Raw genomic sequence first — 115,343 nt, forward strand, 5'->3', positions numbered from 1 at the left:
TGCGATTTAATAACGATAAGTTAAGACAAGACATTGAAAATAAAAATCGGGAATTGGATAATTCTACCATGAGCCTAATCAAAAAAAATGAATTTTTAAACACTATTAAAAAAGAGTTACAAAAGACGAGAGACGATAAAAATTTAAAACAGGTTATTAGAATCATTGATAAAAATTTGAATAATACTGACGATTGGCATGCCTTTGAAGAGGCTTTTAATAACGCTGACAAAGATTTCCTTAAAAAAATAAAAACGCATCACCCTTCTTTAACATCCAACGACTTGCGTCTATGTGCCTACTTGAGGCTAAATTTATCTTCTAAAGAAATAGCGCCCCTACTGAACATATCTGCGAGAAGTGTTGAGGTTAAGCGATATAGGCTGCGAAAAAAGATGAATTTAGAGCACGATGCAAGCTTAACAGATTATATTTTAAAAATTTAATAGCACAACAAGTGTGATTTTTACCTATACAAAACCACAACATTAACAAATTTCAGTTAGTTAAACCATTAAGTTTTGTAAATATATTATTCTTAAAAACCATCTGTTTTATTGGTGTTTTACTAAAAAAACAGATGGTTTTTTAATATGTATGTTTTTTGTTGCGGTTCAAAATTTAACAAATCAATCAATTCAACTTATTTTTATTACAAACTAAAACTAAAATATATGAGACACTATCTCTTTAAAATTCTAACCTTATTCTTAATTACATATTCTGGTGCCCAAAATGTAGATGTAAGTGGAGTAATTCAAGATGAAAGCGGTATTCCCATCCTTGGAGTAAATGTTGTAGTTAAAAATACAACAATAGGTGTGGTTTCCGATTTTGATGGCAATTTTACATTATCTGATGTAAAAATTGGTTCAACACTAACATTCAGTTATATAGGTTATTTAACGTACGAGGTGATTATTACTGATAACTCAAGGTTAACCATAACACTTCAAGAAGATATCGCAAAACTTGATGAAATTGTGGTCATTGGGTATGGAACACAAACTAAAAAAGAAATTACTGGAGCCGTTAGCGTTATCTCCAGCGAAAGTATTGAAGCCTTAAAACCAACACGAATTGAACAAGCTTTACAAGGACAAGTTGCAGGGGTTAATATTACTTCCCAATCAGGTACACCAGGTGGTGGCGCAACAATAAGTATTAGAGGTGTATCGACTAATGGAGACAGTAGGCCTTTAATTTTAGTAGATGGGAATGTTATTGAAGATTTAAGTGTTTTAAACCCTAGCGACATTGAGAGCATAAACATTCTTAAAGATGCCACGGCAGGTATTTATGGTGTTAGGGCCGCAAATGGTGTGATACTTATAAAAACCAAAACGGGTCGTAAAGAAATGCCATTAACAGTAGAATATAATGCTTATGGAGGTTTTCAAGAAACCACCCGAAAAATACCTGTTTTAAATGCAACTGAATATGCAGCCATAGTTAACGAAGCCTATGCTGCTGGTGGTAACACACCACCTTTTGCAAATTTATCTGGATTAGGTGTTGGTACAGATTGGCAAGATTTGGTATTTGAATCAGCACCAATTCAAAACCATAATATCATGTTTAAAGGTGGGGGTAAAAAATCTTATTACTCTTATAGTGGTTCTTTTTTAACACAAGATGGTATAGTAGGTGGCAACAAATCCAACTTCACACGTTTTACAAATAATGTGAGTTACAACTTAGACTTTTTAGAGAATTTTAAATTCACCTCTGGTCTCACGTTAATGAGAACCAATAAAAGAAATCTTCCAGAAAATTCTAATTCCTCAGTGCTTTTCAATGCTATTAATATGGCGCCAACGTTTTCGGTTTATGATGAAGAGGGCGCTTATACCTTGGCTGAAGGCTTAGGCGGAGAAGTCATCAATCCACTAGCTCAAATTGATGATACTTTTGATAGATCAAAAGTGGTGAGGCTAAGTGGAAATGCAGGATTATCGTATAATTTTTTAGATCATTTTACCGTACAATCTAACATTCAGTTTAACTATTCCGAAGTGAGGTCAAAAGTGTTCAATCCTATTGCCAATTTTGGTAGTGGAAAAAACAGTAATGTTGCTAGAAGTAGTGTTTTTGAAGGTTTAAATTATTTTAGGGATTACACCTTTGACGCCTTCATTAATTATGAAAATAAATTTAATGATGTACATAATGTCAATGTCCTTTTAGGAACATCAGTTTTTAAAACTACTGGCGAATTTACAGGAGCTACAGGATTTGACATTATAAATAATAATGTGGCATATGCCAATTTAGAACAAGCGCAGGACATTGAAAATATCAACAGATTTACAGGTAGAAATGCCACGTTCGATTCGAGATTATTATCATATTTTGCTAGGGCTCAATACGACTATAAAGGAAAGTATTTAGTATCTGCAGTTATTAGACGAGATGGTTCAACCAAGTTTGGACCAGAAAATAGGTTTGGTTTCTTTCCTTCAGGCTCTTTGGGTTGGGTAGTTTCAGACGAAGATTTCCTGAAAGACAACAGTTTTATTGATTTACTAAAAGTAAGAGCTTCTTATGGTATTTTAGGAAATGATAGAATTCCAGATTATAGATATATATCACTATTAAATGGAGAAGGCACTTATATTTTTGACAATCAAGAATTTATAGGCACTGCCAGCGGTGGTATTGCAAACCCAGAAATTAGATGGGAAAAACAAAAAACCCTTGATATTGGGTTAGATATGCGTTTTTTAAATAACAGGCTTGATATTACAGCCGATTACTTTAAAAAAAGAACAGAAGATTTATTGGTTATCCCAGAAGTATCGGGTTTATTGGGTACAGGTGGAGCTCCAGTAGTTAATGGTGGTACTGTTGAAAATACAGGTTTAGAATTCGCTATAGGCTATGCAGATAATTTCAATGACAATTTTAAATTTAGCATTAAATATAATGTCACTTACATTAAAAATGAAGTTTTATATGTAAACACCAATACAGGTTTTTTAACTGGAGGTGGTTTTGGTATCAGTCAACCAGCACCTTCTAGGATGGAAGCTGGGTTTCCAATAGGCTATTTTTACGGCTATAAAACCGATGGAATTTTTCAAAATCAAGCAGAAATAGATGCTTCGGCTGTTGGAGATATTTTGCCAGAGCCAGGAGATATTAAATATGTAGATCAAAACGGAGATGGTTTAATTAACGAAGATGATATGGGGAATATTGGTAATCCAATTCCTGATGCAACTATGGGTCTTAATATCTCGTTAGATTATAAGAATTTCGATTTCGCTGCTTATGCCTTTGCATCTGTTGGAAATGAAATTGTTAGAAATTACGAACGTGGTCAACAACTTACCAACAGAACAAATGCTTTTTTGGCACGTTGGACTGGAGAAGGAACAAGTAATTCGTTTCCTAGAGTTTCAAACGGCGCAACACCAAATACGTTATTTTCAGATTTTTATGTAGAAGATGGATCCTTTGTTCGTTTACAAAATGTACAATTGGGTTATACGTTTTCAGACGACGCGTTTAAAGATTCTAGAATTACCAATTTACGTCTTTATGTTTCAGCAAGCAATTTATTCACGCTTACCAAATATAAAGGTTTCGATCCTACTGCATCAAGCGGAGCGCCTCTTGGAGGCGGAATAGACCAAGGGTTTTATCCTAGTGCAAAAACCTTCTTATTAGGAATTAACTTAAAATTTTAATTAAGGATTATGAAAAATTTAAAAACTATAAATATCCTTGTTTCACTTGCTTTTTTAGCCGTGTTTTCATGTGCTGATGATTTTATAGATGTGCCTTCGCAAGATGAAAATTCAGAAGATTTTTTCAATTCAGAAGCCGATTATCAAGACGCATTAATTGCTGCATACGATTATTTACAAGCAACGGCACAACAATTTCAAGTTGGGGAAATAGCTTCCGATAATACACTTGCTGGTGGAGAAAGCGCTACAGATACTCCGGGTATTCAAGAAATTGACGATATGATTCACACACCAGTGAATGCACAACTAAGAAATATTTGGACATGGATGTACACTGGGGTTAATAGAACAAACTACATCATGGAGTTTAAAGATAAAACAGATTTCCCCAATAAAACAAGTGTACTTGCACAAACAAGATTTCTAAGAGCTTTTTATTATTTTGAATTGGTAAAATGGTTTGGTGATGTGCCCTTAGTGTTAGATAAACGCATTCAATATGGTGATCAATTTGATTTAGAAAGAACCCCTAAAGCACTTATTTATGCTCAAATAGAAGAAGATTTAATTTTTGCCGCAGCTAATTTACCGTATACACAAAGTCAAACAGGAAGAATAACAAAAGGAGCTGCCGAAGCATTATTAGGCAAAGCCTATTTATATCAAGACAAATTCGCTGAAGCGGCTGCCGTATTGGAAGAATTAATAAATAATGGGCCTCACGATCTTTTACCTTCCGCTACAGCACCACTAATGTGGGAGAACGAATATGAAAACAATATTGAATCTGTTTTCGAAATACAATATTCTGATGTTGATGGTGGGTCATACGATTGCTTTCAATGTTTGGAAGGTAATTATGCAGTAGGTTTTAATGGAGTAAGAGGCTATGTTGGACCAGTATTCGATTTTGGATATAGTTTTAATGTACCTACTCAAGATGTGGTTGATGCATTTGAAGAAGGGGATATTAGATTAGATTATTCCATTTTAGATATTGAAAAGTGGATAGAAGAAAATCCAACCGCTAGCTATGATGAAGGCGCTGGATATGAACAAACAGGCTATTATAATAGAAAATACATAGCGCGTTTAGGTGACGCCAACCGTCCAGATGCGGCACTTACAAATCCAAATAACACAAGGGTTATTCGCTATGCTGATGTATTGTTAATGGCAGCAGAAGCTTTAAATAGAGGCGCTATAAGCGACACTAGAGCACAAAATTATTTAAATGAAGTGCGAAACCGAGCGATGCTAGGAGATATCACAACGACTGGAACTAACCTGACCAATGATATTTATAAAGAACGCCGTGTAGAATTAGTAGGTGAGGGTCATCGTTTCTTCGACTTGGTTAGAACAGGGAGAGCGGCTGGAACAATTCCTGGTTTTCAAGCGGGCAAGCATGAACTTTTCCCTATTCCTATTCAAGAAATTGAATTATCAGGAGGTACTTGGAACCAAAATCCTGGATACGAAAACTAAAAAAATAAGATATGAAAACATTAAAATATATATGTAGCTTAATTGTCGTTTTAATCATCTTTTTCAATTGTACTCAAGACGATAATGATTTAAGTTTTATCGAAAATGTTGCGGCACCAACCAACGTTTCAGCATTGTTTCAAATTACACAAGATAATTCTGGCCTAGTAACTTTAACACCGAGCGCAGAAGGTGCTGTTTCATATAACATAACACTTGGTGATAATTCAGAAATAATGAACGTGAAACAAGGTTCTAGTGCACAACATGTATACGCAGAAGGTAGTTACATAGTTAAAATAGAAGCCATTGGTGTTACAGGACTAAAAAGCGAGGTCACCAAAGATATAGTGGTGTCTTTTAAAGCACCAGAAAATTTAGTGGTAACTATCGAAAATGATGCTGCGTTATCTAAACAGGTAAATGTATTGGCAACAGCAGATTTTGCGATGTCTTTTGAGGTATATTTTGGAGAAACTGGTAATGATGATCCTATTATGGGTAACATTGGTGAAGTCGTGAGCTATACATACCAAGAAGCAGGAACGTACACTATTAGAGTTGTAGCCATGGGTGGTGCTATAGAAACTACAGAATATACACAGGATTTTGAAGTGACTGCTATTTTACAGCCTATTACTAATCCGGCAGTACCACCACGACGTGATGCTTCGGAAGTTATTTCAATTTATAGTGATGCCTATACAAGCTTAACAGGTGTGAATTTTTATCCTAATTGGGGACAAGCAACCTCCTATACTGAAATCGATGTCGATGGAAATAACATCATTCAATATGGTAATTTAAATTATCAAGGTATTGATTTTGGCTCCAACGTAGATGCTTCTTCTATGGAGTATTTGCACATGGATGTTTGGACAGCCGATTTAGCGGCTCTTGAAATTTTCCCTATAAGCGCAACAACAGGAGAAAAATCTGTTACAAAAGCGCTTGTTGCCGATCAATGGGTGAGTATCGATATTCCTTTAAGCGATTTTACAGACCAAGGATTATCCATGGCAGATATTTTCCAATTTAAGTTTGTTGGCGCAGCATTACCTGGTGGCGGATCGGGAACTATATTTTTAGATAACATCTATTTTTATAAACCGTCTTCCATTCCAACAGCGCCAGTCGTTAGCGCACCATCACCAACAGCGCCACAAGCGAACGTGGTGTCTATTTTTAGTGACGCTTACACTAACGTAGGTTTGAGTGAATTAAATCCAGATTGGGGACAATCTACTACTTTAACAAGTGTCAATATTCAAGGGAATAACACATGGCTTTATGAAGCTTTAAATTATTCGGGCATAGTAACCGATTACGGTAACCCAACTGATTTAACTGGAATGACTTTTGTTCACTTTGATTACTTTACTCCAGATGCTACAACACTTGGTTTAAAACTAGTTAATACAACAAAAGGCGATGGCGATCCGCTTAAAGAAGATATAGAATTTGTATCCAATATTACCCTAGGAACTTGGGTTAGTGTAGATATTCCATTGTCTGCTTATACGACGGATATTTCAGCTATTACGCAATTGCTTTTCGAATCTTCTGGCGCAAAAGTATATATAGATAACTTGTATTTTTACACAAATGGTGATGGTACAGCGCCTACAGTGGCAGCACCGTCACCAACCCTCAACCAAAGTGGCGTTGTTTCCATATTTAGTGATGCTTATACCAATGTTGCTTTAAGTGAATTGAATCCTAATTGGGGGCAATCCACTACGTTAACTACCATTCAAATTGGGGCCAATAATGTTTGGTTATATGAAGCTTTAAACTACACAGGCATCGTAACCGATTATGGCAATCCAACCAATTTAGCGGGTTTCAAATATGTACATTTTGATTACTTCACACCAGATGCCACAACACTTGGTTTAAAATTAGTTAACACAACAAAAGGCGATGGCGATCCGCTTAAAGAAGATATAGAATATATACCTAGTGTGACCCGAGGAACTTGGGTAAGTGTAGATATTCCTTTAGTAAATTATACCACAGATGTTTCAGCAATTACGCAGTTAATCTTTGAATCTTCGGGAGCAAAAGTATATATCGATAATTTTTATTTCCATAATTAAAATTTAGAACGATGAAAAAAATAAATAATATATTAAGTGTCTTAATCATAGCCGTTTTATCTTTTACAAGCTGTCAGGAAGATGATCTAGCTTTTGGAGAGATTGTAGCGCCTTCAAACATTGAAGTATCGGTTACCTATATAGATAATGATTCAGAATCTCCTGCTCCAGGTTTGGGTAGTGGGGAAATTAAATTGTCTGCAACTGCCGATAATGCTACAGCGTATCATTTTGTGGTACAAGGACAAACAAAACTTCAAAAATCCGGAAGTGCGTCACACACGTTTACAACACTTGGCACTAATACTTATGCAGTTACTGTAGTTGCTTTTGGAACTGGAGGCGCTTCGTCTAGTAAAACGATTGAAGTGGAAGTCTTGGCGTTGTATGAACCGCCAGCAGATTTATTAACCATGCTGACTTCCAATAGCTCAAGGACATGGAAGATTGCTTCTGATATAAACAAACATTTTGGGTTAGGGCCAGTAGGAGGCGCTACAGAATTTGAATATTATGGTGCTGCTCCAGGAGATAAGGCGGTTTCAGGAATGTATGATGACCGATATACGTTTAACGTAGACGGAACATTTACACACAACGTAGGTGCAGATGGTTTTGTATTTGGACGCGACCCATTAATTAATGAGTTGGGCGGATCAGGAGGCACTGTAAACGGAGCAGATATAGAACAATATACATTTGGGTCATACACGGCTCAATGGGTTTTAACAGCGCCTAGTGGTGTTGAAACTTTAAGTTTAACTGGTATTGGTTTCATTGGGTATTATGTTGGGGGAAATCATAGTTATCAGATATTTAGCCGTTCTGCAGATGAAATGATTCTTCGTACTACAGATGGAAATGGCGAATTTGATTGGTGGTTTAGGCTAATTCCTGAATAGAAAAACACCATATTAAAATAGGGAGGATTAATTCTCCCTATTTTAAATTGAAAATTAAAAAAGAAAAAATGTTTAAAAAAATGCTTTATATAACCAATATAATTTTAGTGTTTCTTCTGTCCTGTTCAGGAGGAGGAAATGATTCCGAAATAATAGAGGAACCACAAGAAATAATTCCAAAAAATTTATCATTAACAATAGCTATATCGGGTTCAAGCACCGTAAATCCAGGTGGTGATGGCTCAGGTAATATCACATGTACTGCTACAGCAACCGATGCCATTTCCTATGGTTTTAAAGTAGGAAGCGAGGCAGAAATAAGAAGTACTAATGGCGAATTCAATTATACATGTGTTACTGAAGGATTAAACGAGTATGTTATAACGGTTTTTGCATATTCTAGTACTGGTAATAGCATTAGTACTTTTAAAAAAGTAGCCGTTTTTGTTACTGAAAGTGGGCCACAATTAGTTTGGTCTGATGAATTCAACACAGATGGTGCTCCAGATACCTCCAAATGGAGCTACGATATAGGTAATGGTTGTCCAGATTTATGTGGTTGGGGCAATGGCGAAAAGCAATATTACACAAACAGGACAGATAACGTAAAAGTCGAAAATGGCGTATTAAAAATTATAGCAAAAAAGGAAAACCATGAAGGTTCTGAATATACTTCTGCAAAACTATTAACTAAGGGAAAATTCGATTTCACCTATGGAAGAGTAGATGTTAGAGCGAAACTCCCAAGTGGCTCTGGAACATGGCCAGCCATATGGATGTTGGGGGCCAATATTGATACCGTTGGTTGGCCCATTTGTGGAGAAATAGACATCATGGAACATTGGGGACATAACCCTACTCTTGTTTCTAGCGCAACACACACGCCATCTTGTTCTGGAGGCTGTCCAAACACGAAAGTAGGCGAAACAACCATAACTGATTATGCTACGGAATTTCATATATATAGTTTAGAATGGACAGAGGATGAATTAAACTTTATCATAGACGGAAACTTAAAGTATAGTTATAAGCCAACCGTTAAAAACAGTAGTAATTGGCCATATTTTGCACCTCAGTATTTAATTTTAAATGTTGCCATGGGAGGCAGCTGGTTTTCTATAGATCCAAATTTTACAGAATCTGTAATGGAGATAGATTACATTAAAGTATATCAATAACATGAAGAAAACTAGCTTAGGTATTTTAATCATTATCTTAACGATTTTCAATGTTTCTTGTAAAGAAAATCCAAATGATAATTCAATTGAGAATAAAACCAACTCGATAGAAAAGAAAGTTGCCGATTTATTGTCTAAAATGACACTAGAGGAAAAAATCGGTCAGATGAATCAATACAATGGATTTTGGGATGTTACAGGCCCACAACCTCTAGATGGTGATGCCGCCAAGAAATATGAACATTTAAGAAAGGGCTATGTAGGTTCCATGCTTAATGTAAGAGGGGTAAAAGAAGTTAGGGCTGTTCAAAAAATAGCTGTTGAAGAGACGCGGCTTGGTATCCCTTTGATAATTGGTTTTGATGTGATACATGGTTACAAAACATTAAGTCCGATACCGCTAGCCGAAGCTGCGAGTTGGGATTTGGAAGCCATAAAAAAATCTGCACAAGTTGCTGCAAAAGAATCGGCTGCGGCAGGTATTAACTGGACTTTTGCTCCTATGGTTGATATTTCAAGAGATGCCCGTTGGGGACGTGTTATGGAAGGAGCTGGTGAAGACCCTTATTTAGGTTCAGAAATAGCTATGGCCAGGGTTTATGGATTTCAAGGTGATGATTTATCATCTCCAGAAACCATTGCGGCTTGTGCCAAACATTGGGCAGGTTACGGTTTTTCTGAATCAGGAAGGGATTATAATACCGTAGATGTTGGAACGTCAACGCTTAACAATATTATTTTTCCACCATTTAAGGCCGCAGCTAAAGCTGGGGTTAGAACCTTTATGAATTCATTTAATGAACTAAACGGCATACCTGCAACTGGTAATGTGTATTTACAAAGGGACATTTTAAAGGACGCATGGCAATTTGATGGGTTTGTAGTTTCAGATTGGGGGTCCATTAACGAAATGATAGCACATGGTTATGCAAAAGATAAAAAGGAAGCAGCAGAATTATCGGTTATCGCTGGGTCGGATATGGATATGGAATCGTATGCCTATGTTGATGAATTGGCTAATTTAGTGCGGGAAGGAAAAGTAAAGGAATCACTCATTGATGATGCCGTAAAACGTATTTTAAGAGTCAAGTTTGAATTAGGTCTTTTTGATGACCCGTATAAATATTGTGATGAAATTAGAGAAAAGGAAGTAACAGGAAGTAAAGAAATTCAAGAGGCTGTATTAGACATGGCTAAAAAATCCATTGTTTTACTTAAAAACGACAATGAGATACTTCCTTTAAAAACTAACGGTTTAAATATCGCTTTAATTGGTGCTTTGGCAGCCGATAAAACCAGTCCATTAGGAAGTTGGAGAATAGCGGCCGAAGACAGTACCGCAGTATCTGTTTTAGAAGGCATGCAAAAGTATCCAGACAATAAATTAACTTATTCAAAAGGAGCGGATGTAACCATAGGTAAAACAGAATTTGCAATAGAGTTGAACATTAATACCGAGGATAAAAGCGGATTTCCAGAAGCTATTGAAACAGCTAGAAAAGCAGATGTTGTCGTCATGGTTTTGGGCGAGCATGGATTTCAGAGTGGGGAAGCTAGAAGTAGAACAGACTTAGGTCTGCCTGGTGTACAACAAGAACTTTTAGAGGCTATTTATAATGTAAATAAAAACATTGTATTAGTGCTAAATAACGGACGACCTTTAACAATACCTTGGGCAGATAAGCATATCCCGGCAATTGTTGAAGCCTGGCAATTGGGGACACAAAGTGGTAACGCCATAGCTCAAGTTTTGTATGGTGACTATAATCCCAGCGGCAAGCTACCGATGTCGTTTCCAAGAAGTATTGGTCAAGTGCCTATTTACTATAATCATAAAAATACCGGTAGGCCCGTTAATCCTGGCTCAAACCAAGTCTTTTGGTCACACTATTCAGATGAAAGTAATGACCCTCTTTATCCATTCGGACACGGTTTAAGTTATACTACATTTACATATACCAATTTGGTAGTTGATAAGGTTTCAAATGACATCTTTAATGTTTCCGTAGATATTAAAAATACAGGAAAAGTAATTGGTAAAGAGGTGGCTCAACTATATATACAAGATGTGTTTTCAAGTATAACAAGACCTGTTAAAGAACTGAAAGGGTTTCAAATGGTTGAATTAAAGCCAAATCAACAACAAACCATCAAATTCAGCTTATCAAAAGATGAACTAGGTTTTTTTAATAATGGGGGAGAATTTGTTCTTGAACCGGGTGAATTTAGAGTATACGTTGGCGGAAGTTCTAAAACAGTTTTAGAGTCTAACCTTATAATTGAAAAGCAATCCATAAAATAAGCATGATATTTCAATCATAAAATAAAATTTAGTTTAGTATTCAATTTAGTTAGTTTAAAAGGTGTGTTATTGGTTTAGCATACCTTTTTTTCTTTTCTTTGTACGAAACCCTCACGAATGTATGTTTGATGATATTTTAAGAGCAATTCCTTTTGGCATTATATTGGCGTTTACTATAGGGCCCGTATTTTTTGTGCTTCTTGAAACCAGTGCCACAAAAGGATTTAAAAGTGCCTTAATTTTTGATTTAGGGGTTGTGCTGGCAGATATTGTTTTTATTTTAATAGCCTTTTTTAGCACCAATAAACTTTTGGAAAAGGTTAAAGACGACCCTAGTTTTTTAATTTTTGGAGGTGTATTATTATTTGTTTACGGCGTTATTTCATTCTTGAAAACATCAAAATCCTTTAGAGACATTGTCAAGGAATATCATAAGGTAGATATTCAAAAAAAATATGGAAAGCTATTTTTAAAAGGGTTTTTGCTCAATTTTATAAACATTGGTGTTTTGTTGGGGTGGGTGGCATTTATTGTGATAGGCAATACGTTAACCGAATCTAAAGAGGGTGTGGTTGTATTTTTAAGTACCATTTTGATTGTTTATTTTTTAGTTGATTTGATTAAAATGAGTTTAGCTAAAAAACTAAAACATAAGTTAACGCCAAAAAGAATATTCAAAACAAAAAAAATAATAGCTTTAGTGATTCTCGGTTTTGGGGCACTTTTATTGGTTCAAGGATTTTTCCCTAAGGAAAAAGAAATGATAAAGGAAAGATTTGAGAAAATTAACTCAAAAAAATAAAAGCTTCCAGAATAAACTGAAAGCTTTTTTTGAGGTGTCGAGCGGATTCGAACCGCTGTAGCAGCTTTTGCAGAGCTGAGCCTAGCCACTCGGCCACGACACCGTAATTTGTTTGCAAATGTAAAAAAAAATAAGACTTTAATATTGTTAAAAATTATTTTTTACGCTTATCTTTCATTTTAATCGTAACACATTCCACATCACCACCAATTGGCGGATTTAATTTGCTAACCCAAACGGTTGCTTTCTTCACAAGTTTGTCTTCATTAAAAATTCTATTTAAAATGCGTCTGCAAACTGTTTCCAATAAATAGGACGGTTTGTTCATTTCTTCTTTAATTATCCGGTTTAAAAACACATAATCCACGGTATCACTCAAACTATCCGATTTGGCTGATGGTTGTAAATTGGCTTCAACTTGTAAATCTACACGATAGCTGCTGCCTATTTTGGTTTCTTCTTTTAAACAACCATGATGAGCAAATACCCTAATATTTTCAACTTTTATAATTCCCATTATTACTATTTTTAAGTCACCAAAATTACCTAATTTTACACAATATTTTTGTTTAACAACGTTAGTTTCTGTCCACAAGAATCTGCAACCATACATTTATGTCTGAAGAAAAAAAACCACTTAACTTTTTAGAGCAAATTATAGAAGAAGATTTAGCGAATGGTTTACCAAAAAGCAAATTGCGTTTTAGGTTTCCTCCAGAGCCAAATGGCTATTTACATATTGGACATACCAAGGCCATTGGTATCAGTTTTGGTTTGGGTGAAAAATATAATGCCCCGGTAAATTTGCGTTTTGATGATACCAATCCGGCAAAAGAAGAACAAGAATATGTGGATGCCATAAAAGAAGATGTAGCTTGGTTGGGCTATACTTGGGATAAGGAGTTATTTTCATCAGACTATTTCCAACAGCTTTACGATTGGGCAGTGCTATTTATAAAGGAAGGCAAGGCTTATGTTGATTCACAATCCAGCGAAGCCATGGCAGAGCAAAAAGGAACGCCCACGCAGCCAGGTATTGATGGGCCTTATAGAAACAGGAGCGTTGCCGAAAATCTGGATTTATTTGAACGCATGAAAAACGGTGAGTTTGAAGAAGGCTCACACATTTTACGTGCTAAAATAGATATGCAACACCCCAATATGTTGATGCGCGACCCTATTATGTACCGTATTTTAAAAAAACATCATCATAGAACGGGCAACGATTGGTGTATTTACCCCATGTACGATTGGACACATGGCGAAAGCGACTATATCGAACAAATATCACACTCGTTATGCTCTTTGGAATTTAAGCCCCACAGAGAGCTTTATAATTGGTTTTTAGAGCAGATAATTGATGAAGGTAAACTCAAACCCAAGCAACGGGAATTTGCGCGTTTAAATTTAAGTTACACCATTATGAGCAAGCGTAAACTGCTCAAATTGGTAGAAGATAACATTGTAACGGGTTGGGATGACCCGCGGATGCCTACTATTTCGGGGTTACGACGCAGAGGCTATACACCAACCTCCTTAAGAAAGTTTGTTGAAACGGTAGGTGTTGCTAAGCGGGATAATGTGATTGAAGTATCGTTATTAGAGTTTTGTATTCGTGAAGATTTAAACAAAACGGCACCTAGGGTTATGGCGGTTTTAGACCCTGTGAAACTGGTAATTACCAATTATCCTGAAGGGAAGGAAGAATGGTTGGAAGCCGAGAATAATCAAGAAGATGAGTCGGCAGGTTTTAGAAAAGTACCATTTTCACGAGAGCTTTATATCGAAAAAGAAGACTTTAAAGAAGAAGCGGGAAACAATTTTTTCAGGTTAAAATTAGGGGGTGAAGTACGTCTTAAGAATGCATATATCATCATAGCTGAACGTGTTGTAAAAGATTCAAATGGGAATATTACGGAAATCCATTGCACCTATTCTGAAGACACCTCAAAAAAAGTGAAAGGCACATTGCATTGGGTATCTGTTAAACACGCCATTAAAGCAGAAGTTAGAGAGTATGATAGATTGTTTTTAGATGAAGCTCCTGATAGTCATGCAGACAAAGATTTTATGGAATTTTTAAATCCGAACTCATTAAAACTCGTTAATGCTTTTGTGGAACCAAGTTTAAGAGATGCTAAAGTAGGCGAGAGGTTCCAGTTTCAGAGGATTGGTTACTTTAATGTTGATAACGATTCCACTAATGAGAAATTAGTATTCAATAAAACGGTTGGATTAAGAGATTCTTGGGAAAAACAAAAACCAGTAGAGAACAAAAATAACAATCAAAACAAACAACAAAACATTCCATCTCAACCACAAAGAAAAGCTATTGATGTTATTCAACAGTTAGGAAAAAAATACACCAATTTGCCAGAGGAAAAACAGTTAAAAGCGAAAACTGAAATCCAACAATTGGCCAAAGATGTTAGTTATGAAGAATTGCAACCTTTATTTAACACAGCAGCAAAAAAAGTAGGAACACGAATAGCTGTTACCATTGCTTTAGATGTATTGCTTAAGAATGGGTTACAAAGGAATGCTGAAATTAATGCCTTTATTGCAAATGCTTTAGAAGATGAGAATGACTTGTTGAGAGCAGAAGCACAATTGGTATAAATAATTTATATACTTCTAAAAAACAGGCGCTTATAATAAATTTATTATATTTATATCTTAAATTTAAAACTAACTCCTATGGATTTTATTAACCCTATTGCAATCGTTCTTGCCGCACTTTCGGCAATGGTTGTTGGTTTTGTTTGGTATAACCCCAAAGTTTTTGGAACTGCTTGGATGCAAGCCGCGGGGATGTCTGAAGAACAATTAAAAACCGGCAATATGTTTAAAATATTTGGCTTGGCCTTATTGTTTGCATTTATATTAGCATCGGCCATGCCAGCTATTGTCGTTCATCAAATGGGCGTTTATAGCTTGGCTCAAGGAGAATTAGGCATATTACCAGAATATAATGCCTTTTTGGATGTTTACGGCGATGCTTTTAGAACCTTTAAACATGGCGTTTTTCACGGTGTTTTCGCAGGTATTTTTATTGCCTTGCCTATTTTGGGAACAAACGCTGTATTTGAACATAAAAGCGCGAAATATATTTTTATAAACGTTGGGTACTGGATCCTTACTTTAGGCATCATGGGAGGCATTATTTGTGGTTGGAAATAATATTTATAATTTTTAACTTTAACAAAGACTGAAGTGTTATAACTTCGGTCTTTTATTTTTCTATTGAACACATACCACATTTATTTTTCTTATAAAGAGCTTCCAGAAATTTGGGATCGTATGGTGGCACACGATATTTTTCTTCAGTGCAGCTATTTAAAAGCTTTGGAAAACGCCTCTCCAAATAACATACAATGGTTTTATGTGGGCATTTTTAATGACAATGAATTAGTAGGCGTCGCCATTATTCAACGTGTTCAGCTCTACTTAAAAGATATGTTTAGGGAAACTAAAGTATCTTGTTTCAGAGAGTTTTTCAGGAACATAATTTCCAAAGTTTTAAAGGGCAATATGTTGGTTGTTGGCAACCTAACCCATACGGGACAACATGGTGTTTTTTTTCTAAAGAATAAAATAACGCCTACGGATTATTTAAGTATGGTTTGTGAATCCATTGAAGAACTTAAAAAGCACATCAAACAAAATCAGCAGAAAACCATAAGAGCTATTATGTTTAAGGACTATTATGAAGAAGATTTAATTCATAATGAAACCGATTTTTTCAATAAAAACCAATTACATAAAGTAACCGTTCAACCAAATATGGTGATGCCCATAAAACCTAATTGGACTTCAAATGAAAATTATATTAAAGATTTTAATAAGAAATATCGAGACAGATATAAAAGGGCCAAAAAGAAATTAGGAAATGTTGTTTGTTCAGAATTAGACATTAATACCATAAAAAGTCAATCCGAAAAGCTGTATAACCTCTATTTAAATGTATCAAACAATGCAAAATTCAATACCTTTTTCCTTCCTGAAAACCATTTTTACAGTCTAAAACTTCAATTGAATGACGACTTTAAAGTTTTTGGTTATTTTTTAGAGGATGAATTGGTTGGTTTTTATACGCTTCTTTTAAATGGCAAGCATTTAGAAACCTATTTTTTAGGGTATGACGAGAAGCATCAATATTCAAACCAGTTATATTTAAACATGCTTTATGATATGGCAAAATTTGCTATCGGGAATAAGTTTGAAAATGTAGTTTATGCCCGAACTGCCATGGAAATTAAAAGCTCTGTTGGCGCTATTCCCAAACCAATGGAGATTTATGTGAAACATACAAACAGTTTTTTGAACAGTATACTAAAACAGCTTTTTAAGTTAATGGATCCAACCCAAAAGTGGGAGCAAAGGCATCCGTTTGAATAAAAAAACCTCGAACATAAAGTCGAGGTTTTTTGCTTTTAATAATTTTTAAATTAGTCTTCTTTTTTATTGTTTTTAGCATTTTTCATAGCTTCACCAATTTGATTACTCGCCGTAAAACTAGCCAGCATATCATTTAACATGCTATTTGCTGCCTGTGGTGAATTTGGCAATAAAATAAGGTTACTATTAGTATGTTGGCCAATAGATTGTAATGTATCATAATGTTGTGTTACTACAATCAATGCAGAAGCTTCTTGTGAGTTGATACCAACTTTATTTAGCACCATGACAGATTCTTCTAAACCACGGGCAATTTCACGACGCTGATCGGCAATACCTTGTCCTTGTAAACGTTTGCTTTCGGCTTCGGCTTTCGCTTTTTCAACAATTAAAATACGTTGCGCATCACCTTCATATTGAGCTGCAGTTTTTTCTCTATCTGCGGCATTAATTCGGTTCATGGCTTCTTTTACTTGGGCATCAGGGTCAATATCTGTTACTAGGGTTTTAATGATATCGTATCCATAATCAAGCATGGCTTCGTTTAATTCAGATTTTACGGCAATAGCGATATCATCTTTTTTTAAGAAAACATGATCTAAAATCATTTTTGGAACTTCGGCACGTACCACATCAAATACATAACTCGTAATTTGATCGTGCGGATAATCTAATTTATAAAAAGCATCTTCAACCTTATCTCTAATAACTTTATATTGAACAGATACTTTTAAGCGCACAAACACATCATCCTTAGTTTTTGTTTCAACAATAACATCTAGTTGTTGAATTTTTAAACTTAGTCGGCCAGCGATTCTATCAACCAAAGGAATTTTTAATTGTAGGCCAGAATGACGGACACTTTGGAATTTACCAAACCGTTCAATAATGGCTGCAGATTGCTGTTTAACAGTAAAAAAGGACGAGAATAAAATAACCAATCCTAAGAAAATAATTGGGAAAAGAATAAAATCAGACATGACAATGGTTTTAAAAAAGTTAGAAAATTAATATACAAAAATTATATTATATTTGAGCACTTAATACAAATATATGCAATATAAATGCCCTTTGCTATTAGTAGCCATCACGATGTGTTTTGTTACAAAAGGTTTTGCTCAGCGTCCAAGTTATCAAATCACCAATGGTATTGGAATTTTTGGAGGCATTACAAAATTTAATATTGCTACCGATAATTTTACTACAGCTCAAGGAGATGGTTTTGTTGGAGGTCTAAGCGCTACGGTTGACATTCCCCATAAGTGGTACAATGTGAGTTTTGGGATGCAACTTTCAGAGAATAATTTGGGGATTTCCGCAAGGCCAACTATTGTAAGTTCTGAAGAAGTATTTATCGATTACAAACTATTTGCCGCCCAAGTAGCCATGCTTATGCACATAAAGGTTATTGAAACGTATTTTACCATAGATGTGGGACCTATGATTCAATATAACGGTAAACTTGAAGTTAAGGACAAGGGACAGAAAGATTATTATATAAATAACTATACTAATCTAACGGCAACGGACATTATAAATATATCCCAATTTAATTTTAATGGTGCCATTGGGGCGTCTGCCGGAATAAAAAACTTTAAGCTGAAAGCGCAATATATTTATGGTTTTACCAATATTTTAAAGAAACTGGAAAACCAAAATTTAGATACTACAGGTGGCGATGCACGATTTAAAGGCAACCAGAATATGTTGGTTTTAGGGGCTATGGTTTCTTTTTAAGATTTGTCTTATTAATAATTAATATACAGACTAAATAGTTAAGCAATCATTGATTTTAAAAAAAGTCTTTAAAAATCTTTGTTCCCTCTAATATTTAAAAAGTTTAATTTTGAGTATACTGATATTATCAAGATACACATCTGAAGCTATATTATAGGGATTTGGTGGTAGTTTTATTCCAAACTCATCGCCATTTAAAGTCCTCTTTTTTACCCATTTCCCACCAACAAACTTTCCTTCTTCAACTGAAAGGAGTTGAGAATTTGGATTGCTAGAATCAGCAGACTCATGCCTAACATGACAAGCATTTCCAGATACAATAAATTCATCTTCAGAAATCTGAATGATCAAACCATATCCCTTAATAAGTGAGTCCTTTTGTATGTCATAGTTAGGTTTAAAGATAAAGTCTCCAAGTTGAAAAGATGTTGGTGATGCATCATCACCTTCCATAAAACCGTTTATTTTATCTTCAACTTGGGCTTGGGTAATCAACGGACTCAGATTATGAAGTACTTCATACGCTTTCTTTATTGAATGGTTACTATGATACGTTTGATGATCAATACCAAATGGCGAAAACCCCATGGCTTTGAAATGTCCGAAACTAAAAAATGCTTTGGGAGCAGCACTTATAGTATCATTCATCCAAATGGCACAAGCTTCAGGTATAAGCAAAGGGTTGTTGTTATGTACAAAATTTTTAGCTGACAAACCGAATGTTGGGGAGTAATTGTCATTGGCAAGAATATCAATATCAGGAGCACCAGCTTGCCAAATATCAATCATGAGGTAATTTGGTCCTCCGCTAGGCCAAACGCCGGGAATGAGATTGCCTCCCGATGCATCCCAAGCATTTACAAATGTTGGTAGATTATAAATAGCCTTACCCGCCTTAGCAAGTTCATTTACATATTTAGCGTAATGCCATGCCATATATATTTCATCGGTATTTGGTGATTTTCCAAAAATGGCTTCCCATGTACCTTGAGATTTTGAACCATTATTTACATATGGCTCATAAATGTTTGGTTTTAATTTATTAAGATTATTGGTAATGTATGTAATTAATTCACTAGGGACTTGTTGTTCAAATAGTTCGTTAGCTTCAGGTGAAAAATCCCTGGTGCCTCCCAACAAACCAACCTCATTTTCAATTTGCATCATTAATACCGTACCCTGTTTATCAACCTGAACAATGCGTTCCATTAACTTTTTATAAGCCTTCAAATCGGCATTTAAACAATTTTTATTAATGTTTGAAATGGTGGTGGAAATTTTCCCGTCTTTAAAAAGCATGCGAGGGAAACGTTGCATATCAGTTTTAACCCAATCAGGCGTATAATTGGACTCGCCATTTTTCCAACTTCCAAACCATAGAATAACCAGTTTCAAGTTATTGTCATGTGCACTTTGTATGTGGCTATCGATAAGTGAGTAATTAAAAGTATCTTCTTCTGGTTCAAATTGTTGCCAAGTTATGGGTAAAAAAACCGTGTTGACATTAAGGGATTTAGTGCGTGCCCAAATATCTTTCATATGCTCAATGCTCGATGCAGAAGAGTTTAATAATTCAGCTCCAATAATTAAAAAGGGTTCATCGTTTACATACAATTGTTTAAGTCCTTTAGATTCTTTGATTTTTGTTAAAGTCAAATTGGTAGTTAAGTCCTCTGAATTTGAAGATTTATTATGATTGTTACATGCTATTAGTAAAGCCAATAATAGCACATAAACTAAAGGAAATTGGATTCTTTTCATAATATTAGTTTTAAGAACATTTCAATATTTATTTATAGAAGGTTAAACGAATTTATCATTTTTTATGAGAATCCAAGTTCAACTTTATAAAAAATCCTCTTCATAAAATGGAGAGGATTTATAATTTATACTTTAAGATAGATTATAGTGTCTTTACCAAATTCTCAATACGCTCCACCGTTTCAATTTTACCAATCATAAACATGATTTCAAAAACTTCTGGACCTTGTAAAGCACCCACCAAAGCTAAGCGCAACGGCATCATCACTTTTCCAAAACCAATGCTTTTTTCAGTTATCCAAGCTTTAATATCTGTTTGAAGATTTTCAGCAGTAAAATCATTGACTCTTTGGATGATAGTAACCAGTTCAAGCATTAACTCTGAAGTACTTTCATTAATTGCTTTTTTTACAGCGTTTTCATCATAACTTTTTGGTGCTTGAAAAAAGTAAAAACTCAAATCCCATAAATCGCTAATAAATGTGGCACGCTCTTTTACAAGTCCAACTACAAGAGCCACGTAATTAACATCAATATCGGTTAATTGATTGTATTGTGACACAAACGCTTCTGCAAGCGCCATATCATCTTGTTCTTGCATGTAATGGTGATTGAACCACTTGATTTTTTCAGGATCAAACCGTGCACCCGATTTATTAACGCGTTCTAGTTCAAACGCGTTAATTAATTCATCAAGACTAAAAATTTCTTGTTCGGTTCCAGGGTTCCAGCCTAAAAAAGCCAAGAAGTTTATCATAGCCTCTGGGAAATACCCATCTTCTTTATAACCTCTAGAAATATAATGTGTTTGAGGATCTTCCCATTTCAAAGGAAACACAGGGAATCCCATTTTATCACCGTCACGTTTACTTAATTTCCCAGTACCAGTTGGTTTTAAAATCAAAGGCAAATGCGCAAACTCTGGAGCTTTCCAACCAAATGCTTTGTATAATTGATAATGCAAGGCTAGGGAAGGTAACCATTCTTCACCACGAATCACATGTGTAATCTCCATTAAATGGTCATCTACAATATTCGCTAAATGATAGGTTGGCATCCCATCGCTTTTAAAAAGAACCTTATCATCTAAAATATTGGTATCGATTTGTATATCACCACGAATGATGTCTTTTAAATGCAGTGTTTCATCTTGTGGAGATTTAAACCGAATCACATAATCATCGCCCGCATCCAATTTAGTTTTTGTTTCTTTTTCGCTAAGCGATAAGGAATTGCTTAATTTTAATCGGTTATGCCAATTGTAGATAAAGGTTTTTCCTTTTTCTTCATGGTCTTTCCTATGGAAATCAAGAGTTTCTGCCGTATCAAAAGCGTAATAGGCATCACCAGAAGCGATTAATTGTTCCGCATATTTTTTATATAAATGTTTGCGCTCGCTTTGTCTGTAAGGGCCAAATTTTTCGTTTATACCTGGGCCTTCATCAAAGGGAATGCCACACCAATTCAATGAATCAATGATATATTGTTCGGCTCCTTCAACATAACGGTTTTGGTCTGTATCTTCAATTCTTAGTATAAAAGTGCCTTGATGTTTTTTTGCAAATAAATAATTGAATAAAGCAGTACGCACACCACCAATATGAAGTGGCCCTGTTGGACTTGGTGCAAAACGAACACGAACGTTTTTGGACATATTTTGTAATTTTGTATGCAAAGATACAATTAACACATAATTATAAACCGTCTATAAAAAAAATTGTAGTTTAGTAAGTTATAATTAAGTAGAGCGAATAGAATGAATCAATTCAATATTATTCAAGAGAAGCTTGAGGCATTTATTAGGCGTTATTATACTAATGAATTGCTTAAAGGTGCCATTTTGTTTTTTGCTATTGGCTTGTTGTATTTTTTATTCACGCTTTTTATTGAATATGTTTTGTGGTTGAGCACAACAGCCAGAACTATTTTGTTTTGGTTATTTGTATTTGTTGAATTTGGGCTGCTATTCAAATTTATCTTTTTGCCACTTGCTAAATTGTTTAAGCTTCAAAAAGGGATTGATTATGAAGAAGCTTCAAAAATTATTGGCAAGCATTTCCCAGAAGTAAATGATAAGTTATTGAACGTGCTTCAATTGCATAAGAAAACGGCACAATCAGAATTATTGTTAGCGAGTATCGAACAAAAATCCATGGAATTAAGTCCGATTCCATTCAAAACAGCCATTAATTTCAAAAAGAACATTCCGTACTTAAAATATGCTGCCATTCCTATTTTAATTTTATTAATAACGTTTTTATTTGGTAAAGTAAATTGGTTTAGTGACAGTTTTAATCGCGTGGTTAATTACAGAACAGCCTATGAACCACCGGCGCCGTTTCAGTTTTTTGTGGTTAATAACGATTTAAATGCTATAGAAAATAATGATTTTACACTAATTGTTAAAACAGCTGGTGATGTAATTCCTGAAAACGCACAAATTGTTTATGATGATGAAACGTATTTTTTACAACAAAAGGGGGTTGGGGAATTTGAATATGTTTTTCCTAAGCTTAAAGAATCAACAGAATTTCAACTTACAGCAAATGGCGTAACATCAAAACCTTATACGGTAAGCGTTGTAGAAGCACCAACGTTGTTGGCTTTTGAAATGGTTTTAGAGTATCCAAAATATATTAATAAAGCTTCAGAAGTTTTAAAAGGTACAGGTAATACTGTTGTTCCTGAAGGCACTAAAGTAACTTGGCAACTTCAAACGAAATCGACTGAGAACGTTTCATTATTTTCAAAAGACACATTAGCGTTTGAATTTGGAAAAGACAATGTTTTTAGCGCTTCTAAGGCCCTTTACAATAATTTTGAATACACTTTAAGCACAAGCAACAAAAACCTTAAAAATTACGAGAATTTAGCGTTCAGAATTGATGTGGTTAAAGATGAATATCCTGAGTTAAATGTTAAAGTCGAGAGGGATTCATTGGATTTGCAAACACTGTATTTTTATGGTCAAGTGAGCGATGACCATGGATTTAGTAAACTTCAGCTTGTTTATTATCCTTCGGATGATGAAACCAAAAAGAAGTATGAAACCATTTCTATATCATCATCAAATATTTCTGAATTCATCACGGCGTTTCCAAATAATTTATATATTTCTGAAGGAATTCCGTATGAATTATATTTTCAAGTATTTGATAATGATGCTATTAATAAATTTAAAAGCACAAAAAGTTCTGTGTTTTCATATAGAAAGCGTACTAAGGATGAAGAAGACCAAAAGAAACTTAACGAGCAAAGTGAAACCATAAAGGATTTAAATAAATCTTTAAAAAAGTTTGATGAGCGCGATAAGGAATTGGAAGAGTTACAACAAAACCAGAAGGAAAAGTCCACATTAAACTTCAATGATAAAAAGAAATTGGAATCATTTTTAAAACGCCAAAAGCAGCAAGATGAATTAATGAAGAGTTTCAATGAAAAATTGAAGAATAATTTAGAAGAGTTTCAGAAAGAGAACAAAGAAGAAGATGCATTTAAAGAAGATTTAAAAGAGCGTTTAAAGGAGAATGAAGAACAGCTAAAAAAGGATGAGAAGCTTCTTGAGGAATTGGAAAAACTTCAAGACAAAATAAACAATGAGCAATTAGCAAAAAAGCTGGAAGAATTATCAAAACAAAATAAAAACAAGAAGCGTAGTTTAGAACAACTGCTTGAATTAACCAAAAGGTTTTATGTAGAGAAAAAGCTAGATAAGCTTAAAGATGATTTGCAAAAAATGGCTAACGACCAAGAAAAATTATCTAATGAATCTGAAGAGAATAATACAAAAGAAAATCAAGATAAACTTAATGAACAATTTGAAAGGTTTAAAAAAGAACTTGATAATCTTAAAAAGGAATCTAATAGCTTAAGAAAACCGATTGACATTCCACAAGATAAGCCTCAGGAAGATGCCATAAAAAGCGACCAGAAACAAGCATCTGAAGAATTGCAAAAGCAAAACGAAGAGACCAAAAAAAGCGCTAAACAAAGTCAGAAGAAAGCAGCTCAAAAGATGAAGCAACTAAGTGAAAAGATGCAATCCTCCATGCAAGCAGGCGGCGGAGAACAACTTCAAGAGGATGTTGACATGTTAAGACAAATACTTGATAACTTGGTTTCCTTTTCTTTAGATGAAGAAGATTTGATGGACCAATTTAATGCTATTGATGCTAATCATAATAAATATGCAACTTATCTAAAAAAGCAGAACAGCCTTAGGGAAAATTTCGAGCATATTGATGATAGTTTGTTTGCTTTATCCCTTCGCCAACCAAAACTTTCTGAGACGGTTAATAAGGAAATTACAGAGGTTTATTTTAATATAGATAAAGCCATAGATCTTTTTGCTGAGGGTCGTTTGTTCCAAGGCGTGTCCAACCAACAGTTCACGATTACGGCTGCTAATAATCTTGCTAACTTTTTAAGCGATGTTTTAGATAATATGCAAGAAAGTATGAGCATGGGTCAAGGGCAAGGTCAAAGCGATATGCAATTGCCAGACATTATTATGAGTCAAGAGCAACTTAATAAAATGATGGAAGAGGGTATGAAAGAAGGTGAATCTGGTAAGCCTAACGAAGTAGATGGCGAAGGTAAGGAGGGTGAACAAGGAAATGGACAGAATAAGAGTAATAATGGTGATAATTCTGGAGAAGATGGCGAGGGATTGAATAATGATTTAAACGGCAAACTTTATGAAATATATCAAGAGCAACAACAATTAAGGGAAGCTTTGGAGAAGCAACTTGAAAAGGAAGGGATGAGCGGTTCTGGTGAGAGATTATTAAAGCAAATGGAACAGGTTGAATTAGATTTATTAAACAAAGGATTCACTAACCAAACACTTCAAAAAATGATGGAGTTACAACACCAATTATTAAAACTTGAGAATGCTACGTTTCAGCAAGGTGAAGATAATAAGCGTGAATCTGAAACTAACAAAAATCAGTATATTAATAATTCAATCAATCAGATCCCAACAGCTAAACAATATTTTAAAACTACAGATATATTAAATAAGCAAGCTTTACCTTTGCAACAGATTTATAAAACCAAAGTGCAAGAATATTTTAGAAAAGAGAATGATTGAGTTTAATTATGAAACAGAATTTTCGTTAGATAATGAGGAGCAATTAGCCATTTGGATATCAAATGTCATCCTTTCTGAAGAGTTTAAACAAGGGGATATTAATTATATCTTTTGTGATGATGATTATCTTTTTAAACTCAATTTAGAATTTTTAAATCATGACACATTAACAGATATTATTAGTTTTGACTATTCTATCGGAAAAATTATACAGGGCGATATTTTCATTTCTATTGAAAGGGTTAAAGAAAATGCCATTGATTTCAACGTCTCTTTTTTAGATGAACTTCATAGGGTTATGGTCCATGGTATTTTGCATTATTGTGGTTATAAAGACAAAAGCGATGATGACGAAAGACTTATGAGGAACAAGGAAAACCACTACTTAAAACAGCTAGTTTGATATTCGCCAAATCGATGTATATTTGCATCCTTTAAAAACCATTTTTTGAACATTGTTCCACGTGGAACGTTTTAATTTCAAATCTATGTTTAACGAGATATATGATGTTATAGTTGTTGGTGCCGGTCACGCGGGTAGTGAAGCTGCTGCTGCTGCTGCTAATATGGGTAGCAAAACATTGCTTGTTACTATGAATCTACAAAACATCGCACAAATGTCTTGTAACCCTGCTATGGGAGGTATTGCGAAAGGACAAATCGTTCGAGAGATTGATGCTTTAGGTGGTTATAGCGGAATAGTGTCTGATACATCGGCTATACAATTTAAAATGCTTAATAAATCTAAAGGACCAGCTATGTGGAGCCCGAGGGTTCAAAGTGATAGAATGCGTTTTGCTGAAGATTGGCGTTTGCTATTGGAAAGTACGCCTAATTTAGATTTTTACCAAGATATGGTTTCTGGTCTGATTATAGAAAATGGACGTGTTGCAGGCGTTAAAACCTCTCTTGGGGTTGAGATAAAAAGCAAATCGGTCGTGCTTACAAATGGTACTTTTTTAAATGGATTGATTCATATCGGCGACAAGAATTTTGGTGGTGGTAGAGCAGGTGAAAAAGCTGCTACAGGTATTACAGAACAATTAGTTTCTTTAGGCTTCGATGCTGGTAGAATGAAAACAGGAACGCCTCCAAGAGTGGATGGGAGGTCGTTAGATTATTCCAAAATGATTGAGCAACCTGGAGATGATAAGCCAGAGAAATTCTCTTATTTAGATATTACAAAACCGTTGCAAAACCAGAAGTCGTGTCACATGACTTATACTAGCGAATTAGTTCACGATTTGCTTCGTGAAGGCTTTGATAGATCACCCATGTTTAATGGCAGAATAAAAAGTTTAGGGCCTAGATATTGTCCGTCTATTGAAGACAAGATTAACAGGTTTGCGGACAAAGATAGGCATCAATTATTTGTAGAACCAGAAGGTTGGAACACTGTTGAGGTTTACGTGAATGGGTTTTCAACATCGCTTCCTGAAGATGTTCAGTTTAAAGCATTGCGCTCTGTAGTTGGTTTTGAAAAAGTGAAGTTTTTTAGACCAGGATATGCCATTGAGTATGATTATTTCCCGCCTACACAATTAAAACATACTTTAGAAACCAAGCTTGTTGAAGGACTTTATTTTGCGGGACAAATTAATGGAACTACAGGTTATGAAGAAGCGGCCTCTCAAGGTTTAATGGCCGGCATCAATGCGAGTTTAAAAGTTCAAGATAAAGAAGCCTTTATTCTGAAAAGAGATGAAGCTTATATAGGTGTTTTAATAGATGATTTGATTACTAAAGGAACTGAGGAACCTTACAGAATGTTTACTTCAAGAGCTGAATATAGAACCTTGTTGCGACAAGATAATGCCGATTCAAGATTAACACCTAAAGGTTTTGAAATAGGTTTAGCAAGTGAAAAACGTTTACGCAGAATGGAAAAAAAGCATAATGAAGCTGAAAAGTTTGTGGAATTTTTTGCCACCACAAGTGTGAAGCCAGAAGACGCAAATCCAGTTTTAGAATCTAAGGAATCCTCTTTAATCAAACAATCGGATAAGATGTTTAAAATCTTTTCGAGACCAAATATCACTATTGACGATATGCGAAAGTTTGATGCCGTTGAAGAATACATTCAAGAAAACAATTTAGATAACGAAGTTATTGAACAGGCAGAAATACAAGTCAAATATTCTGGTTATATTTCAAAAGAGAAGAATAATGCGGATAAGCTTAGCCGATTGGAGTATGTAAAAATTCCTGAGAATTTTGATTATTCCCAAATTAAGTCAATGAGTTTTGAAGCAAGAGAAAAGCTTAAAAAAGTACAACCGGTAACGGTCTCTCAAGCCTCAAGAATTAGCGGTGTTTCGCCAAACGACATTTCCGTTTTGTTGGTTTATATGGGTAGATAATTTATATTGTTCCACGTGGAACGTAAACTTTATGAAAGCAAAACAACTTTATTCTTAATCAATATAGAATTCAAATAAGCAAGTATTCATAAACTAGTGATAGGCGAAAAATCAAACACCACGTTTTTAAAAGTCAAAGATCATTCTGTTTCACAGGAATTTTTTGATTTAATTCAGAATTCAAAATATGGTTATTTGGAAACGGTGCCTCAGCCATCTTCAGATAAATTACCAGATTATTACAAAAGCGAGGATTATATTTCCCATACAAATTCCAGGAGAAATCTGTTTGAGAAAGCTTATCATTTGGTCAGAATAATTTCTTTACATAGAAAATTAAAACTTATCAATGCTTTCTCATCAAACAATAAAACCCTATTAGATGTTGGTTGCGGAACTGGGGACTTTTTGGAAGTTGCTAAAAAAAATAATTGGACTGTTTTTGGAATTGAACCTAATGGACAGGCTAGGAGTATTGCCAATAAAAAAACCGACACCGCCATTTATGATGTAGACAAACTTATTGAGTTTAATGCTTCTAGTTTTGATGTCATTACATTGTGGCATGTGTTGGAACATTTGCCTAATCTAGAAGAACAGATAATGGTTTTAAAAAACCTGTTAAAACCTAATGGAACTTTAGTTATTGCTGTGCCAAATTATAAAAGTTATGATGCGCACTATTATAAAGAATTTTGGGCCGCTTACGATGTGCCTAGGCATCTTTGGCATTTTAATAAACAATCAATCTCAAAATTGTTTGTGGATGTTTCTATGAAAGTGGTAAAAACCAAGCCCATGTATTTTGATGCTTTTTATGTAAGCTTGCTATCTGAGAAATATAAATCTAGCAGAATGAATTTTTTTAAAGGATTTTGGATTGGACTCCTCTCAAATTTGAGATCTCTAAAAACAAATGAAGCCTCTTCTATAATTTATATCATTAAAAATAGCTAAAAATAATTTTAAAAGCATTTAAGGCTTCATTTTAACGCAAAAAGCAAAACGCCAAGGCTATTTTTGTACCTTTCTTAAATCGCTTATAAATCACGCTTCATTAATAATTAATTCTTATCGCATATAATAAAAGCGATAATTTTTAATGATAGACTAAAATCAGGATGAATTCTCTTTTTAATCTAGTTAACTTTATTACATTTGTCCGAATTATAATAACCCAATAAAATGAAAAATATATTTTACGTCGCTGTGTTACTATTCGTATTCACCTCTTGTCAAAAGCAAGCTAAAATCGGATTTGTAGACAATAGCATTTTAATTAATGATTACCAAAAAAAGAAAGACCTTGAAGCTAAATTTCAAATAAAAGAACAAGCTTTTAGAAAAAAATTTGATAGTATTGACAACGTTTTTCAGGTTGAGGCTCAAAAATTTCAAGCTGAAGCTAATAGAATGGCTCCAGCCACAGCGCAAGAAAAGTATCAACAGCTTACTCAGCAAAGGCAAATGATTGATCAACAAAAGCAAGGTGAAGCGCAACAATTTCAACAAGAGTTTCAAACAGAAATAGACACTTTAATCGTCGCTGTAAAAAACTTTGTTAAAGATTATGGAAAGAAAAATGGATACACTTATATTCTAGGAACGAGTGATGTTGCTGCTACGGTGTTATACGGTGTAGAAGAAAACGATTTAACAAAAACAATTTTAGAGGACTTGAATGCAGCCGCTAAGAAATAGTATTTTGAATCAAAATAAAAAAAGGCTTGAAAGTTATTTCAAGCCTTTTTTTATTGCTGTTATTTTAACTTTTTAATGGATTTCAATCAGCATTTTTATGAAGTAAGCGTGTTAGTTTTATAGATAAATCGGTTAAAATAATTTTCGAATTACCATTACGTTCTATATGATAAATGGCATCTTGTAACTCATCGCTAATTTCTAAAATATTATTACCGTGAACAAAAGGGGCAAATTTTTCAAGTTTAAAGCTTTCGGTTTTTGGTTGTAAATAAATCAATTCCTGTGCTTTGTAATTCAACAATAATGCCTGCCTAAAAAAATCTAAACAATAGTTTAAAAACTGTTTTTGTGTTTCCCTTCCAGTCTTTGAAATCGTATCACTCCATAAAATCAAATCATGTATGGCAGCCTTATTTCCTTTTGCTTTAAAAGCACTTCGTATCCAAAATATAAACCATTCCTCAAATTGTAAATCTTCAGAATCTTGATAAACCAAATCGCAAGCTTTATTGTAGTTTCCATTAGATTGATGAGCGATTTTAGTAGCAACAGATAGGTCTACACCGTAATTTTTAATTAAAGCGTCTACAATGATATTTTCTGCTAACGGCGGAAACTGTAATATCTGGCAGCGAGATTTTATGGTGTTAATGATTTGTTCTTCGTCTTCGGTAATAAGAATAAAAACCGTTTTGCTTGGCGGTTCTTCAATAAGTTTTAAAAGCTTATTGGCACAAGCTGTATTCATTTTTTCAGCCATCCAAATAATCATCACTTTATAACCACCTTCATAGGCTTTTAGTGATAAGGATTTTACAATATCTTGCGCCTCATCTACACCTATTTGCCCTTGTTTGTTGTCAACCCCAAGTAAGTTGTACCAATCAAACAGGTTTCCATAAGGCTGTTCTTTAATTAGTTGGCGCCACTCTTCTAAATAATTACTAGAAATAGGGTGGCTTTTGGCTTTATCACTCGTAGTAACAGGAAAGGCAAAATGTAAATCTGGATGGGATATGTTTTTAAACTTTGCAATACAATCATCTTTATTTTCCTCACTTTTATTAGCGCACAAAATAGATTGGGCATACGCAATGGCCATGGGCAAAGTGCCACAACCTTCATTTCCCACAAATAACTGGGCATGGGGTATTCTACCATTTTCAACACTTTGTTTTAAATGGTTTTTTATATGTTCCTGACCTAAAATATCTTCAAAAAGCATTCGCAAACCTACACAAATTTTTACTATTAAATAGCATCAAATGATGACAGATGACTTCCTTGTAAGTTACCTTTGTCGAATTTAATACAATGAAAACATCAAAGGAAATATAGTTTTTTTATAATTCTTTTATAGTTCAATCGTTTTCGTTTAAAAAGGCATTTTCTAACAGTGTTTAATTAATTACATTTGTGAATCTAATTAGTTAAATTATAAAAAAGAAGTCGTAGTTAGCCATATAGTTTCATAAACTATAAATATAATAGCGATTCCATAAACCTTTAAAAATAAATAAAACAGTTTTATATGAAAACGCTAAATGATTTTAATTTCAAAAATAAAAAAGCATTAATACGTGTAGATTTTAATGTGCCTTTAAATGAAAAATTTGAAGTGACGGATGCCACAAGAATTGTGTCTGCAAAACCAACAATTATAAAGATTTTAGAAGATGGCGGAAGCTGTATTTTAATGTCACATTTAGGAAGGCCTAAAGGTGTTCAAGATGAATTTTCTTTACGTCATATAGCTGAGGAAGTAGAAGCGATTTTAGGAGTAAAAGTTAAGTTTGTTAGTGAATGCGTAGGCGAAAAAGCTGAAATCGCTGCTAAAAGTCTGCAACCAGGAGAAGTATTATTATTAGAAAACTTACGTTTTCATAAAGAAGAAGAAGCTGGAGACAGAGGTTTTTCAGAAAAATTAGCAAATCTGGGCGATATTTATGTGAATGATGCTTTTGGTACCGCGCATAGAGCCCATGCTTCTACAACTATTATTGCCGATTTTTTCCCAAAAAGTAAATGTTTTGGATATTTATTAGCACAAGAAATTGAAAGTATAGATAAGGTTATGAAAACAGGTGAGAAGCCTGTTTTGGCTGTTCTTGGAGGTGCAAAAGTGTCTTCTAAAATTACTATTATTGAAAACATACTAGATAAAGTAGATCACTTGATAATTGGAGGCGGCATGTCTTTCACTTTTATCAAGGCTCAAGGAGGGAAAATTGGTAATTCTATTTGTGAAGACGACAAAATGGATTTAGCCTTAGAAATATTAAAGAAAGCCAAAGCTAAAAATGTACAAGTCCATATTCCTGTGGATGTTATTGCAGCAGACGCGTTTAGTAATGATGCCAATACGCAAGTTGTTGATATTGATAAAATTCCAGATGGTTGGGAAGGTGTTGATGCTGGTCCGAAATCCATAAAACAATTTCATGATGTTGTTATGAAATCTAAAACAATCTTATGGAATGGCCCATTAGGTGTTTTTGAAATGGAAAGTTTCGCCAAAGGCACCATTGCATTAGGAAATTCTATAGCAGAAGCCACTAAAAACGGAGCTTTTTCACTAGTTGGCGGTGGAGATTCTGTTGCTGCTGTTAAACAATTTGGTTTTGAAGACAAAGTAAGCTATGTAAGCACTGGGGGAGGCGCTATGTTAGAGAGTTTAGAAGGAATAGTACTACCTGGAATAGCGGCGATCATCGAATAATTCGAATAAAGTTTTTAAAATTGCCCAGAAAATACGATTTTAGCCATATTTAGCGTTAATTAACTATAGAAACGACATAATATGGCTAAGATTTTATCAACAATTTTTTTCTTCACGTTTTTGGTTTGTAGTTCACAAATCAAAAATTCCATTACTAGTATAGAACAAAATTCTAATACGTTAGTTGACAGTACTACTCAAATTTTAAATGATATTAATAAAGTTCAAGATACTACAATATTTAAAGCGGTTTTTGATAATGATCATGCCGCATCCTTAGATAAAAAATGGCTTGAGGATTTATATAGCAATACACTTTTTGATAGTATTTATGAGTCTGTTGCTGAACTAAACATTGAAAATGTAGAGTATCCAGAACTTCCAACCGATACTTTAAAAGCTAGGCTAAAAGAGCTTGATGCCAGAACGCCATTTAATGTAGAATACAATCCAGCCTTAGAAAGTGTTATAAAATCGTATTTAAAGAATAGAAGGGAAACATTACAAAGGTTAATAACCTTGAGCGCATATTATTTCCCAATGTTCGAGCGGGAATTAGATAACCATAACATACCTTTAGAAATTAAGTATTTAGCAGTTGTGGAATCGGCTTTAAAACCACGCGCTAAGTCCAGAGTTGGCGCTACGGGCTTATGGCAATTCATGTACAGTACAGGGATATTATATGGGTTAGATGTAAGTAGTTATGTTGATGAACGTAGTGATCCAATAAAATCAACAGAAGCCGCAGCAAAATATCTATCTAAATTATATGAAATTTTTGGTGACTGGGATTTAGCTTTAGCTGCCTATAATTCCGGACCAGGTAACGTAACAAAAGCCATCCGTCGTTCAGGAGGATATAAAAACTACTGGAACATACGTAATAATTTACCCCGCGAAACAGCAGGTTACCTGCCAGCTTTTTTAGCCAATATGTATATTTTCGAATATGCTGAAGCACATGGTTTTAAAAAATTGAAACCAGAATTTGCATATGTGGAAACAGATACCATCAGAGTAAAACAAATGATTACTCTTGATCAAGTTTCTGAAGTAACCGATGTAGATATAGAAGAACTTCAGTTTTTAAATCCATCCTATAAATTAGATGTTATTCCTTATGTTAAGGGAAAAGATTACACGTTACGCTTACCAATGTCTGCAATTGGAAAATTTGTAAGTAATGAAGAAGCTATTTACACTTTTGTTAAAGCAGAATTTGATAAAAGGGAAAAACCTTTACCTCAACTTGTGGAAGAAAAAAGTAAAACCACATATGTGGTCAAATCTGGAGATTATTTAGGAAGGTTGTCTAGAAAATTTGGTGTTAGGGTAAGTCAAATTATGCAATGGAATGGTTTAAGAAGTAACGAGATACGCGTTGGACAGCGGTTAACCATTTATCCAAGTAATTATGTGGCGACAACGAGCACAGCAAAAACGGCATCAACACCAGAAAAAACATCATTAACAAGTAACATATCTGGAGACATAGTAACTTATACAGTTAAAAGCGGCGACTCACTTTGGAGTATTTCACAAAAATTTCCAGGAGTTTCTGTTCAAAATATTAAAGATTGGAACGATATTAGCGGTAGTAAATTAAAACCGGGGATGAAACTAAAAATATCTAAAGGATAATCCCTTCTAACCTAATATTTATTATGCAAAAAATTCTTTTAGTTACAGGTATATTGTTACTTGTTTTGTCGTGCAAAGACGGAACGTCTTCCAATGAAAAAGTATTTTTAGATTCCACAGGAAAAATAAACGACGTTTCGGTTGTTGTTGATAACGATTTGTGGAGTGGCACTATTGGAGAGACCGTTAGAAATATATTAGCATCACCTGTTTATGGCCTTCCTCAAGATGAACCAACGTTTAATATCAACCAAATACCCTCTCAAGTTTTTTCTGGTTTTGTAACAAAAAACAGAACAGTTCTAATAATTAAAATGGATAATGAAGCATCAATTTCTTTTGATAATGATGTATATGCAAAACCCCAAAGGGTTATTACTATTACAGGAAAAAGCAAGGAAGATATCATAGATCAAATTAATGAAAATACCTCAAGAATAGTAAGCACGTTTAAAAATATAGAGATCTTCCACAAACAGCAACAAATTAGAAAGGTATTATTCAACACGAAGTCTATTCAAGAAAAGTTAAAATTAAATATAGATTTTACCACCGCTTACAGGATTGCTAAAAATGACAATAACTTCTTTTGGATTCGAAGAGACATAAATACTGGTGATTTAAATATTATGCTCTACGAACTGCCTTATAATGCAATAAAACGAAATGACAGTATTATTAATCAAATTATAAGAATAAGAGATTCTATAGGCAAAAAACATATTGAAGGCCCTGTTGAAGGCTCTTATATGACCACAGAAAACGCTTATACCCCTTTTAATACAGAAATCATTTTAGATAATAAACCCACTTTAGAGACCAAATCGATGTGGGATGTTAAAAATGCTGTTATGGCAGGACCATTTATAAACTATGCTATTGAAGATAAAATTAATAATAGATGGGTTATTGCAGAAGGCTTTGCTTATGCGCCTTCTGTAGAAAAGCGGGACCTAATGTTTGAATTGGAAGCCATCATAAGATCCATTAAAATTCAATAGACTTTAGATAGAGCGTGATAGAATAAATAAAAACCCACAACATATCATATATGTTGTGGGTTTTTATAAAAATAATATTTAATTATTATTTCTTATTGTCACTTTCATTTTTGTCATCTCCACCTTTACTGGCATCTTTGAATTCTTTAATGCCACTTCCAAGACCTCGCATCAATTCAGGGATTTTTTTACCCCCAAATAATAACAAAATCACCACTACTATTAAAATAATTTGTGGGGCACCAATAACCAACGGTAACATATATAAGCTCATAATGAATATATTTAGGATACAAAGTTAATAATTTAACTCTAATTAAAGCGTTTCTAACATAACTTTAGCAAAAAGAAAGACAATGCTTTGATATAATTTTATTTAATTTTGTTTCCATGATGGATGAGAGAAAAAAAAAACCAAAAAGATTAAAGAGAAAGTTGCTTGATAAGTATCGTTTAGTCGTTCTGAACGAAGACACATTCGAAGAACGCATCTCTTTAAAATTAACACGGTTAAATGTGTTCGTTTTAGTTTCTCTATCAGCCATTTTATTGGTTTTAGCCACTCTTATTTTAATTGCTTTTACGCCTTTAAGGGAATATATCCCCGGATATTCTTCTACTGCTTTAAAAAAACAAGCTACCGAGCTAACGTTTACAGCAGATTCACTACAGCAAATTATAACAATGAACGATAAGTATTATGAATCTATCAAGAAAGTATTGCAAGGCGATGTAAGTAAGGTAGATTTTAATAGAGATTCCATTATTCAAGCTGTTAAACTAGAAGTTAATGAAGTAGATTTAAGGCCCAATCAAGAAGATTCGATTTTACGTGAAAAAGTGGATAAAGAGGATAAATACAATTTGTTTGAATCTGCTACATCAGGAACAAATTTTGTTTTGTTTCCACCAGTAAACGGAACGATAAGCGAGCCTTATAATTTAAAGGAAAAGCATTATGCAGTAGATTTGGTAGTTGCTAAAAACACTCCAATTAAAGCTACAGCTGATGGTTCTGTCATTTTTGCAGAATGGACTGCAGAAACAGGATATGTTATTATTTTAGAGCATAGCCAAGGCCTGTTGTCTGTTTATAAACACAATGGGTCGTTAACTAAGACACAGGGCGATTTGGTTAAAGCAGGAGAAGTTATAGCCACATCAGGAAATACTGGTGATTATACCACAGGACCTCATTTACATTTTGAACTCTGGAATAATGGCTACCCTATAAACCCAACTAACTTTATAGATTTTAAATAATGCTATCAATAAAATCTGTCCTTGCAAAACCATTTGCAAAACGCATTTACAATAGTGTTCAAAAATGGGCGAATAACCCTATTGAAACACAACACCATGTTTTTAATAACTTAATAAACCAAGCAAAAAATACCGAATTTGGAAAGGACCATCATTTTGAAACTATAAAGTCTTATGATGATTTTATAAAACGGGTACCCATAAGGGATTATGAATTGTTAAAACCTTATGTCGATAGAGTTGTTGCAGGAGAAGAACATGTCCTTTGGAAAGGTAAGCCCTTATATTTTGCTAAAACATCTGGCACAACTTCTGGTGTAAAGTACATTCCTATTACAAAAGAAAGTATGCCGTTTCATGTTGAATCAGCCAGAAATGCTATTTTATTATATATCAATGAAACTGGGAAAAGTAGTTTCGTTGACGGAAAAATGATTTTTTTACAAGGAAGTCCCATCATGAAAACCCAAAATGGCATTCAAGTGGGTCGACTTTCCGGAATAGTGGCTCATTATGTTCCGAAATATCTACAAAAAAACCGCATGCCTTCTTGGGAAACGAATTGTATAGAAGACTGGGAAACAAAAGTAGAAGCCATCGTTGAAGAAACTTTGCCAGAAAACATGACGGTTATTTCTGGAATTCCATCATGGGTTCAAATGTATTTTGAGAAAATCCATAAAAAAACAGGGAAAAAAGTAGGCGACGTTTTTAAAAATTTTAACCTATTTATTTTTGGAGGCGTTAATTACGAACCGTACCGAGCTAAATTTGAAAACCTTATTGGTAGAAAAGTGGATAGTATTGAATTATATCCTGCCAGCGAGGGTTTTTTTGCTTATCAAGACAAACAGAATGAAAAGGGCATGTTGCTGCAGCTTAATTCAGGTATTTTTTATGAGTTTATTAAAGCTGACGAATTTTTTAATGAAAACCCTAAGCGAATCACCATAAAAGAGGTTGAGGTTGGCGTAAACTATGTCATGATTATTTCAACAAACGCAGGGCTTTGGGCTTATAATATTGGAGACACAGTTGAGTTTACTTCTACAAAGCCGTATAGGGTTATTGTGTCTGGTAGAATCAAGCATTTTATTTCTGCTTTTGGGGAGCATGTTATTGGTAAGGAAGTTGAACAAGCTATGCAAGAAGCAACACATAGTACAGATATTAGAGTTTCAGAATTTACGGTGGCACCTCAAATAAATCCTGAGAGCGGATTGCCTTATCACGAATGGTTTATAGAGTTTGAGAATGAACCGGAAAATCTTTCGGCTTTAGCCCAAAAAATTGACGAGTCGCTTCAAAAACAAAACAGTTATTACTTCGATTTAATACAAGGCAATGTGTTACAGCCACTTAAAATAACTAAGGTTAAGAAAGACGGATTTCAAGAATATATGAAGTCGATAGGCAAGCTGGGCGGACAAAACAAAATCCCGCGTTTGTCCAATGATAGAAAAATTATTGAGGCTTTTCCTCATTCAAGTTTGTATAAATAGTATTACCTTTGCGGCGCTAAAAATAGTTATGAAAAACAAAAAACATCACGAAAGAACAAGGGCTCAAGAGAGCTCAAATGCTATCGAAAGGATGTATATAACTATGCGCCATTTATTCAATCGCGGGTTTTATAAACCTATGGGTATTTCGGGCGAAACATTAAGACAATCTCTATTGTTTTTAAGACCTGAGATTTATGGTTCCATCGGTGAAGAAAAAGCCGAATTAGCTGGCTTATTGTATGTTATTGATAGGTTGCCACAGGGCATTGAAGAATGTACTTTCATTAATCTAACAAGTGATGAAGGCTATTCCAACTCGCATTTTAAACCCATTATTCCTGAAAAAAGAAAACGAAATTGCTATAGGATTGATGCTGAGCAAATGAATATTGAGATTACTAGAGGGCGCTCTGAAATCTATGATATTTTAACGCATCTCACCTTTCTTTTTGTGGAATCCCATAAAATTAGCAACCGAGTTCTAATACATGAGGAAGAGGGCGTAATTGCTAGAGATTGGGAAAAACTGGAAAAAGCTGTACTATCAAAAAAGAAACTTACACAACCAGAACGGGAAGTCGCCATTACCCATACGGCCAATATTTTAGGGAGAACATTTAATGAACTCATATCGGTTTACGATGATTTTGCAACACCAACACAACCAGAAAGGTTATTGCATATTGTATATTGGCTAGGTAAATTAGCCATTGAAGAACAACTTGATAAGAATAAGCGCACCATAACGTTTAGCCCAGTTTTAAGAGAGCGCATTGGGCATCATATTCACGGAGAAATTTGGGCAGATTCCATTAAAGATGTACTTTATAAGAATGGATTGTTGGAAAGACCCATTCATATAATAAGTGCCAACATGCATAGCGTTATGAATACTTTGTTCGCTCCTGAAGCTTTAAAAATAGAGTTTCCAAATAAAGATGTTTATGAAGTGTATGAGCAGCTCAGTAAAAAGGAAAATCAAGATATTCGAAATAAGGTGACTATAACAGCGTTAGAAAGTGGTATGACATTTATTGAAGATACTTCTGGAACCAATATTGATGTTCAAATTTTTGATACCCGTAAAATAGATTTTGATAAGATTGACATAAAAGCAAATAATGAAGCCTTAAAATCAAAAAAACCTATTATTTTAGTCATGGATTACGCTTTTGGAGAACAGGCTTATGAAACGATTGACGAGCTTTTAAAGCCTTATAAAGTAAAAGGGGCTAAAGTTCTTTTAAATGTTGAATCCATTTCCATTATGGGGAAAGCGGGTATTTTAGAAGGAGGCAAAGGAGATATCATGATACCATCAGCTCATATTTTTGAAGGCACAGCGGATAATTATCCGTTTAAAAATGAATTAAAAAAAGAAGATTTGGAAGGTCATGGTATTAATGTTTATGAAGGCTCCATGATTACGGTTTTAGGTACATCGCTTCAAAACAAGGACATTTTAAAATTCTTTTACAATTCTACATGGAATGTGATTGGTTTAGAAATGGAAGGAGCCCATTACCAAAAAGCCATTCAGGCGGCTTCTAAAGTTAGAAGGAGCATTAGTCCAGATGTAAAAGTGAGATATGCCTATTACGCAAGTGATAACCCATTGGAAACAGGAAGCACGTTGGCTTCAGGAGGCTTAGGGACTACAGGTGTAAGACCTACCTATCTTATAACAAGAAAAATATTAGAACAACTATTCAACTAACAACTATAGAATTATGAGTAAAGAATTGCCACAACCACAACAGTCTGAAGAAGTAGATTTAGGTCAATTGTTTAAATTAATAGGAAACGCCTTTGATCGTTTTTTTAGGTTTATAGGTAGTATCTTTAAAGGCATATTTGGTGTTATCATTCTCTTTTTACTTTTTCTTCAAAAAAACTTTATAAAACTTGTTATTGTTGGTGTTTTAGGTGTAGCCATAGGGTTTTATTTAGACATTACCACCAAGACTAAATACATTTCTACAATGGTGTTAGAACCCAATTTCAGCAGTGTACAGCAGTTGTACAACAATATAAATTTTTATAATGAATTGGCCGATGCTGAAGATTCCACGGCACTAGCAGAAGCTTTTGGTATTTCTAAAAAAGAAGCAGTAGCCATAAAGGAATTTAAAGTAGAGTCATACTCTGATGAAAATCAAAAAATACTCTTATTTGATAGGTTTGTCCGTAGTCTAGATACGACTACTCGAAAAGCTATAGATATGGAGGCTTATCTAAGAAATTTTAACTCTTTCGATGCACGATTTCATACGGTATCTGTTATAGCGACTAATAATAGTATAGCAAAAAAGATTCAGCCTGTCATTATCAATTCTATTTCAAATAATGACTATTTTAAACTTCAGAAAAAAACCAACGATGATAATATAGAATTACAAGATAGTTTGTATAGTAAACAAGTAGCGGAAATAGACTCCTTACAATTACTTTATAAAAAAGTGATGCTTACAGAAGCAGGACGCCCTATGCAAGGGACTTCTATTAATCTAGGAGAGAATGGCAGTAAAGAGAATAAAGAACTTGCGCTAATAAATAAAATCGAAGAATTAAAATCTAATTTGGTAGAACTTAATGAAGAACGAGCTAATAAGGCCAGCATTTTAAATGTTATTTCTGATTTCCCAAATAAGGGAGTAAAACAAAAAGGTATTTTAAAAAGTTATAAGTTTCTGGTGCCAATTGTTATGTTGATTTTAGCTTTGTTTGTTTTTGCACTGTTATCATTGAATACTTACCTAAAAAATTATAATAAGATTTAAGCATGACTATTTTAATTACGGGCGGAGCAGGTTTTATTGGCTCTCATGTAGTCAGATTATTTGTTGAGGCCTATTCAAATTACCATGTTGTTAATTTAGATGCTTTAACCTATGCAGGCAATTTAGAAAACTTAAAGGATATAGAGAAGAAAGACAATTATACGTTTGTTAAAGGCGATATTACCAATGAGGATTTTGTAAATAACTTATTTCAAAAATACAGGTTTGATAGGGTTATACACTTAGCGGCAGAATCTCATGTTGATAGATCTATAAATGACCCATTAGCGTTTGTTAAAACCAATGTTATGGGAACGATGATACTTTTAAACGCTTTTAAAAGTTTATGGACAGATAATTTTATAAATAAATTGTTTTACCACATTAGCACGGATGAGGTTTATGGCACTTTAGGGCAAACAGGGTTGTTTACAGAAACGACATCTTACGACCCCAATTCGCCTTATTCAGCTTCAAAAGCCAGTTCAGATCATTTTGTAAGGGCTTATGGGGAAACGTATGGGATACCCTATGTAATTACAAATTGTTCTAATAATTATGGCCAGAATCAGTTTCCAGAAAAGTTGATTCCCTTGTTTATTAATAATATTATAAAAAACAAGCCATTGCCAGTTTATGGTGATGGGAATTATACAAGGGATTGGCTATATGTAAAAGATCATGCGGTTGCTATCGATTTGGTTTTTCATAAAGGAAAAAATAAAGAAACCTACAACATTGGTGGATTTAACGAATGGAAAAACATTGATTTGGTAAAGTTACTGTGCAAGCAAATGGATGAAAAACTACATAGGGAAAAAGGAAGTTCAGAAAAATTAATAACCTATGTGAAGGACCGTCCCGGACACGATTTAAGATACGCTATCGATGCATCAAAAATAAATAAAGAGCTAGGTTGGAAACCTTCGGTAACTTTTGAAGAAGGATTAAACAAAACCATAGATTGGTATTTGAATAATGAGGATTGGCTTTGTAATGTAACGAGTGGGGAGTATCAATCATATTATGAAAAGCAGTATAGTTAAAAGGCTAAATAGTTACAAAGTTTAAAGATTAAGAAGTGACGGTATAACTATAATTTAAACTATGGATGAAATTAAATCTCATAAAGATTTAAAAGTGTGGCAGGAGTCGATGGATTTTGTTGTTATGATTTATGATATAACTGAACAGTTTCCCTCAAAAGAAGCCTTTGGATTGACATCTCAATTACGTAGAGCCTCTGTTTCGATACCATCCAACATTGCAGAAGGCGCAGGGAGAAAAGGAGGAAAAGAATTCTCTAGATTTTTATATATTGCTTTAGGGTCTCTTTCAGAAGTCGAGACTCAATTGGAAATCGCATTAAGACTCCAATATTTGAAAAATGTAGAAGAAGCAAATAAACGCATCTATTTTATTAGGAACATGCTTTCCAACCTAATAAAAAGTTTAAATTGACAACACTTTATAACCATATAACTATATAACCCCATAACTTTGTAACCATCAAACAATGAAAGGAATCATATTAGCAGGAGGCTCAGGCACACGTTTGCACCCTTTAACATTATCGGTAAGTAAGCAATTAATGCCTATTTATGATAAGCCTATGATATATTATCCCCTTTCTACATTAATGTATGCAGGAATTAATGAAGTTTTAATAATTTCTACTCCAAAAGACTTACCATTGTTTCACGATTTATTAGGTGATGGCAAAAAGTATGGTTGTAAATTTGAATATGGGGTTCAACATGCGCCTAATGGTTTAGCAGAAGCTTTTATTATAGCAGAAGATTTTATTGGAGAAGATAAAGTAGCACTCATATTAGGAGATAATATTTTTTATGGTACTGGGTTAGCAAAACTATTGCAAGCAAACAATAATCCAGATGGAGGCATTATTTATGCTTATAGAGTACACGACCCCGAACGTTATGGTGTGGTGGAATTTAATGATGATGGCCAAGCCATTTCCATTGAAGAAAAACCAGAAAAACCCAAATCAAACTATGCTGTGCCGGGTATATATTTTTACGATAATTCTGTTGTAAAAATTGCAAAAGGCATACAACCAAGCCATAGAGGAGAACTCGAAATTACAGATATCAATAAAGAATATTTAAGACAAGGTAAGCTTAATGTCAGTATTTTAGATAGAGGAACAGCATGGTTAGACACCGGTACATTTCAATCGTTGATGCAGGCTTCACAATTTGTTGAAGTAATAGAAGAACGCCAAGGCCTTAAAATAGGAGCTATCGAAGCGGCTGCTTATGAAATGGGATATATTAATGAAGATCAGTTTAAAAATTTAGCAGAACCTTTATTAAAAAGCGGTTATGGTAAAAACTTATTAGGCTTACTTAATAAAAAGTAATGACAGTAAAAGAAACAAAATTAAAAGGCTGTTTTATATTGGAACCAACAGTTTTTGAAGACTCTAGGGGTTATTTTTTTGAAAGTTTCAATCAAAATACATTCAATGGGTTAATTGGTGAAAATATAAATTTTATTCAAGACAACGAATCTCTTTCTGTAAGAGGAACATTAAGAGGTCTTCATTATCAAAACGGGGTATATTCACAAGCAAAATTAGTACGTGTTATAAAAGGAAGCATTTTGGACATTGCTGTAGACATAAGAAAAGACTCATCTACTTTTGGAGAACATGTTTCTTTAGAACTATCTGAAGATAATAAAACACAATTATTCATCCCTCGTGGGTTTGCTCATGGCTTTAGGGTATTAAGTGATACAGCTATTTTTTCTTATAAATGTGATAATTTCTACAATAAAGATTCTGAAGGAGGCATCATTTATAATGATAAAGATTTAAATATTGATTGGAAATTAAATAAAGAGGAACTTGTTATATCAGAAAAAGATTTAAAACTCCCACCTTTTGACAAGGCAATTTTTTGATTTTTTTATGAATGATTCGGATTTAAATATACCAGTAAATAAACTCGATAGCCATCGGGACCAACAACCAATAGCCATACTAGTTACTGGAGCCAATGGTCAATTAGGACTGACCATACAGGAATTATATGCAGGAAATAGTACTTTTGATTTCACCTTTACTTCTAAATCTGAATTAGATATTACTAACAAAAGAGAAATTGATATTTTTTTTGAGAAGTATAAGTTTGATTACTGTATAAATTGTGCAGCGTATACCAATGTGGAACAAGCCGAAAAAACTCCCGCTTTAGCCTATAAAGTTAATGCCGAGGCCGTTAAAAGTTTAGCCTTAGTATGTAAAGAATATAAGACAACATTAATTCATGTTTCAACAGATTATGTGTTTGATGGTGAAAAGGGAACACCATATACTATAAAAGACTTGCCAAACCCTATTAATGAATATGGTAAATCTAAATTGTTAGGCGAACAGTATATTCAAGAAATATTAGATCATTATTTTATAGTTAGAACCTCTTGGTTATACAGTAAAAATTATGGTAAAAATTTTTACAAAACCATTTTGGAGCTGGCCAACACTAAAAAAGAGTTGGCTATTACTACAGAACAAATAGGATGCCCTACCAATGCCGAAAGTTTAGCAAAAGCCATTATAGATTTAATGGTTAATAAGTCAATTGAATATGGCGTAAAACATGTTTCCGATGATAAAGTAATGACATGGTATGATTTTGCAAAAGACATCTTGTCAGAAAATAAATTAAATACCAAGACTAAACTTGTAAAAACTAGTAATTATGTTACTTTTGCCAAGCGGCCTAAAAACTCTATTTTATTAAATGAATAAAACAACCAAATGAAAAAGAAAGTAGCATTAATTACAGGTGTAACGGGACAGGATGGCGCTTATTTAAGTGAGTTTCTATTAAAAAAGGATTATGAAGTACACGGTATTAAAAGGAGATCGTCCATGTTCAATACTGATAGAATTGATCATTTATATCAAGACCCTCATGTAGAAAATAGAAATTTTTATCTTCATTATGGCGATTTAACTGACAGCACCAACTTAACAAGAATTATTCAAGAAGTTCAACCAGATGAAATATACAATTTGGCAGCCATGAGCCATGTACATGTATCTTTTGAAATGCCTGAATATACTGCTAATGCAGATGGAATAGGAACCTTGAGAATATTAGAGGCCATTCGCCTTTTAGGTATGGAAAAGAAAACCAGGATTTATCAAGCCTCGACATCAGAATTATACGGTAAAGTGCAAGAAGTTCCGCAAACCGAAACTACACCATTTTATCCAAGAAGCCCATATGCTGTTGCAAAAATGTATGCTTATTGGATAACCGTTAATTATAGGGAAGCTTATGGAATGTATGCTTGTAATGGCATATTATTTAATCATGAATCACCCATACGAGGAGAAACTTTTGTAACACGTAAAATAACAAGAGCAACCTCAAAAATTGCTTTAGGGCTACAAGAAAAAATATTTCTAGGAAATTTAGACGCGCAAAGAGATTGGGGACACGCTAAAGATTACATTCGTATGATGTGGATGATTTTGCAGGCTGATGAGCCAGAAGATTGGGTTATTGCTACAGGAAAAACAACAACCGTTAGAGATTTTGTGAAGATGTGTTTTAACCATTTGGGTATTGAACTTGAGTTTAAAGGAAAAGGAGCAGATGAGAAAGGTTATATCAAATTTTGCCACAACCAAAAGTATCAGTTAGAAATAGGTAAAGAAGTTATTGCGGTTGATCCAAAATATTTTAGACCCACAGAGGTGGATTTACTTATTGGAGATGCCACAAAAGCCAAAGAGAAATTAGGATGGATACCTAAATATGATTTAGCTGCATTAGTGGAAGATATGATGACAAGCGACATTAAACTCATGGAAAAGCAACAATACCTTAAAGATGGGGGTTATAAAATTAAAAATTATTTTGAATAGGTAACCACAATCATTGTGAGAGTCCCGATTAGCTATCGGAAGACTTAAGTAATCTTGCCAATCAATTTTACGTCATTGCGAGGCACGAAGCAATCTTTTTATAGAGATAAAGAATTAAACTTAGGAGGAATAGGAATAAAATTTATGAATAAGGATTCCAAAATATATATTGCGGGACACAGAGGATTAGTAGGAAGCGCCATTTTAAAAAATCTTCAGGAGAATGCGTATAATAACATTGTTACAAGAACCCACAAAGAACTTGATTTAACGAATCAGGTTGCTGTAGAGTTTTTTTTTAAAGAAGAAAAACCCGAATATGTGTTTTTGGCAGCGGCGAAAGTAGGAGGTATAGTAGCAAATAACATATACAGAGCCGATTTTATTTATGAAAACATGATGATTCAAAACAACGTGATTCATCAAAGCTATATTCATAACGTAAAAAAACTATTGTTTTTAGGAAGCACCTGTATTTATCCTAAAAACGCGCCCCAACCTATGAAAGAGGAGTATCTATTAACAGATACTTTAGAATACACCAATGAGCCTTATGCCATTGCTAAAATTGCAGGCATAAAAATGTGTGAAAGTTATAATTTGCAATATGGTACTAATTTTATTTCGGTAATGCCAACCAATTTATATGGCCCCAATGATAATTTCGATTTAGAGAAATCGCATGTATTGCCCGCTTTAATAAGGAAAATTCATTTAGCAAAATTATTGCACGAAGGTAAAAATGATGAGGTTATTGCAGATTTAAAGTTAAACACAATTGAAGAAGCTAAAAACTATTTAAACAAATTTGGTGTCTCTGCAACGAGTGTTGAAATTTGGGGCTCAGGAAAACCAAAACGTGAATTTCTATGGAGTGAAGACATGGCAGAAGCTTGCGTGTTTTTAATGGAACATTCAGATTTTCAACGATTAATTGCATTTTCCAGCATAGGAAGATTGGAAGGTCAACAAGATGACATTAGAAACACCCATATTAATATTGGTACTGGAGTAGATATTTCAATTAAAGAGTTAGCAGAAACAATTAAAAATATAGTTGGGTTTAAAGGTGAATTAGTCTTTAATTCTGAAAAACCAGATGGAACTATGAGAAAGCTAACAGATGTATCTAAATTAAACAGTTTAGGCTGGAAACATTCTGTTGAATTAGATAAGGGAATTAAAATGACTTATGATTGGTTTTTAAGCCAGAAAGCACAATACTAAAGAAGATATTTATATGTTCGAAGTTAGTCTAAGAAATAATAAGGTTTTTAAATGTGATTCAGAATCCACGATTCTCTCAGCCGCAAAGAAAGCAGGTTTGGTATTAGAGCACAGTTGTTTGTCCGCTAGGTGTAGAAGTTGTATTGTTAAAGTTATTAAGGGTGACGTTGAAAACATACAAGAAGAGCTAGTACTTTCTAAAGAAGAACGAAATACGGGTTATGTACTTTCATGCAATGCAAAACCACTTTCAAATATTAAATTGGACATTGAAGATCTTGGAGATATTGTTTTAACAGAACCTTCAGTATTTCCTTCCAAAATTGATACTATTGAAAAAGTTAAAGAAGATATCATAAAACTAGTTCTTAGATTCCCGCCAACATGTAATTTTAAATTTATAGCTGGACAATATGTTAATATTATAAAAGACAATATAAAAAGAAGTTACTCTATAGCTAACAACCCCAAAGGGGATAATAAATTAGAATTTTATATTAAGAAATATAACAATGGTGTAATGAGTGATTACTTTTTTTCAAAAGCAAAAGAGAATGACTTATTGAGAATCGAAGGGCCTTTAGGCACTTTTTTTTATAGAAATGATATAACTATAAAAAATATAATTTTTTTAGCTACAGGAACAGGAATTGCACCTGTAAAAGCATTATTGGAACAATTTAATCAGCAGCCTGAAATTTACAAAGAAAAAAAAATATGGTTATTTTTTGGAGTGAGATACAAAGAAGATATTTTTTTCAACCCAAAATATGATTTAATTAATTTCACATTTATTCCAGTATTATCAAGGAAAAACGTGAATTGGCAAGGAGAAAATGGCTATATTCAAAACGTATTGTTAAAGCAAAAAATCGATTTATCAAACGCTCAAGTATATGCCTGTGGATCAAATGATATGATCCTTTCAGCAAAAAAGGTATTGATTGAGAATAATTTAAAGGAACATAATTTTTATTCTGACGCTTTTGTCAGTTCAAATTAGAATGTAGCCTCTGACCATTAAAAAACAATTGAAAAGAAACAGATGAAAGCAGTAATTTTAGCAGGAGGTTTAGGAACACGATTAAGTGAAGAAACAGTTACTAAGCCTAAGCCTATGGTAGAAATAGGAGGAAAACCAATTTTATGGCATATTATGAAAACATATTCTTATTATGGAATTAACGACTTTATAATTTGCTGTGGCTATAAAGGGTATGTTATAAAAGAATATTTTGCTAATTACTTTCTTCACCAATCAGATGTTACTTTCAACATGAAAGACAATAAGATGATTGTTCATGAAAAAAGAGCAGAACCTTGGACTGTTACTTTAATTGATACAGGGGATGATTCAATGACTGGAGGAAGGCTAAAAAGGGTCGCCCCTTATTTAAAAGAGGAAGAAAGTTTTTGTTTTACCTATGGGGATGGTGTTGCAGATATTGATATTAAGAAATTAATAGAGTTTCATAAATATCATGGGAAAGAAGCCACATTAACAGCTACGTATCCTCCTGGAAGATTTGGTGCACTGGAAATTATTGATGGTACGGTTAAACAATTTCAAGAAAAACCAAGAGGTGACGGGGCTTTAATCAACGGAGGGTTTTTTGTTTTATCACCTAAAGTTATTGATAGAATAGAAGGAGATTTTACTATTTGGGAACAAGCCCCCTTAAAAGGTTTAGCTATAGATAATCAATTAATGGCATTTAAACATGAAGGATTTTGGCAACCAATGGATACATTAAGGGATAAAATATATTTAGAGGAATTATGGGATGCTAATAAAGCACCATGGAAATTATGGAGGGAATAAACGGAAAAGTAGATAGTTCTTTTTGGAAAGAGAAAAAGGTTTTTTTAACAGGACATACAGGTTTTAAAGGAAGCTGGTTGTCTTTGTGGTTACAATCCATGGGGGCAAATGTTAAAGGTTTTTCTTTAAACCCACCAACAGAGCCTTCATTGTTTATAGAAGCTAATGTGGCGGAAGATATGGAATCTGTTATAGGAGATATTAGAGATTTAAAAACGTTAAAGGAAAGCATGACCTCTTTTAATCCAGATATATTGATTCATATGGCTGCACAACCTTTAGTGCGCCTCTCATACATAGAGCCAGTCGACACCTATTCTACTAATGTTATGGGTACTGTTAATGTATTGGAATCAGCCCGCAGTTGTTCAAATTTAAAAGCAATTCTATCTGTAACTACAGATAAATGCTACGAAAATAAAGAATGGGTGTGGGGGTATAGGGAAAATGAACCGTTGGGAGGGCATGACCCTTATAGCAGTAGTAAAGCCTGCGCAGAATTGGTCACAGCGGCCTATAGACAATCTTTTTTTCATACAAATGAAACAGCTTCCTTGGCTTCTGCTAGAGCGGGTAATGTAATAGGTGGAGGCGATTGGGCAGAAGACAGATTAATTCCAGACATTTTAAGAGCTTTTGAAAAATCTAAACCCGTAATTATAAGAAATCCATTATCCACGCGCCCTTGGCAACACGTATTAGAGCCTCTTTCAGGATATTTAGTTTTAGCTCAAAATTTATATTCAAATGGAAATTCATTTGCAGGAGCATGGAATTTTGGACCTAAAGAAGAAGACTGTAAGCCCGTAAATTGGATTTTAGATAAAATGGTTGTTAATTGGGGTGGTAATGTAAGGTGGGAGTTGGATAAGAATAATAACCCTCATGAAGCTGGTTTTTTAAAATTAGATTGCTCTAAAGCAGCTTATCAGCTTAAATGGAATCCAAAATGGAATTTAGAGCATACGCTTAATTTAATTGTAAATTGGCATCAAGATTGGAAAGCGGGTAAAAATATGAGGAATGTGTGTTTAAAAGAAATAGAAAGTTATAGTAAATAAGAGATTAAATGGAAAGCAAACAAATATTAGATAATCTTAGAAAGGAAATTGCAGTTTTAGTAGAAAAATACACGACTGAAGCGTATAAACCAAAAGCATTTGTGCCAGGACAATCTGTAATTCCACCAGCAGGGAAAGTATTAGGAAATGCCGAAATACAGAATATGGTTGATGCCTCTTTAGATGGCTGGTTAACAACAGGGCGTTTTAATACTATGTTTGAAAAAAGATTAGCGAACTTTCTTGGGGTTAAATACTGTCTTTCGGTTAATTCAGGTTCATCAGCCAATTTAATTGCCTTTAATACCCTTACATCTCCAAAATTGGGTGAAAGAGCCATAAAAAAGGGGGATGAGGTTATTGGAGTGGCTGCAGGTTTTCCCACAACAGTAAACCCAATTGTTCAATTTGGTGCAGTCCCTGTTTTTGTTGATGTGGATATTAAAACGCATAATATCAATGCAGAGCTTATAGAAGCGGCAATTACACCTAAAACAAAAGCTATAATGTTAGCTCATACTTTAGGTAACCCGTTTAATTTGGGTAAAGTAAAAGAACTTTGTGAAAAATATAAGTTATGGTTAGTAGAAGATTGTTGTGATGCCTTAGGCGCTACCTATAATAATCAGCTAGTAGGTACTTTTGGGGATATTGCAACACTTAGTTTTTATCCGGCGCATCATATTACTATGGGAGAAGGTGGTGCCGTCTTTACTAATAATGCAGAATTGAAGTTAATAGCAGAATCTTTTAGAGATTGGGGTAGAGACTGTTACTGTGCGCCTGGTTGCGATAATACTTGTGGATGTCGTTTTGAACAACAACACGGTGATTTACCTTATGGTTATGATCATAAATATGTCTATTCTCATTTGGGTTATAATCTTAAAATTACCGATATGCAAGCAGCATGCGGTTTAGCGCAGATTGATAGAGCAGAAGGGTTTATAGCGACAAGAAGAGAAAACTTTGAATTATTGTATAATAGGTTAAGCACGTTAACAGATTTTTTAGAGCTTCCACAAGCAACACCAAACAGCAATCCATCATGGTTTGGGTTTCCAATAACAATCAAAGAGACATCAGGGGTTAATAGAGTAGATTTATTACGTTTTTTAGACCAAAATAAAATAGGATCTCGATTGTTGTTTGCGGGAAATCTTACTAAACAGCCTTATTTTAAAAATGTAGAATATCGTGTGGTAGGTAATTTAACAAATACAGATATAACCATGAACAATACGTTTTGGATTGGCATATATCCGGCCTTAGGAAAAGAACATTTTGAATTTGTTGGGGAAAAATTAGAAGAGTTTTTTGGATTAAATTTTTAAAATATGAAGATTGAGAAAACGGAATTATTAGGAGTTAATATTATTGATAATTTTGTTGCAACTGATGAAAGAGGAACTTTTGTTAAGACTTTTAGTAACGAGGATTTTAATCGTAAAGAGTTGAAATTTGATATTAAAGAAACATATTATTCAATTTCTAAAAAAAATGTTATAAGAGGAATGCATTTTCAACTACCTCCATTTGAACATAAAAAGTTGGTTTTTGTAATACAGGGAAGCATAATCGATGTAATTGTTGACCTAAGGAAAGAATCAATTACATATAAAAAAAGTATTTCAATAGAATTATCCGCTAATAATAGAAAGGCATTATTTATCCCCGAAGGATTTGCGCATGGATTCAAATCTTTAGAAGACAATACAATAACGGTATATCATGTTTCTTCAGTATATAATTCTGGTGCAGACTCTGGAATTTATTATGATTCTATTGATTTTGATTGGGAGCTTATTAATCCAATTATTTCAGAACGGGATAGGCTTTTTGACAAAATGCATGAATTTAAATCTCCATTTTAAATGAGAATTTTAGTTACTGGTTCTACAGGTTTTATTGGTAGACATCTAATTCCCGAATTAGTTATCAAAAATCACCAAATTTTAGAAATTACAAGAAGTTATGAAAAATCATTGAATATTCATGGTTCTAAAACATTAAAACTTGAAATTACCAGTGATCATGATTACTTCAAAGGGATAATAATTGATTTTAAACCTGAAATAGTCATTCATTTAGCGTCATTTTTGACTCCATCTGATGGATATAAAGATATTAATAATTTGGTTGAATCAAATATTACTTTTTTATTAAGAATTTTGGATTCGATCTCACAAGTTGAACTTAAATTATTTATTAATACAGGAACCTTTGCAGAATACAAATCAGGCACAGATAATATTTATGAACCTGCTTATCTATATTCAGCAACAAAAACAGCTTCAAGATCTTTTGTGAATTATTATTCAAAAACATATAATTTTAAACAGTTTACTGTAGTGCCTTATACTATTTATGGAGGAGCTGATAGCCAAAAAAAAATAATTGATTATTTATATGAATCAATTTTTAGTATTGAGAATTTAGATTTATCCCCAGGAAATCAAAAGTTAGACTTTATACATATTTTGGATATTGTTAGTCTTTATTTGCATTTAATTGAAAATTTTGAAACAATTCCTAACATGCAAAATATACATGCGGGTACTGGAGTGAGTACCTCATTAAGGGATTTGGCAAAATTAATCGAAAAACTAACTAAGAAAAAATTAAGAATAAATTGGGGAGGAAAGGAATATAGACATAATGACATAATGGATGCAACAGCTAATGTTGAGTTAAATAAATTTAAACCTAGGTGGTCTGCAAGAATAAGTTTAAGAAAAGGTGTCAATTTGTATTTAAAAGATAAATTCAAAAACAACATTTAATAACCATATGGGAAATATTATACTTGGGGGAGGAATAGCTGGTGTAGGTGCGGCCTATGAGTTAAAAAAACATAATATAGGTTCAATTATTCTCGAAAAGAATGATTCTTGGGGTGGCTTATTAGATAATTTTATAGTGGATGGTTTTAGATTTGATAAGTTTATCCATTTATCGTTTTCAAATGATAAATATGTGAATAATATTTTTTTTGAAACCCCACTCATAAAGCATAAACCTTTGTCTTCAAATTATTACAAAGGCACTTGGTTAAAACATCCAGCTCAAAATAATCTTTATCCTTTAAACAAGGAGGAACAAGATAAAATTCTTCAGGATTTTAGGCAAAGAAAGGATTTAGATGCTTCAAAAATAAAGAACTATGAAGAATGGTTAAGGGTTCAATATGGTGATTATTTTGCAGAAAACTTTCCTATACCTTATACCGAAAAGTATTGGACTTTAAAAGCAAGTGAATTGGAGACTAAATGGGTTGGTGAAAGAATGTATAAACCAACCTTAGAAGAGATTGAAAAAGGGTGTCAAACAGATTTGACCCCTAATACTTATTATGCTAAAGAGATGCGTTATCCTAAAAAAGGAGGATATAAATCATTTCTAGAACCTATGATTAAAGGTTTAGATATAAGAACTAATTCTAAAGTGTGTAACATAAATTTTTTAAAAAATGAAATAACACTAAAAAACGGAGAGATATTGGTGTTTGATAATTTAATTTCTAGTTTACCATTACCTGAAATTTGCAAATTAATAAATGATATTCCCGAAAAGGTACTCAAAGCATCTCAAAAACTAAACTTTACTTCTGGCTATCTAGTCTCCCTTGGTTTTAACAAACCTGATATTGGAAATAAATTATGGTTTTATATTTATGATAAGGATATTCTCCCTGCCAGAGTTTATTCCCCGAGCCTAAAATCTAAGGATAATGCCCCTGAGGGTTGTAGTTCATTGCAAGCAGAAATTTATTTTAATAGAGGAGAAAAACTCAAAATGAATGATTTAGAAATATTAGATCAAACTATCCAGAGATTTATTAAAATGGGACTCTTTAAAGAAGAAGATCTTATCGTTAAAGATATTAGATGCGAGAAATATGCGAATATAATTTTTGACCACCATATTTACGAAAATAGAAAAATTGTATTGGATTATTTAAAAGAGAACAAGATTATTTCTGTTGGACGATTTGGTGAATGGGATTATTTTTGGAGCGATCAGAGTTTAATAAGCGGGAGGAATGGTGCATTACAATTAATTAAACTATCTAAGAGTAATGATAGTTATTACTAAAAAAGATATTTTGTGGAGTTATCTAGGCCAGATATTCAAATATGGTTCTTCTTTTATTATTCTGCCTATAATTTTAATTAAATTACCTAGCAATGATTTAGCTTTATGGTATCTTTTTATTTCTATAACTGCATTTGTAAATTTATTAGACTTTGGTTTTCACCCTAATACGTCTCGTTTTGTATCGTACATATTTGGAGGAGCAACAGAACTTTTAAAAGAAGGATTGAGTACAAAGGATAAATCTTTAGAAATAAAATATACTCTTTTAAAGTCGTTAATATATACTTTAAAGAGAGTATACTTAAATATCTCCATCATAGCTTTTTTTGTTTTATCCATTGGGGGATCCTTATACTTATTAAGTGCTATTGATGAAAGCCAAAATACCACTAAAATTTTAAGTGCATGGTTTTTGTACCTAACATCTAATGTTTTAACCTTTTATTATGGTTATTATGGGGCATTATTAGAAGGAAGAGGTCTAATAACTAGTCTAAATAAAGTGCTTATTTTTTCAAAATTATCCTATTTAATTATAGCTTTTATTACACTCTCAATGGGTTTGGGATTATTAGGAGTAGCAATAGCTTCACTTATAGGAAATATAGTAGACAGAGTGTTGGCCTACTATTATTTTTATGATTCAGAGATTAAAAAAGAGTTCATGAAAATTTCAGATTATCACCCCGAAAATTTATTCAAAATCATTTGGTATAATTCAAAAAAAATTGGTATTGTAACCATTGGGGTTTTTATGATAAGTCAATCAAGTGTAATAATTGCAGGTATCTATCTCCCACTTGCTGAAGTAGCTGTTTTGGGATTAACATTGCAAATTTTTGGTGTGCTCCAGAATATTTCTAGGGTATCTTTTAATACACACATACCCCAGTTTAATAGTCTTAGAATGAGTGAAAATTTTCCACAATTAAAATTAGATTTTAAAAAGAGTATGATCTTTGGTTGGATTGTTTATAGTATAGGGTTATTAATATTATTATTTTTAGGAAAGTATATTTTGGGTGTTATTGGAAGTAATACGGATCTTCCTTCGCGTTTATTATTGCTATTATTTGGATTTGTATTTTTAATGGAAATTACTCATGGAAATTGTGCCACATTTTTAACTACTAAAAATACTATTCCATTTGTAAAGCCTACAATAATAACAGGCATTTTGAATATCATTTTTATAATACTATTTTTAAATTTTTCTGAATTGGGCTTATATTCTTTTCCTGTTTCTCTTATTTTAGTTCAACTTATGTATAACGCATGGAAATGGCCTTTGGAAGTATTAAAAGACCTTAATTATTTTAAATCAAATACTAATGAATGAGTATTGTGATAAAATAACCATAGCAATACCAGTATATAATAGAGAGCTTTTTTTTGAACAAGCTTTAGATAGTGCATTATTACAAACCGTTAAATGTAAGGTAATTGTTGTAGATAATGCTTCGGATAGTAATTTTTTTCGAGAAACTTGTGAATTAAAGACTGTTGATTATTATAGAAATGAGGTTAATATTGGAATGTTTGCAAACTGGAATCGCTGCATAGAATTAACAAAAACAGAATTTGTAATGATTTTAGGGGATGATGATCTTTTAGAACCAAATTTTGTTGAGTTTTTCTCAAAATCACTAAATAATTACCCACAATTGGATGTTTTTTATTCAAATTTTTACTTATTGTATGATTTTACTAACAAAAAAAAGATGATTTCTGCCAATAAGATGTTTGAAAAACCATTTGGATATTATGATGATGGAAGAATATTATTGAACTATGCTTCAAGAAACGGCTTAGGTTTCCCAACAATATCTAGTGTTTTTAGAATATCTAAATTTGGTTACTATTACACAGAATTACACGGTAGCAATGATTGGCTTTTATTTTACTCAATATTTAGTAATAAGTGTAAAATATTTGGGACGCCCGAAAAATTAGTTTATTATAGGAAAAGTGTTTTAGCTGATACAAATAAACCTTTTACAAAATCGGTAATGGGTTTATCTCATTCTTATATTTATAATGAAATTATAGATAAGTATTGTGATAAGGAGTTACGTCTTATCACAAAAACACGAGCATTAAAATCTTTTTTAGATTTTCTAGTAGTTTCTCCAAAAACTTTAGTTAATGATATAAGAAACAAAAGAAATATCTATTCAGATTATTTAAATATAAAACTAAAAGAGGATTCTATTTATAGAGTGTTTTATTATTGTCCTAAAATATTTCTAATATCAACAGTCTATTTCATGAGAATATTATTGAAATATTTATTTAAGAATTAATCTACACGATAACCTAATTTGTTTTATCTGAAGATTGTTAATCACTTTATAATGCATTATATTAGCTTAAAACATTCTTTTTTTATAGAAAAAATCATTTATTATTAAATAAAAAGAACAACTTACACGAAGTTTAAATATTCTATGTTAATGGATTAAAATTAACTAATTGATATTAAAATTTAACTATTAAACAAATGAAATCATCAATAATATAATGAACAGTAGTCCATTAGTTTCCATAATTTTGCCTCTGTATAATGGAGAAAAATATGTAAGAGAAACAATAGAAAGTATACTATTGCAATCTTATACGAATTTCGAATTTATAATTATTAATGATGGATCTACTGATAATTCTTTAAATATAGTGAAAGGGTTTAATGATAATAGGATAGTTCTAATTGATCAAGAAAACAAAGGACTTGCTGCAACATTAAATATAGGGTTAAATCTAGCAAATGGAGATTTGATTGCAAGAATAGATTCTGATGATATTGCTAAAAGAGATAGAATTCAAATTCAAGTAAATACTTTTAAAAAGAATCCTAATCTTGTTCTTCTGGGTTCGGCAGTTAACTATATAGATGAAAATGGAGTGTATTTAGGCAGATCCTACCCTATAACCCGAACCCGTTCAATCAAAAAGCATTTACTTAATAATGGGAATATTATAGCTCATCCATCAGTTATGTATATAAAAGACATTGTACTTAAAATTGGCGGATATTCGGAAATCATAGGAAAATACTTTGAAGATCATTTTTTATGGTGTCAATTACTGAACTATGGAGACATTGAAAATCTTTCAGAATGTTTAATAGACTATAGACTAACACCACAATCAATTTCGGGATTAGAACAAGCTTCGACTGATTTTAATGAAAAGATCTTAAGTTATATTAACTCGAGCCTAGCTGGAAATAAACCCAATTTAAAATTTTTAGAAAAGAGAAGTGTTTTTGAAAAACAATTAAGTGAGAAGGATAAACTAATGTTTTATAAGAAAAGAGTCAATAAAATAAAAAAGAAAGAAAGATTAATGAATATCTTTAGGTTATTTTTACCTTCTTCAATTGAAGTAAAAGCGTTAATAATGATTAAGAATTTCATGAACAGATAAAAACAGAGAAACAATATGAATAGCTTTAGTAAATTAATTGAGAAAAAACAATATGTCTTTTTGGCAATTGAAATTAGATTGATTTAGTTTTATAGAATATAAGATGATTTTATTACTCTTTACAACTTTCATTTTATTTTTCTTTTTAACAAGGATGATTAGGTTTTTTATTCTAAGCCCAGTATACATATATTCTTTCTTTTTTTTAGCCTCAATGGGATTAAGCATATTATATTTTTATTTTTATAATGATAAATTTAACTTGTATTCTTTGGATGATGTTAAAGAAATAGATTTTTTAAATACCATTAAGCAATATTTATTTTCTTTTAATTTTTTTATGTTAGGGATTGTAATTTATTATAATTCTTCGATTAGATTAAAAAGAATATTATTTAAAACTTCCTTTACGGAGTCTTTATTTTTCAAGTTTAATTATCCTCATTTTTTGGTGATTCTTTCTAAATTATTATTACTGTTTATTATTATTTTATATTTTATAACCTACGGTTTAGATATTTTTACAAGATCATCTTATTTGTCACCAGATCACTCCGGAGCATTACAACTTTTAATAAAGATATTAAGTTTAATTAATGTTATTCTTCTTGGGGTGACATACATAAGCCATAGAAAGTTAAGTAATCTTTTTTTTTGGGTTCTTATGATATTTTCATTCGGTACTGGTTCAAGAATTACTGTACTATATCTTTTAATTTATTTTATTTTAATTTTTCAAGCAAAAGGAAATAATTTATTCAACAAATTATCATTTGGATTTAACATGTTGTTTAGTTTTGTCATTTTTTCTTTATTGATTACATTTAGATCATTTGATGAACATGGAATACTACCTTATTTTTCTGGTCTTTTTAATAATGAAAATAGCGTTTTGAGTAATTTTCAAAGGAACTTTATGTTTAATATTTATTACACATTTATTTTTGGAGTGTTCGTTACAATACAAACATTAAAAGAAGCAATTCCAGATTGGAATATTATTTTAGTTAGTTTAAATCCACTTCCAGGAACAATTGCTGGTTTTTATAAATATGTCCCAGATTTAATGATTAATCCATTCGCTCCTTTTACATCACATGGTCAAGTTTTTGTAATGGGAAAAACATTTAGTGCATTTTTTTACTTATCAATTGGGGTCATATTTGCAGATATAGATTATCGTGTAAGAAGACTTTTTGATAACAAGAAAAGAATCTTTGCTTTTGTTTTAGTTTTTATCTCCGTTTTATATGTTATATACTCTTTTGAGTATTTATTAAGGTCTGCTGTGCGATATCTTTATTATTTATATAGCTTGCTTTTCTTAACATGGATTTTTAAGGAGGCATATAAGAATTTGCCTAAAAAAAGAAAATGAAAGTTTTAATTATTGGCCCTTTAAAAGAGCCTATTACGGGTGTGACCGTTTCAAATGATTTATTAATAAAGGAATTAACCGAACGAAATATTTATGTAGATTTTATAAACACAACTCTTCCTTTTTTTCAAGAGAATGTAGGGAGGTTTTCTCTTAATAAGTTATTTTTAAATATTTCTTTATACTTTAAAGCATATAAAATTTTTAATAAGGATGTTATTTATATAACTTCAGGTCAAAGTTTTTTTGGGGTTATTAAATATTTACCATATATATTTATTGGTTGTTTATTAAAAAAGGACATTGTTTTTCATTTACATGGTAATTTGTTGTTGGAAACTTATTCTAAATTATATGGTTTAAAAAAAAGATTATTTGCTTATTCAATAAGAAGTTGTACAAAAGGAATTGTTTTATCTGAATCATTAAAAAAGAATTTAATTCCATTTATTGATGAAACAAAAATTTTCATAGTTTCTAACTTTGTAGAATCAAAATTCATCTTATCTGAAGAAGAGGTTTTTGAAAAAGGAACTGAAGAGTTGCGTATATTGTACTTGAGTAATTTAATGACGGAGAAAGGTGTGTTTGTGTTTTTTAAGGCATTATCTTATTTAAAACGAGATAAAGTCAATTATAGATGTAAAATAGCAGGAAACATTGATGATAAAATTTCAAAAGATATCTTAAGTATTATTAAAAGTGATCCTCATATTGAATATTTAGGAGTGGTCATGGATAACCAAAAGAGAGATTTATTAAAATGGGGAAATTTGTTTGTATTTCCTTCTATTCAAATTGAAGGGCTTCCTATTTCAATTTTAGAGGCAATGGGATCTGGAAATCATATTATTAGCACAAGACAAGACGCATTATTAGATATTTTTCAAAACAATGAAATAAATTTTGTTGAGTCAGGTTCGGCCATAGATATCTATAAAGTTATTTTAATTAATAATTTTGATCATACTCAATTAAAAATAAATCATAAAATAATTACAGACAATTTCAATGAGCAAGATTTTGTTAATAATGTTTTAAAAGTGTTTAAATCAAAATGAAACAGAATTTGAGTTTATTTAAAACACCAAATGAATTTAGGGGTAGATCTAAATTCACCGTTCAGCTTTGGTGGATTGTTCAAGCTACACTATTTAGAATGTCTCCTCAAGTTTTATATGGTTGGAGAAATCTTTTGTTAAGATGTTTTGGAGCTGAAATTGGACGAAAAGTTATTATAAGACCTTCAGCGAGATTTACTTATCCGTGGAAAGTTAAAATTGGGGATTATAGTTGGGTAGGTGATGATGTTGTTTTTTACTCTTTAGGTAATATTTTTATTGGGAAAAACGTGGTTATTTCTCAAAAAACATATTTATGCACGGGATCTCATAACTATAAAAGAATAGATTTTCCAATTAGTGAAGATTCAATAACAATAGAAGATGAATGCTGGTTAGCAACAGATGTTTATGTGGCCCCGGGTGTGAACATAAAAAAAGGAGCTATTGTAGGAGCAAGGAGCAGCGTTTTTTGTGATCTAGAATCGAATAAAATTTATTTTGGCACCCCCGCAAAGTTCCATAAAGAAAGATGAGGGACATGTACTGTATAAACCTTTTAAAAAAAAATAGTTCAATTTTACTATTCGGGTTATTAATTATAATACCATATAAGCTACAATGGATTTGTGTTTTTTATTTAGTGTTAAACTCGTTATTGAGTATTAGAAATAATAGTTTTACTTTCAAGTTTAACAAGTATTTTTTTATATATTCTATTCCATTTTTCATTTTCATTTTAGGATTAATCCATTTAAACAAAGCAGACTTTAAATTTATAGAGAGGTCCATACCATTTATTCTAATACCCCTCGCATTTTTCTTAATTTTATATAATTTAAGAACAAAAAAACTGAATCTTGTTTTTTTAAGAAATACATTGTATATGAGTTTTTTTCTGGCCTCTTTCATTTATATTCTGCTGGCCTATATAAATTACCTTTTTAATTTTAAAGTGTGGTGGAAATCTTTTTTTGATCCTGAAACTTTAAGAAATTCTATTAGATATATTCCTTACATCGAACTTGACCCTATTTATGTTTCAATATTTTTCGCAATAAGTGTAGTATTTTCTTTTAAACTTTTTTTCGTCAGAAAAAAATATATATATGTAATTGGAGGACTAATATATCTTTGCTTTGTATTGCTACTATCAAGTAAAATGACGATATTATCTCTTTTCATTATAACAATGGTAGTCATAATTAAGTTATTTAAAATCAATAAGATGCAGTTAATTATAACGTTTATTTTAACATTTATAATCTTGTGTTGTTTTTTATTTTATAACAAAAGATTGAAAGAAATAATAGAACCAAAAACATATTCATATAGAGTAGACATGAATAATTCTACAAATATTAGATATGCACTATATCTTTCTAGTTTTGAACTATTAGAACGTAACGGGATATTAGGTATGGGTTTTACATCTACTAAAAATGAAGTTTCGAACATATTTATAGGTAAATATGGTGGAGATAGCGAATATAACACCCATAATCAGTTTTTGAGCGTTTGGTTGGCAACTGGAATATTAGGTATTGCGCTGTTTATTTATTATTTATATTTTAATTTTAAATTAGCCTTCTTAAAAAAGGATATAATATTTTTTTCTGTTTTGATAATTATTTTTTTCGGGTTGTTTAGTGAGAATTTAATAGAGAGACAGTTTGGGGTATTATTAATCTCTTTTGTTATCAGTTTTTTCGGTTTTTTAAATCTATATGAATTTGAATAAGATTTTAATCATAGGCATTAATTATTATCCAGAGGATACTGCTATTGGTTTGTATACTACTCAAAAGGCAGAATATTTATCGCAAAATGGATTTGAAGTAACTGTTATTACAGGATTTCCGTATTACCCACAATGGAAAATACGAGACGATTATATGTCTAAATCATTTTTTTTTAAGGAAACAATCAAAGGAGTTAAAGTTTTAAGAAGTAAACAATACGTTCCAAGTAATCCTACTTTTTCCAAGCGAATAATTCATTTAATCAGTTTTACAATTGGAAATTTCATCAATCTTTTTCGTGTAACTAAACCAGACATCGTTATTTCAATTATACCTTTTACCACTTCGGCATTATTAGGATGGTTTTTAAAAATAAGATATAAATCAAAATTATGGGTTCATATTCAAGATTTTGAGTTTGATGCAGCCATTGAGTCTGGACTACTAAAAGGTAATTCAGAACCTATTTTCAAAGGATTGCTATGGATAGAAAAAAAGCTTTTATCTAAAGCTGATGTTGTTTCAACAATCAGCTATGGGATGTTGAATAAATTAAAACAAAAAGCAAACGTTGAATCTTATTATTTAACAAACTGGATTGATATTTCTTTATTTGATAAAGATTTTAATAAACCACACACATATTTAGATTCAAATGATTTTAAAATTTTATATTCGGGTAATATAGGAACAAAACAAAATTGGGATATTTTTTTTGATTTTATAAATGAAATAAAAGACACACCAAATATAGATGTCATTATAGTAGGAGAAGGAGCTGAAAAAGAAAATGTCATAAATAGATTCAAGCCATTTAAATTTGTTAAGCATTATAATTTAGTTCCTTTTGATGAATTACCTCTTTTACTATCGAGCGCCGATTTACATGTCTTATTTCAAAAAACAGATGTGATAGACACGGTCATGCCTTCTAAATTATTAGGGATGATGGCAAGTGGCAAACCATCTATTGTTACTGGTAATATGAAAAGTGAAGTGGCTACAATTTTTAATGAGTCACAAGGAGGTTATTATTTTGACGGAAGCTCAGTTAAAGCGATTACAGATTGCATTCTTTCATTAATAGATAATAAGAAACTTAGAGAGGAGTTGGGTTTAAATGCTAAACGCTTTGTTAATGATAAGTTTTCTCAAAAAGAAGTTCTAGACAAGTTTAAAATGGAATTATTAAAAATATAGAGAGTTGCTCTTAATTTTATTTAAGACCTTATATTTGTATGGAAGATTATTAAAAAGTAATGATTACAATTGAAAATACTTGTTAACACGGTCAAAATATTCAGACTTGTAAACTACAATGTTGGTCTCCCAAAACAAAATTATAAAAGTAATATTTGTTAATTAGAAAAGATTTGGAAAACGTTGTAACCGTCAATATTATTAATATTTAAAATCAAAATAGTAAAGAAATGAAAAAAGTTCTAATAACAGGAGCCGCAGGCTTTTTAGGGTCTCATTTATGCGACCGCTTTATTAAAGAAGGATATTATGTAATAGGAATGGATAATTTTATTACGGGCGACGAAAAGAACTTAGCTCATTTAAACAATCATCCTAATTTTGAATTTATTAAACATGATATAACAGAGTTCATAAAAATTGATGGTGAACTTGATTATATTTTACACTTTGCATCTCCCGCTAGCCCTATAGATTATTTAAAAATCCCCATCCAAACATTAAAAGTAGGCTCATTAGGCACCCATAATTTATTAGGCTTAGCAAAAGCAAAAAAAGCACGTATTTTAATTGCATCCACTTCAGAAGTTTACGGAGACCCATTAGTGCATCCCCAAACAGAAGATTACTATGGAAATGTAAATACCATAGGTCCCAGAGGTGTTTATGATGAAGCCAAGCGTTTTCAAGAATCTATCACTATGGCGTACCATAGATTTCATGGTCTAGAAACACGAATTGTTCGAATATTTAATACGTATGGCCCAAGAATGAGACTTAATGATGGCAGGGTTATTCCAGCGTTTATGGGACAGGCATTAAGAGGTGAGGATTTAACTATTTTTGGCGATGGATCGCAAACACGTTCTTTCTGCTATGTGGATGATCAGGTGGAAGGTATTTATCGTTTATTGTTAAGCGATTACGAATATCCCGTAAATATTGGAAACCCACATGAAATATCCATTAAGGATTTTGCTGAGGAAATTATAAAGCTAACGGGAACAACCCAAAAAGTAATTTATAAAGATTTACCGGTTAATGACCCCATGCAAAGACAACCGGATATCTCTTTAGCAAAAAAATTACTAGGCTGGGAGCCTAAGGTTGATAGAGCCGAAGGAATGAAAATCACCTATGATTATTTTAAAAGCTTAACAGCAGAAGAACTTTATAAAAGTGAGCATAAGGATTTTAAAAATCATATAAAATCATAGAATTGAGGTTCAAGAAGGGGAGATATTCAGGTTTAATAAAACCATTATTTGGATTCATTGATTTAGTGATACTAAATGGGTCTATTTTTCTTTTTGAAATCAACCTAAACAATATTTATGTGTTTAGTATTTATATATCCATATTGTGGATAATAATCACTCTTAAAAACCATTTTTATCAAGTACAGAGGCATACCAGAATCATTCAGCTATTTCCTCTTCTTTTCAAACAATTTATAGCTTTTGCGGTTATTCTTTATGCATTTATAGGGTTTTTCAAACAACCAAACATTAGCAGACTAGCCTTAGGTGATTATTTACTGTTTGCTTTTTTATTAATATTTATAGTTAAGTTTTTAACTTTCTATTTATTAAAAAAGTACAGAGAGATATTGAGGGGAAATACAAGAAAAGTAATTGTTATTGGTAACAACGATAAGACTAGACAATTAATAAAAACATTTAAAACTCGGTTAGATTTTGGGTATTTATTTAAGGCACAATTTGACACTAATAATGAGAGCTTTTTATTGGATGACTGTTTTAAATATGTTATTGAAAATGATATTGATGAAATTTATTTTTCTGTAGCTGAATTATCTAATAAACAGATTAATAAACTGATTGATTTTGCTGATAATAATTTAAGGGAGCTTAAGTTTATTCCCGACAATAAAGATATTTTTTCTAAAAAACTCAAGTACGAGTATTACGATTACATTCCCATTTTATCATTAAGAGCAATTCCATTACAAGAACCTATCAATAAGTTTGTTAAACGATTATTCGATATTCTACTATCTTCGTTCATTATCATTTTCGTATTGTCATGGCTAACACCCATTTTAGCCATATTGATAAAATTAGAATCTAGAGGTCCAGTCTTTTTCAAACAAACAAGAAATGGGTTTAGCTATAAAGAGTTTGATTGTTATAAATTCAGGTCAATGACGCCCAATAATGATGCCCACTTATCCCAAGCAAAGAAGGGCGATCAACGCATAACAAAAATTGGTAAGTTTATTAGGAAAACAAGCATAGACGAATTACCTCAATTTTTCAATGTTCTTTTTGGAGAAATGTCAGTTGTGGGTCCACGCCCACATATGGTAATACATACCAATATGTATGCATTAAAAGTGGATAAGTTTATGGTGAGACATTTTGTAAAACCTGGTATTACAGGATTGGCTCAAATTAGCGGTTTTAGAGGTGAAATTGAAGCCGATAAAGATATTATTGGGCGGGTAAAGTATGATATTTTTTATATAGAAAACTGGTCTTTACTGTTGGATTTGAAAATCATCATTCAAACATTAGTAAATGCTTTAAAGGGAGAAAAAAAGGCATATTAAAATCTTGGGAGCCTTAGTTTCTATAATAACACCCATGTTTAATTCTGAAGCTTATATTTCAGAAACAATAAACAGTGTCATCAATCAAACCCATTCAAATTGGGAACTCTTACTCATTGATGACGCTTCAACAGATAAAACTTTAGAAATAGTCCAGCCTTTTCTAAAAGTACATTCCAATATAAGTCTTATAATAAACGAAAAGAATCTTGGAGCAGCGATAACTAGAAACAAAGGGATTGAGGCTGCTAAAGGGGATTATATAGCTTTTTTAGATGGAGACGATGTATGGAAACCAAATAAACTAGAAAAGCAATTAGCTTTTATGGAAACGACTCATTGTGATGTATGTTTTAGTAGCTATGATTTAATAAATGAAAAAGGAGAGCCGTTAAATAAAACAATAAAAGCCTTACAGACACTAACATATAAAAAACTTTTAAAAAGTAATTATATTGGCAACTTAACAGGGATTTATAACGCTAAAGCATTAGGCAAAATAACATCGTGTAACCTACGTAAACGGCAAGATTGGTCACTTTGGTTGACTGCCATTAAAAAGTCCGGGAAAGCCGCTAAAAGCATTGAAGAATCATTAGCGTATTATAGAGTGCGGGAAGCGTCCATGTCCTCAAACAAATTTAATTTGATACAATACAATTACTGGGTTTACAGAAAGGGATTAGGGTTTTCAGTAATAAAATCTATTTATTATATGACCCTGTTTTTATTTGAACACTTTTTCATAAAGTCAAAACAAACCGTTTCTACAAATAAGACTTAAATTGCTTCATTTTACCTCGGTTACTTCTTTTTAAAGATTCCTTTCTCTCAAAAACAATCGATAATCCAGATTCCAAATAGGTGTCAATCGCCTTATTAATATCTTTAATTTTTTCTCTAGAAAGTTCTTCCCTGCTAGTATAGCTTATTTTAAAAGTATCTATTTTAAGTTGTTCAATAATAAACTCTTTGACGTTTCCGCCATCCTCAATAACCGTTTTTGTAACATAGTAAAACGTCAATCCTGCAGCTTTTTTTCCACTAGGCAACATAACAATATCGTTGGTCCTGCCTATTAATGCTCCAAGAATTGGGTTTTTGGCTGTGCTATCCTTTGAAAGTTTACCAATATCGCCCAAATCATATCGAATAAACGGATGGGCTTTATTATAAAGAGCCGTTATAACAATACGGCCCTCTTGTCCGTAGGACAAAATCTGGTTGTTTTCATCTAGAATTTCAATAAATAAATCTTCATTATTTACCATCCATTTCCCATTTGTATTCTGAAAGGCAATCAAGCCTAATTCGGCTGCACCATATTCATTGATTATAGGCACTCCAAGATGGGCTTCCAATAATTTTTTATCGTCTTCAAAAAGTATTTCAGAAGTGACAATACATGCTTTTAATGTCGGACAAACATCTTTAAGAACAATGTTTCTTCGTTGTAAAAACTTAGCGAACTGAACAATGGAACTTGTATAACCATTGATATAATCGAATTGGGTTGATTCAAATTTTTTTAGGTTTTTTTCAAGTTGGGCATCACTCAAATCAAACACTGAAAATCGGTAACGGTTGCTTAAAAAATCTTTAATGCGCTCTTTGTAATATCCTTTTTTATTCAAAGGAATGCCATAAAACCGTGCTTGTTTAGAGGTGTTAAAGTCTAGATTATACCAGTTATATCTATCCATAAATCCAGCCCATGTTAAGGCATGACTAAACTTATCTTTTGCAAAAATAAACGGGTCACCAGAGGAGCCCGATGTTTTATTGATGTAAACGCTTTTTTTTGAAAAATCTTCCGAAAGGCGATTAGCCAATGGCTGTTGTAAATCGCGCTTAGTCATTACGGGAATAGTATTCCAATCTATTACGTTGATGTTTTTTGCAAATGTTTTATAAAACGGATTGTGTTTTAAATGATAAGAAACAATCTCTTGCTTTTTTGTTTCAACATAATCTGAAAAGTCCTTTTCATTTTGAATAGCTTTCAAAACAGATTTAGCTTTCTCTATGGGGAAGCCATTAAATTTTAATGAAAGATCAAATAATTTCAAGCTGAAAGTAATTTTTGTAAAGTAAATAAAAAATATTCTTGAATTCGGCTCATTAATTTTATTTTTGCACCACATAAAATAGAAATCACAATGAATATTCTAATTCTAGGTTCTGGCGGAAGGGAACATACATTCGCTTGGAAAATCGCTCAAAGTCCGTTATGTAAACAATTATTTGTAGCACCAGGAAATTCTGGAACTGCAACTATAGCAACCAATGTGAATATTGGTGTAAACGATTTTGAAGCTATAAAAGAACTGGTTTTAGATAAAGATATTGATATGGTTGTGGTTGGCCCGGAAGACCCATTGGTTCTTGGTGTTCATGATTTCTTTTTAAATGACGAGACCATTAAACACATTTCTGTTATTGGTCCGCAAAAAGCCGCCGCACAATTAGAAGGGAGTAAAGAATTTGCCAAAGAATTTTTGTTTCGACATAACATTCCAACGGCAGCTTATGAGAGTTTTACAAAAGAAACTGTAGAGAAAGGTTATGCTTTTTTAGAAACTTTGAATCCGCCTTACGTATTAAAAGCAGATGGTTTGGCAGCAGGGAAAGGCGTTGTTATTTTAAATGATTTAGATGAAGCTAAAGCGGAATTGAAGAGCATGTTGGTGGAATCTAAATTCGGACAAGCAAGTACCAAAGTGGTGATTGAAGAATTTTTAGATGGCATCGAGTTAAGTTGTTTTGTGTTGACAGATGGTAAACATTATAAAATATTGCCAACAGCTAAAGATTACAAACGTATAGGCGAAGGCGATACCGGATTAAATACAGGCGGCATGGGAGCCGTATCTCCAGTACCTTTTGCTACCAACGAATTTCTTAGTAAAATTGAAGAGCGCATTGTAAAACCAACTATAAGCGGTTTTAAGAAAGATAACTTGCCTTATGTAGGTTTTGTATTTATAGGATTAATTAAAGTTGGAGACGACCCCAAAGTGATTGAATACAACGTACGTATGGGCGATCCAGAAACGGAAGTTGTTTTGCCTAGGCTGAAAAATGATTTTGTGGTCATTTTGCAAGCCATGGCCGATGGGACATTAGACAACATCCATATTGAAATTGATGAGCGTGCCGCCACAACCATCATGTTGGTGTCTGGCGGTTATCCTGAAGATTATGAAAAAGGTAAGGAAATTACAGGTATTGATGCCATTGAAGGTTCTATAGCCTTTCATGCGGGTGCTCAATTAAAAGAAGGTAAAGTGGTTACTTCTGGAGGGCGTGTAATGGCAATCACGTCTTACGGCAATACGTACCAAGAAGCCATAAAAAAATCTTATCAAAATATAGAAAAACTACATTTCGATAAGATGTATTATCGTAAAGATATTGGTTTCGACTTATAAATAAGAATGAGCTGAAACGCTCTTATCTTCTTCGTTGTTATCATTGAATGTCTTAAGCTGAATCATCCAGTAAACCATGGCAACAAAGCCAATAATAAGGAAAATCCATGAGAAAGCATTGGCTAAAAACCAGCTTTCAAGTTCTAATGCTCTTAAGGCATCAAAAGGTGCAAAAAGCACATCAACAAATAAATCCTGTATAGCGTAAAAGAAATCCTTCATAGTTAGTATATTTACAAAACAAAAATACAAAAACGGTTAATGATAACAAGTATTTTTAAAAAATCTAAACCAATAAATTTCATTATTGTGTTTTTTATTACGCTTTTAGCTTTCATAACGGCTAGAACAAAGCTAGTAATTGAACCAATAGATGTTGCTTATATTTTTAAGCAAATAGGTTTGTTCTTGTTTTGTTTTGTATCTGTTTTATTAGTTAATTTTATTGTTAGTAAGCATAGCTTAACAAAAAAGAATAGTTATGAAATTCTACTTTTTAGTTTGTTTTTATTGGCTATAACTCAAACTACTGCAAATACAAATATTCTATTTGCAAACTTTTTTATACTACTTAGTTTCAGAAGAATCATAAGTTTACGCTCCATGATTACTCCCGAGAAAAAGCTGTTTGATGCTGCTTTTTGGATAGCAGTAGCATCGCTATTTTACTTTTGGGCCATTCTGTTTTTTGTTATGATATTCGCAGCACTATTTTTATATTCAGTCAATAAAATTAAACATTGGCTTATTCCTTTTGTTGGGGTTGCAGCAGTTTTTGTTATTGCAATAAGTATATCCATACTATATAATAATACTTTTTTCGGATTTTTTAAAAGTCTTCCAGATGTGAGTTACGATTTTAATAAATACAACACACCTCAATTTTTAATTGCCATCACGATGTTACTGTCTTTTGGTGTTTGGGCTTCATTGTTTTATATAAGAACTATTAAAAGCAAGAAAAAAGCATTCAGACCCGCATTTAAAATCGTTTTTTTAGCTATTGTTATTAGTTTTGTTACCGTTTTTTTGGCTCCCAATAAAGATGGAAGTGAGTTTTTATTTATGTTTGCGCCCTTGGCAATTATTATAACCAATTATGTGGAAACCATTCAAGATAAATGGTTTAGGGAGTTATTTCTACTCACACTTATTACCGTCCCTTTTATCATATTATTTCTGTAGTTTTTCACCAAAAGCTAAATCACCGGCATCACCAAGTCCGGGAATAATGTAGCCCTTATCATTTAGTGTGTCATCAATGGCTGCAATCCATAAATGAGTGGAATCATCAAAGTGGTTATCTACAAAATCAACACCATCTTTTGCGCCAATAATACTAATTAAATGAAGTTCCTTCGGGTTTCCAAAAGGCTTTAAGGCTTCAAAAGTAGCCACCATCGATTGTCCTGTTGCCAGCATTGGGTCTGCCAAAATGAGTGTTTTATTTTCTAAATTGGGGCATGCCAAATACTCAACAATAATTTCAAAACTTTCAGGGTTGTATTTATGATGTCTGTAAGCAGAAATAAACGCATTTTCAACTGTGTCAAAATAATTGAGCAAACCATTATGAAGCGGTATGCCTGCTCTTAAAATAGAGCATAAAACAATATCATTATCAATTAAATCAATGCCACAATGTCCTAAAGGAGTTTCAATGGTTGAAGATTTATAGTTTAAAAGTTTACTCATTTCATATCCCAAAATCTCACCAATACGCTCAATATTCCGTCTAAAGCGCATACTATCTTTTTGAACGTGAATATTTCTAATTTCCGATAAAAAGGTATTTAATACAGAGTTTTGCAGAGAAAGGTTATGTATATGCATGGTGCGTTCTATCTTTCAAATTTGAATGTTAAAGTTAATTATTTAGACTTATATTTACGGTTATCATATCAATTTTAATAAAACGGAAACCGTGAACCTACAGAAACCGAAGTAATATTATTTATTGTTTAAATTTTGTAGGTTTGCACTTTAAATTAATACATCATGTTTACAAGCAAAGCGAATAAAATATTCCAAGAAGTTATTGAAAAATATCACGTTATTAACAGCGTAGACCAACCGTTTGAAAACGCCTACTCAAAAACCGACTTAATAGAGCATTTACTATATAGAAAATGTTGGATTGATACGGTACAATGGCATTATGAAGACATTATTCGCGACCCACAAATCGACCCCGTTGCAGCTTTAACATTGAAGCGTAAAATTGATGCATCCAATCAGGACAGAACCGATATGGTGGAATATATTGACAGTTATTTGTTAGAAAAATATAAGGATGTTACTCCAAAAGCAAATGCAACAATCAATACCGAAAGCCCAGCTTGGGGCATTGATAGATTATCAATTTTAGCTTTAAAAATTTATCACATGAACGAAGAAGCCACGCGTACAGATGCTTCTGACGGACATAGAGCGGCTTGTAAAGTAAAATTGGATGTTTTACTTGAGCAGCGTGTAGATTTGTCAACAGCCATAGATACGTTGCTTTACGATATTGAAAGTGGCGACAAGTACATGAAAGTTTACAAACAAATGAAAATGTACAATGATGATGAGTTAAACCCTATATTACGAGGGCAGAAATAATTGGTCATTCCTGCGAAGGCAGGAATCTCATCCTTATAAATTAAAATGTCCAACTCAAAACACATGCTAGTCATTCGTCTTTCATCTATGGGCGATGTGGCCATGACGGTACCAATTTTACGTGCCTTGATAGAACAGAATCCGCAACTTAAAATTACAGTTTTAACCCGTGAATTTTTCTTTCCCTTTTTTAGGGATTTACCGAATGTTTCTCTATTTCCGTTTGAAGGTAAAGGTAAACATAAAGGAGTTTTAGGACTTTTTAAACTTTCTAAAGAATTAAAAACATTGGGGATTGATGCCGTAGCAGATTTACATCATGTATTAAGAAGCAATATTCTAAAATTCTTTTTCTTCGGAAAACCGTTCGTTCAAATTGATAAGGGCAGAGCAGAAAAAAAAGCATTGATTTCTGGTGAGCGGTTTCAGCAATTAAAAACAACCCATCAACGGTATGCTGAGGTTTTTATTAAACTAGGATTTAATTTAGATTTGAGTAATCCGTCATTTCCAACACCCAAAAAATTAACTTCCAAAGTTTCTGCAATATTAGGGCATAAAACAACAAAATGGATTGGAATTGCGCCTTTTGCAGCTCATGAAAGTAAAATGTATCCGTTAGATTTAATGAAACAGGTTATTTGGGCACTTTCAAAAGACTATAAAATTATTTTGTTTGGAGGCGGAAAAAAAGAAACGGCTATTTTAAATGATGTTGAAAGTTCTTTTCAAAACGCCATAAACACATCTGGGAAATTGACACTTGATGAGGAACTAGATGTGATTTCAAATCTAGATCTCATGTTGTCCATGGATTCTGGAAATGGTCATTTAGCAGCTATGTTAGGTATAAAAGTGGTTACTGTTTGGGGCGTGACCCATCCGTTTGCTGGATTTGTTCCTTTCAATCAACCAGATGATTATGCCTTACTTGCTAATAAAAATAAATTCCCTAAAATTCCAACCTCTATTTACGGTAATAAATATCCTAAAGGTTACGAAAATGCAGCTGGTAGTATTTTACCAGAAACTATTTTAAATAAGATTATTTCAATTGTCTAAAATCTAAAAGCGAAGCGTTCTAAATTTCTAATTTACACATCATCATAATCTACAACGACTGTTGCTGAGGTAGGCTGTGCCTGACATGTTAAAATAAGTCCTTGGGCTACTTCTTTTTCCGTTAAAATATTGTTTTGCCTCATAGTTACTTCGCCTTCTTTTAAACGTGCTAAACAACTACTGCAAATACCTCCTTGGCAAGAGTAAGGCACATCCATATCCTCATCCAAAGCAGCTTCTAAAATGGTTTGTTTTTGGGACATTTCGATGGTTGTTTCTTCATCGTCCACAATAATCGTGGCTTTAGTTTTACCTGTTGTAGAGGCTTCTTCTATAATTTCGGCCACTTTTGCAGCCTTAAAAAGTTCAAAATGGATTTTATCCGAAGCAACACCATGCTCGGTTAAAACATCTTTTACTGTGTGAATCATGGTTTCAGGACCACACAAATAAAAAGCATCAATATCAATATGTTTGTATTTGTTTTTAACCACTAGATTTACCGTACTTTTTTCAATTCTACCAAAAATAGCGTTGTCTTCTTGTGCTTGGCTAAACACAAATTGAATTGAAAATCTATCTTTATATTGATGTTGAAGCTCTAAAAGTTCATTTAAAAACATGGTGTCTTCAATGGTTTTATTACCATAAACTAGAATAACCTCACTATGTATTTCTTCTTCTAAAGCGCATTTTATAATGCTTAAAACGGGGGTAATACCACTACCAGCAGCAAAAGCAGCAAGGTTTTTAGTTTTATTGTCATTAGGTTCAAACACAAAACGACCTTTGGGAGGCGCGACATCTAACACATCGCCCACTTTTAATTCATTATTTGCATAAGAAGAAAATGTGCCATCTTTCACCTCTTTCACAGCCACTTTTAACTCACCACTTTTTGGCGAAGAGCAAATGGAATAATCGCGTCTTAATTCATTACCATTAATGTCTTTTTTTATGGTAATATATTGTCCAGCTTTAAATAGGAAAAACGATTTTAAGTTTTCAGGAACATCAAAAGCAATACTAATGGCTTTATTGGCTTCTTTGTGGATGTTTTTTACTGTGAGTTTGTGAAATGACGACATTTATTAATGTTTTTTGCAAAAATAGGGAAGTAGATTTGTAAATTTAAATTTTGATTGTAACAATTATTGTAAAATTTTTACTAATAAAAGGAAATCTAATTTATCAAATAAATCACTAATCATTAAAAACCTAAAATCATGAAAAAAATATTGCTAGTATTATTCTTAGTTGTTACTGCCGTCATTCAAGCTCAAGACACTTCTGAATTTAAAAAAGAAACTATCGAATTCATTAAATTAACAGGTTCTGGAGCTGCTTTTGATAATGCCATTACTCAAATTGGCACCATGGTGTCTGAAGCAAATAAGGAAGCTTACCAAAAGGAAGCTAACGCCACTTTAGATGGGCTGTATGATAAATTAGCGGATTTATATATGACTGAGTTTACTCAAGCCGAAATAAAAGAATTAGTTGCTTTTTACCATACCGATTTGGGCAAAAAACTTGCTGAAAAGCAGTTGAGTCTAACCCAAAAGGGCATGCTGATGGGTCAATCTTGGGGAATGGAATTACAAGGAATCGCTCAAAAATACAACTAACCAAACTTATGGTAAAACAATTTTTAAGTTTAGAGTGGAAGTCGTTTTTAAGGTCTGCTAGTTTTGGGAAAAGCTTAGGCATTAAAATATTTATGGGATTTATATCGCTTTATTTTATAATACTTTTTTTAGGAATGGGATTGCTTTTATATCCCGGTCTTAAAGAGGCATTCCCAGATAAAGACCCCTTGCTAATTGTTAATAGCGTACTTTTTTATTGGATTTTATCCGATTTAATTTTTAGGTTTTTCTTTCAAAAACTTCCAGTAATGAGTGTGAAACCACTTTTACAATTACCAATAAAAAGAAGAGATATTGTAAACTTTGTTTTAGGAAAATCGGCTTTATCGTTTTTTAATTTTTTACCACTTTTTGCAATTGTGCCTTTTGGTATTACATTAATAATTAAAGATTATCCTACTAGTGCAGTTTTAGGATGGATGATAGGATTGGTTTTAGTAACGCTAATAATTAATTTCTTAAATTTTATTATTGAAAGTTTCTCTGCCGAAACCGAATTATCAATCCTTCCGATTGTTTTATTAACAGGAGGTTTGTATGCCTTAAATCATTTTAATATCATTTCTTTTAGTAATATCATATCCAATGGGTTTAATGCTATTTACAAAACACCAATACTCAATATAACCCTAATAGTTATACTTGGCATCTTGTATTGGTTTAATTTTAAATTATTAAGGCAAAAGTTATTTTTAGACAGTGGCTTAAAAACAAAAATTAAAGAGGTAAATGCATCTAATTTAGAATGGACAAAAAACTTTGGTGACATTGCTCCTTTTATGAAATTAGATTTAAAACTTATTTGGCGTAACAAACGAACAAAATCCTCGGTTTGGATGCTGGCTTTAGGGTTACTTTACGGGTTGTTTTTTTATCCACAACCAACCTATCAAAATTTACCATGGTTTTTTGTATTTATAGGCGTTTTTTCAACAGGAATTTTTTTAATAAACTTTGGTCAATTTATTCCTGCCTGGGATAGCGGTTATTATAAATTGCTAATGAGTCAAAATATCAAGTACGAGCAATATTTAAAATCAAAATTTACTCTAATGTCCGTAAGTGTGATTATACTTTTTGTATTGGGCATTCCATATGTATTTTTTGGATGGAAAATTTTATTGGCACATTTTGCTGCGGCTATCTACAATGTAGGCGTTAATACACATGTTATTTTGTATGGTGGCTCATTTAACAGAAAGAAAATTGATTTAAGTCAAAAAGCTGCCTTTAATTATCAGGGCACTGGAGCGGTACAATGGCTTATAGGGATTCCTTTGTTAATCCTTCCAATGGGCTTATTTGCGCTTTTTTACTTTCTGGTTGGGTTTGAGGTGGCGTGTTTAATAATAGCTGTCTTTGGAGTTGCAGGTATTGTGCTGCATCAAAAATTAATGGGAGTTATTACTGCAAAATATCTAGAGTCAAAATATAAAATGATTAATGCTTTCGATGAAAACAAATAACATATTACAAAAATGATAACAACATCAAATCTTTCAAAAAAATACAATAATAATTTAGTTTTAAATATTGAATCGCTAGACATTCCTAAAGGGCAAAGTTTTGGTTTAGTTGGAAACAATGGAGCAGGTAAAACCACGTATTTTAGTTTGCTTTTAGATTTAATTCAACCAACAACAGGGTTTATAAAAACCAATAATATCCAAGTGAATGAAAGCGAAGACTGGAAACCTTTTACATCCGCTTTTATTGACGAAAGTTTTTTAATTGGCTATTTAACTGCCGAAGAATATTTTTATTTTATTGGCGAACTTCGAAACCAAAACAAAGCTGATGTTGATGCTTTGTTATCTCAATTTGAAGATTTTTTTCATGGTGAGATTTTAAACCAAAAAAAATATCTGCGAGATTTAAGTAAGGGAAATCAAAAAAAAGTTGGTATCGTGGCGGCATTAATAGGAAATCCTGAAGTTATTGTTTTAGATGAGCCTTTTGCAAATTTAGATCCCACTACACAAATAAGGCTTAAAGGCATTATTAAGGATTTAGCTGAGAAAAAGGGGGTAACCGTTTTAATCTCTAGTCACGATTTAATGCATGTTACAGATGTTTGTGAACGTATTGTTGTATTGGAAAAAGGTAAAATAGTAAAAGACTTGGCCACTAACGAAGCCACTTTAAAGGAATTGGAAGCCCATTTTACCAATTAACAACTCGTCTAAAAATTGTTTGATTTTAGAAGTTAATCAAAAAAGATGTTTATTTTTACCCAAGTACATACTATAAATACTAGTTTGTAGTTATGTACTTGACTAGCAACAAGCGTATTGAAAACATTTTTTAAATTAATAACAGTTATTGGCTTCTCTGTTTTTTTTGTAACAAGTTGTTCAAGAAAAAAAGACAAATTCATTAGCCGAAATTTTCATGCAATAACGGCTGAATACAATGCACTTTATAATGGCTACAACGCTTTAGAAGAGGGACGCTCTAATTTAAACGAAAGTTATTTCGATAATTATTGGGACATCTTACCCATTGAGCGCATGGAAGTGTTTGAAGATATTATAATGCCTGGACAATCCCAGAACGAATCTTTTTCTCGAGCTGAGGAAAAGGCCGTTAAAGCCATCCAAATGCATGGAATGGATATTGAAGGCAAAGAAAAAAATCCACAAATAGACGAAGCGTATTTATTATTGGGTAAGGCCAGGTATTTTGACCAACGTTTTGTGCCCGCACTTGAAGCCTTTAACTACATATTATATAAATACCCCGCTAGTGATAAAATTAATCAGGCTAAAATCTGGAGAGAAAAAACCAATATCCGTTTAGAAAATGATGAGTTGGCCATTAAAAACCTGAAACGGTTATTAAAACAAGAAGTTTTAGAAGACCAAGATCTTGCAGACGCCACATCTATTCTAGCTCAAGCTTATATTAACAGAAAATCCATTGACAGTGCAATTACTAAATTAGAAATTGCTGCAAATGCGACCAAAAGAAATGAAGAACGAGGGCGTTATAGCTTTATTCAAGGACAACTTTACAATGCTTTAGGTTATAGAGACAGCGCTGTGTATGCTTTTGACAAGGTGATTAAATTAAATCGAAAGATACCCCGTATGTATCTTATTAGTGCAGAAATTGAAAAAGTAAAAAACTTCGATTATGAAAACGGGAATACCATTGAATTATTGGAACACTTAACCAACCTTGAAGAAAATAGAGAAAACCGTCCTTTTTTAGATAAAATATACCACCAGATAGCAGAGTTTTATCTTAAAACCAATTCAGAAATATTATCCAAACAATACTTTAATAAGTCGTTACGAACAAATTCCCAAGATGCTATATTAATGGCCCGAAATTATGAAATTCTTGGAAACATGAATTTTGATAAAGCCCTTTACAGAGATGCTGGTAACTATTATGATAGCACAATGACCAAATTGGCAGAAAACTCTAAAGCATATAGAACCATAAAGCGGAAAAGAGATAATCTGGAAGATGTTATATATTATGAAGGCATAGCCCAAACGAATGATAGCATTTTAAAAATTGTTAATTTACCGGAATCCGATAGGTTATCTTATTTTGAAACGTTCGTAGAACAACTTAAAATTCAAACTGAAAAACAAAAAGAAAGGCAAGAAGCGCAGGTAAGAAACCAAGGGCTCATAACCGTAAACAATAACCAAGGAAATGTAATGCCTTCGGGATTTGGGGGCCTGCCCAATCAAGCGGCCTCCTTCTATTTTTACAATCCAACAACAGTTGCTTATGGTAAAAACGAGTTTGTTAAAATTTGGGGTGACCGGACTTTAGAAGACGATTGGCGATGGGGTATTAAAAATGCATCAAACATCGATACAGATGTTTTGTCAAACAACGTTATACCTGCGGCTACCGAAAGCGAATTGTTTGACCCACAATATTACATATCCAAAATTCCTTCCGAAGAAAAAGACATTGACAGTATTTCCAGAGAACGCAATTATGCATACTATCAATTAGGATTGATTTATAAAGAAAAATTCAATGAATACGAATTGGCCAAAGACAAATTACAAAATTTACTTCAAAGCAATCCCGAGGAACGATTGATATTGCCATCTAAATACAATCTGTATAAGATTTATGAAGCTTTAGGTGAAAACGACGAAGCCAAGATTGCAAAAAATGATATTGTTTCAAATTATCCTGAATCAAGATATGCAACTATTTTAAGCAATCCAGAACTTGCTTCTGCCAAAGATGAAAATAGTCCAGAAAGTTTATATGAAACACTGTATGGGAAGCTTGAAAACCAAGAATATGATGCCGTGATCACTAAAACTGAAGAGTATATAACTATGTTTGATGGTGAACCTATAGTACCTAAATTGGAATTGTTAAAAGCAACGGCGTCGGGACGTTTATATGGGTATGATGCTTACGCCAAAGGCATAAATTATATTGCCATTACCTATGCTAATACAGCCGAAGGTCAACAGGCTCAAGATATTGAAGGACAAGTGCTGCCTAAAATAGCCAGTAAAGATTTTATAGTGGATACTCCAGAAAATAATTTTAAAGTGGTTTTTAGCTTTCACAATTCTAAAAAAGAAAGTATAGAAAGTTTTAAAGTATCTTTAGATACCGTATTAAGCAAGCTAAAGTATTACGAGCTAAGTTCATCAAAAGATGTTTACAATAAAGACACCACATTTGTTATCGTTCATGGGTTAAAAAATGAACAAGTAGCAAAAACCTTTGACCAATTATTAACTAAAGAAGATAAACAAACAATTAAGGAACCCTACTTTGCAATATCATCTGCAAATTATCAAATTATTCAAATTCATAAGAATTTAGATATGTATTTAAATATTGGCAATAATTAAATAATAATATTATGTTCTCTGATAATAAAAAAGAAAGACAAATGGTAGAAAACACATCAAATCAAAACATTATTTCTCTAGGCACAAAAATTGTAGGCGATTTTAATAGTGAGGGCGATTTTAGAATAGACGGAACCATTGAAGGTAATATAAAAACAACGGGAAAAGTTGTTGTTGGTAAATCGGGCTTACTTAAAGGAACACTACAAGGAACAGATGCTTATTTTGAGGGTAAATTTTCGGGTAAGTTAGCACTTTCGGGCACATTAACTTTAAAAGCATCGGCACATATAGAAGGCGAAGTTGTTGCTGGTAAATTGGCTGTAGAGCCGGGAGCCACTTTTAATGTAACGTGTATCATGAAAGGCACCGTAAAAGAAATGAATAAAAGTGAGCAACAACGAGAACAAGAAACCGGAAAAACAGCTTAAAAACCTTGCTATACTTTCTGGTATAGCCATTCAAATGGGTGTTACCATTTACTTATTTGTTATTTTAGGCAAATGGTTAGATACTAAATTCTACCATGGTGATAAATTGTTCATAATCATAACCACGCTTTTGGGAGTTGCCATTTCTCTTTACATGGTCATTAAGCAGGTCAATAAAATTAAATATTAAATGAGCAATCCCTTTTCAAGTTTTACAATAAAAGCGATTGTTTTATTGCTAATTGTATTTGGTATTCACTTAACTGTTCTGAATATTTTAGATTACCCGTTATTCAATGACAGAATAATTGGTTCATATATTGCTAACTTATTTTTAATTATAGCTGTTTTTGGGATTCTTTATGCCTTAAGGAAAAAGTATAAAAGCCAATTAGGTTTTCTGTTTTTGGTTGGTAGTGCTCTAAAATTCGCTATATTTTTTATCTTCTTTTATCCTTTTTATAAGCTTGACAATCATATCTCTAGGCTGGAATTTGCCGCCTTTTTTATACCCTATGCAGTGGGCTTGATTCTAGAAACCATAAGCCTTAGTAAATGGTTAAATACTATGGATTAATAGTGCCATAAATAGAGTTCAATTTTAGTGATGAAATAAAACATAAAATTATTTTTGTTTTTGACATAAAAACATACCTTTGCAGCGATTTTTAAGCCACTATTATTTAGAGTGATATGCGAAGAAAAATATCTTTAAAACCTATAACATTATTACTGTTTTTATCTACCTCTTTTTTCTTTGGACAAGAGGAAGCAGAGCATGTTGAAGTAAAAACCGACAAAAAAACAGAAATAAAAGAATACATCCAGCACCATTTACAGGATTCTTACGACTTCAGTTTGTTTTCTTACGAAACAGAATCAGGTGAAACTAAGCATATTGGTTTTCCATTGCCAGTCATTTTATGGGACAATGGGTTAAAAGTTTTTTCTTCTTCAAAGTTACATCATGGAGAATCAGTTGCTGAAGTAGACGGAAGTTTTTACAAGTCATATCATAGTAAAATTTATAAAACAGATGCGTCTGGAACTATAAATTATGATGAAGAACATCATGCAACCAACGAAAAACCCTTAGATTTTTCTATTACAAAAAATGTGTTTACCATTTTTGCTATTGGTTTACTTATGTTTTTCATGTTTAGTAGAATGGCTGGGAAATATAGAAAAGGTAATACTGTGCCAAATGGAGCAGGACGATTTTTAGAGCCTATTATTCTATACATCAGGGATGATATTGCCATTCCAAACATTGGGAAAAAACATTATAAGCGTTACATGAGTTTCTTGTTAACCGTGTTTTTTTTCATATGGATTATAAACTTATTAGGTTTAACACCGCTTGGAGTTAATGTAACAAACAATATTGCTGTAACATTAGCTTTGGCATTGTTAACCTATTTAATAACAACTTTTACGGCCAACAAAAGCTACTGGGGGCATATTTTTTGGATGCCAGGCGTGCCATGGCCCATGAAAATTATTTTAGCACCAATAGAATTGTTAGGAACACTTATTAAACCATTTTCATTATTAATTCGTCTCTATGCAAATATTACTGCGGGACATATTGTATTAATGAGTATTATTGGTTTAATGTTTATTTTCAAAAACTGGTTAGGAAGTTCATTATCATTTGGTTTGGCATTTGCTTTATCATTGTTAGAACTATTGGTAGCTGCTTTACAAGCCTATATTTTCACAATGTTATCAGCATTGTATTTTGGATCGGCAGTAGAAGAACATAATCACGCCGACCACTAAAAAGAATGTTTAATTAATTATATATATTTATGGAAATTCCAACTATTGTAGGAGCAGGTTTAATCGTAATCGGTGCTGGTTTAGGTATCGGTAGAATTGGTGGATCTGCAATGGATGCAATTGCGCGTCAACCAGAAGCTTCTGGAAAAATCCAAACAGCTATGCTTATTGCAGCAGCACTTATTGAAGGTATTGGATTTGCTGCTTTATTTGCAGCATAAAAAAAGTAAGAAAAACAGCTTTAACGGTTGGTTAAAGCTGTTTTTTTAAATTTAATATTTATTAAAACATAGATATAAATGGAAAAGTTAATTAATGATTTTTCAATAGGATTATTCTTTTGGCAATTAGTATTGTTTATTGGTTTAGTTTTACTTTTAAGAAAATTTGCTTGGAAACCCATTCTTGATGCTGTAGAGAAGAGAGAAAGCGGTATAGAAGATGCGTTAAAATCTGCCGAAAAAGCAAAATTAGAAATGCAAAATCTTCAAGCAGATAACCAAAAGTTATTGCAAGAGGCCAGAATGGAAAGAGAATCTTTGTTGAAAGATGCCCGTGACATCAAGAATAAAATGATTGAAGATGCCAAAGGTGAAGCTCAAGATCAAGCCAATAAGATAATAGAGCAAGCTCAAGCAGCTATTGAAAGCGAAAAGAAAGCGGCTATTGCCGAGTTAAAAACCCAAGTGGCTAATTTATCTATTGAAATTGCAGAGAAAGTAATGCGTGAAGAATTATCTAGCAGTGATAAACAACTAAAATTGGTTGAGTCTATGTTAGGTGAAACAAAATTTAATTAAGAATCATGGCAGGAGCAAGAGCAGCAATACGTTATGCAAAGGCAGTTTTAAGTTTAGCTTCAGATGAAAAAACGGCTGACGTTTTAAATACGGAGATGAAACTTATTGCCACTACTATTTCGCAAAGCAAAGATTTAAGCGATACGCTTAAAAGCCCTGTGGTAAGTTCGTCCATAAAAAAATCCATTTTATTGGAAGTTTTTAAAAACTCCAGTAAGTCTATATTAAACCTAATAGATACTTTAATAAGCAATAACAGGATTGATATATTAAGTGATGTTGCACATAAATACAATCAGTTATTTGATGAATCTAAAGGTATAGAACTAGCTACTGTAACTACTGCGGTTGCTCTATCAGAGGATTTAAAGGCCAAAGTATTAGCAAAAGCTAAAGAGCTTACAGGTAAAGATATTGAGGTAGAAAACGTAATCGATGAAAGCATTATTGGTGGTTTCATTTTGCGAATAGGTGATATTCAGTATAATGCGAGTATTACAAATCAACTAAGTAAATTAAAAAGAGAGTTTATATTAAATTAAAAAGGGTTAAACGAGGATGTCTCACATCTAGCGTCTAAGATCTAAATACTAAAAAAAGATGGCAGAAGTAAAACCAGCTGAAATATCAGCAATCTTAAAAAAGCAACTATCAGGTTTTGAAGCAAGTGCTTCATTAGATGAAGTAGGAACTGTATTAACCGTAGGTGATGGTATTGTACGTGCTTACGGATTGGCTAATGCTCAATATGGAGAGTTAGTTGAATTTGAAGGCGGCTTAGAAGGTATTGTACTAAATCTTGAAGAAGATAACGTTGGTATTGTATTATTAGGTCCTTCAGTAGGTATTAAAGAAGGGTCCATAGTAAAACGTACGTCTCGTATTGCTTCTATTAAAGTTGGGGAAGGTATTGTTGGACGTGTTGTAGATACTTTAGGAAATCCAATTGATGGTAAAGGGCCTATTACTGGTCAAACTTACGAAATGCCTTTAGAGCGTAAAGCACCTGGAGTTATTTTCCGTGAGCCTGTAACTGAACCATTACAAACTGGTATTAAGTCTATCGATGCGATGATTCCTGTTGGCCGTGGACAACGTGAGTTGGTTATTGGCGACCGTCAAACTGGTAAAACAGCGGTTTGTATTGATACCATATTAAATCAAAAAGAATTTTACGACGCAGGAAATCCTGTATATTGTATATATGTTGCTGTTGGCCAAAAAGCGTCAACAGTGGCTTTAATTGCAAAAACATTAGAAGAAAAAGGTGCTTTAGCATATACGACTATTGTTGCTGCTAATGCTTCAGATCCAGCTGCGATGCAAGTATATGCACCGTTTTCAGGAGCATCTATTGGTGAGTATTTCAGGGATTCTGGTCGCCCAGCTTTAATCATCTATGATGATTTATCTAAACAAGCCGTGGCTTACCGTGAGGTGTCTTTATTATTACGTCGTCCACCAGGACGTGAGGCGTATCCTGGAGACGTTTTCTATTTGCACTCTCGTTTATTGGAGCGTGCTGCAAAAATCATCAATAATGATGAGATTGCTAAGAATATGAACGACCTTCCAGATTCATTAAAATCGATTGTTAAAGGTGGTGGTTCATTAACGGCATTGCCAATTATTGAAACACAAGCAGGAGACGTTTCAGCATATATACCAACAAACGTAATTTCGATTACAGATGGGCAGATTTTCTTGGATGGTGATTTATTCAACTCTGGTGTACGTCCAGCTATTAACGTGGGTATTTCGGTATCTCGTGTGGGGGGTAACGCTCAGATTAAATCCATGAAAAAAGTAGCAGGTACTTTAAAATTGGACCAAGCACAATATCGTGAGTTAGAAGCGTTTGCTAAGTTTGGATCCGATTTAGATGCTGTGACTTTAAACGTTATTGAAAAAGGGAAGCGTAACGTGGAGATTTTAAAACAAGCTCAAAACGATCCTTTTAAAGTAGAAGATCAAATTGCAATTATTTATGCAGGTTCTAAAAACCTGTTAAGAGATGTACCTGTTGAAAAAGTAAAAGAATTCGAAAGAGACTATTTAGAATTCTTAAAAGCGAAACACAGCAATGTTTTAGCCGATCTAAAAGCAGGTAAATTAACCGATGAGGTTACAGATACATTAACAGCTGTAGCGAAAGATTTATCTAGTAAATATAGATAGCCCCTCCCAGCCTCCCCAAAAGGGAGGAGTTTATAGAGGATCTAAAATATTATTTAAAAACAACTAATCAATCCCTCTCCTTTGGAGAGGTTAGGAGAGGAAAAATGGCAAATCTAAAAGAAATACGTAACAGAATAACATCGGTGTCTTCTACAATGCAGATTACCAGTGCCATGAAAATGGTATCGGCTGCAAAGTTAAAAAAGGCACAAGATGCTATTACGGCAATGCGTCCTTATGCAGATAAGTTAACCGAACTTTTACAAAGTTTAAGCGCCACTTTAGATGCAGATTCTGGAAGTAAATTTTCAACCCAAAGAGAGGTAAAAAAGGTCTTGATTGTTGCTATTACTTCTAATAGAGGTTTAGCAGGTGCTTTTAATTCAAATATTATTAAAGAGGTTAACAGGTTAACGTCTCAAACATATGCTAACCAAGAGGTTTCTTATGTAGCTATTGGTAAAAAAGCAAATGATGCCTTTAAAAAAACCAATAAGGTTATTGCAAACGAGAGTGGTGTTTTAGATGATTTAACCTTTGATAATGTTGGCAACATCGCTCAAATGTTAATGGATACATTTGTTGCTGGCGAGTTTGATAAAATTGAAATCGTTTACAATAAATTTAAAAATGCTGCTACGCAAATAGTCACCACAGAACAGTTTTTACCAATTGTTCCTGTTGAAGGTAGCCCTAATAATAACACAGATTATATTTTTGAACCTTCAAAAGTAGAAATCGTTGAGCAATTAATTCCGAAGTCATTAAAGACCCAATTGTATAAAGGCGTTAGAGACTCATTCGCAAGCGAACATGGTGCGCGTATGACCGCCATGCATAAAGCAACCGATAATGCCACAGAATTAAGGAATCAATTGAAATTAACATACAACAAAGCACGTCAAGCAGCCATTACCAACGAAATTTTAGAAATTGTTGGTGGAGCGGAGGCTTTGAACAATTAGACGAAGCCTTTGCGAAGTCAAATTTCGAAAAGACTGAGGCTTTGAATAATTACGATTTTTGTCATTCCTGCGAAAGCAGGAATCCACAATAATAGACCTCACTTTTTAAGTGAGGTTTTTTTATGGCATTACTTTTGAAAACGGTATCTTTAATTAATTCAATTTGAGATGAAAACACTTAAAAAAACAATTACTTTTCTTTTAATACTTTTTATAATGGTTAGTTTTTACAATTGTTCTAGTGCAAAAATGCTTCAAAATGAGCCACTGTTTGAAATAGGCGAAGCGTATTATCAAGCATCAAACTCCGATATACATGTATATATTTCTATAAAATCAAATCCTAATAATATTTTATTGGATAGTGTTTATTTTAAAGGAAAACAAGCGAAACTTGAACATGAAAACAATTTGTTTGTGGGTAGATTTAAATCAAGCATTATCCAAAAACAAGATATTATCATGAGTAACGAACCCTATGCCGAATATGGCAATAAAACTCCAAAGCTTCCAGAAAAATTACCATTTGAATTGAAGGAAAGTGAATGTGTTGTAAGTTATATAGATGATAATAGTATTAAATATTTTAAAATTAAAAATGTTGTTCAAAAAGAATTACTTACATCTCCAGATTCGCAATGATCAGGAATAATGTATTTTTGCTTTAGAATAGCTAAAAATGTATTTTTAGCAAAATAAAAATAAACTTTCTTGAGCGTTTTAAAAAAATTCTTTAAAGACACTATAATTTATGGTTTAGCCACGGTTTTACCACGTTTAATGAACTTTATATTAGTTCCACTTCACACAGGAAAATTAGAAACATCAAGTTATTCGGACAATACTACTTTTTACGTTTATGCGGCTTTTTTTAATGTTCTACTAACCTACGGTATGGAAACCTCTTTTTTTAGGTTTTTTAATAAATCCGAAGAAAAAAGCAAAGTGTTTTCAACAGCTTTTATAAGTTTGGCAATCACTGCCTTTTTATTTCTGATTATAGTTATAATTTTTAATTACCAACTTTCTGAATGGTTAAATATTTCGCCAAAATATTTAAAAATATTAGTTGGTTTACTGGTTTTAGATACATTGGTGGTAGCACCGTTTGCTTATTTAAGAGCCATAGGAAAACCAATTAAGTTTGCATCTATTAAAATTGCCAATATTTTTATTTATGTTTTGCTTAATTATTTTTTTCTTTGGGCAATCCCAAAATTTAATATAGATTTTCCTGGATATAATGAATCAGATTTGGTGCAGTATATATTCATAGCTAATTTAGTTGCAAGTGTTATTACTTTTTTAATGTTAATTCCTTATTTTTTTAAAACAAAATTAGAGTTTAGCGCCACTGTCTTCAAACAACTTTTAAATTATGGCTGGCCTGTCATGGTTGCTGGTTTAGCATACGTAATTAATGAGAATTTTGATAAATGGATACTTCCTTATTTATTAGGTAAAGATGTAAATGGAGCTTACAGTGGATGTTATAAAATAGCCATGTTTATGACCATTTTTATTCAAGCCTTTCGTTTGGGCGCAGAGCCTTTTTTCTTTTCACATTCAAAGGAAATAAACGCAAAACAAACCTATGCCTTGATTATGAAATATTTTGTCATTGTTGGCAGTTTTATGTTGGTTTTTATTATTTCTTATCTAGATATATTTAAAATGGCATTGGTTAAAGATGAAAGTTATTGGCAAGCAATTTCTATTGTGCCCATAGTATTAGTTGCTAATTTATGTTTAGGTATTTATTTTAACTTGGGTATTTGGTATAAGCTAACTGATAAAACCATATATGGTATGTATTTATCAATAGTGGGAGCAGTCATTACTATTGTTTTTAACCTTGTTATGATAAATAAGATAGGTTTTATAGCTGCGGCTTGGGCAACTTTAGCAGCTTATGGGATTATGATGGTATTATCATACCTCATTGGTCAAAGATATTACGCAGTTCCTTACGATATAAAAAGAATATTATGTTATTTGACGGTATCAATCGTATTATCTATTTTATGTTTAAATACAAATGCTAATTATTACATAAACACCTTTTTAGTTTTACTATTTTTGGGATGTGTTGTTTTGTTAGAAAAAAACGAATTAAAACAATTATTAAAACGCTAAAATGACCATAAAAATAATAAATAAATCCAGTCATGATTTACCAAACTATGAAACCATAGCATCGGCAGGAATGGATTTAAGAGCCAATATAACCGAACCCATTACGTTAAAACCATTAGAAAGAACCATTGTAAAGACAGGGTTGTTCATCGAGTTGCCTATTGGGTTTGAAGCGCAAGTGCGTCCACGAAGTGGATTGGCCGCCAAAAAAGGCGTTACGGTTTTAAATGCGCCTGGCACTGTTGATGCAGACTATAGAGGTGAGGTTGGTGTTATTTTAGTGAATCTATCAAACGAGGATTTTATCATAGAGAATGGCGAACGTATTGCCCAATTGGTGATTGCAAAACACGAACGTGCAGAATGGATTGAAGTCAAAGAACTCTCAGAAACCTCAAGAGGAGAAGGTGGTTTTGGTAGTACGGGAGTTAAGTAATTGACGAGTTACGATTAACGATTTTTGATTGATAAAGGAAACAATTTGAATTCGGGGAAAGCAAATAAACATCTCAACAAATAAACGAATCAACTTTAAAGTATGAAAATAATAGTACCAATGGCAGGTCGCGGTTCGCGTTTAAGACCTCACAGTATAACAGTGCCAAAACCATTAATTCCAGTGGCGGGTCAGCCTATTGTACATCGATTGGTAAAAGATATTGCCAAAGTTTTAAAACAACCGATAGAAGAAGTAGCTTTTGTACTTGGAGACCCTGCTTGGTTTGGTGATGAGGTTGTTGAAAGCCTTAAAAAATTAGCAACCGATTTAGGGGCAAAAGCATCCATTTACCGTCAGGATCAACCTCTTGGCACTGGTCATGCTATTATGTGCGCTAAACCATCCCTATCAGGCCCAGCTGTCATCGCTTATGCCGATACACTTATTAGAGCTGAATTCGATTTGGACCCTACGGCAGATAGCGTTATTTGGACCAAACAAGTTCATAATCCAGAAGCATATGGCGTTGTTAAATTAAATGAGAAACAAGAGATTGTTGAATTGGTTGAAAAACCTAAAACCTTTGTAAGCAATCAAGCAGTTATAGGCATTTATTATTTTAAGGATGTTGCCGTTTTAAAAAATAAATTACAAGAAGTTTTGGATGAAAACGTTATGAACGGAGGCGAGTATCAAATTAATGATGGTATCAAGCGTATGATGGCAGATGGGAAAGTCTTTAAAACAGGAACGGTTGATGAATGGATGGACTGTGGCAACAAAGCCATTACTTTAGAAACCAATACCAAAATGTTGGGCTTTTTGAAAGCAGATGGCGAAGAACAATTAATAGCGACTTCGGTAAAACTTGATAATTCAAAAATCATTGAGCCTTGTTTTATTGGCGAGCACGTCATTTTGAAAAATACAACCATTGGCCCCAATGTATCCATTGGTAATCATTCTGTTGTGGAAAATTCAACTGTTAAAAATAGTTTAATTCAAAACCATACCGTTATAAAAAACGCTAATTTAGATAACGCCATGATCGGTAATCATGTGGAATATAATGGTCATTTTACAAGTATTAGCATCGGCGATTATTCAGTTTTGGAATAAAATTTGTCATGTCGAACAAAGTGAGACATCACATAAAATTATGAGGTATAAAATTCACACATTATTTTTATTAATTGGACTATTCATTTTTCCGCAGATGACCTATGCCCAAGTAGATTTCAATAAGCCTACAGACGATTTAGGCGATGTCGAAGACCAATTTCAAGAATACTTTTTTGAAGCCATGAAACAAAAAAGCATTGAGAATTATGACCGATCTGTTGAAGCTCTCCTAAAATGTAAAGGATTAAATAAAAATGTATCTGTCGTCTATTATGAATTAGGAAAAAATTATAATCAGCTTAAAAATTTTGGTTCTGCTGAAAGTGCTTTAAAAGAAGCCGTTTCAAAAGAGCCAAATAATGAGTGGTATTTAGATGCCCTTTACGAGTTTTACATAGAGCAAAACGATTTTGATAAAGCTATTAATACGGTTAAGCAATTAGTAAAGTTTCACCCGGCAGACTATAAGGAAGATTTAGCGGGTTTATATTATAAAACTAAAAAATTTGATGATGCTTTAAATATTTTAGATGAACTGGATTTAGAATTTGGAATATCGGTTTCCAGAGATATGATGCGCAATAGAATATATGAAGTTACTGGTAGAAAAGATGATCAAATAAAAAATTTGGAAGCCCGTATAGGTAACAATCCAGATAAAGAGTCTAATTACATAGCACTAATTTTTAGATATAGTGAAAATAACGACAAAGAGAAAGCCTATGAAACAGCGAAAGAGTTATTAAAAATAAACCCAAATTCTCAGGTAGTTCATTTGGCGCTATATAAGTTTTATTTAGACGATAATGATGCTGAAAAAGCCATTCAGTCCATGAAAATCGTTGTAAATAGTAATGAAATAAGGCCAGAAGCTAAACTTAAAGTGCTTTCAGATTTTGTGAATTTTGTAAAAGTGAATCCTGAATATGAGGCAGATTTGGTAGAAGCCACAGCTTTGGTTGGAGGTAAAAATGATGAAAAATCACTGTTGGAATTAGGACAATATTATCTAACAAAAAACGACAAAGGTAACGCCTTAAAATATTTTGAAGAAGCTTTAAAAACAGATGTAGATAATTTCAATATCATAAAGAATGTGTTATTGCTTCATTTAGATTTACAGCAATATAAAGAAGCCAACGAAAAAAGCAATGAAGCCCTTGAAAAATTTCCATCACAACCTATATGTTATTTAGTGAATGGTGTTGCCTTAAACGAATTAAATGAACCTAAAAAAGCTGCCGAAATGCTAGAGTCTGGTTTGGATTGGGTTATCGACGACATTAAAATGGAAGCGGATTTTTACACGCAGTTAAGTAAGGCATATACCTTATTAAACAATACGGCGAAGGCAAAATCGTTTAGTGATAAAGCCAAACAATTAGAAATTCAAAATTAATTCAGGAGCCCTTTGAAAAAAACGTCCCATATCTTCAATCTTTTATTGTTAACACTTATTTTTTTTATAAGCTGTAAATCAACTAAGAGAATCGCTTCTGGTGAGGCTAATTTAGATTTATCTGCAAAGCAATTGATAAAGGAAAACGCAAAGCAATCCCCAGAGTTTAAAACCCTACAAGCTAGACTTAAAATCTCTTATTCTTCAGATGATGATGAGCAAACACATTCAGTAACGTTTAGAGTTAAGAAAGATGAAGTTATTTGGATGAATTCAGCATTTTCGGTCGTTAGAGCCATGATAACGCCTGAAAAAGTGAGCTTTTATAACAAATTGGACAATACGTTTTTTGAAGGCGATTATAAATATTTGAGTGATTTACTGGGCACGGAATTAGATTTTGAAAAGGTTCAGAATTTATTACTTGGTGAAACCTTATTCAGTTTAAATGGTGAAGATTATAGCGCATCGGTTGTTGATGATATGTATGTACTTCAACCAAAAAACCAACAAGAACTTTTTGAAATATTCTATTTATTAAGTCCGTTGCATTTTAAAGTAAAGTCACAGCAAATTTCCCAACCTAGCGACTCCAGACATTTGCAAATAGATTATTTAACCTACCAAGAAGTTAACAAGCAAGCGTTTCCAGAAAATATTAAAATTATTGCTGTTGAAGCAAATAAAGAAATGATTGCAACACTGGAATTCAAATCAGTATCTTTGAACGAGGATTTAAATTTTCCTTTTAGTATTCCATCTGGTTTTGATGAAATCAAACTTAAATGAGCCACAGTAAAAACATATTAAAATTCCCTTCACTTTTAATATTTTTATTAACGAGTGTTATTGCTTTTTCTCAAAATAAGCAAGCAGACCTGGAGGCTCGAAGGCAAGAATTACGCTTGGAAATTCAAAAAATCAGTCAATTACAAGCTGAAAATAAATCGAGGCAAAAATCAGAATTATCACTCATACAAGAATTCAATTATAAAATTAGCGTGATTAATAATTTGATAAGAGTAACGAATCAACAAACCAATTTACTAACTCACGATATTAATGACAACCAAAAAAGAATCACAAGCTTACGTAAAGAATTAGAAGAGCTAAAAAAAGATTATGCAGCTATGATTGTAAAATCGTATAAAAATAAAAATCAACAAAGTAGAATCATGTTTTTACTGTCTTCGGAAGATTTTAAACAAGCCTACAAACGGTTACAATATATTAAGCAGTATTCAAATCATCAGAAAGAACAGGGAGAAACTATTAAAGCAAAAACAATCGAGCTGCAAGAGATTAATAGTAATCTACAAAAACAGAAAAACGATAAGCAAAACCTTATTGCGGAAAATAGAGAACTTCAACAATCTTTAGAAAAAGAACGCTCCCAACATCAAAGCTTAATGAATTCCATTAAGAAAAATATCAATGTATACGCATCCCAAATTAGGGAAAAGCAACGCGAAGCAGAGCGTATTGATAGAGAAATTGAAAACATTATTAAAGCAGCTATTGCCAGCTCCAATAAAAAAGCAGGCAATACGGCCACAACCACCAGTTCTTCTACGTTTGCATTAACAGCGGAAGAAAAAGTATTAGCAGCAAGTTTTGTTTCCAATAAAGGGAAATTGCCATGGCCAGTTGAAAAAGGTTATGTAACGCTTGGTTATGGTACGCAACCACACCCATTGGTTAAATCGTTAACTACCCAGAGTAATGGAGTGCGTATTGCTACAGAAAAAGGAGCGAAAGTAAGAGCAGTTTTCAATGGTGAAGTTTATAGAATAGTTTTTATCAAAAATGCCAATCCCTTTGTTATGATTCGTCATGGTAATTACTTCACCGCATATAAAAATCTCTCAAAAATTTATGTAAAAGAAGGTGATAAAGTAATTACTAAGCAGCCAATAGGTGAAGTTTTTACAAATCCTACCGATGGAGAAACGGTGCTGAGTTTTATTGTTTTTAAAGAAGCAAAGACCGAAAACCCAACAACTTGGATTTATAAAATGTGACGAAGTCATCCTGAACTTGTTTCCAGGATCTCATAAAATTCCTGCGAATCCAGATAGCAATCGGAAAGGTATCTAAATTTTTAACAATTATACAAACAAAGCTCTTAACTCCGTTGCGTCACTAGGCTTCATTTTACCAGCTAATACAAGACTTAATTGTTTCCTACGTAAAGCAGCATCAAAACGTTGCTTTTCCAATGTCGTTTCAGGTATAATTTCTGGAACTTCAACAGGTTTTCCAGTGTCATCAACAGCAACGAAAGTATAAATACCTTCGTTAGCCTTCGATTTTTTGCCAGACTCCCTGTCTTCTATCCAAACATCAATATATACTTCCATAGACGTTTTAAATGCGCGCGATACTTTAGCTTCAACAGTTACAACAGTACCCAAAGGTATGGGTTTAGAAAAGGCAACATGGTTAACCGAAGCAGTAACCACAATGCTTCTGCAATGGCGACTTGCCGAAATACTGGCAGCACGATCCATACGAGCTAGTAATTCGCCTCCAAATAAACTGTTTAAGGCGTTGGTTTCGCCAGGTAACACCACATCGGTTAGGATGGTTTTAGAATGTTCGGGAGTTTTTGCTTGCATGAATCGTTTTTTGTTTGCGTACGTTACTGTTTTTCAACGTTTTATTAATATGTGTCCCAACTTAGTCCTTGTAATAGGTTATTTATCCCTTACAAATTTTACACTTTTTATCAATCCTTCTTTCACTTCATAAATGGAAACGTATTTTGTCTCAACGCCGTCTTCCGTGACTATTTCTTGATTAATAACATAGTTACCATTATTCATTTGATTAATAATTTCCACCCTTATGGATTTGGCGTTAAACTTAGGTTGAAAAATTGAAGTTATATTATCTGATCCTGTAGCGAGTAGTATATCAGGATACGTGTAAATTTCAACATCGTCGGCATAGAGCTTTATAAATTCCGAGAAGTTATGTTGATTGTATAACTCCATTCTTTTATTTACAATTTCAAGGGGCAATGTTATTGAATTTTGTTCCTGAGCGAAACCAAAACCAGTTAATAGAAATAGTACTAAAAATATGCCTCCTGTTTTCATTTTATTATATGGATTTTTTAAATTGAAGTATAACAAAGCTTAACATGATTCAAAGTTACATATTAAGAAGTAGAAATTTAAAGTAAATGGAAGTAAAAAACTAATCCAATTCCTTAACCAACAACCAAGCATCTTGGTTATGTGTCTTTTTAATAGCTCTTAATTCGCTTAATGCCTCAAGTCTATCTTCATAACTGGCATAAACCACTTCATGTAAACCATACTTGTTAACACCGATTTTTCGGGCATTATAGCCTAAAGTTTTTAGCTGCTCAACCTTTTTATCGCAATTTTCTTCCACTCTAAAAGCGCCAGCAACGATGTGATAATTACCAGATTGTTTGGTAACATTTATTGTAATAGCAGGCAGCGAATTTAAATTAAAAGTAGCTTGTTGGATTTTAGCATCTAATTGTTGAGCAGCTTCTTTTTGAGCTACTTGGTTGTAAACTTCAATTTGATTAACATAATAGTTTGATGCTGCAAAACCACCAACAGTCAAAGCAATTAAGGCGACAGCAGCATATTTTAAATAAGCTCTGGATTTTTGTTTTTCTTGGATGAATGTAAGAGGTATTACTTTTTCTAACTGCTCAACCTCTTCTTTATAAACTTCTCTATCTATGGCAGGGGACACAAAGTGAGACAGACCAAAAGCATCTGTTAAGTAATTTAGATTATATATAGGTTCAAACTGAATCTTACCTTCATTATTAAATACTAAATCACCAATATTAGGAAAAGCGATTGTTTTTCCTTGTGTTAAATTATCTTTTATACCTTTTACGCGATTTTCAATTTTTTGAATGGCAATTTCAAAAGGAATTTTTTCTACATCGGCAATATAATGTGCCAACAAGCCATCATTTTTTTGGATTTGTTCATTAAATGACACCACTTTTTTTGGTGGGTAAAACGTGTTGCTAGAGTCATCTATAGATGCGGTAACTCTGTGTGTTAAAAAAGCTCCAAATCCTGGAACAGTAACACACTCGTATCTATAAAGTAAATCGCTTATGTAGGTTTCTAATTGCATAAAACAAAGTTAAAAAATTATAGTTGTGGATAAAATTTAGACAGAAGTATTTATTAACAGTGTAAAAATTCCTTTACTTTATATTTTTATTCAAAACTTTATAATGACCGAAACAGATTTACTTTATACATTGGCATTACAACATGTACCAAATATTGGAGATATTATAGCGAAACGATTGATACAACATTGTGGTTCTGCCGAAGCTGTTTTAAAAGAGAAAAAGCAACACCTACTTAAAATTGATGGTATTGGAAGTGTTATTTTGGGTGATTTATTTGGAGCTCATCATTTAAAGGAAGCCGAAAAAGAGATAGAATTTATTAAATCGAATAACATTGAAGTGTCTTTTTTTAAAGATGAAAATTATCCTGAAAAACTAAAGCACTGTATTGATGGCCCCATTTTATTATTTCAATCGGGAGCCATTAATTTAAAACAACAACGTATTATAAGTATTGTAGGCGCTAGAAAAATAACAACTAGTGGCATGGTGTTTTGCGAAGATTTGGTAGAGAAATTAGCCATTTATAACCCAGTTATTGTTTCTGGGTTTGCTTATGGAACCGATATTACAGCGCATAAAACAGCCATCAAACATCAATTACAAACCATAGGGTGTTTGGCACACGGATTGAATCAAATTTATCCCAAAGTGCATAAACGGTATATGGTAGATATGGAAAAAAATGGTGGCTTTTTTACCGATTTTTGGAGCAGTGATGGCTTTGATAAGAACAATTTTTTAAAACGAAATAGAATCATTGCTGGGTTAAGTGAAGCGGCTATTGTTATAGAATCTGCCGAAAAGGGAGGAAGCTTGGTGACAGCCGATATTGCAAATTCATACAACAGAGACGTGTTTGCCGTTCCGGGAAGAACGACCGATTTACAAAGTACTGGCTGCAATAATTTAATAAAGCACCAAAAAGCACATATGTTAACCAACCCATTCGATGTGCCCTATATTTTAAATTGGAAACTGGAAGAAGACACCAAACCAGCCATACAAAAGCAGCTGTTTGTAGAATTGGATGACACCGAAAAAGTCATTTACAATTACCTTAAAGAAAATGACAAACAGCAACTGGATGGTATTTCTATTAATTGTAGCCTGCCCATTTTTAAAGTAGCCAGTGTGTTATTGAATATGGAACTAAAAGGGGTTATCCGACCGCTGCCAGGGAAGTTATTTGAGGTTATTTAGTTTTTCTAACTATTTGAAATAGGCTTCCTAATGCTAAAAACATTATAATTAAAGCAGCAATTGCCAGCCAATCAAATGAATCTCTTGAAAGCACAATTAAGCCCATGGCTATTGCATTTAAAATTAGACTTGTAGATTTTTTATTCATATTAATATCCAACCTTCTCCCTAACTCTTTTCAGCACATCATTCGCAACCAATCGCGCTTTTTCAGCACCAATAGCCAAAGCTGCATCAATTTCGTTGAGGTTATTCATGTAGTAATTATAACGTTCGCGAGCAGTAGCAAATTTTTCAATAATGAGCTCAAATAAAGCTTGTTTCGCGTGGCCGTAACCATAATTACCGTTTTCATAATTGGCTTTCATGGTTTCTATTTGTTCTATATTGGCTAATAAACTATAAAGGGCAAAGCAGTTACAGGTTTTCCAATCTTTTGGGTCTTCAAGTGGTGTGCTATCGGTTTCAATCGACATAATTTGTTTCCGCAGTTTTTTATCATCTAAAAAAATATTGATGGTATTATCCCTACTTTTACTCATCTTTTCACCATCTGTACCGGGAATAAGCATGATATTTTCTTCCACTTTTCCTTCGGGCATGACAAAAACTTCGCCCATTTTGGCATGAAAACGAGATGCCACATCGCGAGTCATTTCAATATGTTGCAATTGGTCTTTTCCAACGGGAATAATTTCAGCATCATATAGTAAAATATCCGCAGCCATAAGCATGGGGTAGAAGAACAACCCAGAATTGACATCTTCCAATCTATCTGCTTTGTCTTTAAAACTATGAGCCAACGTCAAACGTTGGTAAGGAAAAAAACAACTTAAATGCCAAGATAATTCAGTTACTTGCGGAATATCACTTTGTCTGTAAAACACGGTTTTTTCAATATCCAATCCAAAAGCTAACCAAGTTGCGGCCACCGAATAGGTGTTTTGTCTTAGTGTTTCAGCATCTTTTATTTGTGTAAGCGTGTGCAAATTAGCAATAAACAAAAAGGAATCATTTTTTGGGTTGTTTGCCATGTCTATTGCTGGAACAATAGCGCCTAAAATATTTCCTAAATGTGGTGTGCCCGTACTTTGTATGCCTGTAAGTATTCTTGCCATAATATTTCCTGCGAAGGCAGGAATCTTTTTAATTAAACTGAAAAAACAAAGGTAATTGTTTTAGTAAAATAGCTCAATACAATTGTGTATTTTTGATTTCTATGATGGTATTTAAATACATTTTTTGGGTTCTGTACCGTATTTGGTTTTACATTCTTGTTGCACTTCCTATACTTATAGCGTTTCCTATTCTGTTAATTTCCATTTTAAGGGAATCATGGTATCCGTTCTTTTTTAAAATAGCTAGAATATGGGCAAAAATTATTTTATTGGGGATGGGTTTTAGATGGGACATTGAAAAAGAGCAAACTCCAGAGAAACATAAAAGTTATATGTTTATCGCAAACCACACGTCTATGGCCGACATCATGCTCATGTTAGTGGCTATAAAAAATCCATTTGTTTTTGTTGGGAAAAAAGAACTTGCCAACATTCCATTATTTGGATTTTTCTATAAGCGTACCTGTATTTTGGTGGATAGAACGTCTGAAAAAAGCAGAAAAGCTGTTTTTCTAAGAGCACAACGGCGTTTGCAATCGGGATTGAGTATTTGTATTTTCCCGGAAGGCGGCGTGCCAGAAGAACATATAGAATTGGATGATTTTAAAGATGGGGCATTTAGATTAGCCATTAATCATCATATACCCATTGTTCCAATAACGTTTGCCGATAATAAAAAGCGGTTTTCTTATACTTTTTTTAGCGGAAGCCCAGGTAGAATGCGTGTTAAAATCCATAAATTTTTACCAACGGATTTCTTAAACGTTGCCGATACTAAATCATTGAATAGTGAGGCTAGAAACATTATTTTAAATCAGTTAATGGCTTTTAAAAAATAAAAACTGCCTCAGGGGAGAGGCAGTTTTTTTTGATATTGCTTTCCATCGTATTAGAAAACAATATCCAGATCTAACCAAAAACCTAAAACTTAAATCCGAATCCGGTATAAACCCCAATAAAATAAGGTTTAAAATCACCAGAAGTATTGTTGAATGTGTTGATTTGGTATTTAAACATAGGCTCTAAATTCAGATTAATTGTTTTAGAAACCTTATAGTCCAATCCGAAACCAAAATTAGCACTGTAACTTGTTTTATTGATATTGCTAGCTTCTCCAATAAATGTCTTACTGCCTTCAAAATCAGAATATAATTCATTACCGTTTAAAAAGAAAGAACTAAAACCTCCAATAACATTGATTCCCAATTTTTTATCAGAAAGCAGGTATTTTATTTCTAAAGGAATTTCAATAAAACTTAGTGATTGATTGATCGATGTATTTATTCCTGAAGTAGATGCAAAATTTTGGGAACTTTTATCAGCAAAATTTTGAGTGCTTAAAACTGAAAAATCATTGGTATTATTATTCAATTCTGGCTTGACATTTTTTAAAACACTGATACTTGAACGACCACCAAGTGATTGAAATGCAACCACATCATTGGTATTGTAACCTAAATTTACCCTATTAATTCCTGAACGGACACGTATCTTCTTGTTTAGGGCGTAACTGGCACTAACGCCGTAACTCATATTCGTCTCAGAACTTTTAGAATTGTTGTTAAATTGCGGATCGATAGAAGAGCCTTTGCCCATGGTATTGAAAAAAACAGGCGCAGCGTTTGGGGCAACACTCCACCTATTTAAATGCTCTTTTTCTTCTTCATTATTATTTTTAGCTATCTCTATGGCTTCTTCAATGGTGAGCTGATGTTGTTCTTCACTGACAGTTTTTGTTTTATCAGGAGTATCGGTTTTTGCATCAGCAATATTTGATTCCTTACTGTTTTTATTCGTGTTAAATAGATTCTCTACCTTTGTTTTATCTAATTCAGCTTTATCAGTTTCAGATGGTTTATTTGTTTTTTCTTCTGAAGTATTTGCTATTTCAATAGTGCTTTCGGTATTATTTTTTGTTCTAGGTAAGTTACTATTATTGTCAGGTGATTTTTTATTGGATTCATTTGAAGAATCGTCTTTTGTTTTGCCATTATTTTTTGATGCATTATTTGCGACGGATGATGCGTTTGATGGATTCAATACATTTTGATTTTTATGGATATTTCCATTAGTATCAGTCGGTTTATTTGAATCCGTTTCAGAAGCATTATTATTGGTAATGGCTTCTATGTTTTTTATGTTGTTTGTATTGGACGGATTTTTATAATTTCCAGGTGTATTTACACTATCTATTTGATTCGAATTTGTGTTTTCATCAGTGTCCACTACTTGATGTTGGTTTTCATCCGTAGGTAAATTATCATTAAAATAACGGTTTCCAATAGTCAACAATATCAATAATAAGGCGGCCACACCAGCATAACGCCACCAAATAGGAATGACTCTGCGCTTGTCTTTTTCTTTTAATTGGGCTTCAATGCGTTCCCAAACAGCATCATTAGGAGCTACTTCAAAATCCTTGAATTTTTCCTGAAACAATCTGTCTATATGTTTTTTATCACTCATTTTATAATGACTGTAAATGTTGTTGTGTTCTATAATTTTCAATGGTTTGCTTCAAAATCTGTCGAGCCCTAGCTAAGTTGGATTTTGAAGTTCCCACGGTAATATCCAGCATATCCGCAATATCTTTATGAGAATATCCGTCTAGCACATATAAGTTGAAAACCAATCGATACCTGTCTGGTAGCTCTTGAATTATTTGAAGGAGGTATTTAAGGGAAATATCTTCATCATCAAAGTCAATCTCTACATCTTCACTTATGTCTTCGTTTACTATGTTTAAAACCTTTTCACTTCTGTATCGCTGCAAAGCGGTGTTTATAACAATCCGTTTTATCCACCCTTCAAATGAACCTGTATTTTTATATTGCTTAATTTTATTGAAAATGGTCAAAAATGCATCTTGCAGATTATCTTCCGCTTCTGCATAGTTGCGCGAATACTTCAAGCATATTGGAAACAATTTACTCGCATAGAGTTTATAAAGTTCTCCTTGTGCTTTGGTATCATTAATTTTACAATTTTCTATGAGTTGATTTAAACTCAAATTAAACATGAATTAATTAACGCTTATTTATTTAGTTGGTTACGGGAACTTCAATAATTAAATATTGATTTTCGCCGTTATCATCTTCTCCCTGCCAAAATTTAAAAATATAACTACCATTGCTAGTTACTTGAAAATTGAAAGTAGCCTCTACCAATTCGTTATCAAGATCTTCACAATTATGGTTTAAATATTTATAATCTATAATAGCCACCGTGCGGATATTGTTGTCTTTTGCATAATAAAACTCTTTAAACAAATTACAGCTAGAAGGTCTTAAATAAGAAACAGTTATCGGATATGTTTGCCCCATGGTAAATGAGTCTGGTATATCAACACTTTCAATAGGCAATATTTCTAAATTGAAATCATCACGATCATTGTCTAAACTACAAGACCCCATTAAAATTAGTACAAAACTAAGAATTAAAATTTTTTTCATAACAAATAAGAGATTTGGTATTTATAATAGCTTTTCTAGCTAGATGCTGAAATGACTAAAAGGTTGCGTTATGAAATAAAAAAATCCCGAGAAGTTTCGGGATTTTAAATAATTTAATCTTCTGAAGAAGATGCTGCCTTGGCTATTTTTCTAACCTTGGCTTCGAGTTCGTCCATAAGTTCTGGATTGTCTTTTATAAGGGCTTTCACCGCATCTCTACCTTGCCCTAATTTAGTGTCTTCATAACTAAACCATGAGCCGCTTTTTTTAATGATTTCATTTTCCACGGCAATGTCCAAGACTTCACCCACTTTACTGATGCCTTCACCATACATGATATCAAATTCGGCCGTTTTAAAAGGTGGCGCCACTTTGTTTTTTACCACTTTTACCCGGGTTTTATTACCGGTAACATTGCCATCAGTTTCTTTTATTTGTGTGGAACGACGAATATCCAATCTTACTGAAGCATAAAATTTTAATGCATTACCACCGGTTGTGGTTTCTGGATTCCCGAACATCACACCAATTTTTTCACGCAATTGGTTAATGAAAATAACCGTACAGTTTGTTTTGCTGATAGAGCCTGTTAATTTTCTTAATGCTTGAGACATCAAACGGGCATGTAATCCCATTTTAGAATCGCCCATTTCGCCTTCAATTTCACTTTTTGGGGTTAATGCCGCTACAGAATCTATCACCACAATATCAATCGCACCAGAGCGTATTAAATTATCGGTAATTTCTAAAGCTTGTTCACCATTATCTGGTTGGGAAATAATCAGGTTATCGATATCAACACCTAGTTTTTGCGCATAAGACCTGTCAAAGGCATGTTCTGCATCAATAAAGGCTGCAATGCCACCAGCTTTTTGAGCTTCTGCAATGGCATGTAACGTAAGTGTTGTTTTACCCGATGATTCTGGGCCATATATTTCAATAACACGACCACGAGGATAACCACCAACGCCTAAGGCAATGTCCAAACCTAGTGAGCCAGAAGATATCGCATCAACTTCTACAACTGCTTGGTCGCTCATTTTCATGACGGTGCCTTTTCCGTAAGCTTTATCGAGTTTATCTAATGTAAGTTTAAGTGCTTTTAATTTTGCTTCTTTTTCGCTGCTCATTTTTAATTTTATTTTCTGAAGTAATTCATGCTAAAATAGTATAAGTTTTTTCATCTTACAATTTTATAACGCAACCTTTATGAACATTTTGCATCTACTATTTAAAGTGGGGAAATTTTTGCTATGAAATGAGCCATTTATGAAAAAGAAGCATGTCAAAAAAAAGTTTAATTAGTTTGTAAAGCACTTTGTTAAAGCAAAGTGCTTTTTTTATGTTATAAATTTTGGACTCCTTTTAAAAATTGTACTTTTGTGCTTTAAAATATTTCTTAACCTTAAAAACATTCGTATAGCATGCAACTGTACAATAAATTAAGTGCTAAAGAAAGAGCCGAATTAATCGATAAAACAGGAAAAAATCGATTGACACTTTCTTTTTACCAGTATGCCAAAATAGGCAATCCACAACTCTTTAGGGACCATTTGTTCATTACTTGGAATACGCTAGATGTTCTTGGTAGAATTTACGTTGCCCACGAAGGCATTAATGGACAATTATCGCTTCCTGCCGATAGATTTAATGAGTTTAAAGCACATTTAGACACGATTGAATTTCTTAAAGATATTCGTTTGAACATCGCGGTTGAACAGGACAACAAATCTTTTTTAAAACTTAAAGTGAAGGTTCGAGACAAGATTGTTGCTGACGGGTTAAACGACGATACCTTCGATGTTACCAATAAGGGCATTCATGTAAATGCTGAAAAATTCAATGAACTTATTGAAGATGAAAAAACCATTTTGGTTGATATGCGCAATCATTATGAAAGCGAAATAGGCCATTTTAAAAACGCCATTACACCCGATGTTGATACATTTAGGGAATCGTTGGATATTATTGAAGCCGATTTAAAAAACCATAAAGAAGACAAAAACTTAGTAATGTATTGCACAGGCGGAATCCGTTGCGAAAAAGCAAGTGCATATTTTAAGCATAAAGGATTTAAAAACGTCTATCAGTTGGAAGGCGGTATTATAGAATATGCCAGACAAGTAAAAGACCAAAATCTTCAAAATAAATATTTAGGACAAAATTTCGTGTTTGATGATCGTAGGGCAGAGCGCATCAGTGAGGATGTGATTGCGCATTGCCACCAATGCGGCGATCCGTTCGATGTGCATACCAATTGTGCCAACGAAGCGTGCCATTTACTATTTATCCAGTGTCCAAAATGTAAAGAAGAGATGGAAAATTGTTGTTCTACCACGTGTATGGAAATAAATAGGTTGCCTTACGAAGCACAAAAAGAGCTAAGAAAAGGACAAGGTAATAGTAACGATATCTTTAAAAAGGGACGCACAGACCACCTACCTTATAAAAAAGATTTGCGTAATATTTTCGAGCATTTTAAAACCAATAAAGCCTAGTTCTATCATGCAAAAAATTGAATTAATGGCTCCTGCAGGAAATTTTGAATCCTTGCAAGCCGCTTTAGATAATGGTGCCGATTCTGTTTATTTTGGTGTGGAACAACTCAATATGCGGGCTAGGGCTTCTATTAATTTCACTTTAGAAGATTTGCCTGAAATTTCAAAACGCTGCAAAGCTAAAAATGTTAGAACGTATTTAACATTAAACACCATCATTTACGATCACGATTTATCCATTGTAAAAACCTTGGTCAACAAAGCAAAAGAAGTTGGAATAACAGCTGTTATTGCTATGGATCAGGCGGTTATTATGGCGGCTCGTGAGATTGGTATGGAAGTACATATTTCAACACAAATAAACATTACTAATATCGAAACAGTTAAGTTTTATGCCTTGTTTGCTGATACCATGGTTTTGAGTAGGGAATTGAGTTTACGACAAGTAAAAAAAATCACAGAAGGCATTGAAAAAGAACAAATAAAAGGGCCATCGGGAAAACTTATTGAAATCGAAATTTTTGGTCATGGCGCTTTGTGTATGGCCGTTTCTGGGAAATGTTATATGAGCCTGCACTCATATAATTCTTCAGCAAACAGAGGTGCTTGCAAACAAAATTGCCGAAAAAAATATACGGTTATTGAACAGGAAACGGGCTTTGAAATGGAAATTGATAATGAATATATCATGTCTCCAAAAGATTTGTGCACCATTGATATTTTAGACCAAGTTGCCGACGCAGGTATTAAAGTTTTAAAAATTGAAGGTCGTGGTAGAGCTCCAGAATATGTAGCCAAAGTGATTAAATGCTATCGCGAAGCCATTGATAGTTTAGAAAATAGAACCTATAAAAAAGAACAGGTGATTATTTGGATGCAAGAACTCGAAAAAGTATATAATCGTGGTTTTTGGAATGGTTATTATTTAGGACAGAAATTAGGCGAATGGAGCAATGGTTCGGGCTCACACGCCACTCAAAAGAAAGTATACATTGGCAAAGGCACCCATTTTTTTCCAAAACCTCAAATAGGTGAATTTAAAATTGAAGCGTTCGATATTTCTATTGGGGACACTATTTTAATTACCGGTGAAACAACGGGAGCTAAAGAACTACAAGTGAACGAGATGATGGTGAACGACCAAAAACTAAGTAAAGGCACGAAAGGCGATTTAGTTACTATCCCATTGGGATTCAGAATAAGACCATCAGACAAATTATATAAAATTGTTGAAAACAAAGTAGAAGCCTAATGGTTGTTATCACATTACAGCGAAATAAATGTATTGGATGTAATTACTGTGTGGAATTGGCACCTAAACAATTTCAAATGTCAAAAAAAGACGGAAAATCCGTCTTACTTCACGCTATTGACAAAAAAGGTTTTTTCACTTTAAAATCTAATGACGAACATATTTTAGAGGATTCCCATAACGCATCAAAAGCTTGTCCGGTAAAAATAATAAGTGTAAAATCCGTTTGAAAAGGTTAATATGTTTCAATGTGTTTTTACAAGAAATGAGGATACTTTTATTGTTATTTTAAAGTAAGCATAATAATCTTATCTTTACCTTTTCAAATAATTATGAACCTTCATTCGTAATAATTTAATTATTAACGAATTCAATATATAAAAATACTATGGCTTGCACAAGTTGCTCAACTAAAGATGGACAGCCAAAAGGCTGCAAAAATAATGGTACTTGTGGTACAGACAGTTGTAACAAGTTAACCGTTTTCGATTGGTTAGCAAATATGTCGTTACCAAACGGAGAGAAACCATTTAACTGGGTAGAAGTCCGGTTTAAAAACGGAAGAAAGGAATACTATCAAAACTCCGAAAATTTAACCTTAAGCATTGGCGATGTTGTGGCTACGCAAGCCGCATCTGGTCATGATATTGGCATGGTGACTCTTACGGGGGAATTGGTTCGTGTTCAAATGAAACGTAAAAACATTTCGGAAACCCCTGAAGAAATTTTTAAAATTTACCGAAAAGCCAGTCAAAAAGATATTGATATTTGGTCCGAAGCACGTGATAAAGAAGAGCCTATGAAGGTAAAAGCACGTCAGTTTGCCATAGATCTTAAGTTAGAAATGAAAATTTCTGATATTGAATTTCAAGGCGATGCCAGTAAAGCAACGTTTTATTACACCGCTGAAGAGCGTGTTGATTTTCGTGAGCTTATTAAAGTATTCGCTCGCGAATTTAGAACACGTATAGAAATGAAACAAGTAGGTTTTCGTCAAGAAGCATCCAGACTTGGTGGTATAGGATCTTGTGGTCGCGAATTATGTTGTTCTACGTGGCTAACAGATTTTCGTTCGGTAAGCACCTCTGCTGCTAGATATCAACAATTGTCCTTAAATCCGCAAAAATTAGCGGGTCAATGTGGGAAATTAAAGTGTTGTTTAAATTATGAGTTGGATTCCTATCTCGATGCCTTGAAAGGATTTCCTAAAACAGAAATTAAACTTAAAACAGAAAAAGGAACAGCTGTTTGCCAAAAAACGGATATTTTTAAAGGCCACATGTGGTATGCCTACGAAGGCGAGTGGATGAATTGGCATAAAATAACAACGGTTCAAGCGAATGAGATTATAGCTTTAAATAGAAAGAATCAACCTGTAGTTAGCCTGGAAGAATATGCTTCAGAACTTATAGAAGATACTAAATCTGAATTTGAAAACGTTGTAGGGCAAGATAGTTTAACACGTTTTGATAGTCCAAAACCCACTAATAAACGTAAAAACAATAAAAGAAAAAAGAATAGGGAGAGTGTGACTCAAGAAAACAAACCACAAGGCAATAATAATAAACCGAAAAACCACAATAAAAAATCCAAACCTCAAGACAATAAAAATGTTTCGAAATAGTATTATTTTATTTGTTTTAGTTTTTTCTTTTGTATTTGTCTCTTGTGACCCAAATCGTGTTTATGATGAGTATAAGTCATTACCAAAAACATGGAACAAAGATTCGATAATAAGTTTTAAAATAAACCCTCCAGATTCGTTAAACCAGTATAACCTGTTTGTTAATTTAAGGAATACGAATGAGTACAAATACAACAATTTGTTTTTAATTGTTGAAATGGTTTTTCCTCATGGGAAAACAATAAAAGATACCTTAGAATACAAAATGGCCGATCCAACCGGTAAATTATTGGGTACTGGATTAACAGATATAAAGGAAAATAAACTTTGGTATAAGGAAAACATCATTTTTAATGAATCGGGACCTTATAGGGTTAATATCCAACATGCCATGAGGGAAAATGGAAAAGTTAATGGTGTGGTTGATTTGGAAGGGATTACCGATGTTGGTTTTAGAATTGAAAGAACAGATAAAAAATAAATGTCAGTTCGAGTAATTCGCCAAAAGCGAATTGTATCGAGAACTATTATAAAATTAAAAATTTGATTTTCGATACAAATTTTTATCAAAATGCGCAGCAAGTAGATTGATTATATAAATTAAGTACATGGCAAAAAACAATAAAGCAACAGAAACTCAAGATTTTTCAAAATACATTCGTTGGTTTTGGTGGACATTCACGGGAGGCATCCTTCTTGTGATTTTAATTTTTTTATTGGCTTCATGGGGATTATTTGGTGAAATGCCCGACCACACTGTTTTAGAAAATCCAAAAACCAATTTAGCTACCGAAATTATTTCTTCGGACGGAAAAACACTAGGTAAAATCTATTTCAAAGATAATAGAACACCTGTTGGTTATGAGGATTTATCTCAAAATTTAGTAGATGCTTTAATAGCCACTGAAGATGCTCGTTTCCATGAACATTCTGGTATAGATGCTATTGGGACTTTGAGAGCTTTCCTTTTCTTAGGAAAAAGAGGTGGCGCAAGTACCATATCGCAACAATTAGCCAGACAATTGTTTGTTGGGGTTAGATCAACAAACATATTTGAGACAGTAACTCAAAAAGTAAAAGAATGGGTCCTTGCTATTCGATTAGAACGTCAATATACTAAAGAAGAAATTATTGCGCAATACTTTAATATTTACGATTTTAACAATAACGCCGATGGTATTAGAAGTGCTGCCAGTATTTATTTTGATAAGGAACCCAACGAATTAAGTATAAAAGAATCGGCCATGTTGGTTGGAATGTTTCAAAACTCATCGCTTTACGATCCAAGGCGGAATCCTGTCGGGGTTAAAAACAGGAGAGATGTGGTATTGAAACAAATGGAGAAGTATGATTTTATAAATGAAAAGGTTAAAGACTCGCTTCAAAAAACAGAGCTTGATGTAAACTATTCACCGCAATCGCACAGAGATGGTATGGCAACCTATTTTAGAGCCTATTTGGATACATTTATGAGAGATTGGATTAAAAACAATCCGAGACCCGATGGTTCTAAATGGAGTTTGTATAATGATGGATTAAAAATCTACACGACCATAGATTCTAGAATGCAAAAATATGCTGAAGCGGCTGTAGAACAGCATATGCCAAGACTGCAAGCAGAGTTTTTTAAACAGAATACCCCAGAAAGAAATGCTACAGCACCATTTTTAGATCTAAAAAAAGAAGAAATAGATGCGTTGCTTTTACGAGCCATGAAGCAATCCGAGCGATGGAGAAAGATGAAATATGATTTAGATAAATCTGATAAAGAAATACAGGAATCATTCAATAAACCAACACAAATGTCTGTTTTTGCTTGGAAAGACGGGTTACCCTCAGAAATTGATACCATTATGAGGCCTTTGGATTCCATTCGTTATTATAAATCCTTTTTACGTACTGGTATGATGTCTATGGATCCGCAAACAGGACATGTAAAAGTTTGGGTTGGAGGGATGAATTATAGACATTTTCAATATGATATGGTAAAACAAGCAAAACGTCAGGTTGGTTCTACTTTCAAGCCTTTTGTTTACGCTGCAGCTATAGACCAAATACATGCATCACCATGCGATGTATATCCAGATACGCCTTTCTGCATTGAAAAAGGAAAATATGGCAATGTAGAAGATTGGTGTCCTAAAAATTCTACTGGAGACTATGGTGGTACAAGAACCCTAAAAAATGCCTTAGCAAACTCGGTTAATACCATTACTGCTAGGCTTATGGATAAAGTTGGTCCACAAACAGTTATTGATATGGTTAAAAAATTAGGTATTGAATCTGATATCCCTGCAGTACCATCCATTGCATTAGGGACAGCAGATTTAAGTATTTATGAAATGGTTTCTGCCTATGCAGCATTTGCTAATCAAGGGGTTTATACAAAACCTGTTATGGTAACCAGTATTGAGGATAAAAATGGCACTATTTTGTATCAGTTTAAACCAGAAACACGTGACGTTTTAAGTGATGAAGCTGCGTATGTCACTGTTAAACTTTTAGAAGGGGTTGTTGAATCTGGTTCGGGTGCATGGTTAAGAAGAACAGGTGCCCCCGATCAGTTTTTTAAAGATGTTATTACAGGCTATCCATATGGCTTTACAAACCCCATTGCAGGGAAAACAGGAACCACTCAAAATCAAAGTGATGGTTGGTTTATGGGCATGGTACCTAATTTGGTAACAGGTGTTTGGGTTGGAGGAGAAGAAAGATCAGTTCATTTTAGAGGTATTAGGTACGGTCAAGGTGCGGCTATGGCTTTACCTATTTGGGGCGTATATATGAAAAGTTGTTATGCAGATAAAGACCTAAATGTATCAACCGGTAATTTTGAAGCGCCTGCGAACTTATCAATAAGTGTAGATTGTTCTGGCACTTCTTCTGGAAATGCATTGGGAAATGACTCGGATGATATTCCAGACGATTTAAGTTTTTAAACACACATATCTGTAAAAACTAATTAAAATTATTCTAGCGAATAGTTACTCCCCAACTTTGCCTTGAGACCCTTCAGGTATTTTGGCGTCTAGTATAGTCTCATGATTTAAATATGGGTTGACGTATATTCATCAAGAATTATTCTCAATTACCACAAAATTTATAGCCAAATAGATGACACTAAACTCTATTTGGGATCAAGCATAACATCCAAACCAATACATTAGGATATAAAAGATTTGCTTGAAACGGTCTTAATTATTAAAAAACAAAATTAAATTTTAAGCTTCTTCTTCATGTAAAACTAATATAGGGATGGAGCTACTAAAGGTTTGTTTAAGTGTTACACTATCATCAAATATTCGCGTTAAAAGGTCTTTTTTACTTCTAATGAGGCAAAGTAAATCGGCATTATGTTCAGTTAAATAAGCATTTATATCATTATTAATATTACCAGAACCTTGAATGTTTTTAACTCTTAGATTTAAATCACCATGCTGTATTTCATCCAAATGAAACTCATCTTTTGTAGTCATGGCAACATGTAAAGCTGTAGTAGTACTATTATTAGATTTGGAAATTAAACTTAAGGCACTAAGCTTCGTTTTTTCTAATAATTTTGTGTTATTTAAGGCGAAAATGATATCCAGCGGGGGGTTTATATTATAATCAGATGGCACAACGATAACAGGGGCTTTAGTTTTTGAAATAACTCCACCTGCAATACTTCCCAAAAAAACCTCTTTAAGACCACTTGCACCATTAGTTCCCATTACAATTAAATCAAAAGCATCTGAGTTTCCATAACTAACGATGGCTTGCACAGCATAACTTTTAACGAGTTGTGTTTTAAACTCTACATGTGGAGACGTTTTCTTAATTTTCTCTAATAGCGTTTTTAATTTCTCTTTTGCATCCTTTATAAGCAGGCCATCAATAGATTTCATCATTAATGCCGTAGAATGAGCGCCAAAAATATGCAATACTGTAACCTCTAATGGTGAAGAGTTAAACATCTGGCAAGCATAGGCTAAAGCCTTCTCTGAGGTTTCTGAAAAATCAACTGGAACTAGAACTTTTATCATTGTTAGTAAGGTTTTGAATATTTATAAAATTACGTAAAAAAATAAAATTAAAAGGCTTTTCTACAAGATCTTGAATATTTATAGCCTTATTTTTTATGAAACATATTATCAGTTAAAACGAAATATAATAACAATACTAAGCTTTAGTTTTATAATAAAATCTGACATATATCAGGCCTTCATCAAAATTAATTTAATATTTTAGTGAGGTTGATATTAACAATTCACATATAAAATTCGAAGTATTTAACCTTTTAGTAAAAATTTAAATTTAGAATAACATGAAATTATTAAACAATATTTTACTCGGAGAAGATTTTGGTAAGTCTTCAAAAAACACTTTAGAGTCTGCTATTATTTTAGCTAAAACGTTTAATTCTAAAGTAACACCAATATATGTGCTTCCAGACGATATTGTTAACGAAAAAGCTAAAAATTTACTTGTGGATGCGGCATCACAAAAATTAAAAGAAACCATAGAGACTATAGCAAAGCACGGCATAAAAACTGGAGAACCCTTATTAAAACATGGTTCTGCTATAGATGCTATTGCTAGAGCTGCTGTAGAAATTAATTCAAATCTATTGGTTTTAGGTGCTGGTGAAAGCTCTGTAAAACAAAATTTTAAGCTAGGAACTACAGCAGAGCGTATTATTCAGAAAAGTGAAAAACCAGTTTTTGTTGTTAAGGAAAAAACACCTTTGAATATTAGACAAATACTTTGTCCAATTGATTTTTCCCCAGCCTCTCAACGCGCACTAACAAATGCTATCATTATAGCTAAAAAGTTTAAAGCACAACTTACAATTTTGTCGGTATGCGAAATTCAAACAGCTTCTTGGTTTATTACAAATGAAGTGACAGAAATGGAAAATAAAGCCAGATGTGAAAAACATAAGGCCAGATTTGAAAGTTTCTTAAAAGGGTTTAGTCTTTCTGGTTTGAATTGGGAGCCAGAAATACCTCAAGGTATCGCAGCCGAAGAGATTTTAAATACAATATCAAAAAAATCAATAGACCTTTTAGTAATGGGCACTGCTGGCAGAACGGGCTTAAACCGTTTAATGTTAGGGAGTGTTACAGAAAAAGTAATTAGGGAAGTACCATGCTCGTTCCTGACGTTAAAATCTGAAGATGCCTTAAGTTTAAGTTTAGACTCAAGCATTAAGGACCTAGAAGGATATTACAAAGTTGGCGTTCAGCTGCTGGAAAATGGTTTTTATGATGAAGCATTAGGTCAATTTAAAGCTTGTTTGAATATTAATAACATGCACATACCTTCATATATTCAAGCAGCAAAAGTCTATGACAGTATTAATGAGCCAGAAAAGGCTAAACTATATCGCAACCAAGCATTTGATATTAAAGAAAAACTATCCTATGGTAAAATTGAAGATGAAGTTCGTAAATTAAGGGGAAGCTAAGTAACAGATGGATAAGCAACAAGCAATAGGAAAAGTAGTTAGTGTAAATGAGTCGCTCGTGGGTGTAATAACCACTCAAGGTGCCGTGATGAATGGTGAAGTAGCTTACATAGTTATCGAAGATGGCAAACGCCTAAAATCTGAAGTGATTGATGTGAAAGCTGGACAGTTTGTGTATTTACAAGTTTTTGAAGATACAAGCTGGATGAAGGCGGGTGATTTGGTTGAATTTTCTGGGTTACTTTTAACTGTAAAATTAGGCCCAGGAATTTTAGGCTCTGTTACTGATGGTCTTCAAAATCCTCTCTATGAATTGGCTAAGAAAGAATGGTTTCTTGAGCGAGGTTTAGAGGTAGAGCCACTAGATAATAAAACAAAATGGCATTTTACACCAACTGCAAATAAAGGCGAATTTGTTACTGGGGGCGATGTTTTAGGTGCTGTTCCAGAAAAAATTTTTAAGCATAAGATTTTTGTGCCGTTTTCTCTTCAAGGTGTTTTCGAATTAATTGAAATTGCTCCAGAAGGTGATTACACCATAGATGAGACCATTGCCAAAATAAAGGATAAGACAGGAGCCGTTCAAGAGCTAACGATGGCTTTTGAGTGGCCTGTAAAAATGGCGATGCCTTTTTATCAACGTTCTGTTCCCGATAAACCTATGCCAACAGGCATACGCATTTTAGATGCGCTATTTCCTATTGCTTACGGTGGCACGGCTTGCAATCCTGGGCCATTTGGTGCTGGTAAGACTGTGCTCCAACACAGTTTGGCAAAATATTCACAAGCCGATATTGTTATCATAGCCGCTTGTGGGGAAAGGGCTGGTGAAGCCGTAGAGGTTTTTAAGGATTTTCCAAAACTCTTAGATCCACGTACTGGTAAATCCCTTATGGATCGCACATACATCGTAGGGAATACATCCTCAATGCCAGTGGCTGCAAGGGAAGCGTCTGTATACCTAGCAACAACCGTTGGTGAATATTATAGAAAACAAGGACTCAATGTGCTAATCTTAGCAGATTCAACATCGCGTTGGGCTCAAGCTTTAAGGGAAACATCTGGTAGAAAGGAAGAGATTCCTGGACCAGAAGCCTTCCCTATGTACATTTCAACATTAATTTCAGCTTTTTATGACAGAGCTGGTGTGGAAATATTGAAGGATGGAAGTTCGGGGTCGCTAAGCATTATTGGTACTGTATCTCCCGCAGGTGGAAATTTTGATGAGCCTGTAACTCAAGCCACATTACTTAGCACTGGAGCCTTTTGGGGTTTGTCCAGAGCCTTATCTGATGCTCGTAAATATCCCGCAATAGACAGAATTGATAGTAATTCAAAATACCCTTCACTCTTAAAAAAAGAGGAAGTAGCTTATTTGTTAGAACTGCTTCGTGATGGAAAATCTATAGCCTCTAATATTCTTTTAATGGGCGAAAAAGGTATTACAGACGAAACCTATATCCGTTATCAGAAAGCAGAGCTGTTAGATGCTGTTTTTCTTCAGCAAAATAGTTTTGATGAGGTAGATGGTGTTTCCAATCCTAACCGTTTGCGAATCATGTGCGACATGATTTTAAAAATTATTGATGCGCCTTTAAATCTAAAAGGAAAAGACAAGATAAGATCTCATTTTAATTTTGTAAGACAAGCTTTTTTAGATTGGAATTACATGAAAATAGATGACGCAAACTTTGATGAACAGCATTCAAAACTTTTAAACTTGATTAAACAAAGAGCTCATGTTACAGAAGACCTATGATAAAATAGATAGTATTGGACGCTCTATACTTAGTATAAAAGCTAAAGGGGTTCACAACAAGGAACTAGCCGAAGTTATTTATCCAAATGGCGATAAAGCCTTTGCTCAAGTTATAGCTATTAATAATGAAGATGTAACCCTTCAGCTTTTTAGTGGGGGTTTTGGTGTATCTACCAATTGTAAAATTCGTTTTTTAGGAAAGCCTATTCAAGTAGGTTTTTCTGATGATATGTTGGGAAGAGTGTATTCTGGAAATGGAAAACCTATTGATGGCGGACCAGAATTATTAACGGATATGGTGAGGATTGCTGGGCCATCCATAAACCCTGTAAAGCGATTAATTCCCAAGGAAATGATTCGTACAGGGGTTCCTATGATAGATGTTTTTAACACACTAGTTCGTTCCCAAAAAATACCCATATTTGCTAAAGCAGGCGAGCCGTACAATCGTCTTTTGGCAAATATCGCTACACAAACTGATGCAGATGTAATTATTATTGGTGGTGTAGGTTTGAAATATGACGAATTCCATTATTTCAGACAACGTATTGAAGAAGCCGGAAGTAAAAGTAAAACCATCATGTTTGTACATACGCACAGAGACTCTATCGTTGAAGGACTTATGGTGCCTGATTTAGCTTTGGCAGTTGGGGAGAAATTCGCACTTCAGGGTAAAAATGTTTTTGTGCTATTGTCCGACATGACACAATGGTCAGATTACCTAAGGCAAGTCGCCAATGCGCAAGATCAAATCCCCGCGAATCAAGGTTACCCTGGTGATTTATATTCCCAGCTTGCAAGTCGTTATGAAAAGGCCGCAGACATAGATGGCGCAGGCAGTTTAACCATTTTGGGAGTTACCACCATGGACGATATTACACATCCTGTACCAGATAACACAGGTTATATTACAGAAGGTCAATTTTATATGAAAGATGGTTATCTGGAATTATTTGGTTCTTTAAGCCGTTTGAAACAGCAAGTAAATGATACCACAAGAGAAGATCACAGAAGCATTATGAGTGTTATGGCCCGACTATTATCAGAAGCAGAAGAGCGAGTGAAAGCACAAAAATTTGGATCTGTAAAAGATGATTATTCCTTTAGATTATTAGATTACCGAAAAACATTTCAGAAAGAACTCATGGATCCCTTTAGATATTTAGAATTAGAAGATGCGCTGGATCTTTGTTGGGATATTTTAGCTCGCTATTTTAAAAAAGAAGAAGTGGGACTTTCATCAAAACTCATTGAGTCTTTTTGGCCGAAAGAAGGACAGTATAAAATATTAAAACCTCACAATAATGAGTGATAAGAACTTAGAAAATTTAATAGAAACCATAAAGCGAGAAGCTATTGAAGCTGCTGATATAAAAGTTGCTGAGATTTTGGAAAATGCTAAAAAGGAGGCAGATGCTATTATTAAATCTGCTGAAGCAAAAAAAGCATCATTGATAGAAGAAGGTGAAAAAAAAGCGGAATCTACGATCAACAAAGGTCAAAATGCCCTAAAACAGGCCGCCAGAGACTTAACTATTATACTTCATAACGATATAAAACATTTATTTAATGAAGTCTTACAGCAAGAAGTTGATGCATCGTTTACACCAGACCTTGTAAAAACGGCTGTTTTAAAAATTTTAGAGCAAATAGGTACAAATACAGAAGTACAACTACCCGATTCTTTAAAAAATGAAGTAGCTGTTTATATTCACAAACAACTTCAGCAGTCAAAAGATGTAACAAAAATCAGTACCAATGCTTCCTTAGTTAAGGGTTTTGCAATTGCCAAACAAGAGGAAGGCTGGAGCTACCAAATTACGCCTAAGGAGGTGACGGAACTTTTAAATTCGCAACTAAGTAATCAATGGAAAGAAATTTTAAGCTCTAAACAGTAATTTATGATAAGTGGCAATCTTGAGTATTTAATGTCTAGTCTGCCTCAATTGCAGTTTACTAACTCGGTTGAAGCTAGACATCGTGTATCTGCTATTTTTAAGGCGTACGCATCAAATGAAGAGTCTTCATCACTCACAAACATATTAAACCAAGAAGCCGCTAAATACCTGTCTCCCGAAAAAGAAAAACTTTTCAATCAAATAGAATTAAAAACAATACATGCATCAGAATTTCAAAATAGTAAATACAGTGTGTTATCTGGTTTTTCTACTTTCTATGCAACATTAAAACACAAATTGAAATCACTCAGGGAAATTCGAAAAGAATCCTCTGAACTAACCAATACATCAAAGAACGCACTAGCGTTAGAACCTGGTAATCCTTTAGAACAAGAAATTCAAATCATGCATTTGCAATGGCAAGAAGTAGAAAACCTGGCTATTGGTCATTTTTCGGATTTTGATGCCCTTATAGCTTATAAGATAAAACTATTGTTGATGCAAAGATGGTGGAATTTTGATGAAGCAGTTGGATTTGAGAAATACTTAGATTTAATAAAAATGAGGAACGATGGCTGAGAAGATTTTAATGAATAAAAATACCCTTGCAGCGTTAAAATTAGAGCTCAAGGAATATAATGTAGCACTGCCTGTTTTTGAAATGAAAGAGCAACAGTTGAAAGTCTTGATTCAGTCTATCACAGAGCGTATCTCTAAATTAGAGGCATCTATAGAAAGTACAAATCAAGACATTAAACCTTGGGTAGGCGTGTTTGCAGAAGATGTTGAAGATTTAAATCATGCGGTGAAAGTAAAAACATTGACTACCAAATCCAGGGAAGTAGCAGGGGTGCCTATAGAAGAGTTTGAAAATATTGATTTTGAAGACATAAATATAGACACATTTAATACCCCTTTTTGGGTGGATGCCGCTGTAGAACTGATTAAAGATCAAAAGACCAATTTAAAAATATTAGAGTTGGAACAACATAATATGCTATTAGTTCAAGAAGAGTTGGACGAGGCAAGGCGCATGAAAAATGCATTAAAAGAAGTTTTTATTCCTGAAACAGAAGATAATATTAGAAAAATTGAGATTTATCTTGGTGATGTAGAGCGTTTAGCTATTGGTTGTGCCAAACTCGTGAAAAAGAAAAAACAAAATAAAAAAGCAGTTT

Annotated in this window: 107 protein-coding genes and 1 tRNA gene (2 of these 108 only partly in view); 87 read left to right on the forward strand and 21 right to left on the reverse strand. The window is 33.1% G+C overall.

Annotation, left to right across the window (positions count from 1 at the left end; all coding sequences use genetic code 11):
• The 8 genes from CDH49_RS02195 to CDH49_RS02230 all read left to right on the forward strand — a co-directional run.
• Positions 1 to 446, forward strand: the 3' portion of a protein-coding gene (locus tag CDH49_RS02195) for a triple tyrosine motif-containing protein (RefSeq protein ID WP_239970544.1). The gene continues 2,371 nt to the left of window position 1, outside the view; the window shows 446 of its 2,817 coding nt (coding positions 2,372-2,817); its start codon lies beyond the left edge, outside the window; its stop codon occupies positions 444 to 446.
• A 228-nt stretch (positions 447 to 674) separates the two neighbouring features.
• The gene (locus tag CDH49_RS02200) at positions 675 to 3,692 is read left to right on the forward strand and encodes a SusC/RagA family TonB-linked outer membrane protein (protein WP_100613665.1); all 3,018 of its coding nucleotides are present in this window, start codon (positions 675 to 677) and stop codon (positions 3,690 to 3,692) included.
• Between the two features lie 9 nt (positions 3,693 to 3,701).
• Complete coding sequence (locus tag CDH49_RS02205) at positions 3,702 to 5,183, forward strand: RagB/SusD family nutrient uptake outer membrane protein (RefSeq protein WP_100613666.1); 1,482 nt, start codon at positions 3,702 to 3,704, stop codon at positions 5,181 to 5,183.
• An 11-nt stretch (positions 5,184 to 5,194) separates the two neighbouring features.
• Positions 5,195 to 7,282: a hypothetical protein gene (locus CDH49_RS02210; RefSeq protein WP_100613667.1), complete on the forward strand. Its 2,088-nt coding sequence runs from the start codon at positions 5,195 to 5,197 to the stop codon at positions 7,280 to 7,282.
• 11 nt (positions 7,283 to 7,293) lie between these two features.
• On the forward strand, positions 7,294 to 8,184 hold the full coding sequence (locus CDH49_RS02215; RefSeq protein WP_100613668.1) for a glucan endo-1,3-beta-D-glucosidase: 891 nt from the start codon (positions 7,294 to 7,296) through the stop codon (positions 8,182 to 8,184).
• 68 nt (positions 8,185 to 8,252) lie between these two features.
• Positions 8,253 to 9,362 (forward strand): glycoside hydrolase family 16 protein, encoded by a 1,110-nt coding sequence (locus CDH49_RS02220; RefSeq protein WP_157805262.1) that lies wholly within the window; start codon positions 8,253 to 8,255, stop codon positions 9,360 to 9,362.
• Position 9,363: 1 nt separating this feature from the next.
• Positions 9,364 to 11,664 (forward strand): beta-glucosidase BglX, encoded by a 2,301-nt coding sequence (gene bglX / locus CDH49_RS02225; RefSeq protein ID WP_100613670.1) that lies wholly within the window; start codon positions 9,364 to 9,366, stop codon positions 11,662 to 11,664.
• Between the two features lie 121 nt (positions 11,665 to 11,785).
• Positions 11,786 to 12,466: a LysE family translocator gene (locus CDH49_RS02230; protein ID WP_100613671.1), complete on the forward strand. Its 681-nt coding sequence runs from the start codon at positions 11,786 to 11,788 to the stop codon at positions 12,464 to 12,466.
• Positions 12,467 to 12,498: 32 nt separating this feature from the next.
• Here the strand turns inward: CDH49_RS02230 and CDH49_RS02235 are convergent.
• Together CDH49_RS02235 and folB are read right to left on the reverse strand one after the other, a co-directional pair.
• A tRNA-Cys gene (locus CDH49_RS02235) sits at positions 12,499 to 12,569 on the reverse strand.
• Between the two features lie 51 nt (positions 12,570 to 12,620).
• Positions 12,621 to 12,983, reverse strand: coding sequence for a dihydroneopterin aldolase (folB, locus tag CDH49_RS02240; RefSeq protein WP_100614453.1), 363 nt, complete (start codon positions 12,981 to 12,983; stop codon positions 12,621 to 12,623).
• 98 nt (positions 12,984 to 13,081) lie between these two features.
• Here folB and CDH49_RS02245 point away from each other — a divergent pair, with 98 nt between their 5' ends.
• The 3 genes from CDH49_RS02245 (at position 13,082) to CDH49_RS02255 (ending at position 16,864) form a co-directional block, all read left to right on the forward strand.
• Positions 13,082 to 15,085, forward strand: coding sequence for a glutamine--tRNA ligase/YqeY domain fusion protein (locus tag CDH49_RS02245; protein WP_100613672.1), 2,004 nt, complete (start codon positions 13,082 to 13,084; stop codon positions 15,083 to 15,085).
• Positions 15,086 to 15,163: 78 nt separating this feature from the next.
• Positions 15,164 to 15,646 (forward strand): DUF1761 domain-containing protein, encoded by a 483-nt coding sequence (locus tag CDH49_RS02250; protein WP_100613673.1) that lies wholly within the window; start codon positions 15,164 to 15,166, stop codon positions 15,644 to 15,646.
• Between the two features lie 63 nt (positions 15,647 to 15,709).
• Positions 15,710 to 16,864, forward strand: a complete 1,155-nt coding sequence (locus CDH49_RS02255) for a GNAT family protein (RefSeq protein WP_239970546.1) — start codon at positions 15,710 to 15,712, stop codon at positions 16,862 to 16,864.
• A gap of 50 nt (positions 16,865 to 16,914) precedes the next feature.
• Here the strand turns inward: CDH49_RS02255 and CDH49_RS02260 are convergent, their stop codons facing one another.
• Positions 16,915 to 17,844 (reverse strand): SPFH domain-containing protein, encoded by a 930-nt coding sequence (locus CDH49_RS02260; protein WP_100613674.1) that lies wholly within the window; start codon positions 17,842 to 17,844, stop codon positions 16,915 to 16,917.
• A gap of 73 nt (positions 17,845 to 17,917) precedes the next feature.
• Here CDH49_RS02260 and CDH49_RS02265 point away from each other — a divergent pair, with 73 nt between their 5' ends.
• On the forward strand, positions 17,918 to 18,601 hold the full coding sequence (locus CDH49_RS02265; RefSeq protein ID WP_100613675.1) for a hypothetical protein: 684 nt from the start codon (positions 17,918 to 17,920) through the stop codon (positions 18,599 to 18,601).
• An 87-nt stretch (positions 18,602 to 18,688) separates the two neighbouring features.
• Here the strand turns inward: CDH49_RS02265 and CDH49_RS02270 are convergent, their stop codons facing one another.
• Together CDH49_RS02270 and gltX are read right to left on the reverse strand one after the other, a co-directional pair.
• Positions 18,689 to 20,362 carry a GH35 family beta-galactosidase gene (locus CDH49_RS02270; protein WP_100613676.1) on the reverse strand — a complete coding sequence of 558 codons (1,674 nt, stop codon included), beginning with the start codon at positions 20,360 to 20,362 and terminating at the stop codon, positions 18,689 to 18,691.
• A gap of 142 nt (positions 20,363 to 20,504) precedes the next feature.
• A complete protein-coding gene (gltX, locus tag CDH49_RS02275; RefSeq protein WP_100613677.1) occupies positions 20,505 to 22,016 on the reverse strand; it encodes a glutamate--tRNA ligase in 1,512 nt (503 codons plus the stop codon).
• A gap of 102 nt (positions 22,017 to 22,118) precedes the next feature.
• On the opposite strand from gltX, the gene CDH49_RS02280 reads away from it, so the two are divergent.
• The 5 genes from CDH49_RS02280 to CDH49_RS02300 all read left to right on the forward strand — a co-directional run bounded on the left by CDH49_RS02280 (position 22,119) and on the right by CDH49_RS02300 (position 29,515).
• Positions 22,119 to 25,454 (forward strand): hypothetical protein, encoded by a 3,336-nt coding sequence (locus tag CDH49_RS02280; RefSeq protein WP_100613678.1) that lies wholly within the window; start codon positions 22,119 to 22,121, stop codon positions 25,452 to 25,454.
• Complete coding sequence (gene ybeY, locus CDH49_RS02285) at positions 25,447 to 25,857, forward strand: rRNA maturation RNase YbeY (protein WP_100613679.1); 411 nt, start codon at positions 25,447 to 25,449, stop codon at positions 25,855 to 25,857. The genes CDH49_RS02280 and ybeY overlap by 8 nt, the downstream gene beginning before the upstream one ends.
• 85 nt (positions 25,858 to 25,942) lie before the next feature.
• Complete coding sequence (gene mnmG / locus CDH49_RS02290) at positions 25,943 to 27,814, forward strand: tRNA uridine-5-carboxymethylaminomethyl(34) synthesis enzyme MnmG (RefSeq protein ID WP_100614455.1); 1,872 nt, start codon at positions 25,943 to 25,945, stop codon at positions 27,812 to 27,814.
• A gap of 99 nt (positions 27,815 to 27,913) precedes the next feature.
• Entirely contained in the window at positions 27,914 to 28,771 is an 858-nt protein-coding gene (locus CDH49_RS02295) for a class I SAM-dependent methyltransferase (protein ID WP_100614456.1), read from the forward strand.
• A 228-nt stretch (positions 28,772 to 28,999) separates the two neighbouring features.
• Complete coding sequence (locus CDH49_RS02300) at positions 29,000 to 29,515, forward strand: OmpH family outer membrane protein (protein ID WP_100613680.1); 516 nt, start codon at positions 29,000 to 29,002, stop codon at positions 29,513 to 29,515.
• A gap of 82 nt (positions 29,516 to 29,597) precedes the next feature.
• On the opposite strand, the gene CDH49_RS02305 is transcribed toward CDH49_RS02300, so the two are convergent.
• Positions 29,598 to 30,743 (reverse strand): DNA polymerase III subunit, encoded by a 1,146-nt coding sequence (locus CDH49_RS02305; RefSeq protein ID WP_100613681.1) that lies wholly within the window; start codon positions 30,741 to 30,743, stop codon positions 29,598 to 29,600.
• Positions 30,744 to 31,049: 306 nt separating this feature from the next.
• On the opposite strand from CDH49_RS02305, the gene CDH49_RS02310 reads away from it, so the two are divergent.
• The 3 genes from CDH49_RS02310 to CDH49_RS02320 all read left to right on the forward strand — a co-directional run bounded on the left by CDH49_RS02310 (position 31,050) and on the right by CDH49_RS02320 (position 34,882).
• Positions 31,050 to 32,237: a phosphoglycerate kinase gene (locus tag CDH49_RS02310; protein WP_100613682.1), complete on the forward strand. Its 1,188-nt coding sequence runs from the start codon at positions 31,050 to 31,052 to the stop codon at positions 32,235 to 32,237.
• Between the two features lie 81 nt (positions 32,238 to 32,318).
• Entirely contained in the window at positions 32,319 to 33,881 is a 1,563-nt protein-coding gene (locus tag CDH49_RS02315) for a lytic transglycosylase domain-containing protein (protein ID WP_100613683.1), read from the forward strand.
• Positions 33,882 to 33,904: 23 nt separating this feature from the next.
• Entirely contained in the window at positions 33,905 to 34,882 is a 978-nt protein-coding gene (locus CDH49_RS02320) for a DUF4837 family protein (protein WP_100613684.1), read from the forward strand.
• An 85-nt stretch (positions 34,883 to 34,967) separates the two neighbouring features.
• Here the strand turns inward: CDH49_RS02320 and tatA are convergent, their stop codons facing one another.
• The gene (gene tatA / locus CDH49_RS02325; RefSeq protein WP_100613685.1) at positions 34,968 to 35,156 is read right to left on the reverse strand and encodes a twin-arginine translocase TatA/TatE family subunit; all 189 of its coding nucleotides are present in this window, start codon (positions 35,154 to 35,156) and stop codon (positions 34,968 to 34,970) included.
• Positions 35,157 to 35,275: 119 nt separating this feature from the next.
• On the opposite strand from tatA, the gene CDH49_RS02330 reads away from it, so the two are divergent.
• The 29 genes from CDH49_RS02330 (at position 35,276) to CDH49_RS02475 (ending at position 65,707) form a co-directional block, all read left to right on the forward strand.
• The gene (locus CDH49_RS02330) at positions 35,276 to 36,145 is read left to right on the forward strand and encodes a M23 family metallopeptidase (RefSeq protein ID WP_100614457.1); all 870 of its coding nucleotides are present in this window, start codon (positions 35,276 to 35,278) and stop codon (positions 36,143 to 36,145) included.
• Complete coding sequence (locus tag CDH49_RS02335; protein WP_100613686.1) at positions 36,145 to 37,647, forward strand: GH3 auxin-responsive promoter family protein; 1,503 nt, start codon at positions 36,145 to 36,147, stop codon at positions 37,645 to 37,647. Before CDH49_RS02330 ends, CDH49_RS02335 begins: the two co-directional genes overlap by 1 nt.
• Before the next feature lie 28 nt (positions 37,648 to 37,675).
• The gene (locus CDH49_RS02340; protein WP_100614458.1) at positions 37,676 to 39,367 is read left to right on the forward strand and encodes a DUF6909 family protein; all 1,692 of its coding nucleotides are present in this window, start codon (positions 37,676 to 37,678) and stop codon (positions 39,365 to 39,367) included.
• 13 nt (positions 39,368 to 39,380) lie between these two features.
• A complete protein-coding gene (locus tag CDH49_RS02345) occupies positions 39,381 to 40,430 on the forward strand; it encodes a hypothetical protein (RefSeq protein ID WP_100613687.1) in 1,050 nt (349 codons plus the stop codon).
• Between the two features lie 2 nt (positions 40,431 to 40,432).
• On the forward strand, positions 40,433 to 41,476 hold the full coding sequence (gene rfbB, locus CDH49_RS02350) for a dTDP-glucose 4,6-dehydratase (RefSeq protein WP_100613688.1): 1,044 nt from the start codon (positions 40,433 to 40,435) through the stop codon (positions 41,474 to 41,476).
• 61 nt (positions 41,477 to 41,537) lie between these two features.
• Positions 41,538 to 41,891, forward strand: a complete 354-nt coding sequence (locus CDH49_RS02355; protein ID WP_100613689.1) for a four helix bundle protein — start codon at positions 41,538 to 41,540, stop codon at positions 41,889 to 41,891.
• A gap of 55 nt (positions 41,892 to 41,946) precedes the next feature.
• Entirely contained in the window at positions 41,947 to 42,813 is an 867-nt protein-coding gene (gene rfbA / locus CDH49_RS02360) for a glucose-1-phosphate thymidylyltransferase RfbA (RefSeq protein WP_100613690.1), read from the forward strand.
• Positions 42,813 to 43,358, forward strand: coding sequence for a dTDP-4-dehydrorhamnose 3,5-epimerase (rfbC, locus tag CDH49_RS02365; protein ID WP_100613691.1), 546 nt, complete (start codon positions 42,813 to 42,815; stop codon positions 43,356 to 43,358). Before rfbA ends, rfbC begins: the two co-directional genes overlap by 1 nt.
• The gene (rfbD, locus tag CDH49_RS02370; protein WP_239970547.1) at positions 43,339 to 44,208 is read left to right on the forward strand and encodes a dTDP-4-dehydrorhamnose reductase; all 870 of its coding nucleotides are present in this window, start codon (positions 43,339 to 43,341) and stop codon (positions 44,206 to 44,208) included. Before rfbC ends, rfbD begins: the two co-directional genes overlap by 20 nt.
• 9 nt (positions 44,209 to 44,217) lie before the next feature.
• A complete protein-coding gene (gene gmd, locus CDH49_RS02375) occupies positions 44,218 to 45,336 on the forward strand; it encodes a GDP-mannose 4,6-dehydratase (protein WP_100613693.1) in 1,119 nt (372 codons plus the stop codon).
• 144 nt (positions 45,337 to 45,480) lie between these two features.
• Entirely contained in the window at positions 45,481 to 46,563 is a 1,083-nt protein-coding gene (locus CDH49_RS02380; protein WP_100614459.1) for a GDP-L-fucose synthase family protein, read from the forward strand.
• A 13-nt stretch (positions 46,564 to 46,576) separates the two neighbouring features.
• On the forward strand, positions 46,577 to 47,566 hold the full coding sequence (locus CDH49_RS02385; RefSeq protein ID WP_239970548.1) for an FAD-binding oxidoreductase: 990 nt from the start codon (positions 46,577 to 46,579) through the stop codon (positions 47,564 to 47,566).
• Positions 47,567 to 47,608: 42 nt separating this feature from the next.
• On the forward strand, positions 47,609 to 48,385 hold the full coding sequence (gene rfbF / locus CDH49_RS02390) for a glucose-1-phosphate cytidylyltransferase (protein WP_100613695.1): 777 nt from the start codon (positions 47,609 to 47,611) through the stop codon (positions 48,383 to 48,385).
• Positions 48,364 to 49,446, forward strand: coding sequence for a CDP-glucose 4,6-dehydratase (gene rfbG, locus CDH49_RS02395; protein ID WP_239970549.1), 1,083 nt, complete (start codon positions 48,364 to 48,366; stop codon positions 49,444 to 49,446). Before rfbF ends, rfbG begins: the two co-directional genes overlap by 22 nt.
• Positions 49,447 to 49,454: 8 nt before the next feature.
• Entirely contained in the window at positions 49,455 to 50,780 is a 1,326-nt protein-coding gene (gene rfbH, locus CDH49_RS02400; protein WP_100613696.1) for a lipopolysaccharide biosynthesis protein RfbH, read from the forward strand.
• A gap of 3 nt (positions 50,781 to 50,783) precedes the next feature.
• On the forward strand, positions 50,784 to 51,320 hold the full coding sequence (locus tag CDH49_RS02405; protein WP_100613697.1) for a dTDP-4-dehydrorhamnose 3,5-epimerase family protein: 537 nt from the start codon (positions 50,784 to 50,786) through the stop codon (positions 51,318 to 51,320).
• A complete protein-coding gene (locus CDH49_RS02410) occupies positions 51,321 to 52,229 on the forward strand; it encodes an NAD-dependent epimerase/dehydratase family protein (protein ID WP_100613698.1) in 909 nt (302 codons plus the stop codon).
• 7 nt (positions 52,230 to 52,236) lie between these two features.
• Positions 52,237 to 53,541 carry a protoporphyrinogen/coproporphyrinogen oxidase gene (locus CDH49_RS02415; RefSeq protein ID WP_100613699.1) on the forward strand — a complete coding sequence of 435 codons (1,305 nt, stop codon included), beginning with the start codon at positions 52,237 to 52,239 and terminating at the stop codon, positions 53,539 to 53,541.
• Positions 53,525 to 54,883, forward strand: a complete 1,359-nt coding sequence (gene wzx, locus CDH49_RS02420) for an O-unit flippase-like protein (protein ID WP_100613700.1) — start codon at positions 53,525 to 53,527, stop codon at positions 54,881 to 54,883. The genes CDH49_RS02415 and wzx overlap by 17 nt, the downstream gene beginning before the upstream one ends.
• Entirely contained in the window at positions 54,876 to 55,847 is a 972-nt protein-coding gene (locus CDH49_RS02425) for a glycosyltransferase family 2 protein (RefSeq protein WP_100613701.1), read from the forward strand. The genes wzx and CDH49_RS02425 overlap by 8 nt, the downstream gene beginning before the upstream one ends.
• Before the next feature lie 217 nt (positions 55,848 to 56,064).
• Positions 56,065 to 56,970 (forward strand): glycosyltransferase, encoded by a 906-nt coding sequence (locus CDH49_RS02430; protein ID WP_100613702.1) that lies wholly within the window; start codon positions 56,065 to 56,067, stop codon positions 56,968 to 56,970.
• Positions 56,971 to 57,241: 271 nt separating this feature from the next.
• Positions 57,242 to 58,348, forward strand: coding sequence for a hypothetical protein (locus CDH49_RS02440; protein WP_157805263.1), 1,107 nt, complete (start codon positions 57,242 to 57,244; stop codon positions 58,346 to 58,348).
• Positions 58,345 to 59,409 carry a glycosyltransferase family 4 protein gene (locus CDH49_RS02445; protein WP_100613705.1) on the forward strand — a complete coding sequence of 355 codons (1,065 nt, stop codon included), beginning with the start codon at positions 58,345 to 58,347 and terminating at the stop codon, positions 59,407 to 59,409. Before CDH49_RS02440 ends, CDH49_RS02445 begins: the two co-directional genes overlap by 4 nt.
• On the forward strand, positions 59,406 to 59,945 hold the full coding sequence (locus CDH49_RS02450; RefSeq protein ID WP_100613706.1) for a putative colanic acid biosynthesis acetyltransferase: 540 nt from the start codon (positions 59,406 to 59,408) through the stop codon (positions 59,943 to 59,945). The genes CDH49_RS02445 and CDH49_RS02450 overlap by 4 nt, the downstream gene beginning before the upstream one ends.
• A 350-nt stretch (positions 59,946 to 60,295) precedes the next feature.
• Positions 60,296 to 61,150 carry an O-antigen ligase family protein gene (locus CDH49_RS02455; protein WP_157805264.1) on the forward strand — a complete coding sequence of 285 codons (855 nt, stop codon included), beginning with the start codon at positions 60,296 to 60,298 and terminating at the stop codon, positions 61,148 to 61,150.
• On the forward strand, positions 61,143 to 62,351 hold the full coding sequence (locus tag CDH49_RS02460; protein WP_100614461.1) for a WcaI family glycosyltransferase: 1,209 nt from the start codon (positions 61,143 to 61,145) through the stop codon (positions 62,349 to 62,351). The genes CDH49_RS02455 and CDH49_RS02460 overlap by 8 nt, the downstream gene beginning before the upstream one ends.
• 230 nt (positions 62,352 to 62,581) lie before the next feature.
• The gene (locus tag CDH49_RS02465; RefSeq protein ID WP_100613708.1) at positions 62,582 to 63,568 is read left to right on the forward strand and encodes a UDP-glucuronic acid decarboxylase family protein; all 987 of its coding nucleotides are present in this window, start codon (positions 62,582 to 62,584) and stop codon (positions 63,566 to 63,568) included.
• Positions 63,569 to 63,570: 2 nt separating this feature from the next.
• Positions 63,571 to 64,923 (forward strand): undecaprenyl-phosphate glucose phosphotransferase, encoded by a 1,353-nt coding sequence (locus CDH49_RS02470; protein ID WP_100613709.1) that lies wholly within the window; start codon positions 63,571 to 63,573, stop codon positions 64,921 to 64,923.
• A gap of 4 nt (positions 64,924 to 64,927) precedes the next feature.
• Entirely contained in the window at positions 64,928 to 65,707 is a 780-nt protein-coding gene (locus CDH49_RS02475) for a glycosyltransferase family 2 protein (protein ID WP_100613710.1), read from the forward strand.
• On the opposite strand, the gene CDH49_RS02480 is transcribed toward CDH49_RS02475, so the two are convergent.
• Positions 65,691 to 66,992: a phenylacetate--CoA ligase family protein gene (locus tag CDH49_RS02480; RefSeq protein ID WP_100613711.1), complete on the reverse strand. Its 1,302-nt coding sequence runs from the start codon at positions 66,990 to 66,992 to the stop codon at positions 65,691 to 65,693. The two genes, CDH49_RS02475 and CDH49_RS02480, sit on opposite strands and share 17 nt — an antisense overlap.
• A 90-nt stretch (positions 66,993 to 67,082) precedes the next feature.
• On the opposite strand from CDH49_RS02480, the gene purD reads away from it, so the two are divergent.
• Entirely contained in the window at positions 67,083 to 68,354 is a 1,272-nt protein-coding gene (purD, locus tag CDH49_RS02485; protein WP_100613712.1) for a phosphoribosylamine--glycine ligase, read from the forward strand.
• Here purD and CDH49_RS02490 read toward each other — a convergent pair.
• Positions 68,349 to 68,576 (reverse strand): DUF6341 family protein, encoded by a 228-nt coding sequence (locus tag CDH49_RS02490; protein WP_100613713.1) that lies wholly within the window; start codon positions 68,574 to 68,576, stop codon positions 68,349 to 68,351. The genes purD and CDH49_RS02490 overlap by 6 nt on opposite strands.
• A gap of 39 nt (positions 68,577 to 68,615) precedes the next feature.
• Here CDH49_RS02490 and CDH49_RS02495 point away from each other — a divergent pair, with 39 nt between their 5' ends.
• Positions 68,616 to 69,539, forward strand: a complete 924-nt coding sequence (locus CDH49_RS02495) for a DUF6427 family protein (protein ID WP_100613714.1) — start codon at positions 68,616 to 68,618, stop codon at positions 69,537 to 69,539.
• Here the strand turns inward: CDH49_RS02495 and upp are convergent.
• The gene (gene upp / locus CDH49_RS02500) at positions 69,528 to 70,187 is read right to left on the reverse strand and encodes a uracil phosphoribosyltransferase (RefSeq protein ID WP_100613715.1); all 660 of its coding nucleotides are present in this window, start codon (positions 70,185 to 70,187) and stop codon (positions 69,528 to 69,530) included. The two genes, CDH49_RS02495 and upp, sit on opposite strands and share 12 nt — an antisense overlap.
• A gap of 165 nt (positions 70,188 to 70,352) precedes the next feature.
• On the opposite strand from upp, the gene CDH49_RS02505 reads away from it, so the two are divergent.
• A complete protein-coding gene (locus tag CDH49_RS02505; RefSeq protein WP_100613716.1) occupies positions 70,353 to 70,958 on the forward strand; it encodes a DUF4254 domain-containing protein in 606 nt (201 codons plus the stop codon).
• A 45-nt stretch (positions 70,959 to 71,003) separates the two neighbouring features.
• Complete coding sequence (locus CDH49_RS02510) at positions 71,004 to 72,020, forward strand: glycosyltransferase family 9 protein (protein WP_239970551.1); 1,017 nt, start codon at positions 71,004 to 71,006, stop codon at positions 72,018 to 72,020.
• A gap of 32 nt (positions 72,021 to 72,052) precedes the next feature.
• On the opposite strand, the gene CDH49_RS02515 is transcribed toward CDH49_RS02510, so the two are convergent.
• Positions 72,053 to 73,108, reverse strand: a complete 1,056-nt coding sequence (locus CDH49_RS02515) for a ferredoxin--NADP reductase (protein WP_100613718.1) — start codon at positions 73,106 to 73,108, stop codon at positions 72,053 to 72,055.
• A 138-nt stretch (positions 73,109 to 73,246) separates the two neighbouring features.
• Here CDH49_RS02515 and CDH49_RS02520 point away from each other — a divergent pair, with 138 nt between their 5' ends.
• The 20 genes from CDH49_RS02520 (at position 73,247) to CDH49_RS02615 (ending at position 91,792) form a co-directional block, all read left to right on the forward strand.
• Positions 73,247 to 73,648, forward strand: coding sequence for a DUF2059 domain-containing protein (locus tag CDH49_RS02520; protein WP_100613719.1), 402 nt, complete (start codon positions 73,247 to 73,249; stop codon positions 73,646 to 73,648).
• Between the two features lie 8 nt (positions 73,649 to 73,656).
• A complete protein-coding gene (locus CDH49_RS02525) occupies positions 73,657 to 75,135 on the forward strand; it encodes a DUF5687 family protein (protein WP_100613720.1) in 1,479 nt (492 codons plus the stop codon).
• Positions 75,136 to 75,147: 12 nt separating this feature from the next.
• Positions 75,148 to 75,843, forward strand: coding sequence for an ABC transporter ATP-binding protein (locus CDH49_RS02530; RefSeq protein ID WP_100613721.1), 696 nt, complete (start codon positions 75,148 to 75,150; stop codon positions 75,841 to 75,843).
• Positions 75,844 to 75,960: 117 nt separating this feature from the next.
• A complete protein-coding gene (gene porW / locus CDH49_RS02535; protein ID WP_100613722.1) occupies positions 75,961 to 78,519 on the forward strand; it encodes a type IX secretion system periplasmic lipoprotein PorW/SprE in 2,559 nt (852 codons plus the stop codon).
• Between the two features lie 11 nt (positions 78,520 to 78,530).
• Positions 78,531 to 78,950, forward strand: a complete 420-nt coding sequence (locus CDH49_RS02540; protein ID WP_100613723.1) for a bactofilin family protein — start codon at positions 78,531 to 78,533, stop codon at positions 78,948 to 78,950.
• Complete coding sequence (locus CDH49_RS02545) at positions 78,910 to 79,140, forward strand: AtpZ/AtpI family protein (protein ID WP_262496590.1); 231 nt, start codon at positions 78,910 to 78,912, stop codon at positions 79,138 to 79,140. The genes CDH49_RS02540 and CDH49_RS02545 overlap by 41 nt, the downstream gene beginning before the upstream one ends.
• Positions 79,141 to 79,527 (forward strand): hypothetical protein, encoded by a 387-nt coding sequence (locus CDH49_RS02550; protein WP_100613725.1) that lies wholly within the window; start codon positions 79,141 to 79,143, stop codon positions 79,525 to 79,527.
• Between the two features lie 116 nt (positions 79,528 to 79,643).
• Positions 79,644 to 80,732 carry a F0F1 ATP synthase subunit A gene (gene atpB, locus CDH49_RS02555; RefSeq protein ID WP_100613726.1) on the forward strand — a complete coding sequence of 363 codons (1,089 nt, stop codon included), beginning with the start codon at positions 79,644 to 79,646 and terminating at the stop codon, positions 80,730 to 80,732.
• A gap of 29 nt (positions 80,733 to 80,761) precedes the next feature.
• Positions 80,762 to 80,953: an ATP synthase F0 subunit C gene (gene atpE / locus CDH49_RS02560; RefSeq protein ID WP_100613727.1), complete on the forward strand. Its 192-nt coding sequence runs from the start codon at positions 80,762 to 80,764 to the stop codon at positions 80,951 to 80,953.
• A 78-nt stretch (positions 80,954 to 81,031) separates the two neighbouring features.
• The gene (locus CDH49_RS02565) at positions 81,032 to 81,532 is read left to right on the forward strand and encodes a F0F1 ATP synthase subunit B (RefSeq protein ID WP_100613728.1); all 501 of its coding nucleotides are present in this window, start codon (positions 81,032 to 81,034) and stop codon (positions 81,530 to 81,532) included.
• A gap of 5 nt (positions 81,533 to 81,537) precedes the next feature.
• Complete coding sequence (gene atpH, locus CDH49_RS02570) at positions 81,538 to 82,074, forward strand: ATP synthase F1 subunit delta (protein WP_100613729.1); 537 nt, start codon at positions 81,538 to 81,540, stop codon at positions 82,072 to 82,074.
• A gap of 58 nt (positions 82,075 to 82,132) precedes the next feature.
• A complete protein-coding gene (atpA, locus tag CDH49_RS02575) occupies positions 82,133 to 83,710 on the forward strand; it encodes a F0F1 ATP synthase subunit alpha (RefSeq protein ID WP_100613730.1) in 1,578 nt (525 codons plus the stop codon).
• A gap of 104 nt (positions 83,711 to 83,814) precedes the next feature.
• Positions 83,815 to 84,675 (forward strand): ATP synthase F1 subunit gamma, encoded by an 861-nt coding sequence (atpG, locus tag CDH49_RS02580; RefSeq protein ID WP_100613731.1) that lies wholly within the window; start codon positions 83,815 to 83,817, stop codon positions 84,673 to 84,675.
• Positions 84,676 to 84,843: 168 nt separating this feature from the next.
• Positions 84,844 to 85,317, forward strand: a complete 474-nt coding sequence (locus CDH49_RS02585; RefSeq protein ID WP_100613732.1) for a hypothetical protein — start codon at positions 84,844 to 84,846, stop codon at positions 85,315 to 85,317.
• Positions 85,318 to 85,386: 69 nt separating this feature from the next.
• Complete coding sequence (locus CDH49_RS02590; protein WP_100613733.1) at positions 85,387 to 86,811, forward strand: lipopolysaccharide biosynthesis protein; 1,425 nt, start codon at positions 85,387 to 85,389, stop codon at positions 86,809 to 86,811.
• A 1-nt stretch (position 86,812) separates the two neighbouring features.
• Positions 86,813 to 87,247 (forward strand): dUTP diphosphatase, encoded by a 435-nt coding sequence (gene dut, locus CDH49_RS02595; protein WP_100613734.1) that lies wholly within the window; start codon positions 86,813 to 86,815, stop codon positions 87,245 to 87,247.
• A 102-nt stretch (positions 87,248 to 87,349) separates the two neighbouring features.
• A complete protein-coding gene (locus CDH49_RS02600) occupies positions 87,350 to 88,369 on the forward strand; it encodes a sugar phosphate nucleotidyltransferase (RefSeq protein ID WP_100613735.1) in 1,020 nt (339 codons plus the stop codon).
• Between the two features lie 40 nt (positions 88,370 to 88,409).
• The gene (locus tag CDH49_RS02605) at positions 88,410 to 89,771 is read left to right on the forward strand and encodes a tetratricopeptide repeat protein (RefSeq protein ID WP_100613736.1); all 1,362 of its coding nucleotides are present in this window, start codon (positions 88,410 to 88,412) and stop codon (positions 89,769 to 89,771) included.
• A 12-nt stretch (positions 89,772 to 89,783) separates the two neighbouring features.
• Positions 89,784 to 90,560 (forward strand): DUF4292 domain-containing protein, encoded by a 777-nt coding sequence (locus CDH49_RS02610; RefSeq protein ID WP_239970553.1) that lies wholly within the window; start codon positions 89,784 to 89,786, stop codon positions 90,558 to 90,560.
• Positions 90,557 to 91,792: a murein hydrolase activator EnvC family protein gene (locus tag CDH49_RS02615; RefSeq protein WP_100613737.1), complete on the forward strand. Its 1,236-nt coding sequence runs from the start codon at positions 90,557 to 90,559 to the stop codon at positions 91,790 to 91,792. The genes CDH49_RS02610 and CDH49_RS02615 overlap by 4 nt, the downstream gene beginning before the upstream one ends.
• Positions 91,793 to 91,879: 87 nt before the next feature.
• Here the strand turns inward: CDH49_RS02615 and CDH49_RS02620 are convergent, their stop codons facing one another.
• The 3 genes from CDH49_RS02620 to CDH49_RS02630 all read right to left on the reverse strand — a co-directional run bounded on the left by CDH49_RS02620 (position 91,880) and on the right by CDH49_RS02630 (position 93,908).
• On the reverse strand, positions 91,880 to 92,389 hold the full coding sequence (locus tag CDH49_RS02620) for an acyl-CoA thioesterase (RefSeq protein ID WP_100613738.1): 510 nt from the start codon (positions 92,387 to 92,389) through the stop codon (positions 91,880 to 91,882).
• Positions 92,390 to 92,467: 78 nt separating this feature from the next.
• Positions 92,468 to 92,872: a nuclear transport factor 2 family protein gene (locus CDH49_RS02625; protein ID WP_100613739.1), complete on the reverse strand. Its 405-nt coding sequence runs from the start codon at positions 92,870 to 92,872 to the stop codon at positions 92,468 to 92,470.
• Between the two features lie 100 nt (positions 92,873 to 92,972).
• On the reverse strand, positions 92,973 to 93,908 hold the full coding sequence (locus tag CDH49_RS02630; RefSeq protein WP_100613740.1) for an HU domain-containing protein: 936 nt from the start codon (positions 93,906 to 93,908) through the stop codon (positions 92,973 to 92,975).
• Between the two features lie 103 nt (positions 93,909 to 94,011).
• Here CDH49_RS02630 and dprA point away from each other — a divergent pair, with 103 nt between their 5' ends.
• Positions 94,012 to 95,115, forward strand: coding sequence for a DNA-processing protein DprA (dprA, locus tag CDH49_RS02635; protein ID WP_100613741.1), 1,104 nt, complete (start codon positions 94,012 to 94,014; stop codon positions 95,113 to 95,115).
• Here dprA and CDH49_RS15610 read toward each other — a convergent pair.
• Positions 95,108 to 95,263: a hypothetical protein gene (locus tag CDH49_RS15610; RefSeq protein WP_157805265.1), complete on the reverse strand. Its 156-nt coding sequence runs from the start codon at positions 95,261 to 95,263 to the stop codon at positions 95,108 to 95,110. The genes dprA and CDH49_RS15610 overlap by 8 nt on opposite strands.
• A 1-nt stretch (position 95,264) precedes the next feature.
• On the reverse strand, positions 95,265 to 96,233 hold the full coding sequence (trpS, locus tag CDH49_RS02640; RefSeq protein WP_100613742.1) for a tryptophan--tRNA ligase: 969 nt from the start codon (positions 96,231 to 96,233) through the stop codon (positions 95,265 to 95,267).
• A 101-nt stretch (positions 96,234 to 96,334) separates the two neighbouring features.
• On the opposite strand from trpS, the gene CDH49_RS02645 reads away from it, so the two are divergent.
• A complete protein-coding gene (locus CDH49_RS02645; RefSeq protein WP_100613743.1) occupies positions 96,335 to 97,072 on the forward strand; it encodes a lysophospholipid acyltransferase family protein in 738 nt (245 codons plus the stop codon).
• Between the two features lie 82 nt (positions 97,073 to 97,154).
• Here CDH49_RS02645 and CDH49_RS02650 read toward each other — a convergent pair whose 3' ends face one another.
• The 4 genes from CDH49_RS02650 to recA form a co-directional block, all read right to left on the reverse strand.
• Positions 97,155 to 98,699 carry a hypothetical protein gene (locus tag CDH49_RS02650; RefSeq protein WP_100613744.1) on the reverse strand — a complete coding sequence of 515 codons (1,545 nt, stop codon included), beginning with the start codon at positions 98,697 to 98,699 and terminating at the stop codon, positions 97,155 to 97,157.
• A 1-nt stretch (position 98,700) separates the two neighbouring features.
• Positions 98,701 to 99,243, reverse strand: a complete 543-nt coding sequence (locus tag CDH49_RS02655; RefSeq protein WP_100614463.1) for an RNA polymerase sigma factor — start codon at positions 99,241 to 99,243, stop codon at positions 98,701 to 98,703.
• 31 nt (positions 99,244 to 99,274) lie between these two features.
• On the reverse strand, positions 99,275 to 99,685 hold the full coding sequence (locus CDH49_RS02660) for a hypothetical protein (RefSeq protein WP_100613745.1): 411 nt from the start codon (positions 99,683 to 99,685) through the stop codon (positions 99,275 to 99,277).
• A gap of 113 nt (positions 99,686 to 99,798) precedes the next feature.
• The gene (gene recA, locus CDH49_RS02665; protein WP_100613746.1) at positions 99,799 to 100,815 is read right to left on the reverse strand and encodes a recombinase RecA; all 1,017 of its coding nucleotides are present in this window, start codon (positions 100,813 to 100,815) and stop codon (positions 99,799 to 99,801) included.
• Positions 100,816 to 101,109: 294 nt separating this feature from the next.
• Here recA and trhO point away from each other — a divergent pair, with 294 nt between their 5' ends.
• The 6 genes from trhO (at position 101,110) to CDH49_RS02695 (ending at position 107,998) form a co-directional block, all read left to right on the forward strand.
• Positions 101,110 to 102,183 (forward strand): oxygen-dependent tRNA uridine(34) hydroxylase TrhO, encoded by a 1,074-nt coding sequence (gene trhO / locus CDH49_RS02670; protein ID WP_100613747.1) that lies wholly within the window; start codon positions 101,110 to 101,112, stop codon positions 102,181 to 102,183.
• 7 nt (positions 102,184 to 102,190) lie between these two features.
• Complete coding sequence (locus tag CDH49_RS02675) at positions 102,191 to 103,435, forward strand: peptidase U32 family protein (protein WP_100613748.1); 1,245 nt, start codon at positions 102,191 to 102,193, stop codon at positions 103,433 to 103,435.
• Positions 103,435 to 103,665 (forward strand): ferredoxin, encoded by a 231-nt coding sequence (locus tag CDH49_RS02680; RefSeq protein ID WP_100613749.1) that lies wholly within the window; start codon positions 103,435 to 103,437, stop codon positions 103,663 to 103,665. The genes CDH49_RS02675 and CDH49_RS02680 overlap by 1 nt, the downstream gene beginning before the upstream one ends.
• Before the next feature lie 158 nt (positions 103,666 to 103,823).
• Positions 103,824 to 105,059 (forward strand): PSP1 domain-containing protein, encoded by a 1,236-nt coding sequence (locus CDH49_RS02685; protein WP_100613750.1) that lies wholly within the window; start codon positions 103,824 to 103,826, stop codon positions 105,057 to 105,059.
• The gene (locus tag CDH49_RS02690) at positions 105,046 to 105,540 is read left to right on the forward strand and encodes a gliding motility lipoprotein GldH (RefSeq protein WP_100613751.1); all 495 of its coding nucleotides are present in this window, start codon (positions 105,046 to 105,048) and stop codon (positions 105,538 to 105,540) included. The genes CDH49_RS02685 and CDH49_RS02690 overlap by 14 nt, the downstream gene beginning before the upstream one ends.
• 127 nt (positions 105,541 to 105,667) lie before the next feature.
• Entirely contained in the window at positions 105,668 to 107,998 is a 2,331-nt protein-coding gene (locus CDH49_RS02695) for a penicillin-binding protein 1A (RefSeq protein ID WP_100613752.1), read from the forward strand.
• 282 nt (positions 107,999 to 108,280) lie between these two features.
• On the opposite strand, the gene CDH49_RS02700 is transcribed toward CDH49_RS02695, so the two are convergent.
• Positions 108,281 to 109,084 (reverse strand): universal stress protein, encoded by an 804-nt coding sequence (locus tag CDH49_RS02700; RefSeq protein ID WP_100613753.1) that lies wholly within the window; start codon positions 109,082 to 109,084, stop codon positions 108,281 to 108,283.
• A gap of 281 nt (positions 109,085 to 109,365) precedes the next feature.
• On the opposite strand from CDH49_RS02700, the gene CDH49_RS02705 reads away from it, so the two are divergent.
• The 6 genes in view from CDH49_RS02705 to CDH49_RS02730 are tightly spaced (at most 7 nt apart) and all read left to right on the forward strand, a layout consistent with a single transcriptional unit that may run on beyond the window.
• Complete coding sequence (locus tag CDH49_RS02705; RefSeq protein WP_100613754.1) at positions 109,366 to 110,508, forward strand: universal stress protein; 1,143 nt, start codon at positions 109,366 to 109,368, stop codon at positions 110,506 to 110,508.
• Between the two features lie 7 nt (positions 110,509 to 110,515).
• Positions 110,516 to 112,267 carry a V-type ATP synthase subunit A gene (locus CDH49_RS02710; RefSeq protein WP_100613755.1) on the forward strand — a complete coding sequence of 584 codons (1,752 nt, stop codon included), beginning with the start codon at positions 110,516 to 110,518 and terminating at the stop codon, positions 112,265 to 112,267.
• Complete coding sequence (locus CDH49_RS02715; protein WP_100613756.1) at positions 112,248 to 113,579, forward strand: V-type ATP synthase subunit B; 1,332 nt, start codon at positions 112,248 to 112,250, stop codon at positions 113,577 to 113,579. The genes CDH49_RS02710 and CDH49_RS02715 overlap by 20 nt, the downstream gene beginning before the upstream one ends.
• Positions 113,572 to 114,165: a hypothetical protein gene (locus tag CDH49_RS02720; RefSeq protein ID WP_100613757.1), complete on the forward strand. Its 594-nt coding sequence runs from the start codon at positions 113,572 to 113,574 to the stop codon at positions 114,163 to 114,165. Before CDH49_RS02715 ends, CDH49_RS02720 begins: the two co-directional genes overlap by 8 nt.
• Positions 114,166 to 114,168: 3 nt before the next feature.
• The gene (locus CDH49_RS02725; protein ID WP_100613758.1) at positions 114,169 to 114,744 is read left to right on the forward strand and encodes a hypothetical protein; all 576 of its coding nucleotides are present in this window, start codon (positions 114,169 to 114,171) and stop codon (positions 114,742 to 114,744) included.
• Positions 114,737 to 115,343, forward strand: partial view of a V-type ATP synthase subunit D gene (locus CDH49_RS02730; RefSeq protein WP_100613759.1) — the 5' portion only. It continues 5 nt past the right edge of the window; the window shows 607 of its 612 coding nt (coding positions 1-607); the start codon lies at positions 114,737 to 114,739; the stop codon falls past the right edge of the window. The genes CDH49_RS02725 and CDH49_RS02730 overlap by 8 nt, the downstream gene beginning before the upstream one ends.

The organism is Confluentibacter citreus (assembly GCF_002807055.1).
Lineage (GTDB): Bacteria > Bacteroidota > Bacteroidia > Flavobacteriales > Flavobacteriaceae > Confluentibacter > Confluentibacter citreus.

Excerpts from the sequence above, each read along its gene's own strand:
- CDH49_RS02200 (WP_100613665.1), top strand. The coding sequence starts at position 675 with ATGAGACACTATCTCTTTAAAATTCTAACCTTATTCTTAATTACATAT.
- CDH49_RS02205 (WP_100613666.1), top strand. The coding sequence starts at position 3,702 with ATGAAAAATTTAAAAACTATAAATATCCTTGTTTCACTTGCTTTTTTA.
- CDH49_RS02210 (WP_100613667.1), top strand. The coding sequence starts at position 5,195 with ATGAAAACATTAAAATATATATGTAGCTTAATTGTCGTTTTAATCATC.
- CDH49_RS02215 (WP_100613668.1), top strand. The coding sequence starts at position 7,294 with ATGAAAAAAATAAATAATATATTAAGTGTCTTAATCATAGCCGTTTTA.
- CDH49_RS02220 (WP_157805262.1), top strand. The coding sequence starts at position 8,253 with ATGTTTAAAAAAATGCTTTATATAACCAATATAATTTTAGTGTTTCTT.
- bglX (WP_100613670.1), top strand. The coding sequence starts at position 9,364 with ATGAAGAAAACTAGCTTAGGTATTTTAATCATTATCTTAACGATTTTC.
- CDH49_RS02230 (WP_100613671.1), top strand. The coding sequence starts at position 11,786 with ATGTTTGATGATATTTTAAGAGCAATTCCTTTTGGCATTATATTGGCG.
- folB (WP_100614453.1), bottom strand. The coding sequence starts at position 12,983 with ATGGGAATTATAAAAGTTGAAAATATTAGGGTATTTGCTCATCATGGT.
- CDH49_RS02245 (WP_100613672.1), top strand. The coding sequence starts at position 13,082 with ATGTCTGAAGAAAAAAAACCACTTAACTTTTTAGAGCAAATTATAGAA.
- CDH49_RS02250 (WP_100613673.1), top strand. The coding sequence starts at position 15,164 with ATGGATTTTATTAACCCTATTGCAATCGTTCTTGCCGCACTTTCGGCA.
- CDH49_RS02260 (WP_100613674.1), bottom strand. The coding sequence starts at position 17,844 with ATGTCTGATTTTATTCTTTTCCCAATTATTTTCTTAGGATTGGTTATT.
- CDH49_RS02265 (WP_100613675.1), top strand. The coding sequence starts at position 17,918 with ATGCAATATAAATGCCCTTTGCTATTAGTAGCCATCACGATGTGTTTT.
- CDH49_RS02270 (WP_100613676.1), bottom strand. The coding sequence starts at position 20,362 with ATGAAAAGAATCCAATTTCCTTTAGTTTATGTGCTATTATTGGCTTTA.
- gltX (WP_100613677.1), bottom strand. The coding sequence starts at position 22,016 with ATGTCCAAAAACGTTCGTGTTCGTTTTGCACCAAGTCCAACAGGGCCA.
- CDH49_RS02280 (WP_100613678.1), top strand. The coding sequence starts at position 22,119 with ATGAATCAATTCAATATTATTCAAGAGAAGCTTGAGGCATTTATTAGG.
- ybeY (WP_100613679.1), top strand. The coding sequence starts at position 25,447 with ATGATTGAGTTTAATTATGAAACAGAATTTTCGTTAGATAATGAGGAG.
- mnmG (WP_100614455.1), top strand. The coding sequence starts at position 25,943 with ATGTTTAACGAGATATATGATGTTATAGTTGTTGGTGCCGGTCACGCG.
- CDH49_RS02300 (WP_100613680.1), top strand. The coding sequence starts at position 29,000 with ATGAAAAATATATTTTACGTCGCTGTGTTACTATTCGTATTCACCTCT.
- CDH49_RS02305 (WP_100613681.1), bottom strand. The coding sequence starts at position 30,743 with ATGCTTTTTGAAGATATTTTAGGTCAGGAACATATAAAAAACCATTTA.
- CDH49_RS02310 (WP_100613682.1), top strand. The coding sequence starts at position 31,050 with ATGAAAACGCTAAATGATTTTAATTTCAAAAATAAAAAAGCATTAATA.
- CDH49_RS02315 (WP_100613683.1), top strand. The coding sequence starts at position 32,319 with ATGGCTAAGATTTTATCAACAATTTTTTTCTTCACGTTTTTGGTTTGT.
- CDH49_RS02320 (WP_100613684.1), top strand. The coding sequence starts at position 33,905 with ATGCAAAAAATTCTTTTAGTTACAGGTATATTGTTACTTGTTTTGTCG.
- tatA (WP_100613685.1), bottom strand. The coding sequence starts at position 35,156 with ATGAGCTTATATATGTTACCGTTGGTTATTGGTGCCCCACAAATTATT.
- CDH49_RS02330 (WP_100614457.1), top strand. The coding sequence starts at position 35,276 with ATGGATGAGAGAAAAAAAAAACCAAAAAGATTAAAGAGAAAGTTGCTT.
- CDH49_RS02335 (WP_100613686.1), top strand. The coding sequence starts at position 36,145 with ATGCTATCAATAAAATCTGTCCTTGCAAAACCATTTGCAAAACGCATT.
- CDH49_RS02340 (WP_100614458.1), top strand. The coding sequence starts at position 37,676 with ATGAAAAACAAAAAACATCACGAAAGAACAAGGGCTCAAGAGAGCTCA.
- CDH49_RS02345 (WP_100613687.1), top strand. The coding sequence starts at position 39,381 with ATGAGTAAAGAATTGCCACAACCACAACAGTCTGAAGAAGTAGATTTA.
- rfbB (WP_100613688.1), top strand. The coding sequence starts at position 40,433 with ATGACTATTTTAATTACGGGCGGAGCAGGTTTTATTGGCTCTCATGTA.
- CDH49_RS02355 (WP_100613689.1), top strand. The coding sequence starts at position 41,538 with ATGGATGAAATTAAATCTCATAAAGATTTAAAAGTGTGGCAGGAGTCG.
- rfbA (WP_100613690.1), top strand. The coding sequence starts at position 41,947 with ATGAAAGGAATCATATTAGCAGGAGGCTCAGGCACACGTTTGCACCCT.
- rfbC (WP_100613691.1), top strand. The coding sequence starts at position 42,813 with ATGACAGTAAAAGAAACAAAATTAAAAGGCTGTTTTATATTGGAACCA.
- gmd (WP_100613693.1), top strand. The coding sequence starts at position 44,218 with ATGAAAAAGAAAGTAGCATTAATTACAGGTGTAACGGGACAGGATGGC.
- CDH49_RS02380 (WP_100614459.1), top strand. The coding sequence starts at position 45,481 with ATGAATAAGGATTCCAAAATATATATTGCGGGACACAGAGGATTAGTA.
- CDH49_RS02385 (WP_239970548.1), top strand. The coding sequence starts at position 46,577 with ATGTTCGAAGTTAGTCTAAGAAATAATAAGGTTTTTAAATGTGATTCA.
- rfbF (WP_100613695.1), top strand. The coding sequence starts at position 47,609 with ATGAAAGCAGTAATTTTAGCAGGAGGTTTAGGAACACGATTAAGTGAA.
- rfbG (WP_239970549.1), top strand. The coding sequence starts at position 48,364 with ATGGAAATTATGGAGGGAATAAACGGAAAAGTAGATAGTTCTTTTTGG.
- rfbH (WP_100613696.1), top strand. The coding sequence starts at position 49,455 with ATGGAAAGCAAACAAATATTAGATAATCTTAGAAAGGAAATTGCAGTT.
- CDH49_RS02405 (WP_100613697.1), top strand. The coding sequence starts at position 50,784 with ATGAAGATTGAGAAAACGGAATTATTAGGAGTTAATATTATTGATAAT.
- CDH49_RS02410 (WP_100613698.1), top strand. The coding sequence starts at position 51,321 with ATGAGAATTTTAGTTACTGGTTCTACAGGTTTTATTGGTAGACATCTA.
- CDH49_RS02415 (WP_100613699.1), top strand. The coding sequence starts at position 52,237 with ATGGGAAATATTATACTTGGGGGAGGAATAGCTGGTGTAGGTGCGGCC.
- wzx (WP_100613700.1), top strand. The coding sequence starts at position 53,525 with ATGATAGTTATTACTAAAAAAGATATTTTGTGGAGTTATCTAGGCCAG.
- CDH49_RS02425 (WP_100613701.1), top strand. The coding sequence starts at position 54,876 with ATGAATGAGTATTGTGATAAAATAACCATAGCAATACCAGTATATAAT.
- CDH49_RS02430 (WP_100613702.1), top strand. The coding sequence starts at position 56,065 with ATGAACAGTAGTCCATTAGTTTCCATAATTTTGCCTCTGTATAATGGA.
- CDH49_RS02445 (WP_100613705.1), top strand. The coding sequence starts at position 58,345 with ATGAAAGTTTTAATTATTGGCCCTTTAAAAGAGCCTATTACGGGTGTG.
- CDH49_RS02450 (WP_100613706.1), top strand. The coding sequence starts at position 59,406 with ATGAAACAGAATTTGAGTTTATTTAAAACACCAAATGAATTTAGGGGT.
- CDH49_RS02455 (WP_157805264.1), top strand. The coding sequence starts at position 60,296 with ATGAGTTTTTTTCTGGCCTCTTTCATTTATATTCTGCTGGCCTATATA.
- CDH49_RS02465 (WP_100613708.1), top strand. The coding sequence starts at position 62,582 with ATGAAAAAAGTTCTAATAACAGGAGCCGCAGGCTTTTTAGGGTCTCAT.
- purD (WP_100613712.1), top strand. The coding sequence starts at position 67,083 with ATGAATATTCTAATTCTAGGTTCTGGCGGAAGGGAACATACATTCGCT.
- CDH49_RS02490 (WP_100613713.1), bottom strand. The coding sequence starts at position 68,576 with ATGAAGGATTTCTTTTACGCTATACAGGATTTATTTGTTGATGTGCTT.
- CDH49_RS02495 (WP_100613714.1), top strand. The coding sequence starts at position 68,616 with ATGATAACAAGTATTTTTAAAAAATCTAAACCAATAAATTTCATTATT.
- upp (WP_100613715.1), bottom strand. The coding sequence starts at position 70,187 with ATGCATATACATAACCTTTCTCTGCAAAACTCTGTATTAAATACCTTT.
- CDH49_RS02505 (WP_100613716.1), top strand. The coding sequence starts at position 70,353 with ATGTTTACAAGCAAAGCGAATAAAATATTCCAAGAAGTTATTGAAAAA.
- CDH49_RS02510 (WP_239970551.1), top strand. The coding sequence starts at position 71,004 with ATGTCCAACTCAAAACACATGCTAGTCATTCGTCTTTCATCTATGGGC.
- CDH49_RS02515 (WP_100613718.1), bottom strand. The coding sequence starts at position 73,108 with ATGTCGTCATTTCACAAACTCACAGTAAAAAACATCCACAAAGAAGCC.
- CDH49_RS02520 (WP_100613719.1), top strand. The coding sequence starts at position 73,247 with ATGAAAAAAATATTGCTAGTATTATTCTTAGTTGTTACTGCCGTCATT.
- CDH49_RS02525 (WP_100613720.1), top strand. The coding sequence starts at position 73,657 with ATGGTAAAACAATTTTTAAGTTTAGAGTGGAAGTCGTTTTTAAGGTCT.
- CDH49_RS02530 (WP_100613721.1), top strand. The coding sequence starts at position 75,148 with ATGATAACAACATCAAATCTTTCAAAAAAATACAATAATAATTTAGTT.
- CDH49_RS02540 (WP_100613723.1), top strand. The coding sequence starts at position 78,531 with ATGTTCTCTGATAATAAAAAAGAAAGACAAATGGTAGAAAACACATCA.
- CDH49_RS02550 (WP_100613725.1), top strand. The coding sequence starts at position 79,141 with ATGAGCAATCCCTTTTCAAGTTTTACAATAAAAGCGATTGTTTTATTG.
- atpB (WP_100613726.1), top strand. The coding sequence starts at position 79,644 with ATGCGAAGAAAAATATCTTTAAAACCTATAACATTATTACTGTTTTTA.
- atpE (WP_100613727.1), top strand. The coding sequence starts at position 80,762 with ATGGAAATTCCAACTATTGTAGGAGCAGGTTTAATCGTAATCGGTGCT.
- CDH49_RS02565 (WP_100613728.1), top strand. The coding sequence starts at position 81,032 with ATGGAAAAGTTAATTAATGATTTTTCAATAGGATTATTCTTTTGGCAA.
- atpH (WP_100613729.1), top strand. The coding sequence starts at position 81,538 with ATGGCAGGAGCAAGAGCAGCAATACGTTATGCAAAGGCAGTTTTAAGT.
- atpA (WP_100613730.1), top strand. The coding sequence starts at position 82,133 with ATGGCAGAAGTAAAACCAGCTGAAATATCAGCAATCTTAAAAAAGCAA.
- atpG (WP_100613731.1), top strand. The coding sequence starts at position 83,815 with ATGGCAAATCTAAAAGAAATACGTAACAGAATAACATCGGTGTCTTCT.
- CDH49_RS02585 (WP_100613732.1), top strand. The coding sequence starts at position 84,844 with ATGAAAACACTTAAAAAAACAATTACTTTTCTTTTAATACTTTTTATA.
- dut (WP_100613734.1), top strand. The coding sequence starts at position 86,813 with ATGACCATAAAAATAATAAATAAATCCAGTCATGATTTACCAAACTAT.
- CDH49_RS02600 (WP_100613735.1), top strand. The coding sequence starts at position 87,350 with ATGAAAATAATAGTACCAATGGCAGGTCGCGGTTCGCGTTTAAGACCT.
- CDH49_RS02605 (WP_100613736.1), top strand. The coding sequence starts at position 88,410 with ATGAGGTATAAAATTCACACATTATTTTTATTAATTGGACTATTCATT.
- CDH49_RS02615 (WP_100613737.1), top strand. The coding sequence starts at position 90,557 with ATGAGCCACAGTAAAAACATATTAAAATTCCCTTCACTTTTAATATTT.
- CDH49_RS02620 (WP_100613738.1), bottom strand. The coding sequence starts at position 92,389 with ATGCAAGCAAAAACTCCCGAACATTCTAAAACCATCCTAACCGATGTG.
- CDH49_RS02625 (WP_100613739.1), bottom strand. The coding sequence starts at position 92,872 with ATGAAAACAGGAGGCATATTTTTAGTACTATTTCTATTAACTGGTTTT.
- CDH49_RS02630 (WP_100613740.1), bottom strand. The coding sequence starts at position 93,908 with ATGCAATTAGAAACCTACATAAGCGATTTACTTTATAGATACGAGTGT.
- dprA (WP_100613741.1), top strand. The coding sequence starts at position 94,012 with ATGACCGAAACAGATTTACTTTATACATTGGCATTACAACATGTACCA.
- CDH49_RS15610 (WP_157805265.1), bottom strand. The coding sequence starts at position 95,263 with ATGAATAAAAAATCTACAAGTCTAATTTTAAATGCAATAGCCATGGGC.
- trpS (WP_100613742.1), bottom strand. The coding sequence starts at position 96,233 with ATGGCAAGAATACTTACAGGCATACAAAGTACGGGCACACCACATTTA.
- CDH49_RS02645 (WP_100613743.1), top strand. The coding sequence starts at position 96,335 with ATGATGGTATTTAAATACATTTTTTGGGTTCTGTACCGTATTTGGTTT.
- CDH49_RS02650 (WP_100613744.1), bottom strand. The coding sequence starts at position 98,699 with ATGAGTGATAAAAAACATATAGACAGATTGTTTCAGGAAAAATTCAAG.
- CDH49_RS02660 (WP_100613745.1), bottom strand. The coding sequence starts at position 99,685 with ATGAAAAAAATTTTAATTCTTAGTTTTGTACTAATTTTAATGGGGTCT.
- recA (WP_100613746.1), bottom strand. The coding sequence starts at position 100,815 with ATGAGCAGCGAAAAAGAAGCAAAATTAAAAGCACTTAAACTTACATTA.
- trhO (WP_100613747.1), top strand. The coding sequence starts at position 101,110 with ATGCAACTGTACAATAAATTAAGTGCTAAAGAAAGAGCCGAATTAATC.
- CDH49_RS02675 (WP_100613748.1), top strand. The coding sequence starts at position 102,191 with ATGCAAAAAATTGAATTAATGGCTCCTGCAGGAAATTTTGAATCCTTG.
- CDH49_RS02680 (WP_100613749.1), top strand. The coding sequence starts at position 103,435 with ATGGTTGTTATCACATTACAGCGAAATAAATGTATTGGATGTAATTAC.
- CDH49_RS02685 (WP_100613750.1), top strand. The coding sequence starts at position 103,824 with ATGGCTTGCACAAGTTGCTCAACTAAAGATGGACAGCCAAAAGGCTGC.
- CDH49_RS02690 (WP_100613751.1), top strand. The coding sequence starts at position 105,046 with ATGTTTCGAAATAGTATTATTTTATTTGTTTTAGTTTTTTCTTTTGTA.
- CDH49_RS02695 (WP_100613752.1), top strand. The coding sequence starts at position 105,668 with ATGGCAAAAAACAATAAAGCAACAGAAACTCAAGATTTTTCAAAATAC.
- CDH49_RS02700 (WP_100613753.1), bottom strand. The coding sequence starts at position 109,084 with ATGATAAAAGTTCTAGTTCCAGTTGATTTTTCAGAAACCTCAGAGAAG.
- CDH49_RS02705 (WP_100613754.1), top strand. The coding sequence starts at position 109,366 with ATGAAATTATTAAACAATATTTTACTCGGAGAAGATTTTGGTAAGTCT.
- CDH49_RS02710 (WP_100613755.1), top strand. The coding sequence starts at position 110,516 with ATGGATAAGCAACAAGCAATAGGAAAAGTAGTTAGTGTAAATGAGTCG.
- CDH49_RS02715 (WP_100613756.1), top strand. The coding sequence starts at position 112,248 with ATGTTACAGAAGACCTATGATAAAATAGATAGTATTGGACGCTCTATA.
- CDH49_RS02720 (WP_100613757.1), top strand. The coding sequence starts at position 113,572 with ATGAGTGATAAGAACTTAGAAAATTTAATAGAAACCATAAAGCGAGAA.
- CDH49_RS02725 (WP_100613758.1), top strand. The coding sequence starts at position 114,169 with ATGATAAGTGGCAATCTTGAGTATTTAATGTCTAGTCTGCCTCAATTG.